Raw genomic sequence first — 110262 nt, 5'->3', positions numbered from 1 at the left:
GCGACCTTCGAGATCGTCTTCCTCTCCGGCTGGGCGCCGCACGAGAGCCAGCAGAAGCCCCTGCGACCCGGCTCGGCGCAGATGCGGCTCGCCGACGCGCTCGGCGCGCGCGAGGTGCCGCTGCCGCCGGGCGGTGTCCGCGAAGACTGAGAGGGGCGCCGATTCGGCTTTCGAGGCGGGCGCGTCCGGCTTTAAACAGGGGAAGGGCCGCCGTGCCGGCGGCCTGCAAACGGGGAAACGGGATGAGCGGACAGGCGCAGGGGAGCGGCGGGCGCGAGGCGCCGGTGCTGATCGAGGGCTTTTCCCACGTGCTGCCCATCACCACGCGCTGGGCCGACGTGGACGTCTACGGCCACGTGAACAACGTGGTCTATTACTCCTATTTCGACACCGTGGTGAACGAGCAGCTGGTTTCTGCCGGCGCGCTCGACCCGCAGACCAGCCCGGTCATCGGCCTCGTGGTGGAGACGCGCTGCACCTATTTCCGCAGCCTCACCTACCCGGCCCCGGTCAGGGCCGGCATGCGGGTGACGAAGCTCGGCTCCTCCTCGGTGCGCTATGAGATCGCCCTGTTCCAGGGCGAGGATCCGCGCGCAGCGGCGCAGGGCCATTTCGTCCACGTCTATGTGGACCGGGCGACCCAGAAGCCGGTGCCGATCCCCGACGCCGTGCGGGCGCTGCTGGAAACACTGGTTGTGTAGGTCTCCACCGCCGCCGCCGCAGGCGGCATCCCCTCAAAAAGCACATGCCCCGGACGAGCCGGGGCATGGCGGAAGGGGGCGGGGCAGGGGCGGGCCGGCGGCAGGCTCAGGTGATGTACTGGGCGCCGTTGACGGTCATGGTCGCGCCAGTGATGAAGCCGGCGTCGTCGGAGACGAGGAAGACCACGCAGCGGGCGATATCCTCCGGCTCGCCGAGGCGGCCGACGGGGATGGTCGCCACGATCTTCGCCAGCGCCTCGGCCGGCACAGCTTTCACCATTTCCGTGCCGATATAGCCGGGGGCGATGGCGTTCACCGTGATGCCGAGGCGCGCGCTTTCCTGCGCCAGGGCCTTGACGAAGCCGATCTCGCCGGCCTTGGCGGCGGAATAATTGGTCTGGCCGAACTGGCCCTTCTGCCCGTTGATGGACGAGATGCAGACGATGCGGCCGAACTTGCGGTCGCGCATGCCCTCGATCACGTTGCGGGTCATGTTGAAGGCGGAGTTGAGGTTGGTGTTGATCACCGCGCTCCACTGCTCCAGCGACATCTTGTGGAGCTGGCCGTCGCGGGTGATGCCGGCGTTGTTCACCAGCACTTCCACCGGGCCGAGATCGGCCTCGACCTTGGCAATGCCGGCCTTGCAGGCCTCGAAGTCCGAGACGTCCCACTTGTAGGTGTGAATGCCGGTCTTCTCGGAAAACGCCTTGGCTGCCTCCTCGTTGCCCGCGAAGCTGGCAGCGACCGTGTAGCCGGCGGCCTTCAGCGCCACCGAGATGGCCTCACCTATCCCACGCGTGCCGCCCGTGACCAATGCGACGCGTCCCATGGTTCCCTCCTTACGACTATTGGCTCGACCTGAAGACACCTCACCTGTTCCCGGAGCGGGTCGAGCCACACCCGGGTGGTGTTTACCAACTCAATGTTTATGTTGGGCAACGGCGGGCCGCGATGGAAGGTCGCGGCCCGGGCGGTGTGCGCGCGTCAGTTGTGCATTGCGCGCGCTTCAGCCTCTGTCCGGACGGACGCTCAGTCGCGGGCGATGCACATGGCGATGCCCATGCCGCCGCCGATGCACAGGGTGGCGAGGCCCTTCTTCGCGTCGCGCTTCTGCATCTCGTGCAGCAACGTCACCAGAATGCGGGCGCCCGAGGCGCCGATGGGGTGGCCGATGGCGATGGCGCCGCCGTTCACGTTCACCTTGCCGAGGTCCCAGCCGAGGTCCTTGTTGACCGCGATGGCCTGGGCCGCAAAGGCCTCGTTGGCCTCCACGAGATCGAGGTCCGACGCGCTCCAGCCGGCCTTCTCGAGGGCGAGGCGCGAGGCCGGAATGGGACCCGTGCCCATGACCGCGGGATCTACGCCGGCCTGGGCCCAGGAGACGATGCGGGCGAGCGGGGTCTTGCCTTCGGCCTTGGCCTTGGCGGCGCTCATGAGCACCACGGCGGCAGCGCCGTCATTGATGCCGGAGGCGTTGCCGGCGGTGACCGTGCCGTCCTTGGCGAAGGCCGGCTTCAGCTTGGCCATCGCCTCGACCGTGGCGCCGTGGCGGATGTACTCGTCCTGGTCCACCACCACGTCGCCCTTGCGGGTGGAGATGGTGACGGGGACGATCTCGTCCTTGAACTTGCCGGCCTTCTGGGCCGCTTCCGCCTTGTTCTGGGATGCGACGGCGAACTCGTCCTGCTCCTGGCGGGTGATCTGGTACTGGCGCGCCACGTTCTCGGCGGTGTTGCCCATGTGGTAGCCGTTGAAGGCGTCCCACAGGCCGTCCTTGATCATGGTGTCGGTGAAGGCGAGGTCGCCCATGCGCTGCCCGTTGCGCAGATGCGCCGCATGGGTGGACTGGCTCATGGATTCCTGGCCGCCGGCCACCACGATCTCGCTGTCGCCGTTGGCGATGGCCTGGGCGCCGAGGGCCACCGTGCGCAGGCCGGAGCCACACACCATGTTCACTTCCCAGGCCGGGCTCTCGATGGGCACGCCGGCCTTGATGGAGGCCTGCCGCGCCGGGTTCTGGCCCTGTGCCGCGGTCAGCACCTGGCCGAGAATCACTTCGCTGACGGAAGCGCCGGGCAGGCCCGCGCGCTCCAGCGCCGCCTTGATGGCGATGGCGCCAAGCTCGTGGGCGGGCAGGGCCGAAAGTGCGCCGTTGAACGACCCGACGGGGGTGCGCGCAGCGCTGACGATGACGACGTCTTCCTTCATGGGGGTCTCTCCTGGGAAGCTCGGGCGGGTGGCTTCACGCCTCGTTCAAAAGTGTGCGCAGGGCGTGGAAGCGCGGCTTCTTCAACCCCTATCGTGGCTGGCGTGGACCATGTGTCAATGACCCACCTCATGGCAAGAGCCGCGCGGATGGGATGGGATAGAACCTTCGTCGGCGCCGCCCGCGCGCCTCGTGCGGACGCACTGCGAAATGGGCAGGCGCGTCGCACACAAAGTGGTAGCTCTGTCCTTGGAAACGCCTTAACCTGCCGCTCCGCCCAAGGAAAACGGATGACCGGACGATGGCAAAGTCGCAAGAGCCAGTCACCATCAAGAAATACGCCAACCGCCGTCTCTACAATACGGGGACCAGCACCTACGTGACCCTCGAAGACCTCGCCAACATGGTGAAGGAAGGCGAGGATTTCGTAGTGTATGATGCCAAGAACGGTGAGGACATTACTCATTCTGTTCTGACCCAGATCATCTTCGAGCAAGAGAACAAGGGGCAAAATCTGTTGCCCATCGCTTTCCTGCGCCAGATCATCAGGTTTTACGGTGACAGCATGCAGATGCTTGTGCCGCGATATCTCGAAGCGTCCATCGACAGCTTTACCAAGGACCAGGGAAAGTTTCGCGAGCACGTGACGAAGTCGCTCACGGGGGTCGGATCGCTCACGGGGGTTGGCTTTCCTGGGCTCGACGAGCATGTGCGCCGCAACATGGAAATGTTCGAGCGGGCCTTCCATATTTTCCTGCCCTTCCCGAAGGGCGAGGAGCCGGCCGCCGGCACGGCACCGGCCATCGCGCCTCCAGCTTCCTCCACGCCGGCCGTTCCCGAGCCGCGCACCGACGAACTCGATGCGCTCAAGAAGCAGATGGCGGACATGCAGGCAAAGCTGGAACAGCTCGTCGTGCCGAAGAGCGAGCCTAAGGCCGAATTCAAGGCTGAGCCCAAGGCCGAACCTAAGGCCGAACCCAAAACCGGCACCGACCAGGGCTGATCACGGCCGGCAGCGGCGGCGCGGTTCGACGTCGCCGCTGCCCGGCGTTCCCCTGGTATTCCGCTGCCTCGCCGTCAGAATCTGCCGGCAGCCTCCGGCCGCATCCATTCTCGCGCGAGCCCTCCGCCTGCGGGCGCGTCCGCGCCTGGCTCCGTCTATGGTTGGACGTGGTGCAGGGGGCAGGCGCGCGCAGGCCCGGCGGACGGATTCGTCGGTGCCGGGCTCAGGTCGTGAGGAGAACTCATGTAGGCGCGGCATGCGAGAGCCGGCGCCGCGTGCGTCCGGTTGAACGCACCGGTGGCTTTCTACTCGCGGGGCTCGATGGCGAAGTCACGCTGGGCCACGCGCACCGACACGGAGAAGCCGGCCACCACGTCGAGCAGCATCACGCACAAAAGCAGCGCGAACACGGAATTGCCCGCCTGGGGCACCAGGAGGAATTCCGCCATGCCGGCCACAAATACGAGCATGGACAACATGTGATCGATGATCGAGCGGGAGGTGATCCGCGTCGCCTTCACGATCTCGAAGAACAGGAAAAACAGGCTGAGCGCGACGAAGGCCTCGCCCCAGTTGATGGTCCACTGCGCGCCGGACATCATGCCGATCGATGCCAGATGGGTGTACCAGTCCGTGCCGGGCATCAGGAAGACGACGATGTTGAAGATCGCGAGGGGAACGATCAGCAGCGGAATGGGCGTCAGCATGGGTGCTCCTCGGGCCGATTGGCCGCGGTTGCACGAATCGCTCGCCTGACCGCCGCGGCGCCGCGCGATGGGTGACACATCAGGCGGCGAAAGTCACGGCTCCCCGTGACGCCTCGATGGCGCAGGCGGTTCGAACAGTTGGAAGGCGGAGCGCGGGCAGGGGGGCCTGGGCCCGCAGGGCAGGGATGAGAGCGGAGACTCTATTCCCTGTCTGGATGAGGGGCTTGGTCGCACCGCGATACCATGCGCCACCCGCAGCCGGCGCATCCGGCGCCGGCATCACCCTCTCGCCGAGGCCCTGATGGCGCGGCGGCAAGGGCCGCCTTGCGCGCTCGGGCCGATCCTCAACCTCAGGCTTCGGCCTTCGGCTTCAGGATCTGGCGACCGCGGTACATGCCGGTCTTGAGGTCGAGGTGGTGCGGACGGCGCAGCTCGCCCGAATCCTTGTCTTCCACATAGGTGGGCTGCTTCAGCGCGTCAGCCGAGCGGCGCATGCCCCGGCGGGACGGCGAGGTCTTTCTCTTGGGGACAGCCATTGTCCAAACTCCTGACGACGATGCGTGCGGGTCACGCCTTGCAGACTTGTGATCGGCGAACCTTGATCGGTCCCGCTACGGCGCGCATGGGTGCGCCGCTGCGGGGGTTCGCGCGGGGCTCGCCTGTCTGCCGGCATTCCCGATTGAAGGCGCGCCTTATACAGGCTCCCGTGTTGGAACGAAAGCCCTCGGTCACGATTTGTCGTTGCACATTCTTCCGGCCGCATGCCCCAACAATGCCCTCTTGTCAGGGGAGGAGACCTGCGCAAGGTTGCGCCCCGCTTCGGGTCGACCGAAGAAATCCGAGGAAACCGGACCCATGATGCGTTCCGCCTTAACCCCTCTTTTTGCCGCCGCGCTCGCCGCATCCGTCTCCGTCGCGTCGGTCGGGGCCGCGCTTGCGCAGGGTGCCGCTCCGGCGACGCCTCCTGCCGCGGCGCCGGCGGCCGCGGCCTCTGATCCGGTGGTCGCCACCGTGAACGGAACGCCCATCCGCGCCAGCGAAGTGGCCATCGCCGTTGAGGATATCGGCGCGGGCCTGCCGCCCCAGCTCCAGGGACCGCAGCGGGATGAGTATATCCTCTCCTTCCTCACCGATATGACCCTGATCGCCAAGGCCGCCGAGGCCCAGAAGCTGGACCAGACGCCGGCCTTCCAGCAGCGCCTCTCCTACCTGCGCACCAAGGCGCTCATGGAAACCATGATGAACCAGGAGGCCAAGAAGGCGGTCACCGACGAGATGAAGCGCAAGACCTACGACGAGTTCGTCAAGTCTGCCCCGGCCGAGCAGGAAGTGCACGCCCGCCATATTCTCGTGGAAGACGAGGCCAAGGCCAAGGAAATCGCCAAGAAGGCGCGGGCTGGCGAGGACTTCGCCAAGCTCGCCAAGGAGAATTCCAAGGACAGCGCCGAGGACGGCGGCGACCTCGGCTACTTCACTAAGGAGCAGATGGTGCCGGAATTCGCCGATGCGGCCTTCAAGCTGGAGAAGGGCCAGGTCTCCGACCCGGTGAAGAGCCAGTTCGGCTGGCACGTCATCAAGCTCGAGGACAAGCGCCAGAAGCCGGTTCCCACCTACGAGCAGGTGCAGGACCAGGTGGAGCAGTACCTGGTGCGCAAGGCCCAGGCCGACATGGTCACCAAGCTGCGGGCCGACGCCAAGATCGAGAAGCCGGCGGCGCCCGCCCCGGCGACCCCGGCGCCCGCGCCGGCCGCGGCTCCCGCCGCGAAGTGAGATCGCGGCGCCGGGCGGCGTCGCACGTCATGGACCGGGGGCGCCCTTGCGGGCGCCCCTTTTTCTTGGCCCGCGTCCCGGTTCAGAGCTCTTCGAGGCCCGCTTTTGCCCTGCCGAGGAGCTTGCCCGAATCACGGAGCTCATCCTTTTCAGGGTCGTGCACGAGGGCGCCGAAGCTGCCGGCGAGGGCGGCGCACACGCCCATGGCGCTCACCTGCTCGCGCACGTCGCCGCTCCATTTGACGTCCACCGCCACATCCCGCCCGGCGATCGCTGCGGCAAGGGCGGGGAACTTGGAGAGGTCGGTGTCGGCCTCGCGGAAGCGGATGGTGAAGCCCGCATCCTCCCCGTCGAGGGTGCAGGGCAGGTAGCCGGACGACACGAGGGGCAGGTAGCCGTCATCGAGCACCAGCTTCAGCTTCAGGCCGTCGAGGGCCGTCTGCAGGGCCGCGCGTGCTGGAACGTCGGCGCGAAAAAGATAGGCGGTCAGGGCGCGCGCCATGGCGGCTTCTCCAATATGCAAAACATGGGCGCCGCCGGAATAATTCGGCGGCCGGGCTGAAACACGCGCAGATTAAGGGCAGAGCGCCGGGGGGAAAAGTGGCGCTGGAAGGCGGTCGTGTCCGGTTCTGGATTTGCACCGTTCCCCCTCCACCGCCCGCGGGAAGGCAGAGGGACTCCCTTCTCCGCCTTTGCTTCGGAAGGTCGCAGGCCTGCACCGCTTTCCCCGTCCCCCACAGGCGGGAGAGGGGCCGCCTCGCCGATACGGGCGATCAGAACCTGCGTCCCGTGTTCGGATGCCCGAACGCAATCGCCCGGCGCGAGGCAGCCGCGCCGGGCGATCCAGAAGGGAGACGAGGACCGGCCGCGCCGGTCAGATCATGGCCATGCCGCCATTGACGTGCAGCGTCTGGCCGGTGACGTAGCCGGCCTCGTCGGAGGCGAGATAGACGCAGGCGGCGGCAATGTCCTCCGGCGTGCCGAGCTTGGCCGCGGGCACCGCCTTCAGGATGCCCTCGCGCTGCTTCTCGTTGAGCGCGTCGGTCATGGGCGTGGCGATGAAGCCGGGGGCGATGCAGTTCACCGTGACCCCGCGGGAGGCCACTTCCTGCGCCAGCGACTTGGACATGCCGATCATGCCGGCCTTGGCGGCGGCATAGTTGCCCTGGCCGGCATTGCCGGTGACGCCGACGATGGAGGTGATGGAGATGATGCGGCCCGAGCGGCGGCGCATCATGGTGCGCACCGCCGCGCGCGACAGGCGGAAGGCGGCGGTGAGGTTCACCGCGATCACCTGGTCCCACGCCTCGTCGGACAGACGCATGAAAATGTTGTCGCGGGTGATGCCGGCATTGTTGACGAGGATGTCCACATGCCCGCCCAGCGCCTCCTCGGCGGCGGGCACCAGCTTCTCCACCTCGTCCTTGTCGCCGAGATTGCAGGGCAGCACGATCACCCGGGTGCCCCCGAGTTCGGTCGCGAGCGTGTCGAGCGCCTCGCGCCGGGTGCCCGAGACGGCGACGGTGGCGCCCTGGGCGTGCAGCGCCTTGGCGATGGCGCCGCCGATGCCGCCGGTGGCGCCGGTGACGAGCGCGGTCTTGCCGGTTAGGTCGAACATGAAAGCCCCAGTCCTCTCGTGATTGGTCTGGCCCCAGGGGCCGGTGATGGGTATGCGATACCGTCGAGCCCGCTGCCATCCCCTTCCGCTGGCGCGGGAAGGCTGAGCGGAGCGCGCGCCGCAGGGCGTGCGGGGCGCGCCGATCCGGCCCTTTTGCCCGCTTCCGCCGCCGCCCCGCAAGCAAGGGGCGCCCGCCAAGCGGGAAAATGCGGCTCCGGGGCGGTGCCGCCGCTCAGGCCGCCGAGGCGGCGGCGTCGCGGGCCGCGATATAGGCGGCCACATCCTCCGGCGTGCCCACGGCGCTGGCGGCGACCGACTTGTCGATGCGCTTCACGAGGCCGCACAGCACCTTGCCGGCCCCCACCTCGACCACCCGGTTCACCCCCGCGCCGGCCATGTAGATGATGCTCTCGCGCCAGCGCACGGTGCCCGTCACCTGCTCCACCAGCAGGCGCACGATCTCCGCCGGGTCGGTCACCGGGGAAGCGCGGACATTGGCCACCACCGGCACCCGCGGCGTCATCACGGTGGAGCCGGAGAGCGCCACCTCCATGGCCTCGGCGGCCGGGCCCATGAGGCGGCAATGGAAGGGGGCGGACACGGGCAGCAGCACCGCCTTCATCGCCCCCTTCTCCTTGGCGATGAGGATGGCGCGCTCCACGGCGGCCCGGGTGCCGGAGACCACCACCTGGCCGGGGGCATTGTCGTTGGCGGCCTCGCAGACATCGTCGCCGGCGGCCTCGGCGGCCACCGCGACCGCCTGGTCGTAGTCGAGGCCGAGCAGCGCCGCCATGGCGCCCTCGCCGACCGGAACCGCCTCCTGCATGGCACGGCCGCGGATGCGCAGCAGGCGGGCCGCCTCGGTGATGGTGAGGGCCCCCGCCGCCGCCAGGGCGGAATACTCGCCCAGCGAATGGCCGGCCACGAACGCGGCGTCGCGGGAAAGGTCTAGGCCCGCCTCGGTTTCCAGCACCCGCAGGGTGGCGAGGGAGACCGCCATGAGCGCCGGCTGGGCGTTGGCGGTGAGGGTCAGCACGTCCTGGGGCCCCTCCCAGATCACCCGGCTCAGGCTCTCGTTGAGTGCCGCGTCCACTTCGTCGAAGACCGCCTTGGCAGCGGCGAAATTATCCGCAAGCGCCTTGCCCATGCCCACGGCCTGACTGCCCTGGCCGGGAAAGAGAAAAGCGGTATGAGACCCTGTACGCGGCCCATCCGTCATGGCGCTGTCCTCCGGTTGAAATTTGGGGAGGGGAGAGACACCGGGAATGTGGGCGAGTCAAGGCGAGAGCCCTTGACTTTGCGGAAGCCTGAGGCTTTGCCTCTCATGCTTCACAATTTGTGCGTAGGCGTTGGGCGAAAGTGATGCGACGGGTGTGACCGAATCCGGGTAATGCTGGCCCGGATCAGACATGGAAAGTGGTTCGCCGTGAAGGCTTCCTGGGGATTTCTTGCATTTGTCGCCGTGGGCCTTGCGGGTCTTTCGCCGGTCGCCGGCCAGGCCCTCCAGCCGGTGGCGCCCGCCGCCAGGCCCCTGGTGACCATGACGCCCGGCGGCGGATATGCGACCGCCCAGACGACGGCGGAGGCAACCCCGACCACCCCCCCGACATCGGCCATGTCGGGGCCTGTCGTGTCGACGTCGGTGTCGGCTGCGTCATCCGCCACCACCTCGCCGCAGCATCTCGTCGCCTATTCCTCGGCCTTCGTCGACGGACCCTACATCGCCATCACCTTCGACGACGGCCCCAACCCGGAGACGACGCCGCGCCTGCTGAAGATGCTGGAGGCGCGCGGCATCAAGGCCACCTTCTTCGTGCTGGGCAGCCGCGCGGTCGCCGCGCCGGCGATCATCAAGCAGATGGCCGCCCAGGGGCACGAGGTGGCGAACCATTCGTGGGATCACCCGCAGCTGCCGAAGATCCCGGTGGCCGCGGCCGACAAGCAGATCGCCGACACCAATGCCGTCATCGAGCAGCTCACCGGCAAGGCGCCGGCCTATGTGCGCCCGCCCTACGGCGCCATGACCGCGACCCTGCGCGCCCACCTGCGGGAGAAGTTCGGCTCGACCTTCATCTACTGGTCCGTGGACCCGCTGGACTGGAAGGACCGCAATGCGCAGGTGGTCCACGACCGGATCGTCTCGCGGGTCCATTCGGGCGCGATCATCCTCGTCCACGACATCCATCCCACCACGGTGGATGCCATGCCGAAGGTGTTCGATGACCTCCTCGCCAAGGGCTACAAGTTCGTGACGGTGTCGCAGCTCATCGCCATGAACAAGGCGATGCCGGAGCCGAAGGTGGCGCTGAACACCCCGCCGGTGAAGAAGAAGCCGAAGCCGGCGGCGTCCGCTTCCACGGCGGCGAAGCCTGCCGCGGCGAAGCCCGGCGCCGCGGGCGGGGTGAAGCCCGCCGCCGCGCCGAAGCCGGCGGCGCCGCGTCCGCCGGCCAGCGTCGGCCTGTTCTGAGCAGCGCCTTCAGGCGGAGCGCATCTGGACCACCGGCCGGGCCCTCGACGATGCCCCGACCGGCGATCGTATTGGGAGGGGTTCCGCAAGGACGGCACCGAGGTGCGCTCCGGTCCCTTCGGGGACGGCCGGCAGGTCGGTGCGCGGACCCCCTGTGATTCCGCCGGAAACGTTTACAGCGTCACGGCGATGACGGAGCCGGCCTGAGCCTTCCGGGCCCGCCGGCCCGCTTGAACCTTGCCTTCCCCGGAAATTCTGCTATACGCCCCGCTTCCGTCGCACCCGGCCGGGGGCTGAACGGACGGTTCTTTCGTGCCCGGGCGATTCACCGCCTCGACAGGGAAGGGCAGGGCCAGTGCCCGTCGTCCCGTGTCCCCGCCTTCCGAGCTTCGCGCCTTTCAAGGCAAGAAGGGCTTGGCGCCGGTGGGCGGAAGTGAAAACGAAAGGCACATGAACACATGCCGCTTTACGAGCACGTGTTCCTCGCGCGCCAGGACGTGACGGCGCAGCAGGTCGAGGAACTCACCACCCGGTTCAAGGGTGTCATCGAGGCGAATGGCGGCTCGGTCGGCAAGACCGAGTATTGGGGCGTCAAGTCCCTCACCTATCGCATCAACAAGAACCGCAAGGCCCACTTCACGCTCATGAACATCACCGCCCCCGCGGCGGCGGTGCAGGAGCTGGAGCGCCAGCAGCGCATCGACGAGGACGTGCTGCGCATCCTCACCCTGCGCGTGGAAGAGCACGAGGAGACCCCCTCGGCCATGCTGCAGAAGCGCGACCGCGACGATCGCGGCGAGCGTGGTGACCGCGGCGACCGGGGTGATCGTGGCGACCGCGGCTTCGGTGGCCGCGAGGACCGCCCGCGCCGTCCGCGCCCGACTGAAGAAACCCACGGCGAGGAGGAAGTCTGATGGCGTTCGCTCAGTCCGGTGGTGCTGCCGGCGGTGGCGGCGGTCAGCGCCGCCCCTTCTTCCGTCGTCGCAAGACCTGCCCCTTCTCCGGCCCCAACGCGCCGAAGATCGACTACAAGGACGTGCGGCTCCTGCAGCGCTACATCTCCGAGCGCGGCAAGATCGTCCCCTCGCGCATCACGGCGGTTTCCGCCAAGAAGCAGCGCGACCTCTCCGCCGCCATCAAGCGCGCGCGGTTCCTGGGCCTGCTGCCCTTCGTGATCCGCTGATGTCATCCGCCCTCCCCGCCGGGGAGGGCGTCTTCTTCTAGGCCGACGCGCCGCGGGCAGCAGATCCCGGGGCGTCAGCTGGGGCGGGCTTCAGACCCGCCTCTAACCGCGCCAGCGGGACAGCTTGTCGATGGGACCGATCCTGATCATCGCCGTGGCCGCCGGTGCGGCCTCCGCCCTTCTTGCCGCCGGTGCCGCGGCGGGATCGATCCTGGCCGTCCCGCTTTTCTACCTGTCGCCCCTTCCGGTGATGATCGCCGGCATCGCCTTCTCGCCGCTGGCCGCGCTTCTCGCGGTGGGGCTGGCGGGGGCCGGGATCGCGCTGGTGTTCGGCGGCACCTTCCTCCTCACCTATCTCCTCGGGCTCGGCGGACCGGCCTTCGGCCTGTCCTACGCCGCCATGCTCGCCCGGCCCGATCCGGCCGCCCGCGACGGGCTGGTCTGGTTCCCGGTGGGCGGGCTGGTGCTGCTGGCCGCCGCCTTCTCCACCATCGCGGTCACCGTGGCGCTGGCCTCCATGCCGGGCGGCTATGACGGCTATCGCGCTGCCGTCATCGCCACCTTCGAGGCGCTGGTGGCGGGCCAGGGAGCCCCCGCCGAGGGCCTCGCCGGCGTCGATCCGGCGGCCTTCGGGGCGCTCATCGCCGGCCTCCTGCCGGGGCTGGCGGCGGTGATGGGCATGATGGCGCAACTGCTGTGCCTCTATCTCGCCGCCCGGGCGGCGCTGGTCTCCGGCCGCCTCAAGCGTCCCTGGCCGGCCCTGGCGGCGCTGCGCGTGCCGCCGGCCACGTCGCTGGCGCTGGCGGTGGCGGTGGGCGTCAGCATGGCCGGCGCCATGATCGGCCTGTCCGCCTCGGCGGCGGCGGCGACCCTCGTGTGCGCCTACGCCCTAGCCGGCTTCGCCGTGGTGCACGCCGTCACAAGGGGCCATTCGGCGCGCCTCGTCATCCTCGCCGGGCTCTGGCTCACGGCGGCCGTGCTCGGCTGGCCGGTCATCGCCATGGCGGTGCTCGGCTTCGTCGACGGCATGTTCGATTTTCGCGCCCGGATGAGCAGCGGCGCCGCCCCGCCCGCCGCCAACGATCGCTGACCCGTTCCCGATCCTAGAGAATTCAACCGAACACGAGACAGGAGAAACGAAAATGGAAATCATTCTTCTCGAGCGCGTCGCCAAGCTCGGCCAGATGGGCGAAGTGGTGAAGGTGCGCGACGGCTACGCCCGCAACTTCCTGCTGCCGAACGGCAAGGCCCTGCGCGCCACCAAGGCGAACAAGGACCGCTTCGACACCATGAAGATCGAGCTTGAGGCCCGCAACCTGGAGCGCCGCAAGGACGCCGAGGCGGTGGCCGAGAAGCTCGCCGGCCAGAGCGTGGCGATGATCCGCCAGGCGGGCGAGAGCGGCCAGCTGTACGGCTCGGTCTCCACCCGTGACATCGCCGACGGCCTCACCGCGGCCGGCTTCACCATCGATCGCCAGCAGGTCGTCCTCAACCACCCGATCAAGACGCTGGGCGTGCACATCGTGCCGGTGACGCTCCACCCGGAAGTGGAAGTGACCGTGAAGGTCAATGTCGCCCGCAACGCCGACGAGGCCGAGCGTCAGGCCCGCGGCGAGGACGTGCGCACCGCCCGCGACGAGGATGCGGAGATCGAGGCCGAGCTCGCCATCGAGCGCGCCGAGATCGCCGCCGAGCTCGAGGCCGAGGAAGGCTCCGAGGGCTGAGGTTCTCTTCTCCCTCCGCCAGTCGGAGGGTGCATTCCGTTAGGTAAGAAGCGGCGTCCCGGCCAGGCCGGGGCGCCGTTTTTGCGTTTCCGCACGACTTTTTCGCCCACTCGCGCCCACGTGACCAAGATGAAAGCGTGCCCGCGCGCCTCCAATATTGCGGCACCACGGGCTTGGTGGTTTCATGAAACCTGTTGCGGCCATCCTGGCGCACGGTGTCGGGTCCCGAGGGGCGGGTGAACCGAAGCCGATCTGGAGCGTTGTCACGCGAGCGGGGCCATGGCGCGCCATGCGCTTTGTCCGGCGAACGGGCGCTCCGGGCCGGGAGCGGAGAGAAAGGTTCTGCACTGACGATTGACGGAGGCGGCCGATGGAGCGGTTGCTGGAAAGTGTCCTGCGACGTGTGATTGTGCGTGGCGCGTTGACGTTGACGACCGCATCGGGTCGAACCCTGCGCCTGGGAACGGCCCCGCCGGGCAAACCACCGGTGGCCGTGCGAATCACCTGCCCGGCGGCCGAGCGCGGCATCTGCCTCGACCCGGAGCTGAAGCTCGGCGAGGCCTACATGAACGGCACGCTGGTGATGGAGCAGGGGAGCATCGCCGACTTCCTCGACCTGGTCATGTCCCAGCCGCTCGCGATCAACCCCACGGTGCCGGCGAAGCTCTTGTACCTCGCGCGCCGGCTGTCGCGGCGGATCGCCCAGTTCAATCCGCGGGACCGGGCGCAGCGCAACGTCGCGCATCATTACGACATCGACGGGCGGCTCTATTCCCTCTTCCTCGATGACGACCGGCAGTACAGCTGCGCCTATTTCGAGCATGAGGGGCAAAGCCTGGACGACGCCCAGCTGGCCAAGAAGCGGCACATCGCCGCCAAGCTGGTGCTGGAGCGCGAGGGCCTGGACGTGCTCGACATCGGCTCCGGCTGGGGCGGGCTCGGCCTCTACCTCGCCGAGATGGCGGGGGCGAAGGTGTCCGGCGTCACCCTCTCCCGGGAGCAACTGGCCCTTTCCCGCACCCGCGCCGCCGAGCGCGGCCTCGCCGAGCGGGTGAACTTCGAGCTGCGCGATTATCGCGACGTGGCGGGCCCGTTCGACCGCATCGTGTCGGTGGGCATGTTCGAGCATGTGGGGGTGGACCATTTCGGCGCCTTCTTCCGCAAGGCGAAAAGCCTGCTGAAGGAGGACGGGGTGATGCTGCTGCACGCCATCGGCCGCGCCGATCCGCCGGGGGTGACCAATCCCTTCATCGCCAAGTATATCTTCCCCGGCGGCTACATCCCGGCCCTGTCCGAGGTGCTGCCGCACATCGAGCGGGCGGGGCTCGTCGTCACCGACGTGGAGCTGCTGCGGCTGCACTATGCGCAGACGCTCAAGGCCTGGCGCCAGCGCTTCCGCGCCCGCTGGGAGGAGGCGGCGCGGCTCACCGACGAGCGCTTCTGCCGCATGTGGGAATTCTACCTCGCCGCCAGCGAGATGGCGTTCCGCCACCAGGGGCTGAACGTGTTCCAGATCCAGCTCGCCCGCCGGCAGGAGGCGGTGCCGCTGACCCGCGCCTACATCGCCGCGGCGGAGGACCGCCTGCGGCGGGCGGAGGCGGCGGTGCGCGCGCCCCTGCGTCTCGCGGGAGAATAGGCCTGGAGTCGCCCCGGCGGGACCCGAAGCCGGCCGCGGCCGGCTTCGGGTCCCGCCCGCGTCAGATGAAGTAGAGCACCGTCAGCAGCGCGAAGCACGGCAGGAGGAAGCCGAACGACCACAGCATGTAGCCGAAGAAGCTCGGCATCTTCACGCCGCGGTGGCGGGCGATGGACAGGACCATGAAGTTCGGCGCGTTGCCGATATAGGTCAGCGCCCCCATGAAGACCGCGCCGGCCGAGATCGCTTCCAGCGTCACCGCCAGCGGCCCCATGAGCTGGTGCGGGTTGCCGCCGGCGAGGTTGAAGAAGACGAGATAGGTGGGCGCGTTGTCGAGGAAGGCGGACAGCGCGCCGGTGAGCCAGAAATACCAGACGTTCACCGGTTGCCCGTCCGGCCCCGTGACCAGCTCCACCAGCGGCGAGAAGGCGCCGCGCGAGCCGGCCTTCAGGATGGCGATGACCGGTATGATGGTGAGGAAGATGGCGGCGAACAGCTTGGCCACCTCGCGGATCGGCTCCCAGTCGAAGCCGTTGCGCTCGCGCACCAGCTTGGGGGTGATGACGAGGGAGACGAAGGCGAAGACCACGAGCAGCACGTCGCGGATGATCCACTGCAGCTCCACGCGGGTGCCGTAGATGTCGTAGGAAATGCCGGGCTTCCACAGGGCGCTGAGGAGGATGGCGCCGATGATGCCGCCGAGCAGGGGCACGTTCTGGGCGCCGCGCAGGCCGATCCCCTCGGACGTCTCGGGGGTCCGGTCCGGCTGCAGCCGCGGCGGCTCCTTGCCGTAGAAATAGCGGTCCAGCAGGTAGTAGGCGACAAGCAGGATGGCCGCGATCACCGCCGTGTCGTGCAGCAGGTGGGTGGTGGTCCAGAAGAAGTTCACCCCCTTGAGGAAGCCCAGGAACAGCGGCGGGTCGCCGAGGGGGGTCAGCGAGCCGCCGATGTTCGACACCAGGAAGATGAAGAACACCACCGTGTGGACGTTGTGGTGGCGATCGTCATTGGCGCGCAGCAGCGGGCGGATAAGCACCATGGAGGCGCCGGTGGTGCCGATGAGGCTCGCGATCAGCGTGCCGATGCCGAGGAGCGCCGTGTTCACCGACGGCGTTCCCTTCAGGTTGCCGGTGATGAGGATGCCGCCGGACACCGTGAACAGGGCGAACAGCAGGATGATGAACGGGATGTATTCGAGCAGCGCGGTGTGCACCACCTCGTGCGTCGTCGCCGACGCGCCGTAGGTCGCGGCGAAGGGGATGACGAAGGCCAGCCCCCAGAACAGCGCCACCTTGCCGTAATGGTGGTGCCAGAAATGACTGGCGAGCAGCGGGAAGAGCGCGATGGACAGCAGCATGCCCACGAAGGGGATGGCCCAGAGCGGCGAGAGCCTCGCCCCGTCGAGCACCGGCAGGCCCTCCGCCGCGAAGGCGGGGACGGCGGCAAGAAGGGGAAGGGCAAGTGTGGCTGCGGAACCGAGAACCAAGACCATTCCGCGACGCAGCGCTGCCATTGCCCACTCCCATTTGCCACTCGGGTTTGATGGACGATGGGGCTGCCCATGGCAAGACCCGGCGCCGCTCAAGCGACGACCGCGGCCGGCGTGGGGTTTTCCCGCCACCAAATTCGCCCTCACGTCCGTCCCCACGTCCGTCCCCACCTCCGTCCCTTGGACCGCGCGGCACGCGAAACCCGTGGCGGCGGGGCGCCCGGGGCGACGGCTTTCGCCGTCCGGAGCCGGTCCGGCCGTCGCGGTCATGGGGCGGGGAGGGCGCCGCGGCCGGGCCCCTCTTCCATCGGAGGCACTCTCCCGGCGAGCCGAAGGTTGACCCGAGGGCGCGTTTCTGTCCTAGTCCGGCGCGTTTTGACCCCTGACGGATCCATGACCCAAGATCGCACGCCGGAGCGCGCCCCTGAGCGTGCGCAAGACCGCTATAATGCCCGTGAAGCCGAACCCAGGTGGCAGAAGACCTGGGCCGAGCGCGGCATCTTCCGCACGCGCAACGACGATCCGCGCCCGAAATTCTTCGTCATGGAGATGTTCCCCTATCCCTCGGGGCGCATCCATATCGGCCATGGCCGCAACTATGTGATGGGCGACGTGCTCGCGCGCTACAAGCGCATGCAGGGCTTCAACGTGCTCCATCCCATGGGCTGGGACGCCTTCGGCCTGCCGGCGGAGAACGCCGCCATCGAGCGCGGCATCCATCCCAAGAGCTGGACCTACGAGAACATCGCCTCCATGCGCGAGCAGCTCCAGCTGCTCGGCCTGTCCCTCGACTGGAATCGCGAGATCGCCACCTGCGACCCGTCCTATTACGTGGAGCAGCAGCGCATCTTCCTCGACTTCCTGGAGGCGGGCCTCGCCTATCGCAAGGAGAGCGAGGTCAACTGGGACCCGGTGGACAACACCGTGCTCGCCAACGAGCAGGTGATCGACGGGCGCGGCTGGCGCTCGGGCGCCATCGTGGAGCGGCGCAAGCTCAGCCAGTGGTTCCTGCGCATCACCCACTTCGCCCAGGACCTGCTCGACGCCCTCGACACGCTCGACCGCTGGCCGGACAAGGTGCGCCTGATGCAGCGCAACTGGATCGGCCGCTCGGAAGGCATGGAGGTGCTGTTCGAGTTCTCGAAGGCTTCCCACGCCGGCGGCAGGCTGCCGGCCGGCGCCAAGGCGCTGAAGGTCTACACCACGCGGCCGGACACCCTGTTCGGCGCGTCCTTCCTCGCGCTCTCGCCGGACCATCCGCTGGCGCAGCACCTGGGGCAGGCGGATCCGCGCGTCGCCGACTTCATCGCCGAGTGCAAGCGTGGCGGCACCTCGGCCGAGGAGATCGAGACCCAGGAGAAGAAGGGCTGGGATACCGGCCTGGAGGTGGTCCATCCGCTGGACGACAAGCGCACCGTGCCGGTCTACGTGGCCAACTTCGTGCTCATGGACTACGGCACCGGCGCCATCTTCGGCTGCCCGGCCCACGACCAGCGCGACCTCGACTTCGCCCGCAAGTACGGCCTCACGGTCACCCCGGTGGTGCTGCCGCCGGAGACCGATCCCGGCGCGTTCAGCGTCGGCGACGTGGCTTATGACGGGGACGGCACCCTGTTCAACTCGGGCTTCCTCGATGGCATGAGCGTGCCGGAGGCCAAGGAGGCGGTGGCCCGCCAGCTGGAGCGCTTCCGCGTCGGCGACCAGCCGCAGGGCACGCGGCGGGTGAATTTCCGCCTGCGCGACTGGGGCATCTCGCGCCAGCGCTACTGGGGCTGCCCCATCCCGGTGATCCATTGCGACAGCTGCGGCCCCGTGGGCGTGCCCCGCGACCAGCTGCCGGTGGAGCTGCCCGACGACGTGACCTTCGACCGTCCCGGCAACCCGCTGGACCGGGCCAGGGCCTGGCGCGACGTGCCGTGCCCCAAATGCGGCAAGCCCGCGCGGCGCGAGACGGACACCATGGACACCTTCGTGGATTCGTCCTGGTACTTCCTGCGCTATGCCTCGGACAACGTGGACAAGCCGCTGGACAAGGCGGCGGTGGCCCACTGGCTGCCGGTGGACCAGTATATCGGCGGCATCGAGCACGCCATTTTGCACCTGCTCTATTCGCGCTTCTTCACCCGGGCGCTGAAGGCCTGCGGGCGCGTCGACCTGGAGGAGCCGTTCGCCGGCCTGTTCACCCAGGGCATGATCGTCCACGAGACCTACAAGGACCAGGACGGCAAGTGGCTGTTCCCGGAGGAGGTCAAAATCCTCGGCAACGGACGGGCGGTGAAGATCGCCGACGGCTCGGACGTGGTCATCTCCCCGCCGGAGAAAATGTCCAAGTCCAAGCGCAACGTGGTCGCCCCCGAGGTGGTGGCGGATACCTACGGCGTGGACTGCGCCCGCTGGTTCATGCTCTCCGACACCCCGCCCGAGCGCGACAGCGAATGGACGCAGGGCGGCATCGAGGGCGCCTGGCGCTTCGTGCAGCGCATCTGGCGCCTGGTGCACGAGGCGGTGGAGCTCGGCGCCGCCCCGGGCGCGCCCCGCCCGGCGGCGTTTTCCGAGGCGGCCCTCGGCCTGCGACGGGCCACCCACGGCCTGGCGGCGACGGTCGCCGAGGATATCGAGCGGCTGCGCTTCAACGTGGCGGTCGCCCATGTGCACGAATTCGCCAATGCCTTCGGCACCGCGGTCGCGGCGGCGCGGGCGGCGCAGGCGGTGCCGGACGACATGGCCTTCGCCCTGCGCGAGGCGGCGAAAATGGTGGTGGGCGTGATCGCGCCCATGACGCCGCATCTGGCCGAGGAATGCTGGGTGGCGCTGGGCCACGGGAGCCTCGTGGCCGAGGCGGCGTGGCCGGCGGTGGACGCCGCCCTGCTGCGCCAGGACACGGTCACACTTCCGATCCAGATCAATGGCAAGAAGCGCGACGATATCGTCGTCCCGCGTGAAGCCACGGCCGCGGAAGTGGAAGCGGCGGTGCTGAAACTCGAAAGTGTCCAAAGGGCACTCGACGGACGCGCGCCGAAGCGTATCATCGTGGTGCCGCAGAGGATCGTGAATGTCGTTGCCTGATCCCTCGTTCCTGGTTTCGCGCCCCGCGCCGCTGCTGGCGCGGCTGGCGCTGGTGTGCGCGCTTTCCGGCGCGCTCGCCGGCTGCTTCCAGCCGCTCTATGCGGACAACTCGACGGTAGGCGGCCCCGCTTTGCTCGACAAGTACCGAGACGTGGAGATCATCCAGGTCCAGGGCCGGGTCGGCAACGAGCTGCGCAACGACCTGATCTATGCGCTCAACGGCGGCGACGGCAATCCCAAGGGCGCCCCGCTGCAGATGATCATCTCGGTGGATACCTCCACCTCCACCGCGCTCCTCAACTCGGCTTCCGGCCTGCCGGAGAACCAGATCATCCGGGTGACCGCCAACTGGCGCTTGGTGAAGGCCGGCGACGAGAAGAAGAAGACCGTTACCGAGGGGTCCGCCTCCGGAACCGCCACCATCGACACCAGCGACCAGCGCTTCGCCAACTACAGCGCCGGCATCGACGCGGAGAAGCGCGCCGCGCGCAGCGTGGCGGACCAGATCAAGGCCCAGCTCACCGCCTATTTCATCCGCACGGCGAACACGCCCGGCTCCGGAAGCTGAGCCGATGGTCGCGGTGCGGCCCGGCGACGCCGAGGCGGCGCTCGCCCGGCGCGATCGCGGCAAGAGTGTCATCCTCATCTACGGGCCGGATACGGGCCTCGTGCGCGAGCGCGCCGAGGCGCTGGTGCGCCGGGCCGTGCCCGACGCCCATGATCCCTTCGCCCTGGTGCGCCTCGAGGGCGAGGATGTCGCCTCCGACCCGCGCCGCCTGATCGACGAGACCTCCACCATCGGCCTGTTCGGCGGCGAGCGGGTGGTGTGGCTGCGCGCCGGCAGCCGCAACATCGTCCCCGCCCTCCAGCCGGTGCTCGCCGGACCCTGCGACGCGCTGGTGGTGGTGGAGGCGGGCGACCTGAAGAAGGGCGCCCCGCTGCGCGCCCTGTGCGAGAACGCTCCCAACGCCCTCGCCATCGCCTGCTACGCGGATACCGAGCGCGACCTCGCGCGCCTCGTGGACACGATGATGGCCGAAGCCGGCCTCGGCATCGACCGGGACGCGCGCGAGCTTCTCGTCTCCCTCATCGGCGGTGACCGCCTCGCCTCGCGCGGGGAGATCGCCAAGCTCGCGCTTTATGCCCAGGGGCAGCAGCGGGTCACCGCCGAGGACGTGCGCCTCATCGTCGGCGACGCCTCCGCGCTCGCCTTGGACGACGTGGTGGATGCGGCCCTGGCCGGGGAAACGCGGGAGGCGGTCGCCGCCCTCGCCAAGGCGTTCGGCGCGGCGACGCGGCCGGACGCGGTGCTCGGCGCGCTCCTGCGCGCGCTTTCCGCCGTGCACCAGATGACGCTCGCGGTGGCCGGCGGATCGAGCCCCGAGCAGGTGGTCAATTCCGCCCGGCCGCAGGTGCATTTCTCGCGCAAGCCGAAGCTGGAGAAGGCCTTGCGCGGCCTCGATCCCGACCGCTGCCTGAGGGCGCTGATCGCGGTGGACGACGCCGTTCTCGCCGCCCGCCGCAACGCCGCCCTCGCCGCCTCCATCTGCGAGCGCACGGTGCTCCAGGTCGCCCAGCAGGCTGGGCGACGCCGCTAGCGGAATTTCGCCCAGCAGGCTGGGCGACGGGGCTAGGGGAATTTCGCCCAGCAGGCTGGGCGACGGCGCTAAGAAAACCCCCGCCCGGCCGGCCATTTGGGCGATGCCGGCGGACGACGCTCAGCCGTCGACGTTTTCCCGCGCCAGGGTGCGGAAATGGCCCTTCATCTGCAGCCAGGCCAGCAGCACCAGCCCCGGCAGGCCGGTGAGGACGGTGATGATGAAGAACACCGGCCAGCCCGTCGCCTCGGCGACGAAGCCGCCGCCCGAGGCGAGGAAGGTGCGCCCCACGGCGGTCAGCGCGGTGAGCAGGGCATATTGGGTGGCGGTGTGCGCCCGCACCCCGCACAGGGCCGAGAGGTAGGCCACGAAAATCACCGTGCCGATGGCGCCGGTGAAATTCTCCACCACGATGGTGGCGGTGAGCGCCGCCACGTTGACGCCGATGATCGCCTGCGCGGTGAAGGCGAGGTTGGACAGCATCTGCAGGATGCCGCCGATCCACAGGCAGGTCACCAGCGGGAAGTAGCGGGCGACGAACCCGCCGGCGAACCCGCCCGCAAGGGCGGCGGCCAGGCCGACGCCCTTCACGATGGCGGCGTAGGTGGCCTTGTCGAAGCCGATGGAGATGACGAACGGCGCCGTCAGGACGCCGGCGAAGGCGTCGCAGAACTTGTAGAGCAGCACGAACAAAAGGATGGTGAGCGCCTGTTCCCGCGAGAGGAACTCGCTGAACGCACCCACCGCGGTGGAGACCACCCGGGCCAAGGCGCCGGCGCCTTCCTCCCGTGCGGGCGCCTGCGGCTCGCGCGCCGTGAAGGTCGCGATCATGCCCACCACCACGAAGGCGGCGGCGCACAGATAGCCCCAGAACCAGGTGCTTGCCTTCGGCACGTCGAGATGCTCGAGATAGGCGACGATGGCGATGACGCCCGCCCCCGAGACCAGCATGCCGATGCGATAGGCGGCGACGTAGCCGGCCATGCCGGCGGCCTGCTCGCTGGTGTCGAGCCGCTCCACGCGAAACGCGTCCACCACGATGTCCTGCGTCGCCGAGATGGTCGCCACCGCCAGGGCGCCGAGCACCACCATCACCGGCGCGGCCAAGGGGTCCTGGGTGCCGAGGAAGGCGATGGCGGCCATGAGCGCGATCTGCGTCGCCAGCAGCCAGCCGCGCCGCCGCCCGAGCAGGCGCGACAGCACCGGCACGTCGAGGGCGTCCACCAGGGGCGCCCACAGGAACTTCAGCGTGTAGGGCAGCCCCACCAGGGAAAACAGGCCGATGCTGCCGAGGCTGACGCCCACCTCGGTCATCCACACGGAAAGGGTGGTGCCGGTGAGCGCGAGGGGCAGGCCCGACGAGAAGCCGAGCAGGATCACCACCAGCACGCTCGGACGCGTGTAGACGACGATGGCATCCCACAGGGAGCGACGGGCCGGAGCGGCGTCTTCGGACGGGCGCAGGGTTTCGTCGGTCATGGTGGTCCTTCTGCCGTTCTCCCGGGCGCGCCGGGCGGATCAGCCCTTATCCGCCGCGACCGGTGAATGGGCCCCTACCATGGCGGATCCGTGCCCCGGCCAGACGCGGCGGCTCACGCCTGGTGCTGGCTCCACAGGCCGGATTCCACCTTGGACACGGCGATCACGGCCTGGGTGCGGCTCTCCACCCCGAGCTTCTGCAGGATGGCCGAGACATGGGCCTTCACAGTCGCCTCGGACACGCTGAGCTCATAGGCGATCTGCTTGTTGAGCCGGCCCTCGGACAGCATCATCAGCACCCGCACCTGCTGCGGCGTGAGGGTGGCGAGGCGGGCGATGATGGCGTCGGTCTCCACGTCCGCCTTGGTGGTGAGGCTGATGTCCGGCGGCACGAAGGTGTCGCCCTTCAGCACGCCGGCGACGGCATCGCGCATGTGGCCGACGCCCATGGTCTTGGGAATGAAGCCGGAGGCGCCGAGGTCGAGGCAGCGGCGGATCACCGCCGGCTCCTCGTTGCCCGAGACCACCACCACCGGGATCGCGGTGTATTGCGCGCGCAGATAGATGAGGCCGGAGAAGCCCCGGGCGCCGGGCATGGTGAGGTCGAGCAGGATCAGGTCGAAATCCGTATCGCGCTCGAGCAGCGCGGTGAGGTCGTCGAAGGTGCCGACTTCCTCGATCGCGGCATCCGCGTGGCGGCCCAGGACCGCTTCCCGGAGGGCGCCGCGGAACAGGGGGTGGTCGTCGGCGATGACGAGGTGCAGGGCGCTCCCGGCGTCTTCTCCCAATGCTTTTCCTCCCCCGAGCGGCTTCTTTCCATCCGACCTTGTGGGCGAACGGTTCGTGGCGAATCGTACGTCCCGATCATCCTTCCATGGCGAAGCCGTGACAAGCAGATCAGGTCATATGCCCGGTCGCGCCGGTGAAAGCCAGCACAACCTCGCGGCGGTGGGGCCTTGCCCGATGCTCCACCAGATAGAGGCCCTGCCACGTGCCCAGCGCCATCCGGCCCTGGCTGACCGGGATGGAGAGGCTGGTGTCCGTGAGCATGGTGCGCACGTGCGCCGGCATGTCGTCCGGCCCCTCGGTATCGTGCACCCAGCCAAAATCGCGCGGGGCGAGGCCGCGCAGCGCGGTGAGGAGGTCGGTGCGCACGTCCGGGTCGGCGTTCTCCTGGATCGTCAGGGAGGCCGAGGTGTGCCGGCACAGGACGGTGAGCACGCCGGTGCGCGCGCCGATCTCCTGGAGGAACGCGGCGGCCTCGGCGGTGATCTCGGTGAATCCCTCGCCGGGGGTGTCCACGGCGAGGCGGGCCTGGGCGTGGCGGATCTCGTCCACGCTCGTCGCCGGGCTGCGGGTGAGGCGTGCCATCTCTCAAGCTCCTTCGCGCCGGCTTGCATGCGGCACCGCGGGCACGTACCAGTTTTCCGGCCCGCCCGCTTGCCGGTTTCCGGGCCCGCCCGCCTGCATCCCGCCGCGCAACGTCCCATCCGGTCAAAGGTGCCGTCCATGTCGAAGCTGGTTCTCGATGCCGCCGTTTTCACCGATGCCGCCGTCGCCGTCGACACGCGCATGGTGAACGATGCCATCGTCAAGGCGCTTCAGGCGATCCCCGACCGCTGGGCGGTGCCGCTGCCGGAGATCCGCGCCGCGCGCGCCGCCGGCAAGGGCGTGTTCCCGCTGGCGCCGGAAAGCCCGCGGGCGCGCGCGGAGACCATTCCAGGCCCGCGCGGCCCGGTGCCGGTGCGCATCTACATGCCGGACGGCGCCCCCAGGGGGGTCTATCTCCACATCCATGGCGGCGGCTGGACCCTCGGCTCGGCGCGCGAGAACGAATCGCTGCTCGACCGCATCGCCGCCAATTGCGGGCTGGCCGTGGTTTCCGTGGACTATGCGCTCGCGCCCGAAGTGCCCTATCCCGCCGCGCCCGACGATTGCGAGGCGGCGGCCCTGTGGCTGGTGAAGGAAGGCCGGGCGCGCTTCGGTACGGATCGCTTCGCCATCGGCGGGGAATCGGGCGGGGCCACGCTCGCGGTGGCCACCCTGGCGCGCCTGCGGGACCGCCACCTGCTCAGCCCGTTCTCGGCGGCGGTGCTGACGGCGGGCTGCTACGACCTGCGCCTCACCCCGTCCGCCCGCAATTGGGGCGACCTGCCGCTGGTGCTCAACACCCGCGACATCACCTTCTTCGTGAACAATTATCTCAGGCTCGAGGGCAAGGTGGACGACCCGGATGTCTCGCCGCTGCTCGGCAACCTCAAGGGCCTGCCGAAGGCGCTGTTCAGCGTGGGCACGCGCGACGCGCTGCTCGACGACACGCTGTTCATGGCCGGCGCCTGGATGGCCGCCGGCAACGGGGCAGCGCTCGATGTCTATCCCGGCGGCTGCCACGTCTTCATCGGCTTCCCCGGCAGCCTCACCGACCAGGCCCTGAAGCGCATCGACACCTTCCTGAGCGACTTCTGAACCCGCGCCGGCTCACATCCGCTCCTGTCCGCTGGGGGCGCGCAATTCGTCGATCATGCTCTTGAGGCGTCGGTAGAAGCGCTCGGCATAAGCGAGCGCCCGGTCGAGGTCCATGGTGTCGGGGCCGGGCGGCGTCGCGGCGGGCGGCGGCAGCGTCCCCGGCGGCAGCGGCGGCGGCAGCGGCGGCGGCAGCGGACGCGCGTCGGCGCGGCGCAGCCTGTCGAGCTCCGACTGGAGGCGTGCGATCTCGGCCTCGTAGGCGTCCCGCGTGTCCGGCACCGCCTCGCAGGCGAAGCCCGTGGGCCCCTTGGCGCAGAGGGAGACGCGTCCGGTCTCCCGGTCGAGCTTCAGCGCCCCGCCATCGACCGGTGCGAAGGAGAAGCGCGGCGCCGTGGTCTCGGCCGGCACCGGCCCCTGCGCGGCGGCGGGACCCGCGACGGCGAGAAGCAGCGGGCACAGGGCAAGCGCGGGCAGGGCAAACCTGGGCGGGGCAAACCTGGGCGGGGCAAGCCTGGGCGCGAGGAAACGAAGGTGTGCGGCCGAGCGGAACATGATCGCCTCCGAACGTGCGGCGCGGATCCCACCGCGCCGCCCCAAGGTCAAGACATATGCCGAACGATCCGGGCCGGAAGGGGGCGAAGCCCTGCGGTCACACCGGCCGGAACGGCGGGCGGCCGCTGGAGAGGGCGTCGTCCAGGAGGTCGATGCGGTCCTGGCCCCAGAACACCTCCCCGTCGAGCACGTAGGACGGCGCGCCGAACACGTCGGCGGCCACCGCGCGCTCGCGGTTCTCGATATAGGCTTTCTCCGCCGCCTCGCCTTGCGCCTCGGCCACCAGCGCGGCGCCGGGCAGCCCGACCTCCTCGGCGATCGCCGCGATCACCTCGGGGGCGCCGAGATTCTCCTGCCGCTGCCACACGCCGGAGAAGATGCGCGGCAGGAGGGCGTCCACCGGATGGCCCGCCAGAAGCGCGGCGATGATGGTGCGGTCGGCAAGGGCGCCGTCGAACGGCCAGAATGCGGGATGGACGTGGAATGCGACGCCGCGCTTCACGCCCCAGCGCTGCAGCTCCACCAGCCGGTAACGCTGGCGCTGCGGCGCCCGCTTCGGCAGCGGCAACCCGCCCGTTTCCGCGAAGATCGGGCCGAGGTTGACCGGATGGGGCGCGACCTTCGCGCCATGTCGCCGCGCCGCGTCCATGAAGGGGGCATGGCCAAGGAAGGTCCACGGGCTGACGCAGGAGAAATAGTAATCGATGGTGCGGGGCATGGATCGGACCGGGTGGGGGAGGGAAGGGCAAGGCCCGCATCCTAGAGCGTTTTCGAGCGAAGTGGAGACCGGTTCGCGTGCAGAAAACGCGATCACGCAAAGACATAGGGACGCTTCGCCGCTTGCGTGAAACGGGAAACGCGCGAGCGCCGGGCCCGGTCAAGCCCCGCCGCCATTCCCGCCGCCAAGCCCGCCGCCAAGCCCGCGGCCAAGCCCGCGGCCTCCTCTCGGGATCAAACGTGGCGCCCCGCCGTTGTCGTTGCGGATCCCGCCGTGAAACCATATGCGCGTCTTCGGCTTGACAGCGAGACCGTGCGGGTTCCCTCTTGCCGGCGCGCATGTGGTGGGCTTTGCGGAGGCGCCATGGGCGACGATCGGCACGGGGAATTGCTGGGGCTCCAGTCGGAACTTTCCAACGCGGCGCTGAAGGCGGCCATGGAGACGGATGCGCCGGACGCGGTCCGTTCGGCGGTCGAGGCGGGGGAGAAAACCGTCCGCCGCGCCGTGCGGCTGAACCCCATGGCGTGGGTGGCGGCCTCGTTTCTGGTCGGAGTGGTCATGGGTTCGCTGCTGCGCCCGGTCGTCGTGGGCGCAGGAAGGGACGGAAGATGAATTTCGACCAGCTTGTGCGGAACCTGCGCATCCTGCTGCGCACCAACATCATCATCGCGGAAATCCATCTGCGCCACGTGGCGGCGCGGGCCGGGCTGTTCGCCTTCGCGGCCCTGGTGGCGAGCTTCGGCGTGGTGATGCTGGGGGTGGCGCTGTTCCTCGCCCTGGAGCAGTCGCTGGGGCCCATGTGGGCCGCGGTGGTGGTGGGCGGCGGCGGGCTGGTGCTGGCGCTGGTCGTCGCGCTCGTCGGCGCCAACCTGAAGCCCTCGCGCGAGCTCGGCCTCGCCAACCAGGTGAACCAGTCGGCGCTGGATGCGGTCTCGGCCGACCTCAAGGCCACGTCCTCGGGCCTGACCCAGTTCGCCTCGTTCGCCGCGGTGCCCAACCTGGTGCTGCCGGTCCTCACCTTCCTGCTGAAGGCCTTCCGCCGACCGCGGGCGTAGGGCGCTTGGTCCACCAGGACCGATCGACAGTCCGTGTCCGCGTTTTTCTTCCACCGTCGTCATGGCCGGGACAAGCCCGGCCATGACGACGTGGAGGGAGCGCCGGTCGATCTGAATGGCGATCCGCGCTAGGCCTTGCGCACCCAGCGGCCGTTCTCGTCCTGCTGCCAGTAGGTGAGGGTGTGGCCCTGCGACGCCGCGGCGGCCTTGGCTTCGCGCCAGCGCTCGCGGGCCTGGGCCACCTGCTCGTCGTCCCGCCCGTCGAACAGGTGCACCACCCGCGTATAGGGCGCGGGGTCGGCAAGCGGCACCGCGTCGACCAGGAAGCGGATCTGCGCGGCGTTGGGGTTGGTCTCGGAGGTGGCGATGAGCACCGGCTGGCGCTCGGGCAAGGGCTGGGCTTCCGTGCCGTGCGGCAGGAAGGACGCCTCCGAATAGGTCCACAGATGCGCATCGAGCGCGTCGCGCCGCTCCACCGAGCCGCACTGCACCACGCACCGCCACCCGCGCTCCAGCGACTTCTCGATGAGCGTCGGCAGCACCGCTTCGAGGGGCTGGCGCTCCAGGTGGTAGAAGAGGATTTCGGTCATGGGCGAGCGCAGGTTAGCACGACGGTCCGCATCGCGTCGCGCCCTGCGCTGCCGTCGTGCCGTGGCTTGACCGGTACGGGACGGACTTCCATATGCCGCCCCATGAGCCTGATCCACAACGAGCGCACCAAGCTGACGGCCAATGCCCTCGACCGTGCCTCCACCGCCTGCCTGACGGTGGGCGCTCTGGGACCGGCCGTGGCGTCGCTCTACGGATTGGGAGCGGCCGGCGCCATGTCCCATGGACTCCTCGTCGCCCTGGGGAGTGTCTTTTGGCTGGCCGCGGCCGCCGTGCTACACTTCATGGCAAGAAGCGTGCTTGGACGACTGATATGACCGGCCTCTGGCTCTACGCATATGTGGTGCTGCCCCTCGTGGTGATCGCGATGGGGTATGCCGCCGTGCGCCTGACCGAGCCGAAGCACCCGCCGCACACCGGGCCGGCCGAATAACCCCATCCAAACGCCCCACCGCCGTCGTCCTCCGGCGTCAGCGCCGGCCGAAGGCCCTCCGGTCAAGCCGGAGGGCGACGGCGGGAAGGGAAGGCTTGCCGCCTCACCCCTCGTAATTGTCCTTCACCAGCTGGTCGAGCAGGCGCACGCCCCAGCCCGAGCCCCAGCTCTTGTTGATGTCGCTCGCGGGCGAGGACATGGCGGTTCCGGCCACGTCCAGATGCGCCCACGGGGTCTTCTCGACGAAGCGCTGGAGGAACTGGGCGGCGGTGATGGAGCCGGCGTGGCGGCCGCCGGTGTTCTTCATGTCGGCGAACTTCGAATCGATGAGCTTGTCGTATTCCGGGCCGAGCGGCATGCGCCACACCCGCTCCCCGGTCTCCTGGCCGGCCTTGGCGAGGCGCTCGGACAGGGTGTCGTCGTTGGAGAACAGCCCGGCATATTCCGACCCCAGCGCCACCAGGATGGCCCCGGTGAGGGTGGCGAGGTCGATCATGAACTTGGGCTTGAAGCGCTCCTTGGCGTACCAGAGCACGTCGCACAGCACGAGCCGGCCCTCGGCGTCGGTGTTGATGATCTCGATGGTCTGGCCGGAGAGCGAGGCGACGATGTCGCCGGGGCGCTGGGCGGCGCCGTCGGGCATGTTCTCCACCAGGCCGATGAGCCCCACCGCGTTCACCTTCGCCTTGCGGGCGGCCAGCGCATACATGAGGCCGGTGACGCAGGCGGCGCCGCCCATGTCGCCCTTCATGTCCTCCATGCCGGCGGCGGGCTTGATGGAGATGCCGCCGGTGTCGAAGGTGACGCCCTTGCCGATGAAGGCCACCGGGGCCTCGTCCTTGGGGCCGCCGTTCCAGCGCATCACCACCACGCGGCTTTCCTTGATGGAGCCCTGGCCGACGCCCAGCAGCGCCCGCATGCCGGCGCGGGCGAGGGCCTCGTCGTCCAGCACTTCCACCTCCACGCCGACGCCGGAGAGGTGCTCCTCGGCGCGGCGGGCGAATTCCGGCGGGTCGAGCACGTTGGCGGGCTCGTTCACCAGGTCGCGGGCGAGCAGCACGCCGTCGCCCACCGCCTCGCGGGCGGCGAAGGTGCGCTTGGTGGCGGCCTCGTCGGACACCAGCAGGGTGACGGCGAGGGGGCCATGCTCGGCCTCGTCCTTCTTCTTGGTCTTGTAGCGGTCGAAGGTGTAGCGGCGCAGGCGGATGCCGAGGGCGACCTCGGCCGCCGCCTCCGGCGCCACCTTGGTGCCGGGCAGATCGAGCACCACCGTCGCCTCGCGGGCGGAAGAGGGGATCTTGCCGGCGACGAGGCCGCCGAGCTTGAGGAAATCGGACGCCTTCAGCTCACCGGCCTTGCCCAGCGAGATCACCACCAGGCGCGGCGCATCGAGGCCGGCGGGGGCGAGCAGATCGAGGCTGCTCCAGGCCTTGCCCTTGAAGCGCTCGGCGTCGAAGGCGCGGGTCACGGCCCGGTCCGCGCCCTTGAGCAGCTTCTGGGTCTGCGTGCCGAAGGCGAGGCTCTCGTCGGTGAGCACGATCAGCACGCCCTTGGGGGCGGCGGTGAGCCTGGCGAACGAGAGGGTGACGGGTTCGGACATGCGGCGCTCCGGGGGCAGGAAAGGGCTTCAAGGAATCAGGTTGCGCCCTTCTCTCTAGACCCGTCGGCGTCCGTGTGGAACCACGCACGCCGCCGCGCCCGAGCCTGGGGTTCCCGTCTCGGGCACGCGCCGATCGGCCCGCATCGCAAGCCGATCGGAAAACGCCTTCTCCATCCTGGCGTTAGAGGGCGATGCGTCGATCAAGTTGACCGGATCCCACTCCAGATGCTCCGCCCGGGGCGGATGGGAAGGGCAGGGGCCGCGCTCGGAACGGTTGCGACGGCGAAACCAAAGAAAAGGGGGCGCAAAGCGCCCCCTTGTCCCAAACGCGCGCGATGACGGCGGGCCTCACTCGGCGGCCGCGTCCTCGGTGCCGGCGGCGGCCTTGGCGGCCTTCTCCTTGGCGCGCTCCTTGGCCTTCTCGCCGGGCTCGCCCTTCTTGGGGTTGCTCTTGGCATCGCGCTTCATGAGGCCGGCGGCGTCGAGGAAGCGGGCCACGCGATCGGTGGGCTGGGCGCCCTTCTCGAGCCACGCCTTGGCCTTCTCGGCGTCGAGCACCACGCGGTTCTCGGCATCCTTGGCCAGCAGCGGGTTGAAGGTGCCGATCTTCTCGATGAAGCGGCCGTCGCGGGGCGAGCGGGCGTCGGCGATGACGATGCGGTAATAGGGACGCTTCTTGGCGCCACCACGGGCGAGACGGATCTTGAGGGACATGGGTTTCTTCCTTGCGTTTCAGTATGTTCGGAACGGTTGATCTGGAGACCATCGTCCCCCTCCGGCTGGTCCGGAGGGGGACGATGGTCAGAAAGGAGGCGTTATTTCTTCTTGCCGGGCCCTCCCAGTCCAGGAAAGCCCTTCGGTAGGCCGGGCAGGCCGCCGGGGAACTTGGAGGGCAGGCCGCCGCCGGGCAGGCCGGGGAAGTTCGGCGGGAGCCCGCCGGGCGCGCCGGACATGCCGCCCGGGCCGCCCTTGCCCATCTTCTCGGCCATGTCCTGCAGCATCTCGGGCGAGGGGCCGCCGCCGCCGAAGCCCATCATTCCCGCCAGGCCCGCCAGCGGGCCGCGCTTGCCGGCGGCGCCGCCCATGGCCTTCATCACGTCGGCCATCTGGCGGTGCATCTTCAGCAGGCGGTTGATCTCCTCCACCTTGGTGCCGGAGCCGGCGGCGATGCGGCGCTTGCGCGAGGCGTCGAGCAGCTTCGGCGCGCGGCGCTCCTTGGGGGTCATCGAGTTGATGATGGCCACCTGCCGCTTGAACACCTTGTCGTCGAGATTGGCGGAGGCGATCTGGTTCTTCACCTTGGCGACGCCGGGCAGCATGCCCATGAGCCCGCCGAGGCCGCCCATCTTCGCCATCTGCTCCAGCTGGCCGCGCAGATCGTCGAGGTCGAAGGTCCCCTTGCGCATGCGCTCGGCGGTGATCTTCGCCTTTTCGAGGTCGATATTCTCGGCGGCCTTCTCCACCAGGGCGACCACGTCGCCCATGCCGAGGATGCGGCCGGCCACGCGGTGGGGATCGAAATCCTCCAGCGCGTCCATCTTCTCGCCGGTGCCGAGCAGCTTGATGGGCTTGCCGGTGACCGCGCGCATGGAGAGGGCCGCGCCGCCGCGGCCATCGCCGTCGGCGCGGGTCAAGACGATGCCGGTGAGGCCGACGCGGCCGTCGAAGGCTTTCGCGGTGTTCACCGCGTCCTGGCCGGTGAGGCTGTCGGCGACCAGCAGCACCTCGTGCGGGGAGGTCGCGGCCTTCACCTCCGCCACCTCGGCCATCAGCCCCTCGTCGAGGGTCACCCGGCCGGCGGTGTCGAGCATCACCACGTCGAAGCCGCCGAGCTTCGCCGCCTCGATGGCGCGCCGCGCGATCTGCAAGGCGCTCTGGCCGGCGACGATGGGCAGGGTCGCCACATCCACCTGCCTGCCGAGGGTGGCCAACTGCTCCATGGCGGCGGGGCGGCGGGTGTCGAGGGACGCCATCAGCACCTTGCGCTTGCCGCGTTCGGTGAGGCGCTTGGCGATCTTGGCGGTGGAGGTGGTCTTGCCCGAGCCCTGCAGGCCAACCATCAGGATCGGCACCGGGGCGGGGGCGTTGAGGTCGATGGGATCGGCGTCGGAGCCGAGCGTCGCCACGAGCTCGTCGTGGACGATCTTCACCACCATCTGGCCGGGGGTCACCGACTTGATGACCTCCACGCCCACGGCGCGCTGGCGCACCCGGTCGGTGAAGGAGCGCACCACGTCGAGGGCCACGTCCGCCTCGATCAGCGCCCGGCGGACCTCGCGCATGGCCTCGCCGACGTCGGCCTCGGTGAGGGCGCCACGCCGCTTCAGCTTGTCGAGTATGCCGCCGAGGCGGTCGGAAAGGGTATCGAACATGGGTGTCCGCCAGACCACGTTCCGACGGGAACGGGGTCGCCATCCTTGGGTTTGGCGACGGATTCACCGATCAGGTCGAAGCGACCCGACCGGATCCGGCGCCAGGTTTGGGCTCACATCGGACGAGCCAGCGCCGCGCCGCGCGCCGGCGTGAAAGCCAACGCAAATCGCGCCCGAGGGCGCAACGCGCTGTCGGGCGGTGACTTCCGGACCCTTGGTCCGGTCGGCGGGATCGGCAGGGCCGTCCTCGTGAAGTGCGGGTGGTTAGCATTTTTGGCCGGAGGAGGCAAATGCGGCCGTCCCTCGGCGGTTCAGGCCCGCAGCGCGGCGCCCACCAATGCGGCCGCGAGGAGCCCGAGCCAGAGCGCGGCGGTCCGGCGATAGAGCCGGGGCGGCTCGGCGCTGTCGCGCTTCAGCATCCGTCCGGCCCCGGCCCAGATCGCCGCCACCATCACCACCGAGGCGGCGAACACGCCGAGATGCAGGGCGAAGTCCGGCGACGTTCCGCGCGGCAGCAATGTGAGGCCGATGATCAGCCCCTTGGGATTGAGCAGGGTCGTCACGAACACGCGGCGGGCGGTGACCTCGCCGTCGCCCGTCCCCGCCGTCTCGACCCGCCACAGCTTCACGGCGAGGAAGGCGATCCAGCCGGCTGCGGCCAGCTTCACCGCGCCGGCCGCCAGCGGCTGCCGGGCCAGGAGGTCGGCGCCGAACAGCGCCAGCGGCACCACCACGAGGAGATAGGCGGCAAGCTCCGCCGGCATCAGCCGCGCGGAGCGGCGCAGTCCTGCCGATGCGCCGGACAAGGCGAGCAGGGTGTTGGTGGGGCCGGGCGTGAGCAGCAGGCCCCAGATGGCGAAGAGGAATTCGGGTGTGCGCACGTGCCGTGTGTCCGGTCCGCCAAGGCCCCGTGCCTCGGCCCCAGGGACCGGGCGACACGTTAGAAGGACCTGGGCCGCCGGCCAATCGAAGCCGGTGTCGCATGGGGATTCCCCGTAGCGGGCCGCCTTACCCGCCCGCGCGAAGCTGTGCTAAACCACCTCGGGACAGGAGAGATCCCCATGCCCGAGAACAACGAACTCACCCGCTTCTTCGGCGGATCGCCCGCCTGGGTGCTGGTGCGGCTCGTCATCCTCTCGGTGGTGGTGGGCGTGATCCTGGCCGCGCTGGGGCTCGATCCGCGCAACATCTTCAACAGCCTCGAGCGGCTGGTGCGCAACCTGTTCTCCTTCGGCTTCGAGGCGTTCGGCAGCCTGTGGCGCTACTTCCTGCTCGGCGCCGTGGTGGTGATCCCCCTCTGGCTGATCCTGCGCGTGTTCGGCCGCCGCTGAGGTGGTTCGCGTGATCCTCGCCCCGTGACCTTCGCGCCGTGACCCTCGCCGCGCCGCCGCCCGGCGTCACCCACCGGCGGGTGCTCGCCATCGCGCTGCCGATGACGCTGGCGCACCTGACGACGCCACTGCTCGGCATCGTCGATGCGGCGGTGGTGGGGCGCCTGGGGGATGCGGCGCTGCTCGGCGGGGTGGCGCTCGCCGCCGTCATCTTCGACATGCTGTTCTGGATGTTCGGCTTCCTGCGCATGGGCACGGTGGGCCTCGCGGCGCAGGCGCTGGGCCGGCGCGACGGGATGGAGCAGCGGGCGGTGCTCGCCCGCGCCCTGCTCGTCGCCGGCGTGCTGGGGCTCGCGCTCGTGGCCCTCCAGGAGCCCATCGCCCGCCTTGCCCTGGCCCTCGCCGGGGCGAGCGCGGAGGTGAGCCGGGCGGTGGCCGACTATTACGCCGTGCGCATCTTCGCCGCGCCGTTCACGCTGGCGAACTACGTGGTGCTGGGCTGGCTGGTGGGCCTCGGCCGCACCGGCCGGGCCCTGGCGCTGCAGGTGGGCATGAACCTGCTCAACATGGCCTTGTCGGCGCTGTTCGTGCTCGGCGCCGGCTGGGGCGTCGCGGGGGCGGCGGCGGGCACGCTCATCGCCGAGATCGCCGGTGCCGGCACCGGCCTCCTCCTCTGCCTGCGGATGCTCGGGGGCACGGTGTCGGTGCCGCGCGCGGTGCTGCTCGACCGGGGGCGGCTCGCCGAGACTTTCCTCCTGAACCGCGACATCATGATCCGCACCGCGGCGCTGATGTTCGCCTTCTCCTTCTTCGCCGCTCAGGGGGCGCGGGCGGGCGACGTGACCCTGGCCGCCAATGCGGTGCTGCAGAATATGGTGATGGTGGCCGCCTATTTCCTCGATGGCTTCGCCACCGCCGCCGAGCAGATCTGCGGCGCGGCGGTGGGCGCGCGCCGGCGGGCGGACTTCTCCGCCGGGGTGCGCCTCGCGCTCGCCTGGGGCTTTGCCTTCGCCCTCGGCGCCTGCGTCATCTATCTCGCCGCCGGCCCGGTCCTCGTGGATGCCATGACCACCAGCCCCGAGGTGCGGGCGCAGGCGCGGATCTTCCTCCTGTATGCCGCGCTGCTGCCGGTGGCGGGGGTCTCGGCCTATGCCTTCGACGGGGTCTATATCGGCGCGCTCTGGTCACGCGACATGCGCAACCTGATGCTGGCGGCGCTCGGCGTCTATCTCCTCGCCTGGTGGGGCCTGAGGCCGTTGGGCAATCACGGCCTGTGGCTTGCCTTCCTCGCCTTCCTGCTGGCGCGCGGCCTGTTCCAGGCGCTGCGCCTGCCGGCGCTGACGCGGCGGACCTTCGGCGCGTGAGCCTCAGGCAAGATCGGGAAACAGGTGGGCGCCATCGGGGCCGAGGGGCAGGTCCTTCACCCAGCGCACGGCGGACACGGGCAGCGGCGCGTAGAGATGGGGAAAGAGGTCGCCCCCGCGCGAGGGCTCCCATTTCAGCGCCGCGCCCAGGGGCGCCGCCTCCACCGCCACGAGCTTCAGGTCCGCCTGCCCGGCGAAGTGCCGCGCCGCCGTCTCGCGCGCCTGCGCGGCGGTGGAGAAGTGGATGAAGCCGTCCGCATGGTCCACCGGTGCGCCCGCGAATACTCCCTTCGCCTGCGCCTCGGCCCAGAGCGACGCGGGACAGATCTTGAAGACGAGGTCGGGCATAAGGGGCTCCTTATGGACAGCGGCCGCCCTGTGTAGGGCGTGGCGGCCGCTGCGGCAACTCTCTGCGTCCATAGGTTGCATGCGGACTGAAGTCCTGTACAAACAGGGAACAAATTCTTATGGTCGGGAGACGGGAGATCAGGCCGGGGGCTCGTGACGGGGCTGAATCGGTGTCGCATCTCCGGTTTCATCGAGTGGCGGATGCCGTGTCCGGAACATGCAACCGGGGCGGGTCCGGCGCCAGCGGCAAGGAACGCGAAGCCTCATGCTCACCCACGGACAGGTCTGGCGCGCGATCGACCAGCTCGCGGAGCAGCACGGGCTTTCCACGTCGGCCTTGGCGCGGCGGGCGGGGCTCGATCCCACCACCTTCAACCGGTCGAAGCGCGTCACCACGGATGGGCGGCCGCGCTGGCCCTCCACCGAGAGCATCGCCAAGGCGCTGGCGGCCACCGGCACCAGCGCCGAGCATTTCTTCGCCCTCCTCGCGCCGGACGCCGCGCGTGGCGCGCCCGCCGGCTTCGAGGAGGAAAGCCTGCCGCTGAAGGGACCCATCCACGCCATCCGGCAGATCGGATTTGCCCAGGCGGGCTCGGGCGGCTTCTTCGACGACGCGGGCTTCCCGGTGGGCGCCGGCTGGGACGAGATCGCCTTTCCGGAGGTGGAGGACGCGCATGCCTACGCGCTGGAGATTGCGGGTGATTCCATGCAGCCGGTCTATCGCGACGGCGACATCGTGGTGGTCTCGCCCGCGGCCTCGGTGCGCCGGGGAGACCGGGTGGTGCTGAAGACCAGGGACGGCGAGGTGCTGGCCAAGGAGCTGGTGCGCAAGACCACCCGCCACGTGGAGCTGCGCTCCTTGAACCCCGCCCACGAGGACCGGCAGATTCCGCTCGACCAGGTGGACTGGATGGCTCGGATCATCTGGGCGAGCCAGTGAGGGGGCGGGCATGCGGTTAAAACAGGTTCGAGCAGTTTCCCGCGACGAAGAAGATGGGGATAGCACAAAATAATGTCATGGCGGCGCCCATGATCAAGAAGAATAAGGAGTACGAAGTTGGGATGGGTTCGTGCATCCCGTAGATCATCGGCCTTTCGCCTTTCCGGATGTAGTCTTCTATCTTTTTGACTTGGTCTCGCCACCGCAGAGCGACGATACAAGCCGAGAGTGCAAATGCTCCGGCGATGGGAAGGGCATGCCAGCCCTTATCGATTCCTGCGCTGCAATCAGGCCCGTGCGTCGCCGGATCGAGCTTGATCAGGATAAGGATCCCGAGAAGAGAGACAGTCACGCTTGCCGCAGCGGCGCACCGCATGATCAATCGGAACACGAGCGGATCGAACTTGTCCTGGGGATTGAACACCATCACCGTTCTCTGACCGCGAAAAGTGAGCCTACCCCATCCCTACCCCAAAAGCGCCTCCAGCGTCTCCAGCCGGTCCGCCTCCCCCGGCGGCTTGTCCCACCTGAGGCGGGCGATGCGGGGAAAGCGCATGGCGATGCCGGAGCGGTGGCGGGTGGAGCGGGCGAGGCCCTCGAAGGCCACTTCCAGCACCAGGCCTTCCTCCTTTTCGTGCACCACCTCGCGCACCGGGCCGAAGCGGTTGATGGTGGCGCGGCGCACGAAGGCGTCGATCAGCTTCAATTCCTCGTCGGTGAAGCCGAAATAGGCCTTGCCCACCGGCACCAGCACATCCGCCCCGTCCTCGCCGGCGGTCCACACCCCGAAGGTGTAGTCGGAATAGAAGGACGAGCGCTTGCCGTGGCCGCGCTGGGCATACATGAGCACCGCATCCACCGTGTGCGGATCGCGCTTCCACTTCCACCACGGCCCCTTGGGACGGCCGGGCAGATAGAGGCTGTCGGCACGCTTGATCATCACCCCTTCCACCGCCTCCGCGTCCTGCCCGGCGCCAGCGGAGGCGGGATCGCGGCGGGCGGCGGTCAGGTCCGCCCAGCTGGCGAAGGGCACCAGCGGCGAGAGGTCGACGCGGGGCGTGTCCAGCCGCGCGACGAGGGCTTCCAGCCGGGCGCGGCGCGCCGCGAAGGGCAGACCGCGCAGGTCCTCGTCTCCCTCCATCAGCAGGTCGTAGGCGCGGATGTGGGCGGGGAATTCCGCCAGCATCTTCACCGTCACGCTCTTGCGGTTGAGGCGTTGCTGCAGCACGTTGAACGGCTCCACCCGCCCGCCGCGCACGATGAGCAGCTCCCCGTCCATGGCGCCGTCGAAGGCGATGGCGTCGGCCAGGGTTCCGGCAAGGTCCGGGAAGGCGCCGGAAATGTCCTCGCCGGTGCGCGAATAAAGCCGCACCACGCGCGCGCCCTCCGGCCCGGTGCCGGCCACCGCCTGCACGCGGATGCCGTCCCATTTCCATTCGGCCAGGAAGGCCTCAGGGTCCAGGGTGGAGAAATCCGCCTCCTCGATGGCGTGGGCCAGCATCACCGGGCGGAAGGGCGCGGGGTTCGAGGTCTCGGGCCGTGGCCCGCACCCCTCCACCCAGGCGAACAGGGCCTCATAGGGCGGCTCCAGCCCGGGCCACACCAGCTCCACCTCGTCGGGCGTCACCTCGCCCAGGCTCGCCACCGCCGTCTTGGCGAGGCGGGCGGAGGCGCCCACCCGCATGGCGCCGGTGATGAGCTTCAGCAGTGCCCAGCGTCCGGTCTCGTCGAGGCCATCCAGCCATTCTGCCAGGCAGCGGGGCAGGGTGCTCTTCGACAGGGTGGAGAGGCCGTGGACGATCTCCGACAGGAGCGGCGCGTGGGCGGGCGCGCCCTCCAGCTTCGGCCACATGAGGGCGACGGTTTCGGAGAGGTCGCCCACATAATCGTAGGACATCTCGAACAGCACCGGGTCGGCCCGCTCCATGATGAGGGCGCGCACGAGGCCGGGCTTGGCATTGGCGAAGGAAAGCGCGCCGGTGAGCGCGGCGAGGGCGAAGCCGCGCTCGGGATCCGGCGTGGTGCGGAAATAGTCCGCCATGAGCCGGATCTTGGCATTGCGCCCGGCCTCGTAGGACATGCGGTCGAGGAGCGCGGCGAAGCGGTTCATGGGCGTTTTCTTTTCCGGTCCGTTGCCAATCCTGCCGTCGTCAATTCCGCCGCCGTCATGGCCCGGCTCGTCCGGGCCATCCACTCCTCCGCCCGTGCTGCGCCTGGCCCTTGCGCGGTGGCATGGCGTGCGGGTGGATCCCCCGGACAAGCCGGGGGATGACAGCCGAAGATGAGGCCGCGGGCGGTGTCATTCCATTCGCCCTGCTGTTCACGGCCGGGCGACGTCGTCATACAGGTCGAGCCAATGCGGGTTCTCCTGCTCGATCAGGTTTTTCTTCCAGTCCCGGGGCCACTTCTTCAGCCGCTTCTCCCTCGTGATGGCGGCATAAGCCGTATCGTGCTGCTCGAAATCGACGAGACGCTTGACACCGTGCTTCCGGGTGAAGCCTTTTGCCTCCCCGCTGCGATGCTCGAAGGTCCTACGCACGAGATCGTTCGTGATGCCCACATAGAGCGTTCCGTTCACCTCGCTCGCGAGGATATAGACGAAGAACGCTCCATTCATGCCTCGCCCTCCTGCGCCGGGAGGGCCCCCTCCTCGTCCTCCTCGCCATAGCCCACCATGCGCAGGGGCCTGGCGCGCAGCTGGCGGGTGCGGGCCCAGTGGACCAGCGCGTCCTCGGCGCCGTGGGTGACCCAGACTTCCTCGCAGCCGGTGGCGCGGATGGACGCGCAGAGCCCGTCCCAGTCCGCATGGTCGGACACCACCAGCGGCAGCTCCACGCCGCGCTGGCGGGCGCGGGCGCGCACGCGCATCCAGCCGGAGGCGAAGCAGGTGATGGGATCGGCGAAGCGCCGCGCCCACATATCGGTCATGGAGGAGGGCGGGGCGATCACCACCGCGCCGGCAAAGGCGGCCTTGGGCGCGCCGTTCACCGGCAGGATCTCGCCCAGGGCGATGCCGCGGGAGACGTAATAGTCGGTGATGGCCGTGAGCGCCCCATGCACGTAGAGCGGCGCCGTGTGCCCCGCCTCCCGCATCAGCGCCATCATCCGCTGCGCCTTGCCCAGCGAGTAGGCGCCGACGATGTGGGTCCGCTCGGGGAAGATGCGCACCGAGGCGAGCAGCTTCGCCGTCTCAGCGCTGGCCGGCGGGTGGCGGAACACGGGCAGGCCGAACGTCGCCTCGCTGACGAAGACGTGGCACCTCACCGGCTCGAACGGCGCGCAGGTGGGATCGGACGCGTCCTTGTAGTCGCCCGACACCACGATCACGAGCCCGTCCTTCTCCAGCCGGACCTGGGCGGATCCGAGCACGTGGCCGGCGGGATGAAGGCTGACGCCCACGCCGTTGATGACGACCCTTTCCCCATAGGCGAGGGGCTGCGTGGCGCCGGCGAAGCTGGCGCCATAGCGGATGGCCATGAGGTCCAGCGTCTCGCGGGTGGCGAGCACGTGGGCATGGCCGGCGCGCGCATGGTCCGAATGCCCGTGGGTGATCACCGCCCGCGGCACGGCCCGCGTCGGGTCCACGAAGAAGTCGCCGGCGGGGGAATAAAGGCCCTTGGGCGAGGGGCGGAGCAGGTCTTCCGGGCGCATGTCTTTATGAAGCGGCTTCGTCCCTATATGGGAAGCCCCTGGCCGTTCCGCGAGGTTTCCGTGGCTGCTTCCACCTTTACCGCCTCATCGGGCGACCCCGTGCTCGACCGGCGGCTCGACTGGGCGCGCGCCTTCCTGGATGACGGGGACGCGGCGGGCGCCGCCGAGCTGCTTGCCGAGACGGTGGCCGATGCGCCCGGCTTCGCCGCCGCCTGGTTCCTCCTGGGCGAGGCGCGTCTGACCTTGTCGGATGCGCCGGGCGCGGCCGAGGCGTTCGGGCGGGCGCGCGCGCTGGATCCCCGTGATGCGCTGGGGGCGGGCCTCCGCCTCGCCCGGCTGGGGGCGGTGCCGGCCGATGGGGCCATGTCGGCCGCCTATGTGCGCACCCTGTTCGACCAGTATGCGGACCGCTTCGACACGGCGCTGCGCGACGCGCTCGCCTATCGTGGGCCGGAACTGCTGTTCGACGCGGTGGCGCGCGCCTGCGCGGCGACGGGGCGCAAGCCCGCCTTCGCCCGGGGGCTGGACCTCGGCTGCGGCACCGGGCTCGCCGGCGTGCTGTTCGCGCCGGTGGTGGCGCATCTTTCGGGCGTGGACCTTTCCCCGGCCATGCTGGAGAAGGCCGCCGCCCTCGGCCTCTACGCCCGCCTTGAGGCGGGCGAGATGGGGGCGGCGCTGGCGGCGGCGCCGGCGGGCGGGCTCGATCTCATCCTCGCCGCCGATGCCCTGTGCTACGTGGCGGACCTTGCCCCGATCTTCCGCGCCGCCCGCGCGGCGCTGGCGCCGGACGGGCTGTTCGCCTTCACCCTGGAGACCCATGACGGGGCCGGCGTGCTGCTGCGCGAGACCCTGCGCTACGCCCATGCGGCGGACCACGTCCGGCAGCGCGCGGCCGAGGCCGGCCTGGCGCTCGTGCTGATGGAGGCGGTCTCCACCCGCGCGGAGAAAAGCGTGCCGGTGCCGGGCCTCGTCTGCGTGCTGGGGCGCGGCTGAGCCGGCTGCGCCCTCAGCTCACCGGCAGGCTGAAGGGCGCGCCCTCGAAGGCATCTTCCCCGCGGCCGATGGAATGGATGGCGGCGACCATCCGCCCGTCGCGCTTGAGCGCGGCATCGGCCAGGGTGACGATGCGCGGGTTGGGCGTCGCCGTGGGCGAGGCGTGGCGCAGGCGCTGGGCCAGCTCCAGCTCGTCGCGCTCCGGCAGCAGGGCGCACAGCGTGGCATAGGCGGCGGCCGTCGAGCGCGAGATGCCGGCGTAGCAGTGGATCACCAGCGGCGTCTGGCGGGGCCAGGCGCGCACGAACTCGAACAGCTCAAGCATGTGCGCCTCGTCCGGCGCCACCATGCCCTCGATCTCCTCCACGATGTCGTTGATGCCGAGGAAGAGGTGGTTGGTGGGGTCCACATTGCTCGGCCGGGTCAGGACCGTGCCGCCGTTGATCAGCGTGATGACATGCCGCGCACCGGTGGCTTCCACCGTCTCGTGCAGCTTGGCGAGGGAGCAGACATGGATCATGGATTCAGCTCCTCGAAACGCTTCCGGAACCGCGCTTTGGCGATTTCCGCCTCCCATGGCGTGAGATAATCCTTTTCCTCGGCGGCGTCGAGGCGGGGCGGCCGGCCGAAGAAGGCCTGGGCCTCCGGCGCGGAAAAGCCGGCGAGGCGGGTGGCCTCGAAATAGGCGGCGGCGCGGTCGGCGGTCTTCACGATCTTGACCAGCGCCTCGGGCCAGAGCGGGGGAAGCGAGAAGCGCAGCGAGATGGCGGCCAGGAGGCGCGCCTCAACCGCCTTGTAGTCGCCGCCCAGCACCGCCTTGAACGGCGAGATCATGTCGCCGATCACATATTCCGGCGCATCGTGCAGCAGCACGCACAGGCGCCAGCGCGGGTCGAGATCGGGGTGCGTGCGCCGCGACAGCCGCTCCACCAGCAGCGAATGCTGAGCGACGGAAAAGATGTTGTCGCCGGAGGTCTGGCCGTTCCAGCGCGCGACGCGGGCGAGGCCGTGGGCGATGTCCTCCAGCTCCACGTCGAGGGGGGAGGGGTCGAGGAGATCGAGGCGCCGGCCCGACAGCATGCGCTGCCACGCCCGCGGCGCGGCGCCCGCCCGCCGGCGCGCCGGCGCCGGGGAGGGCGAGGCTGAAGGCGAGGGGGAGGGCCCCTCTTTCGTCGGTGTCACGAATCGCGTGCTCCGTTGGCGCAGGGAAGGTAAGCTCGGCGTCACGTACCACAAGCCGCCCGTCACGGGCTGGCCTGCCCAGCCCGACTCTTGTCTAGCCCGAGCCTGCGCGAGCCAGCCATGTCCGACGTCCCAAGCTCAGTTGTCCCCAGCCCCGACGCCGCCGCGATCGCGCCGCCGCGTCCGCCGGTTCGCCCCACCCTCGCGGCGAGCGCCGCCGTCTTCCGCGGCCCGCTGGTGCTGCTCGCCCGTCGCGCCGCCAACCCCGGCGCCGGCCTGTGGAGCCTGCCCGGCGGTCGTGTCGAGCCGGGCGAGACCCTGGCCGAGGCGGCCGCCCGCGAGGTGATGGAGGAGGTGGGAGTGGAGGCCGAGATCGTCGGCCTCGCCGCCGCGCGGGACATCATCATCCGCGACCCGGAGGGAGACCTCTCGGCGCATTTCGTGGTCATCGCCCATGCGGCGCGCTGGCGCGCGGGCGAACCCGCGCCGGGACCGGAGGCGGCCGAGGTGGGCTGGTTCCGGCCGAACGAGGTGGCGGGCCTTGCCACCACGCTCGGGCTCGCCGACGTGGTGGAGCAGGCGGCCCGCCTCGTCCTCGAGCCCTGACCCCTTCCGGTCTTGACCCTCTCCGGTCTTGACCTGGGCCCGCTCCGGCCGCAGGAGTGAGGCGGGACACATCGCCATCATGCGCATCGCCATCTTCCTCCTCGCCGCCACGCTGGCGCTCGCCGCCGGGCCCGCATCCGCCGCCGGCCCGACCGAAGGCGCGCCGCCGCCCTATGATCCGGACCTGATGCGGCTGGCGGAGATCCTCGGCGCACTGCACTACCTGCGCCCGCTCTGCGGCGTATCCGGCGAGGCGCAGAAATGGCGCGGCGAGATGCAGAGCCTCATCGATACGGAGCAGCCCTCCGACACGCGCAAGGCCAAGATCATCGCGAGCTTCAACCGCGGCTATTCCAGCTATGCGGAGGTCTACCGCATCTGCACGCCGGCGGCCCGGTTCGCCGTGGACCGGCAGCTGGAGGAGGGGTCCCGGCTCGCTCACGACATCGTGGTCCGCTACGGCGGAAACTGAGCCGGCGCTGTTAACCTTTTGGTTAGAAGCGGCCTGAACGGACCGGCGAAGCATGCTAGAGAAGCCCTGCACCGCCGTCCTGCGATGCGGAGGCCCACCACGTGTCCACTCTGCCGACCCTTTCCATCGATCTGCCTGAAATCGCGGACATGGCCGCCGACGATCGTCATGTGGCGCTCACCTGCCTGAACGACGCCTGGGTGGAAGCGGTGCGCGAGGGGCTCGAGGAGGACTGCCTGATCCAGGCGGCATTGTTCACCGCCCTGCGCAGCCTTGTCGCGACCTATGGGGAAGAGGCCAGCGCCACCTTCGTCACCCGCCTCGCCGAGCGGGTCGCGGCCGGGGAATACACGGTGGCCGGCCTCAAGCACTGAGGCGGGCGGGGCGGGCGGGCGGGGGCGGCAGCCGCCCCTCCCACCTTCTCCAGATCACACCTTCTCCAGATCACACCTTCTCCAGATCACACCTTTTCCAGGTAGGTCTCCAGCACCCGCTTCTCGCCGGCCTTGTCGAACTGGACGGTGAGCTTGTTGCCGTCGATGCCGACCACCTCGCCATAGCCGAACTTGATGTGGAACACCCGCTCGCCGGTGCTGAAGGCGGAGGGCGCGCCGGCCGAGGTGGCGACGAGCGTGCCCTCGATCACCATGGGCCCGCGCCGGCTGGAGGCGCCTGCGTCGTAGCGCGCGCCGGCGCCCTGCGAGAATCCGCCGCGGGAGCCGCCGCCGCTGCTGCGCTGGTTCTGCGCCCGCTGCCAGCCTGGCGTTGAGTAGGACGAGCCGGCAAACGGCTCCGCCCGGTCGAACCGGCTGCCGCCGTAGCTGCCGCCGCCATAGCTCGACCCGCCCCAACCCGCGCCGCCGCGGCTCTCCTCCACCCGCACATGGGCGTCGGGCAGCTCGTCGAGGAAGCGGGACGGCACGGTGGAATTCCACATGCCGTGGATGCGCCGGTTGGAGGCGAAATAGATGCGCGCCGAGGCGCGGGCCCGGGTGATTCCCACATAGGCGAGCCGCCGCTCTTCCTCCAGCCCGGCCTTGCCCTGCTCGTCCAGCGCCCGCTGGTGCGGGAACAGGCCCTCCTCCCAGCCGGGCAGGAACACGGTGTCGAACTCCAGCCCCTTGGCGGAGTGCAGGGTCATCACCTGCACCGCGTCCTCGCCGGCGCCGTTGTCGGTGTCCATGACCAGGGAGATGTGCTCCAGGAAGCCGGAGAGGTTCTCGAATGGCTCCATGGAGCGCACCAGCTCCTTGAGATTCTCCAGCCTTCCTGCGGCCTCGGCGGAGCGGTCCTTCTGCCACATCTCGGTGTAGCCGCTCTCGTCCAGCACGATCTCGGCGAGCTCGGTATGGGACATGACGCGCGCCTGCTCGCGCCAGCGCTCGAACGCGTCGATCAGGCCGCGCATGGTGCCGCGCACCTTGGGCTTCAATTCCTCGCTCTGCGTGAGTGCGCGCGCGGCCTCCTGCAAGGGCACGCCGGCGGCACGGGCGACATCGTGGATCTGCTTCACCGTGGCATCGCCGATCCCGCGCTTGGGCACGTTGACGATGCGCTCGAAGGCGAGGTCGTCGGCGGGGGAGTTCACGCAGCGCAGATAGGCCAGCGCATCGCGGATTTCCGCCCGCTCGTAGAAGCGCGGGCCGCCGATGACCCGGTAGGGCAGGCCGAGCGTGACGAACCGGTCTTCGAACTCGCGCATCTGGAAGGAGGCGCGCACGAGGATGGCGATCTCCGACAGGCGATGCCCGGCGCGCTGCAGCGCCTCGATCTCCTCGCCGACGGCGCGGGCCTCCTCGCCGGAATCCCACGCCCCGGTGACGGTGACCTGCTCGCCCGCCTCGCCCTCCGAGAACAGGGTCTTGCCGAGCCGGCCCTCATTGTGGGCGATGAGGTGGGCGGCGGAGGCGAGGATATGGCCGGTGGAGCGGTAGTTGCGCTCCAGCCGGATCACCTTGGCGCCGGGGAAGTCGCTCTCGAACCTGAGGATGTTGTCCACCTCCGCGCCGCGCCAGCCATAGATGGACTGGTCGTCGTCGCCGACGCAGCAGACATTCTTCGAGCCCTGAGCCAGCAGGCGCAGCCACAGATACTGGGCGACGTTGGTGTCCTGATACTCGTCCACCAGCAGGAACTTGAAGCGCCTGTGATATTCGGCGAGCACGTCCGGGTTCTCGCGGAACAGGCGGATGCCCTCCAGCAGCAGGTCGCCGAAGTCCACCGCGTTCAGCGCCTTCAGCCGCGCCTGGTAGGCGGCGTAGAGCATCCCGCCCTTGCCGTTGGCGAACACCGCGCCCTCGCCCGGCGGCACGTCCTTCGGCGACAGACCGCGGTTCTTCCAGCCGTCGATGGTGGAGGCCAGAAGCCGCGCCGGCCAGCGCTTCTCGTCGATGTTCTCGGCGGCCAAGAGCTGCTTCAGCAGGCGGATCTGGTCGTCGGTGTCGAGGATGGTGAAGCCGCTCTTCAGCCCCACCAGCTCGTGGTGGCGCCGCAGGATCCGCACGCCGATGGAGTGGAAGGTGCCGAGCCAGGGCATGCCCTCGATCTGGTCGCCCACCATGGCGTGGATGCGGTCCTTCATCTCCCGCGCGGCCTTGTTGGTGAAGGTCACCACCAGGATCTGCGAGGGATAGGCGCGGCCCTGCGACAGGATGTGGGCGACGCGGGCGGTGAGCACGCGGGTCTTGCCGGTGCCGGCGCCGGCGAGCACCAGGAGCGGCCCGTCCAGCGTCTCCACCGCCTCGCGCTGCTCGGGATTGAGGCCGGCGAGGTAGGAGGCTTCGGGCGCGGCCGGCGCCATGGCGGCGCGCGCCCGCGCGGCGATGCCGCCGGGGCGCAGGCCGGGAAGCTCGGGCGCGGCTGGGCCGCGCCGGCGCGGATCGGGCAACTCGTTCAAGGGTTCACTCGCAAGGCCTGATTCTCTGTTGAGAACAAAGTGGCACTCAATGACGGCGATTGCGAGGGCGCCTCTTTTCGGGTCGTGTTCCGCGAGCCCCGGTCCGCGACTCAATCCTGCGCGATGCGCGCCCGATCCCGGGTCCACCGGGGTCGGCGGATCACTTCAGCCATTCACTTCAGCAATTCCATGGTGCCTTCCCGGCGCCAGGTGCGGGCGCGCAGCCGCGGTGCCAGCCACCAGGAGAGCGGCAGGGAGACCGCGACGGTGCTGGCCACCACCCAGGGCATCAGCGCCATGGCGTCGCGGGCCAAAGGCGAGAGCAGCAGGAACAGGATGGCGGTGAAGAACATCACCGCCTGGATCATCAGGAACAGCATGGCTGCGATCTGAAGCCGGATTGACATGGCGCTTCTCCTTCCAATGCAGGGTCTTGTGCAAGGTCTTGGAAGGGCAACAAGGCGCGGGCGCAGATGGTTCCCGCCGCACCTCAGGCCGGCGCCGCCGCCGGCGCTTTCGGCAGGTGCACCACGTAGAATTTCCGCACCGGCGTCACGCTCTTCCAGGTGCCGGTGAAGCCCGACGGGATGAGGAAGGAGGCGCCGGCCTCGTAGGTCTCGGTGTGGCCGGTGGCGTCGGTGAGCTCGACGGTGCCCTCGATGAGCACGCAGAACTCGTCCTCGTCGTAGGAGACCTCAATCTCGGACGGCTCGGAGGCCCAGAAGCCGGCGGAGAAGGCGCCGGTGCGATCCTGGTACCACTCGTGCACGGTGGTCGCCGCCGACTTGTCGAGGGCCGGCGCGGGGTTGAAGCGGATGGAACGCATGGCCATGGCGGCCTCCCTGTTTTGCGACGCATGGTCTGGCGGCGCATCCTTTTCCCTCGCCGCGCCGCCGGCAAGGGGCGTGCGAAGGGGCGTGCGAAGGCTGCGGTCAGCGCGTCCGGTCGCGCACGCCCGCCACCAGCACCGCCCCGAGGGTGAAGAAGGCGAGGAGCACCGCCACCCCCGCCTTCTGGCTTCCCGTCGCCGCCGTCACCACGGCCACCGATGTGGGCGCGGCGAAGGAGGTGATCTTTCCCGAAAGGGCGAACAGGCCGAAGCATTCGGCCATGTTCTCCCGCGGCGCGAGGCGCACCAGCAGCGTGCGGCTCGCCGCCTGGAGCGGGCCGGCCACCAGGCCGATGAGGAGGCCGAAGCCCACATAGGCCTTCTCCGGCAGCGAGCCGAACAGGCCGCCCGCGCCCGGCGCGGTGGGCACGAGGCCGAACAGCACGGCGTCGCGGTCCAGGCTCAGCAGGCCGAGGCAGGCGACGAGCAGCGCCACGAGCGCCGCAAGAATCACCACGCGCGGCCCCAGCGCGTCGTCGAGCCATCCGCCGGCCAGCGCCCCGGCGGTGCCGGTGAGGGTGAGCGCGATGCCGAAGATGCCGATCTCGATGGAGCCCCAGCCGAACGTGCCCGCCGCATAGATGCCGCCGAAGGCGAACAGGGCGACCAGCCCGTCCGCATACACCATGTTGGCGAGGAGGAAGCGGGCAAGCACCGGCCGCGCCTTCAGCTTCGGCAGTAGGGCGCGGATCTCGGCGACGCCGGCCTTGATGGCCGCCCGCATGGGCATGGCGGCGGGCGCATCGGGCACGAACAGGAACATGGGCAGCACCAGCACCGCGAACCACAGCGCCGTGAACGGCCCCGAAAACCGGTCTCCCTCCCGGGCGGCGGCCTCCAGCCCGAAGGCCGGCGGCCGGCCGAGCAGGGTCAGGCCGGTGTCCGGCTGGGTGGAGAAGAAGGCGAGCATGAGCGCCAGCGAGACGAGGCCGCCGAAATAGCCCGCCGCCCAGCCGGTGCCGGAGAGACGGCCGAGCCGTTCCGGCGGGGCGAGGCTCGGCATGATGGCGTTGTTGAAGACGGTGGCGAACTCCACCCCGATGGTGCCGACCGCGAAGGCGGCGAGGACGAAGGGGATGCGCGCCGTGTCGCCGGGGGCGGCGAACCAGAGCCCGGCCGCGCCCGCCATCAGCATCAGCCCGAACACGGCGATCCACGGCTTGCGCCGCCCCGCCGCATCCGCCACCGCCCCCAGCACCGGTGAGCACAGGGCGATGACCAGCCCCGCCGCGCCGGTGGCAAATCCCCACAGGGCCTGCCCGTCCGCCGGCGTCGGCGCGACGGCGGAGGCGAAATAGGGGGCGAAGATGAAGGTGGTGATGAGGGTGAAATAGGGCTGGCAGGCCGGATCGAACAGGATCCAGCCGAGGATGGCGCGGCGCGGGGCGGACAGGACCGGCGCGCCGGTGGTGGGGGAGGATGGCATGGGGCGGGTGGCAAGGGGCGGGAGCGGACCCTAAGGGCGCACAGCTTCGCCGGCGGTGCAAGGGGCGCTGCCGGCTGGCCGCGGATCTTGTCCGGGGCCTCCGCCCGGTCACTCGCCCAGCGCCCGGAAGCCGAACGGCCGGCCTGGCCGCGCAGTGGATCTCCCGGACGGGCCGGGGGATGACGCCTGCTCGTGATCTCGCCACGTCCGGCGCCGCCGGGGGATGGCGTTCCCGCCCCGGCATACCGGCATGGCCGTTCAACCGCATGCGCCATGGATCGCGATGGCCGCGCCAGCGTTGTCCCCCTGTGCGTCCCCGTCCATCCGCGGCCGGGCGTGGCGCAGGTGTCCGAGGGGGCTTCGCCCTTTCGGGAAACGGGAAAGGCGGTCCATGTTCCAGTCCGGTGATCCCGCGTACGGGCCGTCCTTGCCGGCGGCGGGGCGCGAGCGCTTCCTCGCCTTCTTCGCCGCCGTCGCCATCGTCACCGTGCTCTATATCGGGCGCGACGTGTTCGTGCCGGTGGCGGTGGCGGTGCTGCTCGCCTTCGTGCTCGCCCCGGTCATCATGGTGCTGCGCAAGGTGGGGCTGCCGCGCACGCCGGCGGTGGTGACGGTGGTGCTGGTCACCTTCCTCGGGCTGTTCGCGCTGGGCGGGGTGCTGGCGCTGCAGGTGACGGACCTCGCGGCCGAGCTGCCCCAGTACCGCATGAACATGCAGCAGAAGATCAAGTCGGTGCGCGACGCGGCCGGCGGGTCGGGCACGTTCGAGCGCACCATGGATCTGCTGCAGGATCTCGGCCGCGAGCTCGACGGGCCGCAGGCGGCGCGCGATCTGGCGGCGGGCGCCGCGGAGGGCCGGCCGGTGCCGGTGGAGGTGCGCCAGCCGCCGGCGGGCACCCTCGGCACCCTGTCCGCGGTGATGGCGCCGCTGCTGCATCCTTTGGCCACCTTCGGCATCGTCTTCATCTTCGTGCTGTTCATCCTCCTCCAGCGGGAGGACCTGAGGAACCGCTTCATCCGCCTCGCCGGCGCGCACGACATCCAGCGCACCACCGCGGCCCTCGACGACGCGGCGGCGCGGCTGTCCCGCTTCTTCCTCGCCCAGGTGGCGCTGAACGCGGCCTTCGGCACGGTCATCGGGCTGGGGCTCTGGCTCATCGGCGTTCCCAACCCGCTATTGTGGGGCCTGGCGGCGGCGGTGCTGCGCTTCGTGCCCTATGTGGGGGCGGTGGTGGCCGCGGCGCTTCCCCTGGGGCTGGCGCTGGCGGTGGATCCCGGCTGGTCCATGGTGCTGTGGACGGCAGCCCTGTTCCTGGTGGTGGAGCCGCTGGTGGGCCATGTGGTCGAGCCGCTCGTCTACGGCCGCTCCACCGGCCTGTCGCCGGTGGCGATCATCGCCTCGGCCACCTTCTGGACCTGGCTGTGGGGGCCCATCGGCCTGCTCCTCTCGACGCCGCTCACCTTGTGCCTCGTGGTGCTGGGGCGGCATGTGGAGAGCCTCGAATTCCTCGACGTGGCCCTCGGCGACCGGCCGCCTTTGTCCGCCAGCGAGCTGCTGTACCAGCGCCTGCTCGCCGGCGATCCGCTGGAAGCGGCGGCCGCGGCCGAGGACCACCTGAAGGAGAACAGCCTGGCGGCCTATTGCGACGAGGTCGCTCTGCCGGCCCTGCGCCTCGCCCAGCGCGACGCGGCGCGTGGGGCGCTGGACGAGGTCCGGCAGGTGCGCGTCCGCGAGACCCTGGTGGAGATGCTCGACCACCTGCCGCCGCCGGACGAGGCGCCGGTGCTGGCGGCCGGCGGCCGGCCGGTGCTGGTGCTGGCCGCGCGTTCGGCCCTCGACGAGGCGGCGGGAAACCTCCTGTCCCACATGCTCGCCATGGAGGGCATCGCGGCCGAGGCGCGCCCGCCCCAGGTGCGGCGCGTCTCGGCCGAGGGTCTCCCCGAGGGGGCGTTCGCCGTTTTGTCCTACCTGTCGCCGGCAACGCCCGCCCACCGCCGGTACATGAGCCGGCGCATCGTGCGGGAAAGCCCGCGGGCGGGGGTCCTCGTGGCCGACTGGAACGCGGCGGAGAGCGGGGCGGCAGCGCGCCTCGACGCCGAGGCGGCGGTGGTCACGAGCATGCAGGAGGCGCTCGGCGCGATCCGCACGGCGACTGCCACCGGCGGCCCGGCCCGGCCCGAGCCGGCTTTTGCCATGCGCGCGGCCGCCGGCTGAGCGGCCGGCTTCAGCCGGCGGCGAGCTGCTCCGCCATGAAGCGCTCGAAGCGCGGGTCGTCCGCATAGGCGACATTGATGCGCATGGCCGGCGCGTGCGGCCCGCCGCCGGGATGGAACACGGCGCCGGGCGCGATCAGGATGCCGCGCTCCGCCGCACGCCGCGACAGGGCGCTGTCGTCCATGCCGGCGGGAAGCGCGCACCACAGGTAGAAGCCGCCGCCCGGCGGTCCGAAGATGGGCAGGCGCAGGCGTCCCAGGGTCGCCTGCGCCGAGGCGGTGGCGGCGTCCACGCGCCCGCGCAGGCGCTTCAGGTGGCGCCGGTACTGGCCCGAGGTGATGAGGTCGTTGACGATGCGCTCCACATAGCCGGAGCTGTTGACGCTGGTGACCATCTTCAGCGCGCCGAGCCGCTCGATCAGGCCGGCCGATCCCACCACGTAGCCGCAGCGCAGGCTGGCGGAAAGGGTCTTTGCCAGCGTGCCCACATAGACCACCCGTTCGAGCTGATCGAGGGCGGCGAGGCGCGGGCGGCCGGCGGGCAGGATATCGGCGAACGGATCGCTCTCCACCACGAGCAGATCGTGCCGCGCCGCCGCCTGCAGCACCCGGTAGGCCATCGCCGGGGTCAGCGAGCTGCCGGTGGGGTTGTGGGCCAGCGACTGGGTGAAGAACAGCTTGGCGCCGGACGCCCCGGCCTTCTCGGCGAGGTCCGTCGGGTCGGGCCCCTCCGGCGTGCGCCGCACCCCGAGCGTGCGCGCCTTGGCGAGGTGGAGCTTGCCGAACAGCGGGTAATAGCCGGGGGCATCCACCAGCACCGTGTCGCCGGGCTCCACCAGGGTGCGCACGATGAGGTCGAGGGCGTGGTTCGCGCCCTGCGTCATCAGTACCCGCGACGGGTCGGCGCCGATGGAGCGCTCGGCCAGCAGCGCCGCGATGGTCTCGCGCAGCAGGGGAAAGCCGAACGGGCTGCCGTAGCTGGCCGGGAACGGACGGCGGCCGGGCCGGTTGATGGGCTTGAGATAGCGCCCCACCTCCGAGCCCTCCATCCAGGAGGGCGGCGGGCGGCCGTCGCCGACCCGCACGTCGTAATGCTGCTCCAGCTGCTCGCGCAGCAGCCAGACGCTGTCCACCGCCTCCACCACCGCGGGGGCGGCGGGGGCGGCGACGGGCGCGCGGGTGCGCAGCACGTAGAATCCGGAGCCGGGCCGCGCCTCGATGCGGCCGGAGGCGGCGAGGCGCTCATAGGCCTCCACCAGGGTGTTGCGGGAGACGCCGAACGCCGCGAACGCCGAGCGGATGGAAGGCAGCTTCTCCCCCGCGCGCAACTGGCCGCGATCGATGCGCTCGGAGAGCGCGCGCACGATGGCGGCGATCCGCGACGGGGCTTCCTCCTCCACATCCTGCGGCTCGACCGTACCCATGGATGGAAGGGTACGGTGTATCGCTTATCGAAGCAAAGTGTTCCTTGCCGTACCCCTTCCACCAGCGGAAAGTCCGCACCAACGGAACGCCGGAGAGCGGCCGGACAAGAGACTGGGATGAAACGCCGAACCGGACACGGGCGCTCGTGGCGCCGCATCGTGCCGCGCCGGCCCGGCGCCTTTCCCCATCCTTGCCCATGCCGCCCGCCTGCCGGCGACCCGCCTCGTGGCATCACAGGGAAGGCTCGATGATGACGTCCGCCGCCGGCTCCAACCGTACCTCGCGCATCGCCGGCTTCCACAAGAAGACCCCGCGCGAGCGGCTCGACCTCGTCGCCGCCTTCGCCGGGCTGGACGAGGCGCAGGTCGCCCACCTCGCCAACATGGGCAATCTCGACCCGGTTCTGGCCGACAAGCTCATCGAGAACGTGGTCGGCACCATGAATATCCCGGTGGGCGTGGCCACCAACATGAAGATCGACGGGGAGGACGTGCTCATCCCCATGGCCACGGAGGAGTCCTCCGTGGTGGCGGCCGTCTGCAACGCGGCGAAGCAGAATTACGAGAGCGGCTTCTCCACCTCGGTCTCCGGCAATCTGATGATCGCCCAGGTGCAGGCGGTGGACGTGCGCGACCCGAATGCCGCCCGCCTGCGCATCCTGGAGAAGCGCGACGAGATCAAGGCCGCGTGCGACGCCTGCGATCCGGTCCTGGTGGGCCTCGGCGGCGGCTTCCGCGACCTGGAGGTGCGCCTGCTCGACACCCCGTCCGGCACCATGGTGGTCACCCACCTCATCGTCGACACCCGCGACGCCATGGGCGCCAATGCGGTGAACACCATGGCGGAGAAGCTGGCGCCCGCCATCGCCGCCTGGTCCGGCGGGCGGGTCTACCTGCGCATCCTGTCCAACCTCGCCGACCGGCGCCTGGCCCGCGCGCATGCGGTGTGGAAGACGGCGGACATCGGCGGGGCGGAGGTGCGCGACGGCATGGTCAGCGCCTACCAGTTCGCCGCCGCCGATCCCTACCGCGCCGCCACCCACAACAAGGGCATCATGAACGGCATCTCCGCCGTGGTGCTCGCCACCGGCAACGACACCCGCGCGGTGGAGGCCGGCGCCCACGCCTTCGCCGCCCGCTCCGGCCGCTACACCTCGCTCACCACCTACGAGGTGAACAAGGACGGGGATCTGTCCGCCGCCATCGAGCTGCCGCTGGCGGTAGGGCTCATCGGCGGGGCGACCAAGGTGCACCCGACCGCGCGGGCGTGCCTCGCCATCCTCGGGGTCACCACCGCCGAGCGCCTCGCCCGCATCATCGCGGCGGTGGGCCTCGCGCAGAATTTCTCGGCGCTGAAGGCGCTGGCCACCACCGGCATCCAGAAGGGCCACATGGCGCTCCACGCACAGAACATCGCCATGATGGCGGGCGCCGTGGGCGAGGAGATCGACCGCGTGGCCCGCATCCTGGTGGAACGCGCCAGCGTGCGGATGGACGTCGCCGGCAAGGTGCTGGAAGAGGTGCGCGGCGGCTGACGCCGGCCCGATCCTGTCAACAAGAACACACAAGGGAGAAGACCATGCTCAGGAAGACCTCGCTCGCGCTTCTCGCGGGCGCCGCCCTCATCGCCGCGGCGCTCGTGCCGGCGCGCGCGGAGATCCCCGGCAACAAGATCCGCCTCGGCGTCCTCACCGATCTGTCGGGCTTTGCCTCCGATTCCACCGGCATCGGCTCGGTGGCGGCGGCCAAGCTCGCGGCGGAGGATTTCAAGAAGGAGCAGCCGGGCCTCGAGGTGGAGGTGATCTCGCTCGATCACCAGAACAAGCCCGACATCGGCTCGGCCACCGCCCGCAAGTGGATCGCCGACAGCACCGTGGACGCCATCCTCGACGTGCCGTTCTCGTCGGTGGCCCTGGCGGTGCAGGAGGCCGTGCGCGGCTCGAAGGTCGCCTTTATCGCCTCCGGCCCCGGCACGGCGCTGCTCACCGGCGAGAAATGCTCGCCCAACACGGTCCACTGGACCTACGACACCTGGGCGCTGGCCCACGGCACCGCGCTGGCGCTGCTCAAGCAGAAGAAGGACACCTGGTTCTTCATCACCGCCGACTACGCCTTCGGCCATGCGCTGGAAGCCGACGCCATGGCGGTGGTGAAAGCGGAGAACGGCAAGATCCTCGGCGCCGTGCGCCACCCCACCAACGCCGCGGATTTCTCCTCCTTCATTCTCCAGGCGCAGGGCAGCGGCGCCCAGGTGGTGGCCCTCGCCAACGCGGTGGGCGACACCATCAATTCCGTGAAGGCGGCCTCCGAATTCGGCCTCACCGCCAAGCAGAGCCTCGCGGCCCTGCTGATGCAGCTGACCGACGTGCATTCGCTGGGCCTGCCGGTGGCCAAGGGCCTCTACCTCACCGAGGGCTTCTACTGGAACACCGATGACGGAACCCGCGCCTTCGCCGACCGCTTCGCGGCGCAGACGAACGGGCGCCGGCCCACCGCCAACCAGGCGGGCGTCTATGCCGGCACCCTGCACTATCTGCGCGCGGCGGCGGCGGCCAAGAGCACGGATGGGCAGGTGGTGGTGGCGAAGATGAAGGAGATGCCCTCCAACGATCCGCTGTTCGGCAAGGGCGAGGTGCGCGCCGACGGCCGGCACATCCACAACATGTACCTGTTCCAGGTGAAGACCCCGGACCAGTCCAAGGGGCCGTGGGACTATTACAACCTCGTGGAGACCATCCCGGCCAAGGAGGCGTTCCGGCCGATGGCGGAGGGCAAGTGCCCCATGGTGGCGAAGAACTGAGGGGTTGCGGTCAGGCCTGCCCGCGGACGCCGCGCACGTCCGCGAGGCAGGCCTGGAGCGTGTCGACGGCCCGGTTCGCCACCAGCCGCACCACCGAATCGAGGCCCTTCGCCTCCACCGCGACGGAGATGCTCTGCGGCTCCGCACCCTTGTCGCGGACCGGCACGAAGGCGAGGGCGCCGGAGATCAGCTCCGGCGCCGCGTCCAGTTCGGAGGTGATGAGGGCATAGCGCCCCGAGCAGGCGAGCTGCTTCATGAGCTGCAGCGAGTTGGACTCGATCTGCCCCTTGAGCTCCGAGAACAGCCAGCCGTATTTGGCATCGAGGAAGCGGCGGATGGCCAGCGTCCGGCTCTGCAGCACCACCGGATGCGAGGAAATTTCCTGAAGGCTCACCGACGCCGCCTTGGCCAGCGGGTGGCCGGGCGCCACCACGCAGCCGAACGGCAGGTCGTCGCGCCACAGCACCTGCAGGTCGCGCCGCGGCGGCAGGTTGAAGGCGATGGCGATGTCCGCCCGCCCCGCCGCGAGCGCCGGCGCCGCATCGTCCGGGCTGCCGATCTCGATGTCGAGCGAGATCAGGGGATGGGCCGCCGCCACGCCCTCCACCAGGCGCGGCAGGACGCTGGTGGCGTGGCTGTCCATGGCGAACAGCCGCACATGCCCCTGCTGGATGCCCTGGAGCCGCTGGATCTCGGCCACCGCCCGCCGCTCCTCCATGCGCCAGCGCCGGATCAGGCCGACGATGGCCTCGCCGGAGGCGGTGAGCCGCATGCCGCGCGGCCGGCGCTCGAACAACTGGACGCCCAGGTCCTGCTCCAGCAGCAGGATCTGCCGGTCGATGGCGGAGGCGGCCACCCGCAGCTCGCGCGCCGCCTGCTGGATGGAGCCGGAGCGGGCCACCTGATCCACATAGCGCAGGGCGGCGGGGACGAAGGGATTGCGCACGTCGGACCCTCGCATCCATTCTAATTTCTAGAATGGATTGTTGCCCAAGCTGCGATGGACGGCAATGGAGGAAGTGCCTAGCCTTTCCTCCACAAACGATGCGGACCCCACCGCGCGCCTGCTGCCAGAGGATGCTTGACCATGCCGCTCCCGTCCGCCCCGGGGATGCGTCCCCGCCGTTCGCTGCTGAAAGCCGCCCTCGTGCTCGGCGCCGTGCTCGCCGTGCCGGCGGCCGCCTTCGCCCAGGCCTCCGACTGGCCCGCCAAGCCGGTGCGCATCGTGGTGACCTTCCCGCCCGGCGGCACCAGCGACATCGTCGCCCGCCTCGTCGGCCAGCATCTCACCGAGAAGTTCGGCCAGCAGTTCCTGGTGGACAACCGCCCCGGTGCCGGCGGCACGGTGGCGGCGGAGCTGGTGCGCAAGGAGGCGCCGGACGGCTACACGCTGATCCTCGCCAACAACGCGCCCTTCACCATCGCCCCCACCCAGTTCAAGAAGATCCCCTACGATCCCAACACGGACTTCACCCACATCGCCTATATCGGCGCCTCGGCCCCCGGCCTCATGGTGCAGCCGTCCCTCGGGTGAAGGACATGGCCGGCCTCGTCGCCCTGGCGAAGACGGAGAAGCTCACCTACGGGTCGAGCGGGGTGGGCTCCATCAGCCACATCCTCGGCGAGGCGGTGAAGAAGAAGACCGGCATCCAGATGGTGCACGTGCCCTACAAGGGCAGCGCCCCGGCCATCCAGGACTTCAAGGCCGGCGTGCTGAAATCCTATTACGACCTGCTCGCCCAGAACGTGCCCATGATCAAGTCGGGCGAGGCGATCGCGCTGGGCGTCGCTGCCCCGCAGCGCATCTCCCAGGCCCCCGACGTGCCCACCTTCCGCGAGCAGGGCATAGACATCGTGCTGGAGAACTGGCTCGGCGTCTCCGGCCCCGCCGGCATGCCGCCGGAGCTCACCAAGAAGATCAAGGACGCGGTGGCCGAGGCGGTGGCGCAGCCGGCGGTGAAGGAGAAGCTGTTCGGCTGGGGCGTGGAGACCCGCCCCATGACCACGCCGGAATACGCCGCCTTCGTCGCCGACCAGATCGAGGTCTGGCGCCCGCTGATCATCGATGCCGGCGCGCAGGAAAAGTGAGGCGGCCATGCCTCACCCCGAAGCTCTCCTGCGGCGCCGGGAATTCCTCTCCGGCCTGTTCGTCCTCGCCCTCGGCGGCTTCTGCCTCCTGGCGGTCGGGGACCTGGACATCGGCACCCTGGCGGAGATGGGCCCCGGCTACGTGCCGCGCGCCGTCGCCTGGATCATCGTCCTCGCCGGCGCCGGCATGACGCTCGCCGGCTTCTGGGACGAGGCGCCGGTGGAAGAGCGTGTGCACTGGCGCCCGCTCGTGGTGATCTCGGCGGCGGTCTGCGTGTTCGGGCTGCTGGTGGATCGCTACGGCATCGTGCTGGCGGTGGTGGCGTCCACCTACGTGGCGAGCTTTGCCAGCCCGATCACGCGGCATCGCGAGACGCCCTACCTGTGCGCGGTGCTCGCCGTGCTCGGCGCGGTCGCCTTCGTGAAGGGCCTTGGCCTCGCCATCCCCATCTGGCCGAGGTGAGGAGCGGGGGGAAGGCTTTCGCCTCCCATGCCGCCGCGCGCCCTCTCCCCTTGCGGGAGAGGGGAGACCCGGGACACGGACTCACCCAAGACGCGGACCGCAAGGACGCGAACCTTGAAAGACGCGGACCCAGTACCCGAAGCCCGATCCATCCCGTCCGGGAGCCGCCCATGGACCTGTTGCAGAATATCTCGCTCGGATTGAGCGTCGCCGCCGGGTTCGAGAACCTGCTGTTCTGCTTCCTCGGCGTGCTGCTGGGGACGCTGATCGGGGTGCTGCCGGGCATCGGCGCGGTGGCCACCATGGCGATGCTGCTGCCGCTGACCTTTCATCTTGCCCCCACCACCTCGCTCATCATGCTCGCCGGCATCTATTACGGCGCCCAATATGGCGGCTCCACCACGGCGATCCTCGTCAACCTGCCGGGGGAGGCCAATTCGGTGGCCACCACCCTGGACGGCTACGCCATGGCGCGGCGGGGGCGGGCGGGGGCGGCGCTGGCCATCGCGGCCATCGGCTCCTTCTTCGCCGGCACGGTGTCCACCCTGCTCATCGCCCAGTTCGGGCCGGCCATGGCGTCGCTGGCGCTGAAGTTCGGGCCGGTGGAATACTTCTCGCTCATGGTGCTCGGCCTCGTCTGCTCCATGGTCCTGGCGTCGGGCGCCCTGCACAAGGCGGTGGTGATGATCCTGTTCGGCATCTTCCTCGGCCTCGCCGGGACGGATGCCAACTCGCCCATGCCGCGCCTCACCTTCGGCATCGACGCCATGGCCGACGGCATGAGCTTCGTCGCCATCGCGGTGGGCCTGTTCGGCATCACCGAGATCATCCTGAACCTGGAGCGCGACCTCACCCGCATCGGCGCCATCCCGCTGAAGGACCTGTTCCCGACGCGGGAGGAGCTGAAGGAGAGCGCGCTGCCCATCGTGCGCGGCACCTTCCTCGGCTCGGTGCTGGGGGTTCTGCCCGGCGGCGGCGCGCTGCTCGCCTCCTTCGGCGCCTATGCGCTGGAGAAGAAGCTGTCGAAGACGCCGGAGCGCTTCGGCAAGGGCGCCATCGCCGGCGTCGCCGCGCCCGAGGCGGCCAACAATGCCGGGGCGCAGACCTCCTTCATCCCGCTGCTGACGCTGGGGGTTCCCTCCAACGCCATCATGGCGGTGATGGCGGGCGCCATGACCATCCAGGGCATCATTCCCGGCCCGCAGGTGATGGTGGAGCACGCCCCGCTGTTCTGGGGGATGATCGCCTCCATGTGGATCGGCAACCTCATGCTGCTGGTGCTCAACCTGCCGCTGGTGGGCCTATGGGTGAAGCTGCTGCAGGTGCCCTACCGGCTCATGTTCCCGGCCATCCTCTTCTTCAGCGCCATCGGCGTCTATTCCATCGCCAATGCCTCGTTCGACGTTTATCTCGCGGTGATCATGGGTGCGCTGGGCTACGTGATGGCCAAGCTCGGCTTCGAGGCGACGCCGCTGGTGCTCGGCTTCATCCTCGGCCCGATGATGGAAGAGAATTTCAAGCGCGCCATGCTGCTCTCGGGCGGCGATGCCGTGACCTTCGTGGAGCGACCCATCAGCGCCGGCCTGCTGGCGGTCTCGGTGCTCATGCTCGCCTTGATGCTGCTGCCGAGCGTCAAGCAGACCCGCCGCGTGGCGCTGAAGGAAGACTGACCCGCCACCACCCGTGCCGCTCATCCGGATTTCCAGGGAGGCTCCCCATGGCTGCGCCCGTGCGCCTGAACTTCATCCTCAATACCTTTTATTCCGGTCCCCAGGCCTGGTTCTTCCTCGCCGATGATCGCGGATACTTCCGCGACGAGGGCCTCGATGTGGTCTTCACCGAGGGCGACACCCTCGCCAATGCGGTGCCGCGCATCGCCAGCGGCGCGTTCGATGCCGGCTATGGCGACATGAACGCCCTGGTGGAGCACGCCGCCGCGCGGCCCGACACGGCGCCCGTGGCGGTGTTCGCCATGCACAACCGTTCGCCCTACACCATCGCCGTGCCGGCGGCGGGGCCGGTGCGCACGCCCGCGGACCTCGCGGGCCGCCGGCTGGTCTCGCATCCGAACGATGCGGCCTGGCGCATGTTTCCCGAATTCTGCCGCGCCACCGGGCTTGACGCCTCGGGCATCACGGTGGAGGTGAGCGATCTGCCCCACAAGGACATCGTGCCGCTCATGCTGGCGGGGAAGTGGGACGGCCTGTTCGGCTTCGTCAACACCATCAACGCCCAGGCGTTGGAGGCGGGGATCGACCCCAGGGCGACGCTGCGGCATTTCGAATGGCAGCACCACGTGCCCTCCCTCTACGGGGCGGCGGTGATGGTGTCGCGGGCGCTGCGGCGGGATCACCCCGAGGCGGTGCGCGGGCTCGTGCGCGCCGTCAATCGCGGCCTGGCCGATGTGGTGGCCGATCTGGAGGCGGCCACCGACGCCGTGGTGCGGCGCAACCCGGCCATGGATCGCGCCGCCAACCATGCCCGGCTCAAGGGCACGCTGGCGCTGGAGATGGCCCACCCCGAAGCCGCCACGCGCGGCCTCGGCGACGTGGACCCCGCCCGCCTCGCCGAGGCGGTGGCGCTGATCTCGGCGGCCAAGGGGCTCGCCCGCCCGCCCGCGCTCGCGCAGGTGTTCGACCCGTCCTTCCTGCCGTCCGCCACCGAGCGGGTGCGGGCCCTGGCGGAGGTGGCGTGATGACCGTGGCTGTCCCCGCGCCCGAACCCGCCATTCCCGAGCCGGTGATGACGCTGGCCGAGCTCAACGCCTGCGACGTGGCGACCTTCGTCGCCCATCTCGGCACGGTGTTCGAGCATGCCCCCTTCGTGGCCGAGGGCGCGGCGCGCCTGCGGCCGTTCGCCAGCGCCGATGCGCTCCACCGCGCGATGGTGGAACTGGTTGCCGCGCTGCCGGAGGCGGATCTGGTGGCGCTGCTCGCCGGCCATCCGGACCTTGCGGGACCGGCGGCGCGGGGCGGCACCATGACGGCGGAGTCCACCCGCGAGCAGGCGGCTCTCTCCCTCGACCGGCTGCCGGAGGCGGAGACCGCACGCTGGGACGCGCTGAACGCCGCCTACCGCGCCCGCTTCGGCTTCCCCTTCATCCTGTGCGCCCGCCACTATGGCCGCACAGCCATGCTCCAGGTGTTCGAGCGGCGGCTCGCCGCCAGCCGCGCCGAGGAGATGGCGGCGGCGCTGCGGGAGATCGCGCAGATCACCCGCCACCGCCTCGCCGCGCGCCTTGCCGGCCACGGCCTCGCCGACCTTGCCGGCCGCCTCACCACCCATGTGCTCGACACCAGCCGCGGCCGTCCGGCGCAGGGCATGCGCGTGGCGCTGCACGAGGTGACCGGCGCGCTGCCGTGCGGGACATCGGACCCGCTGGTGGAGGCGGTGACCGACGCCCACGGCCAGACCGGCGAGCCCCTGCTCTCCGGCGCGCCGCTGCGCATCGGCCGCTACGAGCTGCGCTTCCACGTGGGCGACTATTTCCGCCGGACCGGCGCGGTGGCGGGCGACTTCGCCTTCCTCGACGTGGTGCCCGTCGTGTTCTGCATCGACGAGCCCACGGGCGACTACCATGTGCCGCTCACGGTGACCCCCTTCGCCTACGCCACCTATCGGGGGCAGTGAGCATCAGCGCCGGATGAAGATGGCCCGGTCGGCGCGCACGGTCGCGGTGACGGCGTCCAGCACCGCGCGGATGCGGTTGAGGCGCCGCAGGTCGTCGTGCACCGACACCCAGTAGCTGCGGGTGAGGCGGAAGGCCTCCGGCATCAGCGGCACCAGCTCCGCGTGGCCGGCGGCGAGGAAGCCGGGCAGGACGCCGATGGCGGCGCCGCACAGCACCGCGTTCACCTGCGCGATCACGCTGGTGGAGCGGATGACCGGGGACACCTCGATGCCGGTATCGGCGGCCGAGAAGTTCAGGGCGTTGGTGAACAGGAGGTCCGGAATGTACCCGGCCAGCGCGTGGTCCTTCAGCTCCGCCAGCGCCGCCGGCCGGCCGCGCCGGGCGAAATAGGCCGGCGTGCCGTAGAGGCCGAGGGTGTAGTCGGTGAGCTTCTTCACGCTCACCTGCCCCGGTCCCGGCCGGTCGAGGGTGATGGCGATGTCCACCTCCCGGCTCGCCAGCGAATAGGTGCGGGGCAGGGCGACCAGCTCGGTCTCCAGCTTCGGGTTGATGACCGAGAGCTCGGCGAGGCGCCGGGCGAGGTAGCCGACCCCCAGCCCCTCCGGCGCGCCGATGCGCACCCGCCCGGCCACCTGCATCTCGTCCTCGCCGAGGCCGACGATCTTGCGCAGGACGATGGATTCGATCTCCTCCGCCGCCTGCGCCAGCTTCTGGCCCTGCTCGGTGATCACCGTGCGCCGGCCGGCGCGGGCGACGAGGGCCGCGCCCACCTCCTTCTCCAGCCGCGCCACGCGCCGGCCCACGGTGGTGTCGTCGATGCCCAGGGCGCGCCCCGCCCCGCCATCCGCCCCGCGCGGGCGAGCTGAAGGAAGATGCGCAGATCATCCCAATCCATGGGGCGTCCCAATCCATGGCCAAACGCCTGCAAATTTGCAGAATGGAACCGACCTTATCGGCATTGAGTGCAAATTTCCAAGCTGGGATGAGAGATCAAGCAATAAGGGAGGAGCGCCGCGATGGAACGGTTGGACGGGGATTACGACTATATCGTCGTCGGCGCCGGCACGGCCGGCTGCATCATGGCGAACCGGCTCTCCGCCGATCCGCGCAAGCGGGTGCTGATTCTGGAGGCGGGCGGCAAGGACAACTGGATCTGGTTCCACATCCCGGTGGGCTACCTGTTCGCCATCGGCAATCCGCGCGCCGACTGGATGTTCAGGACCGATGCGGAGAAGGGCCTCAACGGCCGCGCGCTCGCCTATCCGCGCGGCAAGGTGATCGGCGGCTGCTCGGCCATCAACGCCATGATCTCCATGCGGGGGCAGGCGGCGGACTACGACCACTGGCGCCAGCTCGGCCTTTCCGGCTGGGGCTGGGACGACGTGCTGCCGGCCTTCAAGCGGCTGGAGGACCATTTCCTCGGCGAAAGCGACGTGCACGGCGCCGGTGGCGGCTGGCGCATCGAGGCGCCGCGCATCTCCTGGGACGTGCTGGATGCGGTGGCCGCGGCGGCGGGGGAGATGGGCATCCGCCAGGTGACGGACTTCAACACCGGCGACAACGAGGGCGCCGGCTATTTCCACGTGAACCAGAAGAACGGCCGGCGCTGGTCGTCGGCGCGCGGCTTCCTCAAGCCGGCTCTGTCACGGCCCAACCTGCGGCTGGAGACGCAGGTGCTGGTGGACCGTCTCGTGGTGGAGAACGGCCGGGCGGTGGGGGTGCGCTACGTGCAGAACGGCCGCGCCATCGAGGCGCGCTGCGCCGGCGAGGTGATCCTGTCCGCCGGCGCCATCGGCTCGCCGCAGGTGCTGCACCGCTCCGGCATCGGCCCCGCCGACTGGCTGGCCCCGCTCGGCGTCGACATGGTGCTGGACCGGCCGGGAGTGGGGCGCAACCTGCAGGACCATCTCCAGCAGCGGGCCATCTACAAGGTCTTCGGCATCCGCACCCTCAACGAGACCTACTACTCCCTGCCGCGCCGGGCGCTGATGGGGGTGGACTACGCGCTGCGCCGGCGCGGGCCGCTCACCATGGCGCCGTCCCAGCTCGGCATCTTCACCCGCTCGGACCCGCGGCAGGAACGGGCGAACATCGAGTTCCACGTGCAGCCTTTGTCCCTCGACAAGTTCGGCGAGCCGCTGCACCGCTTCCCCGCCATCACGGTGGCCGCCTGCAACCTTCGGCCCACCTCGCGGGGCCTCGTGCGCATCACCACCCGCGCCCTCGACGCGGCGCCGCAGATCGCACCCAATTACCTGTCCACCGACGAGGACCGGCAGGTGGCGGCGGACGCCATCCGCGTGACGCGCCGGCTGATGCGCCAGTCCGCGCTCGCCCCCTACCGGCCCGAGGAATATCTGCCCGGCCCGGCGGTGGGCGACGACGATGCGGCCCTCGCCAAGGCGGCGGGCGATATCGGCACCACCATCTTTCACCCGGTCGGCACCGCGAAGATGGGGCGGCCGGACGATCCCGGCGCGGTGGTGGACGAGCGCCTGCGGGTGATCGGCATCGGCTCGCTCAGGGTCATCGACGCCTCGATCATGCCCACCATCACCTCGGGCAATACCAACACCCCCACCGCCATGATCGCGGAGAAGGGCGCGCGCATGGTGATCGAGGATGCCACGGCGGGCGCCTCCGCCGCCCCGGCGGCGGCCTGAGGGCGCGCCGTCAGGCGTCCGTGTCGCGGGCGGCGGCGACGCGGGCGGCGAGGTCTTCCAGCACGGGATCCGGGATGCCGTGGTCCCGCAGCCCCTCGCAGGTGGCGAACAGATAGTCCGCCGCCGAGCCGATGGCGCCACAGGCAGTGGCCAGCCGGCGCACGGTCTCCTCGCCGGGGAGCCCGCCGGCATACTGGCGGCTGTCCCGGTTGATGGTGAAGGCGATGGCGCCGCCGAATCGGGTGCCTTCGGCATCGAGCAGGTCCACCCAGCGCGGCACGTAGGCGCCGGAGAGCATCTCCCGCCGCCAGAGCAGGGTCAGCTCGCCCTCCAGCGCGTCCTCGGCGAGGCGCAGGGCGACGCCGTCGCAGAAGCCGCCCTCGTCCAGGGCGAGGGTGAGGCCGGGATTTTCCACCGTGCCCCGCCCCAGCGGCGTGGACAGGCAGAAGGCCCGGTGCCAGCCCTCGATCCGCGCCGTGCGGTGTTCCACCGAGCGGATGGTGGGGTTCCAGATGAGCGATCCGTAGGCGAAGAGCCAGGCATCGCCGGCCGGGCGGGCATCCAGCGTGGCACGCAGGGATGCGGCGCGCTCCGCTTCGGTGAGCACGGGCAGGCTTGGCGCATCGCGCGCCACAATGGCGTCGATGCCGCCGGATTCGATCAGTTCGCGGGTGAGCAGGTGCATCTTCATGGCCATCCCGCGAAGATATAATCAAGAATCGGGCCATTTCCACCTCCGCCTCGCCGCGGCGCGCGGAGGCGGCGAGGCGGGGGCTGTCGTCTGGCTGTCAGAATTCCGGCCTAGAGCCGAGCCGGACTGGCACGGGCTTGGCGGATGCGTTCCAGCCATTGGATCGGGAGAGGGCAGGGCGCCGGGTCGTCCGGCGGCCAAGGGCTTCCATCGCGATCACGGGGATGCACGGGATGAAGAAGACGCAGATCGTCGAGGAGCTCGGGGAAGGCGGGCTGCTGCTTCCGGGGCTCATCGAGACGGCACTCCAGGCCAACGATCGGGCCAAGCTGCGCATGACCGCCCTGCAGGAGGCCGTCGCCCGCGCCAGGGCGCCGCGGCGCCCGCTCCCGGTCCTCGACGCCGAGGCCCGGGCCGCCGGCGCCGCCGACGATGCCCTGGATGCGGCAGTCGCTGGCGCGCATGCCCTTTCGGGCGGCAGCACCGCCATTCCCGGTGCCGGGCGGCTGGTGGGCGGCATCCTCGACGACATCGCGCTGATGGCGGCGCCGCTCGATGCGGCCCGCGCCGACGCCGCGCCCGCCTTCGCCGCCCGCCTGTCGGGGCTGCGCGCCGTGCTGGCCGCCATCGCCGGCGACGTGCTGGACGCGGCCGCCCTCGCCCGTATCACCTCCGCCCGGCGCGGCGGGGAGGACAGCGCCCACCTCCTGGTGATGGACCTGCACAAGGGGCTGAACCAGCTCGCCGCCAGCATCGCGGTGGAGACCATCGCCGGCGCCCATGCCCTCGGCGTGGCCCGCGAGGACCGCCCGCGCATCGAGGCGTTCATGCGCGGGCTGGCGCGCACGCGCGGCCTCGCCTTCGGCCATCCCGGCCTCGACACCACGGCGAGCCGCAGCGGCGGGCGGCTGATCCTCCAGAACGACATCGGCACCACCGACGCCCACGTCATCATCGTCGCGGTGGAGGGGCGGGCGGTCACCGTCACCTACACCGACGTGCACCGCTCCCGCGCCAGGTTCTTCATCTCCCTGTTCCAGGACTTCGCCGCCGAATGGACGCCGCTGGCCGAGCGCAGCGCCGAGGGGCTGGGCGATGCCGGGCGCTTCTACCTGGTGACCGGCCGCTACACGGCGGAGGCGGATGCCGGCCTCGATGCGTTTCTGGAGGCGGTGGGCGCCCATCTCGTCTTCCTCATCGACTGGAACAAGGCCCGCAAGGCGCTCCAGACCTTCGTGGACAAGGCGACCGCCATCCGCCTCCTGCGCGATGCCGCGCGATCGAGCCACGGCCACCGGGGCTTCCTGGAGCTGGGCGGCGCGGAGCTTGTGTTCGACGCCGTCCGGCACTCCGCCGAGGGACGCGTGCCCTACGGCGCCCGGCTCGACCGCATCCTCGGCGCCGCGGCGGTGGCGCGGCTGCTCGGCGAGGTGCTGCGGCTGACCAGCGCGGGGCTCGCCGCCCGCCGCTCGGTGCGGCTCATCCGCGACGAGGTGCGGGCCGAGCTCGCCGGCTCCTTCGGCTCGGCCGAGCAGGAGCTGCTGTCCCTGGCTTTGCACCAGCTCGGCATCGCCCGCATGCTGGCCTCCGACGTGGCCGCCGCCTTGATCGCGCCGGACAGCGCCGAGGCCGTCCGCGCCGACTTCCGCGATCGGGCGAAGCGGCTGGAGGAGAAGGCCGACCGACAGGTGCTGGCGGCCCGCGATCTCGCCAGCGGGCCGTTCGGGCGCGGCAAGGGCTTCCTGCCGGTGAGCGAATGGGTGGAGGAGGCCAACGACGCCTTCGAGGAGGCGGCGTTCCTTTTGAGCGCCGCCCGCATGCCGCGGGATGGCGGAGCGCTGGAGCCGCTGGCGGACCTCGCCGCCGTGGCCATCGCCTGCTGCGGCGACCTGGTGCGGGCGGTGGCGGCGGCCTGCGAGGGGCCGGCGGGCCAGCGCGAGGACATCACCGCCGCGCTGGAGGCCATCGACGCCGTGATGGAGGGCGAGCGGCGCGCCGACAGCGCCCAGCGCAGGGTGCTGGCGGCGGCGCTGGGCACAGCGGCGCCGGCGCAGACGCTGCTGGCGACGATCGAGGTCGCCCGCGCCCTCGAAACCGGAACCGACCATCTCGCCAGGGCGGCCCTGGCGCTGCGGACCCATGTGCTCGAGGAGGTCGTGTCTTGACCCGCAGCCCGTCCCATTCTGGCCCGCGGCACGCGGCGCCGCCGCTCATGGCCTTCATCGGCCCGGGGGCGACACCGCCGCCCTGGCGGCGGCCGACTTCGGCTCCAAGGCGGCGCAGCTGTGGCGGATGCACGCCCTCGGCCTCAACGTGCCGCCGGCCTTCGTGCTGTCCACCGCCCTGTGCGCCGGGGAGCGGTCGCGGAAGGGGGTGGATCGCCTTCTCGCCGACGGCGTCGCCTATCTGGAGCGCGTCACCGGGCGCGGCTTCGGCGACCGCCGCCGGCCGCTCCTGGTCTCGGTGCGTTCGGGCGCGGAGAAGTCCATGCCCGGGATGCTGGAGACCGTGCTCGACGTGGGCATGAACCCGGATACGGTGCGCGGCCTGATGCGCCTCACCGGCAATCCCCGGCTCGCCTTCGATTGCCGGCGGCGCTTCATCGAGGGCCATTGCGAGGTGGTGGCGGGGCTGCCGCGCGGGCCGTTCGAGGAGGTCCTGCGCACCCTGCTCGCCGCCGAGACGGCGGCGTCCGACCGCGAGCTCGACCCGGACGCCCTCGACCGGCTCGCCGATCTCTACCTGGCGCTCGCCGCCGACCGCTTCGACTGCACGGTCCCCACCGATCCGATGACGCAGCTCAAGGACGCGGTGGACGCGGTGTTCCGCTCCTGGGATGCGCCGAAGGCGCGGGAATACCGGCGCCTCAACCATCTGGAGGGGCTGAGCGGGACGGCGGTGACGGTGCAGGCCATGGTGTTCGGCAATGCGGGCGTGCGCTCCGGATCGGGCGTCGCCTTCTCGCGCGATCCCGCCACCGGCGCGCCGGGGATTTACGCCGACATGCTGTTCGAGGCCCAGGGCGAGGACGTGGTGTCGGGCCGCCGCCAGCCGGTGGGGCTCGCCCGCCTCGACGCGGCGCTGCCGCAGGTGGCGCGGGAGCTGGCCGAGGGCGTCGCCGCGCTGGAGGCCGCCTATCGCGACGTGCAGGATGTGGAATTCACCATCGAGGAGGGGCGCCTGTTCTTCCTCCAGACCCGCGCCGCCAAGCGCACCCCGCGCGCGGCGCTGAAAATCGCGGTGGACCTCGTCGCCGAAGGCGTACGCACGCCGGCGGAGGGCCGGGCCCTGCTGGAGGGCGTGGACCTCGACGCGGTGGGGACCTCGCGCTTCACCGGCACGGCGGAGGCGGTGGCGCGGGGGGTTCCGGCCTCGTCGGGAACGGTCAGCGGCCGCATCGCCTTCGATGCCGACGCGGCGCGGCGGCTCGCCGGCGCGGGCGATCCGGTGATCCTGGTGCGGCCGGACGTGGCGACGGACGACATCGCCGGCCTCGCGCTCGCCGCCGGCGTGCTCACCACCGTCGGCGGGCGGACCGCCCATGCGGCCGTGGTCGCCCGCCAGCTCGGCCGCGCCTGCGTGGTGGGCTGCGGGGCGCTCGCCATCGACCTCGCCACCCGCCGCGCCCGCCTTGGCGCGGCCGACGTGGCCGAAGGCGACTGGCTTTCCCTCGATGGCGAGGCGGGCGCGGTGTTCCTGGGCCGCCGCGAGATCACCGTGGAACGTCCGCAGGAGCAGCTTGCGATCATCGCCGGCTGGCCGGCCGGGGCCTGAGACCGGGCGGCCGGCGGCCTGCTCCCCGTATCGTGACCGGCCCCTGTCTGGAAACATTCGAGCCTGGGCGATAACCTGCGCGTGCAGGACATCCGCGTCGGGGGCGGCGCCATGTCCTTTGGGGGTGCGTCGGATCGCACCCCACGCTCCTCAACGATCGCACAGGCTTCACTGTGCTTCTCACACATGAGGTTTCCATGGCCGTCACACTTACTGTGAACGGACAGGCGCGCACCATTGACGCCGATCCCGATACGCCCCTCCTCTGGGTCCTGCGCGACGAGCTCGATCTCGTCGGCACCAAGTTCGGCTGCGGGCAGGCCCTGTGCGGCGCCTGCACCGTGCATCTCGACGGCACGCCCGTGCGCTCCTGCCAGACGGCATTGGGCGACGTGGGCGATGCCAAGGTGGTCACCATCGAGGCCGTTTCCGGCCGCGAGGCGGAGGCGGTGAAGGCCGCCTGGACCAGCCTCGACGTGGTCCAGTGTGGCTATTGCCAGTCCGGCCAGATCATGTCCGCCGTGGCGCTGCTCGCCGAGAACAAGAAACCCACCGACGCCGACATCGACAATGCCATGGACGGCAATGTCTGCCGCTGCGCCACCTATCACCGCATCCGCGCCGCCATCCACGACGCGGCCCGCCGGCTGGAGGCCTGACGCCATGCACCTGCTCCAGAACCTGGAAGACGGCGCCTTCGCCGCCGTGGCGGCCACGCTGCGCTCCGCCGCCGAGGCGCCCCTCTCCCGCCGCTTCGTCCTTGCCGCCATGGGCGGGGTGGGCGTCGGCCTGATGCTGGGCTTCGGCGCCCCGGCCGAGGCCGCCGAGGCCGGCGGCACAGCCTTCAATCCGTTCGTCCGGATTGCCCCGGATGGAACCGTCACCGTCATCATCAAGCATCTCGACAAGGGGCAGGGCACCGCCACCGGCCTTGCCACCCTCGCCGCCGACGAGATGGATGCCGACTGGTCGAAGGTCACCACCGAGTTCGCTCCCGCCGACGCCAAGCGCTACGGCAACGCCGCGTTCGGCGGCGCCCAGGGCACCGGCGGCTCCACCTCCATCGCCGCCAGCTACGACGTCTACCGCAAGGCCGGCGCCGCCGCCCGCGCCATGCTGGTGGCCGCCGCCGCGCGGCAGTGGGGGGTCGATCCCTCCACGGTGAAGGTTGCCAACGGCGTGGTGAGCGCCGGCAACCGCAGCGCCGGCTTCGGCGCGCTGGCGGAAGCGGCCGCCAGGGAGGCCGTGCCGGCCGAGCCGGCGCTGAAGGCGCCGTCCGCCTTCACCCTCATCGGCAAGGAAGGCGTGCACCGGGTCGATAATCTGGCCAAGACCACCGGTGCCCGCATCTACACCCAGGACCTCAAGCTGCCGGGCATGCTGGTGGCGGTGGTGGCGCATCCGCCCCGCTTCGGCGCCAAGCCGACGCGCTTCGATGCCGGCGCCGCCAAGGCGGTGAAGGGCGTTTCGGACGTGGTGATGGTGCCGCAGGGCGTCGCCGTGCTCGCCACCACCACCCACGCCGCCATCAAGGGCCGCGACGCCCTGAAGGTGGAATGGGACGAGAGCGGCGCCGAGACGCGCAGCACCGCCGACCTGGTGGCCGCGTATCGCGCCGCCCTGGCCAAGGCCGGCACCGTCGCCGAGGCCGAGGGCGACGTGGACAAGGCCCTGGCCACGCCGGGCGTGAAGCTGGTGGAGGCGGAGTTCGAGTTCCCCTACCTCGCCCACGCGTCCATGGAGCCCATGAACGCGGCGGCGCAGCTGAAGGACGGGGCGGTCACCATCTGGACCGGCTCCCAGTTCCCCTCCGCCGACGTGCCGAACGCGGCCCACGCCGCCGGCGTTCCGCCGGAGAAGGTGGTGATCAACACCCTGTGGGCCGGCGGCAGCTTCGGCCGCCGGGCGCTGGCCAGCTCCGACTTCGTGGTGGAGGCGGTGGCCATCGCCAAGGCCCACGGGAAGGGCGTGCCGGTGAAGCTGGTCTGGACCCGCGAGGACGACATGAAGGCGGGCTATTATCGCCCGCTCTACCTGCACAAGGTGCGCGCGGCGGTGGATGCCTCGGGCAAGCCGGTGGCGTGGCATCACCATGTGGTGGGGCAGTCCATCCTCGCCGGGACCTTCTTCGAATCGGTCATGGTGAAGAACGGCATCGACGAGACCTCCGTCGAGGGCACCCACGGCGGCTACGACATCCCCAACCTGAAGGTGGAGCTCACCTCCATGAAGACCGGCGTACCGGTCCTGTGGTGGCGCTCGGTGGGCCACACCCACACCGCCTATGCGGTGGAGGTGATGATGGACCAGCTCGCCCGCGCCGCCGGGCAGGACCCGGTGGCGTTCCGCCTGGCCCACGCCAAGGACGACCGGCTGAAGGGTGTCATCCGCCTCGCCGCCGACAAGGCGGGCTGGGGCACGCCGCTGCCGGCGGGCGTGACGCGGGGCATCGCCGCCCACCGCTCCTTCAACACCTATGTGGCGGAGGTGGTGGAGCTCTCCCTCGCCGACGGCGGCATCAAGGTGCAGCGCGTGGTGGCGGCGGTGGATTGCGGCCGGATCGTCAATCCGGACGTGGTGCGGGCGCAGGTGGAGGGCGGCGTCGGCTTCGGCCTGGGCGCGGCACTGCACGACGCCATTACCCTCGACAAGGGGACGGTGGAGCAGGCGAACTTCGACACCTACGCCCCGCTGCGCATGTCGGAGATGCCGAAGGTGGAGGTGCACATGGTCGCCTCGGACGCCGCGCCCACGGGCATCGGCGAGCCGGGCGTGCCGCCGCTGGCGCCGGCGGTGGCCAACGCCATCTTCGCCGCCACCGGCCGGCCGGTGCATCGCCTGCCGTTCGCCGGCCAGAGCTTCAAGCCGGCCTGAGCGGCGCAAGCGCCGCTGCTCTCACTTGGGCCTGAGCGGCGCGCAAGCGCCGCTCTCTCACATGGGGGTTGAACGGCGCGCAAGCGCCGCTCTTCACGGGGCCGGGGAGCGGGGGCGGAAGCCCACCTCCCCGGCGTCCGCATCGAACAGATAGTCGAAGGCATTGAGGGCCCGCACCGTGGTGTTCACGAACGGGGCGCGCGGGTTCCTGCCCATTCTGCCCGCCCCCACCAGGATCACCCGCTCCGGCACCACCGGGTCGGCGCGATCGCCCACCGTGAAGCCATAGGCCGGCGCGCCTTGCCCCTCGCCCGGCGAGACGGCGAGGGCGACGCCGTCCGCCAGCACCGTGGCGCCGCGCGGGTCGAGGGTCGCGAGCCCCGCCGTCTGCGCGTCCGGCAGGGTGAGGAACATGGTGGTGACGCCGGTATCCATCAAAAGCGATCCACAGGCGGCTGGCGCGCGGCCGTCCAGGGCGAGGCAGACGGGCGTCGCCGCCCAGTCGCCCGTGGGCGGGTCGGCCTTGAGCTTGACCAGGCGGAAGCCGGCCTTGTCGGCCGCCGCGAGCCCCACCGTCACCGATCGCCGCCCCGCCACATAGCCGCGCCCCAGGGCCCCGAGCCGGTCCGGCGTGCCCATGCCCGGGGCATTGAGGAAGGGGTTGCCCCGCGGGCCCGTGCCCGGTGCCTCGTCACGGGTCCGCGCAAAGCCGATGCCGAGCATGGCCACCCGCCGCGGCGCCTTCACCGGGGTGCAGGAGCGGGCGGCCCGCAGGCAGTCGATGCGCGTCACCGCGAGAATGCGGATGGGCCGGGTGGTGAAGCGTGTGCCGTCCGCGCCCACCACCGTCACCGGCGCCTCCACATACACGCCGCGCATGATGCGGCCGGAGGAGGAATAGGTGAGCTTCCCCGGCCCCAGCACGGGCAGGGTGTCGAAGTCGGCGATGGAGGTGGCGGAGATGACCACGCCGGTGGAGCCCGTATCCATCACCGCCCGGTGCACCTCGCCGCCCACGGCAAGGCCCAGAGTGGGCGGCCGGCGGATCGGCTCGCCGTCCGCCGGCGCGTTGAAATAGGGCAGGGTGACCGCCTGCTGGGCGGCGGCGGGAGCACCGGCGAGGGCCGGCAGAAACGCAAGAAAAAATGCACGAAAGGCGAGCCGTCTCACGATTTTTTCCCTCTCATGGCCGGGGCTTCGCCGGTGTCGCCGATTCCCATTCGCTGATGCCGCCTTTAGCCTGTCCGAACCGCCACCGTCCCGGCGCGCTGCCGGGCAGACCCGAGGATCGCATGCGCAGCGAGATTTCCGGCACCACGCTTCCCGTGCTCACCGTAACGCTGGAGGCCGGGGAGACGATCCTGGCCGAGACCGACCGTCTCAGCTGGATGACCTCCAACGTCGCCATGCGCACCACCACGGGGGCGGGCGGCGCCTCCGGCTTCTTCGGCGTCCTCGGCCGCGCCATCTCCGGCGGCGGATTGTTCATGACCGAGTTCACGGCGCAAGGTGGGGAGGCCCTCGTGGCCTTCGCCGCCACCGTGCCGGGCAACATCATCGAGACGCATGTGGCGCCGGGCCAGGGCTTCCTGGTCCACCGCCACGGCTTCCTCGCCGGCGCGCCGAGCTTGTCCGTCGGCGTCGGGGTGCAGCAGTCGCTGGGGGCGGGGGTGTTCGGCGGCGACGGCTTCGTGCTCCAGCGCCTCACCGGCGAGGGCACGGCCTTCATCGAGCTGGGCGGGGAGATCGTGAGCTACACGCTCCAGGCCGGGCAGGACCTTCTGGTCCATCCGGGCCACGTGGGCATGTTCGAGGAGAGCGTCGGCTTCGAGATCACCACCGTGCCGGGGGTGAGGAACATGCTGTTCGGCGGCGACGGCCTGTTTCTCGCCCACCTGACCGGACCCGGCAAGGTGTGGCTGCAGACGCTGACGGCCGCCAAGCTCGCCCATGCGCTGCGGCCCTACCTGCCCGCCGGCGAGCATCGCTGAGGGACGCCGCTCAGCCGTGCATGAGGGCGGAGACGTGGGCGGAGGCGGAGGAGGCGAGGCCTTCCAGGTCGTAGCCGCCCTCCAGCACCGAGACCACGCGGCCCTGGCACTTGGCGTCGGCGATCTCCATCAGCCGCCGGGTGATCCACGCGAAGTCCGTGTCCACGAGGCGCAGGGAGGCCAGAGGGTCGCGCACGTGGGCGTCGAAGCCGGCGGAGATCAGGATGAGTTCCGGCGCGAAGGAGGTGATGCGCGGCAGGATGCGCGTCTCCATCGCCTCCTTGAACACCGTCCCGTCGTCGCCCGAGCGCAGCGGTGCGTTGACGATGGTGTTGACCACGCCCGTCTCGCTCACCGCCCCGGTGCCGGGATAGAGCGGCATCTCGTGGGTGGAGCAGTAGAGCACGCTGTCGTCGGCCCAGAAGATCTCCTGGGTGCCGTTGCCGTGGTGCACGTCGAAATCCACGATGGCGACGCGGCCGAGCCCGTGCTTCGCCTGGGCGTGGCGGGCGGCGATGGCCACCTGGTTGAGCAGGCAGAAGCCCATGGGCTTGCGCGTCTCGCAATGGTGCCCCGGCGGGCGCATGGCGACGAAGGCGTTGGAAACCTTGCCTTCCACCACCTCGTCCACCGCGAAGCAGGCCCCGCCCACCGCCCGCAGGGCGGCTTCCCAGCTGCCGGGGGAGAGCACGGTGTCCGAATCGATGCGCACCAGCCCGTCTTGCGGCGTCGCCTCGCCCATGGCGTCGACGAAGTCGCCCGGGTGCACGCGGATGATGTCGTCACGCGCGCCGAGGGGGGCGAGGTCGCGCACCAGATGGGAGAATTTCTCCTGCTCGAAGATGCGGTCGAGGACGCGCAGCCGGTCGGCCCGCTCCGGATGGCCGGGGGGCGTCGCGTGCTTCAGGCCCGCGGGATGAGTGACGAGCAGAGTGGACATGGGCCTTGGCGTCTCCCTGGCGGATACCTGTTGGACGCGTCTTCGCGCGCTTGTTCTTGACATACCATATTCCAGCGCGGCCGGCAGGATGTTGAGCCGGATCAAGACGCTCCCTTCACGGCCTGTGTCTTTCGTCGGATGCGGGCCTATTTCCCGTCCAGCCGGCGGGAGAACACCACGCGGGGCTCCTCCAGGTAGCCCGCCGCCTGGTAGAAGCCGCGCACCTGTTCGTTGTCCGGACGCACCAGCAGCATGAGCTTGGGCACCGCGCGGGCGCGCAGCCAGTCCTCGGCGGCGATGAGCAGCGCGCGGCCGATGCCCCGGCCCTGGAGCGCGGGCTCCACGGCGAGGTAGTAGATCCAGCCGCGGTGGCCGTCGTGCCCGACCATCACCGATCCGGCCAGCACCGCGCCGTCCTTCGCGCCGGCCTTGGCGAGGAGGATGGTGGAATGGGGACCGCGGCGGGCGAGGGCGATGTCCGCGTGCGGGTCGTTCCAGGGCCGGGTCAGCCCGGCGCGCTCCCACAGGCCGACGATGGCCGGCGTGTCCGCGTCCTCCGCATGGCCGAAGGCGAGGGTGGGCGTTTCGGCGTGGATGAGGATGTCGCTCATGTGGGGATCTCGCTTGCAGAGGTTTCATCGGCCGGCCGCGGTGCGGCGGCGCGGGCGAGGCGGTCGGCGATGGCTTCGCCGAGCCCTTCATGCGGCAGCGGCACCACGGCGATGGCGGCGCAGCCCGAGGCGTCGAGGCCGCGCAGGGCACCATAGAGGCGGGCGGCGGCTTCGGTGAGGTCGCCCGAGGGGCTGAGGTCGATCACCTGCGCCGCGCGGTCGGCGCCGGGCGGCAAGGCGCCGGCGAAGGTCAGCAGCGCCTCGCCGGGCGCGACATCGCCGGCGTCGAGCCGCAGCCGGGCGCGTGGCGCATAGTGGGAGGCGAGGCGGCCGGGCGCCACCGGGCGCGCGTCGTCGGCGCGGCCGGGGCGGGCGAGGGGATGGCCGAGGGCGGCCTCGATCACCTCCCGCGCCAGCCCGCCGGGGCGCAGCAATACGGGCACCGCGCCGGTCACGTCGAGAATGGTCGATTCCACCCCCACCGGCGCCGGCCCCCCGTCCAGCACCGCGTCGATGCGGCCGCCGAGGTCTTCCATCACGTGCCGGGCGGTGGTGGGGGAGACGTGGCCGGAGCGGTTGGCGCTGGGCGCCACCACGGCACCGCCGAAGGCCGCGAGCAAGGCGGCGGCATCGGGGTGCGAGGGCACGCGCAGGGCCACCGTATCGAGCCCGGCGCGGGCGAGCTCGCACACGCCGTCGTCCCCCGCATAGGGCACGACCAGGGTCAGCGGGCCGGGCCAGAAGCGCTCGGCGAGGAGTCCGGCGGCGCGGTTGAAGTGGCCGAGCCGGCGGGCGGAGGCGGCATCGTGGGTGTGGGCGATGAGCGGGTTGAAGGCCGGCCGCCCCTTGGCCGCATAGAGCGCGGCCACCGCCCGCGGGTCCGCCGCGTTGGCGCCGAGGCCGTAGACCGTCTCGGTGGGGAAGGCCACGAGCCCGCCGGCCGCAAGCAGGCGCGCGGCCTCGGCGAACGCACCGGGGGCGGTCGTCGGGACAAGGCGCGTGGCGCGCGCAGGGGGCGGTGCGGGAGGAGCCATGGTGCCGTGAACCCGCGCGTCCGACCAAAGGGCCAGAGCGCGCCTCTTGACGAAGCCGCCGGGCCCCGCGATGTGGGAAGCCGGCCGCCGCGTGCTTAGAGCGCCATCCGTCCGGAGGGAAGCGGAATCGCTTTCCTTCGGAGGGTGAATGGTCCTCTAACTCGAAAGAGAGCGGGATCGACCGCCGGTCCGGCTCGGCCCGGTCGGACCCGGCTCCCGAACGTGATGACAAGGCCGGTCAAGCGCGCGCCGGCAGACGCGCAACGGGGAGGGACGAGATGAGCTATCGCGCACCGGTGGAAGAGGTCTCCTTCTTCCTCAAGACCTGCACCGCCCTTCCGCGCCTCATGGAGCTGGGGCTGGTGGACCTGTCCTTCGACGTGGTGGACCCGGTCCTCGACGAGGCCGGCAAGTTCGCCGCCTCGGTCATCGCCCCCCTCGACCGGGGGGCGGACAAGCAGGGCTGCACCCTGAACGACGGCGCGGTGACCACGCCGGAAGGCTGGCGCGGCGCCTACGAGGCCTGGGCGGCAGCGGGCTGGAACTCGGTGGCGGCCGAGGAGGAGTTCGGCGGCCAGCACCTGCCCACCTGCGTCACCTCGGCCCTCACCGAGTTCTGGAACTCGGCCTCGCCCGCCTTCGGCATCGGCGGCGTGCTCACCATGGGCGCCATCGAGGCGCTCACCGCCCATGGCTCGGCGGCGGTGCAGAACACCTACCTGCCGAAGATGGTGGCCGGCACCTGGACCGGCACCATGAACCTCACCGAGCCGCAGGCGGGATCGGACCTGTCCGCGCTGCGCGCCAAGGCGGTGAAGCAGGCGGACGGCACCTACCGCGTCTTCGGCACCAAGATTTTCATTTCCTACGGCGAGCACGACCTGGCCGAGAACATCGTGCACCTCGTTCTCGCCCGCCTGCCGGATGCTCCGGCCGGCACCCGCGGCATCTCCCTGTTCGTGGTGCCCAAGTTCCTGGTCAATGCCGACGGCAGCCTCGGGGCGCGCAACGACGTGGTCTGCGCCGGCATCGAGCACAAGCTCGGCCTCAACGGCTCGCCCACCTGCACCATGGCTTTCGGCGCGGCCGGCGAGGGCGCGGTGGGGTACCTCGTGGGCGAGGAGAATCGCGGGCTCGCCTGCATGTTCACCATGATGAACAACGCCCGCCTGGCCGTGGGCATCCAGGGCGTGGCGGTGGCCGAGCGCGCCACCCAGCGCGCCTTCGCCTATGCCAGGGAGCGCCGGCAGGGCAGGGCGCCCGGCGTGGACGGCGCCGCGCCCATCATCGCCCATCCGGACGTGAAGCGCATGCTGCTCACCATGCGGGCGGAGACGGATGCCGCCCGCGCCATCTGCCTGAAGACCGCCGACGCCCTCGACCGCGCCCACCGGCTGGCCGATCCGCTGGCGCGGTCGAGCGCGCTGGCGGAGGCGAGCCTGCTCACCCCCGTGGCCAAGGCCTTCTCCACCGACATCGGCACCGAGGTGGCGTCCCTCGGCATCCAGGTGCATGGCGGCATGGGCTATGTGGAAGAGACGGGCGCCGCCCAGCACCTGCGCGACGCGCGCATCTTCGCCATCTATGAGGGCACCAACGGCATCCAGGCCATCGATCTCGTCACCCGCAAGCTGCCGCAGGAGGACGGCGACGTGGTCGAGGCCCTCATCGCCGACTATCGCGACATCGCCGATGAGGTCGCCGCGCTGAACGTGCCCGATTTCGGCCATGCCGGGACCCGCCTCGGCGAGGCGGTGGACGCGCTGGGGCGGACCACGCGCAAGATGCTCGACTGGCTGCCCGAGGAGCCGGCCAAGGCGCTGGCCGGGGCGACGCCGTACCTGCGCCTGTTCGCGCGCGCGGCCGGCGGCGCCTACCTCGCCAAGGTGGCGCTCGCCGCCTATGCCGAGCGCTCCGCCGGGGGCACCGATCCGCGGCTGTCGGCGCGCATCGCGCTGGCGCGCTTCTTCGCGGAGAATCTCGCCACCGAGGCGAAGGGGCTGGAGGAGACGGTCATCGGCGGTGCCGGCGGCGTGCTGGAGGCGGAGGCGGTGCTCGCCATCGCCTGAGGGTCTGTTCCTGATTCTTCCTGCGGTCGGACGCGGTCTGGCCGGAAGCCGTCTTTCTGGCCGGAAGCCGTCTTGCGGCTCGACGACGCGCGGGGCCGCATCCGGTGCTGGTTCGGCCGGTGCTGGTTCGGCCGGTCCTGGTTCGGCGTCGTCGGGGCTGGCGCGGGGCGAACTCCGCATCGCGCCCTTGCGTGCGGCGAGGGACGCCGGCTCCGCCCGGGCGGAGCCGGCGTCAGGTCGCGCGATAGCCGATGGCGCGCCGGGCGGCGACGCCCACCGCGCGCCACGTGCCGCGTCCGGCGTCCTTGGCCGAGTAGAGCGCGGCGTCCGCCTCGGCGATGAGGGCGGGGGCGTCGAGGGTCTTGTCGTCCGCCACCGCCATGCCCATGGAGAAGGAGGCGGGCAGGACCAGCCCCTCCACTTCCACCGGGCGGGAGAGGTGGGAGTGGAGGCGTTCCGCCATGACGGCGAACTCCTCCTTGTTCTTGCCGGCGGCCACGATGGCGAATTCGTCGCCGCCATAGCGGGCCACGAGGTCGCCGGCGCGGATCGCCGACTGCAGGCGGCGCGCCGCGGTGGTGAGGAGCAGGTCGCCGGCCATGTGGCCGTAGCGGTCGTTCACCGTCTTGAAGTGGTCGATGTCCACCAGCAGCACCGCGAAGAGGGCGCCGTCGCGGACGAGCCGGCGCCGCGCCTGCTCCAATGCCCGGTCGAAGCCGGCGCGGTTGGCGAGGCCGGTGAGCGGATCATGCGAGGCGGCGTGCTCCAGCGCGGCTTCCAGGTGCTTGCGCTGGGAGATGTCGGTGAGCGTGCCCACGGCGCGCAGGGGCATGCCCTCCGCGTCGCGCTCCACCACCTTGCCGCGCTTGAGCAGCCAGAAGTAGGAGCCGTTGCGATGGCGCGCCCGCAGCTCCGCCTGGTAGAGCAGATGCCGGCCCGCCACGTGGTCCTTGTAGGATTTGACGAGCACCGGCAGATCGTCCGGATGCACCAGCGGGGCGTAGTCCGACAGGTGGCCCGGCGCTTCGGTGGGATCGTAGCCGAGCATGCGGAAGGTGCGGGCGCTGAAGAAAATGGTGTCGGAGGGAATATGCCAGTCCCAGATGCCGTCATTGGCCCCGTCGAGGGCATAGGCGAGGCGCCGGCGGTCCTCCTGCAGCTCGCGCTGCTGCCGCGCGCGCTGGGACATGATGGCGGCAATCAGCAGGGCAGGCAGCGTGGCCAGCACGAGCCGTCCCTGGAGGTGGAGCAGGCTGCTCACCACCTTGTCGTCGGGGGCGGTCAGGACCCGGCCCACGGCGAGCGCGATCATCGCGAGGGAGAAGGCGGACGCTGCCAGCGACGTGGGGAAGACTCCGAGGCGGAAGGCGAACCACAGCAGGATGGCGCCGCCGATATCGATGAACAGGGGCTCGCCGTAATAGGCGGCCGCGCCGGTGGCGAGCAGCAGCGCGAAGGCGGCGAGCGACAGCTCCTCGGCGGCGGAAACGTGCAGGAAGGACCGCGGCGCCGTCGCGGCCATGTCCTCGAAACCGCGATCCTCGGTTCGGCCCGCCCACAGCAGGAACGGCGGCAGCAGGAGCACCACGCTCGCCATTTCCGGCACCCACCAGCGCATGAGCCGGCCGCCGAAGGTGCCGCCCACGTCGACGAACTGGACGAAGGCGGCCAGCAACGCGCCGGGGAACGTCCCCACCACGGCGACCAGCGCCAGGCTGATGACCATGGGGACGCTGAGGAACGCCTCCCGCTCCATGCCGGCGCGGGCACAGCCCCACACCACCAGGGCGAACACGAGCCCGCTCGCCATGCTGGCCGCGAGCGCGAGGGCGAAGTCGTCGCCGAAATGGAAGACGCGCAGCAGGAAGGCCACCGCGGTGATGGCGACGGCGTGGCGCCCGAGCGCCGTCTTGTGCAGCAGGAAATAGATGCCCACGGCGATGGCGTCGGCCGGCCACAGCGCCGGGAAGACTCCGAGCTTCCGGCCGACTTCGGTGGTCGCCACCATCAGGCAGCCGTAGAACACGGCGAACAGCAGCAGCTCCAGCCCGTCCTGCCCCAATCCGGGCATCGGGGCTCGCGCCCCCGGGCCGGGACCCGAATCAGGCGGAGCCGCGCCGGCCGCGGTGCCCGGCTTCTCGACCGGGGGGCCTGCAGGCTGCATGATGAAGGGGCGCATCTCAGTCGTCCCGAGGGCCCATGTCAGGCCGCTCGGGGCAGCGCCGGGAAAACAGCGCCGCCGGCCGCTGCGCAGCAGGCCGCTGCGCCCGGAACCGCCAAGGGCCACGACAAGAAAGCTTCACCGTGCGACCACTCCCGACCGTCGATTCCCCGCTTCCTTAAGCATGTGGCGCTGTCGCGTTGGCAGGGCCTTACCCTTGGGCAGGACCTTACCCTTGGGCAGGACCTTGCTACCACACGACAGTCGTGTGGCGGGAGTATGCCACGAAGCCGACCCCGCCGGTAATTAAACTCTGGCGCCCCCCCGCGCCGGGCTTGAGTTCCGCCCCGGCGCGTCGCGCCGATGCCGGTCACTTCCCCGAGAAGCCCTCGAAGATATAGTCGGGCGCGCTGGTATTATGGCGCGACGGCACGAGGCGGCCGGCCCACAGCATGCTCACGTTCTCGGCGTCGGCGAAGCTCATGACGGGGGCTTCGCCCATGCCTCCCTTGGCCAGCGTGCGCCAGGCGACCCGCGCCACGTCGGCGTTGCCCTCGGTGACATACATGGAGCGCAAGGCGGCGAAGGTGCGCGGGTTCTGGCCGTCGAACTGAACTTCGAGGGTGATCGCGTCGCGGTCGAGCTTGGCGATCTGCATGCGGGCCTTGCCGCCGTCCGCGAAGTGCAGGGTGAAGGCGCGCGTCTGCGGCGCGAAGTCGATCTCCTTCAGGCGCACCAGCGGGCGCTCCGCCTGTTCCACCGGCCCGACCAGGAAGGACGAGCCGTAGGCGGTGTTCTTCAGGTGCTGGGGCGAGAGGGGGCGGGCGCGCCAGTAGCCGTCGGGCGGGTAGACCACCAGCACCTCTTCCGCCTTGCCTTCGTTGCGGACCCAGACCTGCACCATGTGCAGGCCCTGCGTCACCTCCCCGCCGACGCGGAACGGGACGGTGGCCGCCCGCCAGAACGACGGGAAGATATAGCCGGTCAGCCAGAGATCCGGCGTCTCGAAGATGGTGACCCGCTTGGGGGCGGTGTTCGCCGTCGCCGGCGGGGGAACCTGATCGGCGAGCACCACCGGGTCCCGCGCCATGTCGCAGGTCTCGAAGTCCGGATCCGTCCGGTCGAGCGCCAGCGTGCCGATATAGGCCGGATGGCGGGCGATGATGCGGAACTTGTCCACCTTGTCGGCGGCGAAGGTCAGGGTGACGTTGTCCGTCTCCGCGCAGGTGGCCGCCACGCTCTCGTTGCGCACGGTCACGCCCACCGGCTCGGCTGACGCTCCGGTTGCGGACAGGAGCATGGCGGAACAGGCGAGAAGGCGCAGGGCGCGCAATGCGGCGGACATGAGAGGTCTCCAAGGGGCGGCGCGGCAGGCGGCCGGACCTTAGCAGTGCAGCGGCCGGGGGCCAACGCAAGAGGGCCCGATGGGGGCGCCCCGGTTTCAAGCCGCCGGTCCTCCAATGGCCGGGGACGCGCCTCGCCGCCGGATTTCAAGCTGCCGCGCATCAGGCCGACTTGACGGCCCGCCCCTCGCAATCGCCGCCGGGCCCCCCATATCAATCCGGTCATTGACGCTGCGGCAGGTGCCGTGCGTCGCGGGAGGAATGAGAAGGAATGTCCCTCTTTCGCAAGCGAACCCTGCTGGCGGCGCTCGCCGTCGCCGGAGCGCTGAGCCTTGTCGCCGCCGACCACGCCGAGGCGCGCCGCGGCGGGTCCATCGGCAGCCGCGGCACGCGGACCTACCAGGCCCCGGCGGCAACGCCCACGGCGCCGGGCACCGCGGCGCCGGTCCAGCGCTCCACCACGCCGCAGGCCGCCCCCACGGCCGCCCAGCGCCCGCCGGCGGCGGCCGCGCGGCCGTCCATGTTCGGCAGCGGCTTCGGTGGCGCGCTCATGCGCGGCCTGCTCATCGGCGGCGTGATCGGCCTTCTCATGGGGCAGGGGCTCGGCGGCCTTGCGGGCATGCTGGGCCTGCTGCTCCAGGTCGGCCTCGCCGTCCTTGCCGTCATGCTGGTGATGCGGCTGCTGCGCGGCGCACGGCCGGCGCCCGCCGCAGCCGGTGCCGGCGCTGGCCCCGCGCCCGGGACGTTCGCCCGGCAGGGACCGCTTTCCGGTTCCGCGCCGGTTTCCGGGTCTTCGCCCAGGCCTGCGCCCACGCCTGCGCCCGCTGCCGGGCGCAGCGCGATTCCCGGCGTCGGAGCAGCGCGCGGCCCGAGCGTGGCGCCGGTCGCCGCGACTGCGTCGGCAGCGCCCGCGCGCAGCGTCGAGATCGGCATCGCTCCCGCCGATTTCGACGCGTTCGAGCGCCTGCTCGGCACCATCCAGTCCGCCTATAGCCGCGAGGATCAGGGCACGCTGATGGAGCACACGACGACGGAGATGTTCGGCCACCTGTCCGACGAGCTGCGCGAGAACGCCGAGCGCGGGCAGCGCAACGAGGTCTCCGACGTGAAGCTGCTGCAGGGCGACCTCGCCGAATCGTGGCGCGAGGGCACACGCGACTACGCCACCGTCGCCATGCGCTATGGAGCCCGCGACGTGATGGTGGACCGCGCGAGCGGCCGCGTCGTCTCGGGCGACACCGCGGGCCCCGGCGAAAGCACGGAGGTGTGGACCTTCGTGCGCGAGGGGCAGGCCGGCGCGTGGAAGCTCAGCGCCATCCAGGGCGCTTGACCGAAGCCGGACAAGACGGCGGCGGGGCTTCCCGCCGCCGTCGCGACGTGGTCTAAAGCGGCCCCATGAGCGGCCCTGCGACTAGCGCCCCCCCATCGAGCGTCATCCGCGTTTCCGGCGTCGGCAAGACCTACGCGACCGGCCATGTGGCCCTGAAGGATGTCACCCTCGACATCCGGCGCGGCGAGATCTTCGCCCTGCTCGGCCCCAACGGGGCGGGCAAGACCACCCTCATCTCCATCATCTGCGGCCTGGTGAATCCCACCTCGGGCAGCGTGAGCGTGGCCGGGTACGATATCGTGGCCGACTACCGGGCGGCCCGCTCGCGCATCGGCCTCGTGCCGCAGGAGCTCACAACCGATTCGTTCGAGACGGTGTGGGCGACGGTGAGCTTCTCGCGCGGGCTGTTCGGCCGCAGGGCCGATCCGGCCCATATCGAGAAGGTGCTGCGGAGCCTCTCCCTCTGGGAGAAGAAGGACGCCAGGATCATGACGCTCTCGGGCGGCATGAAGCGGCGCGTGCTCATCGCCAAGGCCCTGTCCCACGAGCCCGACGTGCTGTTCCTCGACGAGCCTTCCGCCGGCGTCGACGTGGAGCTGCGGCGCGACATGTGGCGCCTGGTGCGCGAGCTGCGCGAGAGCGGCGTCACCATCATCCTCACCACGCATTACCTGGAAGAGGCCGAGGAGATGGCCGACCGGGTCGGGGTGATCGCCAAGGGCGAGCTGATCCTGGTGGAGGACAAGGCCGCGCTCATGCGCAAGCTCGGCAAGAAGCAGCTCAACATCGAGCTCGCCGAGCCGCTGGCCGCGATCCCCGACACCCTTGCCCCCTACGGCCTCGCTCTGTCGCAGGACGGCGGCTGCCTCACCTACAGCTACACCGCCGACGGCGCGGGCGAGGAGGGCGCCGGCCGCTCCATCGCCGGCCTTCTGGCGGCGCTCTCGGCGCAGGCGATCGCCTTCAAGGACCTCCACACGGAGCAAAGCTCCCTCGAAGACATCTTCGTGAGCCTGGTGAGGCGCGCGCCGTGAACCTGCAAGCCATCCGCGCCATCTACAGCTTCGAGATGAACCGCACGAAGCGCACCATCGGCCAGTCCATCGTCTCGCCGGTGCTGTCCACCTCGCTCTATTTCGTGGTGTTCGGCTCGGCCATCGGCTCGCGCATGTCGGAGGTGGGCGGGGTGCCCTACGGCGCCTTCATCGTGCCCGGCCTGATGATGCTGACCCTGCTCACCCAGTCCATCAGCAACGCCGCCTTCGCCATCTACTTCCCGCGCTTCACCGGCACCATCTACGAGCTGCTGTCGGCCCCGGTCTCGCCGTTCGAGATCGTCGCGGGCTACGTGGGCGCGGCGGCGACCAAGTCCATGGTGCTGGGGCTCATCATCCTTGCGACCGCCGCGCTGTTCGTGCCCATGGAGATCCGCCACCCGTTCTGGATGCTGGCGTTCCTCGTGCTCACCGCGGTGACGTTCTCGCTGTTCGGCTTCATCATCGGCATCTGGGCGGACGGGTTCGAGCGGTTGCAGCTCATTCCCATGCTGGTGATCACGCCGCTCACCTTCCTCGGCGGCACCTTCTACTCGCTGGACATGCTGCCCCCGATCTGGCGCACGGTGACGCTGTTCAACCCCGTCGTCTACCTGGTCTCGGGCTTCCGCTGGAGCTTCTTCGGCCGCTCCGACGTGGGGGTGGAGGTCAGCGCCGCCATGACCCTCGGCTTCCTGATCGTCTGCCTCCTCATCGTGCGCTGGATGTTCCGCACCGGCTACCGGCTGAAAAGCTGAAGAGGCGGGCGCGAACTGCCACTGGAAAGGACCCCGCATGAGCGAACCCCTCGCCCGTCCCGGCTACAAGGATTTCACCGCCCGCGCGCCGGACGTCTATGCCGGCCTCGCCGCCCTCACCAAGGCGGTGGACGCCTCGGGCCTCGAGAAGGGCCTGACCGAGCTGGTGAAGCTGCGCGCTTCCCAGATCAACGGCTGCGCCTTCTGCCTGAAATTCCACCTCGGCCTCGCGCGCAAGGCGGGCGTGGCGCAGGACAAGCTCGATCTTCTCGCCACCTGGTGGGAGGCGGGCCTGTTCACGGCGCGGGAGAAAGCGGCGCTCGCTTATGCCGAGACGCTGACGGCGCTCGACGCCGAGGCCGCCTCCGACGAGGCCTGGGCCGCCCTGCGGGCGGAGTTCTCGGAGGACGAGGCGCTGTTCCTGACGGTGGCCGTCGCCACCATCAACGCCTGGAACCGCATCGGCATCGCCCTGCGCTTCGCGCCGTAGGACCAGCCGCCCGTCGGCCGCCCGCTCGCGTGTCCCGGCTCGCATTCCGCTCACGCTGCATGCGTCCGGGGCGCACGGTGTCCGGGCGCGAGGCACCCAAGGCACCCCCGGGAAGGCAAACCCGGGCGGCGCACCGCCCGGGTCGTCGAACGAAACCCGGCCGGCTCAAAGCCCGCCGACGCACATGTACTTGATGTTCAGGTAGTCATCGAGGCCGTACTTGGAGCCTTCGCGGCCCATGCCGCTCTCCTTGACCCCGCCGAAGGGCGCGACCTCGGTGGTGATCACCCCGGCATTGATGCCCACCTGGCCGTATTCCAGCTTCTCCGCCACGCGGAAGGCGCGGCCGAGGTCCTTGGTGAAGAAGTAGCAGGCGAGGCCGTACTCGGTGGCGTTGGCGTAGGACACGCCCTCGTCCTCGGTCTCGAACTTGAACAGCGGCGCCAGCGGCCCGAAGATCTCGTCGCGGGCGAATGCCATGTCCTGGGTGGCGCCGGCGAGCACGGTGGGCTCGAAGAAGGTGCCGCCGAGGGCCGGCTGCTTGCCGCCGGTGAGCACGGTGGCGCCCTTGTCCAGGGCATCCTTCAGGAGGCGGTTCACCTTGGCCACGGCACGGTCGTCGATCAGCGGGCCGGCGACGACGCCCTCGTCGAGGCCGTTGCCCACCTTCAGCTTCTTCGAGGCCTCGGCGAACCGTGCGGCGAAGGCGTCATAGATGCCGGACTGCACGTAGAAGCGGTTGGCGCACACGCAGGTCTGGCCGACATTGCGGAACTTGGAGGCGATGGCCTGCTCCACGGCGAGGTCGAGGTCGGCATCGTCGAACACCAGGAACGGCGCGTTGCCGCCGAGCTCCATGGAGATCTTCTTCATGGTGTCGGCCGACTGCTTCATCAGCAGCTTGCCCACCGGGGTGGAGCCGGTGAAGGTCACCTTCTTGACCAGCGGGTTGGAGGTCATCTCCCCGCCGATGGCCGGGGCCTCGCCGACCACGATGTTGACCACGCCCGCCGGGATGCCGGCCATCTCCGCCAAAACGCCCCAGGCGAGGCCGGAATAGGGGGTGAGCTCGGAGGGCTTCGCCACCACGGTGCAGCCCGCCGCCAGCGCCGCGCCGATCTTGCGCGAGAGCATGGAGGAGGGGAAGTTCCAGGGGGTGACGGCGGCGACCACGCCCACCGGCTCCTTGGTGACGAGGATGCGCCGGTTCGCCCACGGGGAGGGGATCACGTCGCCATAGGCCCGCCGGGCCTCTTCCGCGAACCAGCGCACATAGGCGGCGGAGGCGCCGATCTCGCCCTTGGCCTCGGCCAGCGGCTTGCCCTGCTCGGTGGTGAGGATGAGCGCCAGCTCGTCGGCATGGGCGGTGATGAGGTCGGCGAGCTTGTGGAGCTTCAGCGCCCGCTCGGCGGCGGTGGTGGCGCGCCAGGCCTTGAAGGCCTCGGCAGCGGCCTCGATGGCGCGGCGCGTCTCGGCGGCGCCGGCCTTCGGAACGGTGCCGATGATCTCGCCCGTGGCCGGATTGTTGACGGGAATGGTCTCGCCCCCGTCGGCATCCACCCAGGCGCCGCCGATCAGCATCTTGTCGCGCAGGAGGGTGAAGCGCGGGGCTTCGGAACGGGTGAGGGGCTGGGGTGCTGCCATGGGAGTGCTCCTGTGCGCAAGAAGGGGCGCAGGCGGGGGAGGGGACGCGCCCGCGTTGATATACGATATAGGATCGAGGGGCCAGCGCCCGCTGGTTCAGCGGACGCAGGTGATGGAGTGGAAGGGCACCACCTGTTCCTTCTGCCCGGTGCCGGCGGCGATCTGGCACCGCAGGTAGTCACGGCCCACGCTCATCGGCGCGAAGCCGGTGATGGTGCTGCCGCCCACCACCTGGATGATGATGGCCTGGCCGTCCTTGTGGCTCACCACGTCGAGCACGGCCTGGCGGAAATCGTCTTCCTTGAACTGGCACTGCATCGCGTCCCTCCCCGGGATGCACGGCGTATCCGTTCCGGTGTCCGGCGGCCGCCTGTGGCAAGTATAGCGCTGCGACGCCGGTTGGCGGTATGCAGTAATTGCATGCGACCTTGGGTGACCGTCCCATCTTGATCGGCATCAACAGCGAACCCAGCGGAAGAGCGTATCCAGGGAGCGTCTGCCGCGGGAGCCTAAAAAATGCTCAAGGTTGCAATCATCGTCTGGCTCATGCTCGGCACCGTCTTCGCGGGCGTCGCCATCATGGCGGTTCTGACCATTCCCTCGCTGAGCAGCCAGGGCATGCAGCTCATCCCCATCGCGGCGGGCATCGGCGCGCTCGTCGCCATTCCGTTCGCGGTTCTGGTGGCCAGGCGCATTCTGGCCGTCACCATCCGCAAGGCGTGATCAGCCCCGCGCGGGCCTAGTCGCGGGCGATGGCGTGGAAGAAGCTGCCGGTGACCGGCCCGCGCCGGCTGCCGGCGGCCCCGAGGCTCCGGCCCTCGGCGTCGGCAAGGTCGGCGAGGGGGGCGTCCGCGCCGCGCGTGGTCACCGTGGCGTAGTGGAATTCGTGGCCGCGCACCGTCTCCCCGGCCGCCCCCAAGGGGGAAGGGGCGATGAGGCGCGCGGCGCGATAGCCGAGATTCATCTTGCGCCGCGCGAAGCTGGTCTGAAGGTCGAGGAGGCCGAGCATGGGGTGGGTCGTGCCCTCCGCATCCGTGAGGGCTTGGCCCAGCACCATGTAGCCGCCGCACTCGCCGTGCACCGGCCGGCCCCGCGCGAAGGCGCGGACCCCGTCGCGGAAGCGCGTCGCCGCCGCGAGCCGGCCGGCATGCAGCTCGGGATAGCCGCCGGGCAGCCACAGGGCGTCGCAGGCCGGGTCGGGGGCTTCGTCGGCCAGGGGCGAGAAGGGCAGCACCTGCGCCCCCAGCGCCCGCCAGCCCTCCAGCACATGGGCATACATGAAGCTGAAGGCCGCATCCTGCGCCAGCGCGATGCGCTGGCCGGGCGGGCGCAGCAGCGCGTGCCCGTCGCCGGCGCCGATGGCGGGCGTTCCCGCGGCGGCGAGGATGCCGTCGAGGTCGAGATGGCGCTCCGCCAGGTCCGCCAGGGTCGCGAGGCGCTCGGCGAGGTCGCCGGTCTCTCCCGCCTGGACGAGGCCGAGATGGCGTTCCGGCAGGACGATGCCGGCCTCGCGCGGCACCGTGCCGAGGATGGGCACGCCCAGCGGCGCCATGGCCTCTCGAATCATCCGCTCGTGGCGCGGGCTGCCCAGCTTGTTGAGCACCACGCCGGCGATGCGCACGCGCGGATCGTGGGTGAGGAAGCCGCGCAGCACGGCGGCGGCGGTCTGCGACTGGCCGGACACGTCCAGCACCAGCAGCACCGGCAGGCCCAGGCGCGCGGCGATGTCGGCGCCGGCGCCGGTGCGGCCGGCCTCGCCCGCCACCCCGTCGAACAGGCCCATGGCTCCCTCGGCCACCAGCACCTGCGCCCCGGCGATGGCGCCGGTGGCGAGGTAGTCCACGAGCGCGGGCGGCATGGCCCAGCTGTCGAGGTTGAGCCCCGGCCGGCCGGTGGCGGCGGCGTGGAAGGCGGGGTCGATATAGTCCGGCCCGGATTTCACCGCCCGCACGCCGAGGCCCCGCCGCGCCAGCGCCGCCAGCAGCGCCAGCGTGACCGTGGTCTTGCCCGAGCCGGAGCGTGGGGCGGCGACGAGGAGGCCGCGGGGGGCGGACGGGTGGGGGGTGTTCACGCCCGCGCCCCTTCCGCTGTCGTCCCGGCCTCTCTATCAAGGCAGGCATGAGCCAAGAGCCCGGCGACGGTCCCAGCGACGAGCCCAGCGATCTTCCGGACGGCGCCCCCGCCGACCGGCCGCTCAAGCGCGGCTGGACCACGGGCACCTGCGCCGCCGGCGCCGCCAAGGCCGCCTTCGCCGCCCTGGTCACCGGCGCCTTTCCCGATCCGGTGGAGGTGGAGCTGCCGAACGGCGCCCGCCCCGCCTTCGCCCTGGCGATGCACCACATGGGCGCCGACAGCGCCACCGCCGGCATCGTCAAGGATGCCGGGGACGACCCGGACGTGACCCACGGCGCCCTCGTCACCGCCACCGTGCGGCGCGGCGCCGAGGGAGCGGGCGTCACCTTCCGGGCCGGCGAGGGCGTGGGCACGGTGACCCGCCCCGGCCTTCCCATTCCGCCCGGCGAGCCGGCCATCAATCCCGTGCCCCGCCGCATGATCGCCGCCGGCATCCGCGAGGTGGCGGATGCGGCCGGCGTCGCGGCGGACGCGCAGGTGGAGATCGCCATCGCGGACGGCGCGGCGCTGGCGCTGAAGACGCTCAATCCGCGCCTCGGCATCGTCGGCGGCCTGTCGGTGCTTGGCACCACCGGCATCGTCGTGCCCTATTCCTGCGCCGCGTGGATCCACTCCATCCATCGCGGCATCGACGTCGCCCGCGCCATGGGGCTCGACCATGTGGCCGGGGCCACCGGCAATGCCTCGGAAGGGGCGGTGCAGAAGCTGCACGGTCTGTCCGAGGTCGCCCTCATCGACATGGGCGACTTCGTCGGCGGCATGCTGAAATATGTGCGCGCCCATCCGGTGGCGAAGGTCACGGTGGCGGGGGGCGTGGCGAAGATGACCAAGCTGGCGCAGGGGCTGCTGGACCTGCATTCCAAGCGCGGCAGCGCCGATATGCCGGCCCTCGCGGCGCTGGCGGCGGCGGCGGGCGCCGACCCTGACCTCGCCGCGCGCATCGGCTCCGCCCACATGGTGGCGCAGGCCTTCCAGATCGCCGCCACGGACGGCTTCCCGCTGGGCGATTGCGTGGCCCGCGCCGCCTTCGCCACCGCCGCGCGGGCGCTCGACCGCAGCGATATCCTGCTGGAGATCACTGTGTTCGACCGCGACGGCGCCCTCATGGGCCGCGCCCCCTTCGCCCCGGCGAAAGGCTGAGCTAAGCCTCATGCCCCGCCCCCGCGGAAGCGGCGGACATAGGCGGTGTCGTAGAGCGCGCTCTCGCGGAAATCCTGCGCCGCCAGCGCCCGGCCCACCAGGATCAGCGCGGTGCGCGGGATGGGATCGGCGGCGAGCTGGCCGGCGATGTCGCCGAGGGTGCCGGTGAGGATGCGTTCGTCCGGCCAGGAGGCCTTGGCCACCACCGCCACCGGGCAGTCGGCGCCGAGCACCGGCGTCAGCTCCGCCACCACCCGGTCGAGGGCGTGGATGGCGAGGTGAATGGCCAGCGTCGCCCCCGTCGCGGCGAAGGCGGCGAGCTTTTCCGCCTCCGGCATGGCCGAGGCGCGGCCGGAGACGCGGGTGATGACGAGGCTCTGCGCCACCTCCGGCACGGTCAGCTCCCGCCGCAGGAGCGCCGCCGCCGCGGCGAAGGCCGGCACGCCGGGGGTGAGCGTGTAGGGGATGCCCAGCCGGTCCAGCCGGCGCATCTGCTCGGCCACGGCGCTGTAGACGGAAAGGTCGCCCGAATGCAGGCGCGCCACGTCTTCTCCGGCTTCGAAGGCACGCACGTATTCCGCCTCGATGCGGTCGAGGTCGAGAGGCGCCGTGTCGACGATGCGCGCGCCGGGCGGGCACCAGGTCAGGAGCTCCGGCGGGATGATGGAGCCGGCATAAAGGCAGACCGGGCAGCGGGCGATGAGGTCGCGCCCGCGCACGGTGATGAGGTCGGCGGCGCCCGGTCCCGCGCCGATGAAATGGACGCTCACGCCTCGTCCCCCGCCGCGCCAGCGCGCAGGTGACGGGGCCGAGGGCGAGGCGCGGACCGAGCAGCCGGGCGGTGGCGCCGGCGGCGGCCAGCGCCGCCGTCTCGGCCGCCGAGGGCACGTGGAGCAGGGCGATGACGCGTTCCGATCGGGTCTTGGTGCGGTTGGAGGCGGCTTCAAGCTGAGTCTGCGGCACGAGGACGAGCGGCAGGCCGAGCTGGGCCGCCGCCTCGCTGATGCCGGCCTCGCCCCCTTCACCGCCGGTGCGGCGATGAGGGAGATGTCGGCGCGGGCAAGTGCGGCGCGCGTGAGGGCGGCGTCGAACGCGGCCAGCACCTCCTCCACGCTGACCCCCCGCTTCGAGCCGATGCCGGCCACGATCATGCCCCGTCCCCTCTGCTCCCGTCCGCGTCGCGCGGCTTGGTCCAGCGCCATTGGGTGACCGGCATGGCCGGCCGCCAGCCGGTCATGCCCTTCACCGGCGACGACCGTGACAAGGCGATGCGCACCAGGTCGCCGCCGAGCCGGGCGTGGGCGGCCAGAAGCAGCGCCTCCGTCTCCAGCGTCACCGCGTTGGCGACCATGCGCCCGCCGCCCTTCAGCGCCGCGCGGGCCGCGTCGAACACGCCGGCCTCGCTGGCGCCGCCGCCGATGAAGATGACATCCGGGGCGGGCAGCCCCGCAAGGGCGCCCGGTGCCGCACCTTCCACCACCTTCAGGTGCGGCACGCCGAGGGAAGAAGCGTTGCGGGCGATGCGCGCCGCCCGCTCGGGATTTTCCTCGATGGCGATCGCCGCCAGGCTCGGATGCGCCAGCAGCCATTCGATGGCGATGGAGCCGGCGCCCGCGCCGATATCCCACAACAGCTCGCCGCGCCGGGGCGCGAGGGACGACAGGGTCAGGGCGCGGATCTCGCGCTTGGTGATCTGCCCGTCATGCGCGAACACTTCGTCCGGCAGGCCACTGGCCAGCGGCAGCACGGCGGCATCCGGGGCCGCCACCACCTCCAGCGCCACCACGTTCAGGGCGGCGACGTCGGTGAAGGCGAAGGCCTCCGCCTGCGTCTCGCGCACCCGCTCGGCCGGGCCGCCCAACGCCTCCAGCACCACCAGGCGCGAGGGGCCGAAGCCGTGGGCGGCGGCGAAGTCCGCCACCTGCCGGGGGCCGTTCCCGTCGGAAGTCAGCAGGATCAGCCGCGCGCCGTCCTGCAAGAAGGGCCGCAGGCGCGCCACCGGGCGGGCATGGAGGGAAACGAGGTCCGCCTCCTGCAGCGCCCAGCCGAGTCGGGCGGCGGCGAGCGAGAAGGCGGAGGGGGCGGGAAAGGCGCGCATCTCCAGCGCCGGGACATGGCGGGACAGGCTCGCGCCGACGCCATGCAGGAAGGGATCGCCGGAGGCGAGCACGCAGACGCGCCGCCCGCGCGCGGCGAGCACGCCGGACAGGCTGAACGGGCTCGGCCACGTCCGGGCCTCGCCGGTGACGAGAGCGCCGGCCAAGGCGAGGTGCCGTGGCCCGCCGAACACCATCTCGGCAGCGGAAATGGCGGCGCGGGCGGCGGGGGACAGGCCGTCCGCCCCGTCCTCGCCGATGCCGACGATGGACAGCCAGCACCCCGGTGGGGCACTTGTCTGCGGCATGACCTCCACCGCTTCAGACGTCGCCCCTTCAGCCATGGTCCCGCGCATTCTCCTTCTCGGCGGCACGAGCGAGGCCCGCGCGCTGGCGCAGCGCCTCGCCGGGCGCGCCGGCCTGAATGTCATTGTGTCCCTTGCCGGGCGCACGGAAAACCCCGCGCCCCAGCCCGTGCCCGTGCGGGTCGGCGGCTTCGGCGGTGCCGCGGGGCTTGAAGCCTACCTCAGGGCGGAGGGAATCGCCGCCGTGGTGGATGCCACCCATCCCTATGCCGCCCGCATGTCCTTCAACGCTGCGGAGGCCTGCGCGGCGGCGGGGGTGCCGCTCCTCGCCCTGCGGCGCGGGCCATGGATGCCGGTGGCGGGCGACCGCTGGCGCGAGGTGGCGGACGTGCCGGCGGCGGTGGCGGCGCTGGGGCCGGCGCCGCGCCGGGCCTTCCTCGCCCTCGGCCGCAACGAGGTGCGCGCCTTCGAGGCGGCGCCGCAGCATGCCTATCTGGTGCGCAGCGTCGATCCGGTCGTGCCGCCGCTGGCGGTGCCGCGCGCCGACTACGTGCTGGGGCGCGGGCCGTTCGGCGAGGTGGACGACCGGGCGCTGCTTCAGGCCCATGGCATCGAGGTCATCGTCGCCAAGAACAGCGGCGGCTCGGCCACGTACGGCAAGATGGCGGCGGCGCGGGGGCTGGGCATCGAGGTGGTGCTGATCGCCCGGCCGCGCGTGCCCGCCGTGCCGGCGGTTGATACCCCGGCCGAGGCGGAAGCCTGGCTGCTCGGCCGCCTCGGTCACGACGCGGCCGGGGCCGAGCGCGGCGCATAGACGAGGGGGGCGAGGCCGGGGCGCAGTACGATGCGGGTCTCGGTGGTGCCGATGAGGATGCAGGTGGCCATGTCCGCCCGCGCCGGATCGGCCTCGGCGAGGGTGAAGAGGCCGATGCGCTCGTCGGCGCGCCCCGCCGCCCGGCCGAACACCACCGGCACGTGGCCCGGCAGGTGCCCGCGCAGCAGCTCGAACGCCCGCCCGAGCTGCCACGGCCGCGCCCGGCTGACGGGATTGTAGAGCGCGATGACGAAGCCGGCCTCGGCAGCCAGCACCAGGCGTTTTTCCACCAGCGCCCACGGCTTCAGGTTGTCGGAGAGGGAAAGGGCGCAGAAATCGTGCCCCAAGGGGGCGCCGCAGCGGGCGGCCACCGCCAGCATTGCGGTGACGCCGGGCACCATTTCCACCTCCAGCGCGCGCCAGGCATCGGGGCCGTGCTCGATGGCCTCGCACACCGCCGCCGCCATGGCGAAGACGCCAGGGTCCCCGCCGGACACCATGGCCACCTTCGCGCCCGCCGCCGCCGCCTCCAGGGCGGCCGAGGCGCGGGCGATCTCCTCGCGGTTGTCGGAGGGGATGCGCTTTTGGCCGGCACGCTCCGGCAGGCGGGCGAGATAGGGGGCGTAGCCGAACAGAAGGTCGGCCGCCTCCACCGCGGCGGCGGCCTCGGGCGTCATCTGCCGCGCCGCGCCGGGGCCGAGGCCCACCACGGTGAGGCGCCCGCTGGTCTCGCCGCTCATGCGGCGTGCTCCCAGCCGGGCACCAGCACGATGGAGAAATAGGGCGCCCGCTCCTCGCCGCGCTCGGCCAGCGGCACCAGGGCGCAATCGGCCATGGTGCCGCGCTCCACATAGAGGGCGCGCTCCAGCCGTCCGGCGGCGGCCAGCGCCCGGCGGATCTTCGGCAGGTTGCGGCCCACCTTCATGATCACCGCCGCGTCGGCCTCCCGGAGGCGGCGGGAAAGCTCGGCCTCGTCCAGCGTGCCGGGCAGCACCATCAGCACGTCGTCGCCCTGGGCGATGGGCGCGCCGGCCTGCGACCAGCACCCCGACATGCCGGTGACGCCAGGGATGACCTGCGCCGGAAACCGCGACGCGAGCCGCACGTGCAGGTGCATGTAGGAGCCGTAGAACAGCGGGTCGCCCTCGCTCAGCACCGCCACGGTGCGCCCGGCGATCAGATGCGCGGCCACCACTTCCGCCGATGCGTCGTAGAAGGCGCCGATGGCCGTGCGGTAGGCGTCGGCGTGCCGGTGGATCTCGGTGGTGACGGGATAGTTGAGCGGAAGCTCGATGGCATGGGCGGGGAAATGCGCCTGCGCGATGCGGCGGGCATGGCTGACATTGCCGGCCTTGGCGAAATAGCCCACCACGTCGGCGCCGGCGATGGCCTTCACCGCCTTGAGGGTGAGCAGGTCCGGGTCGCCGGGGCCGACGCCGACGCCGATCAGGCGGCCGCTCATAGCCCCGCCCTCGCCAGTGCGTTCACCGCGGCGGAGGTGATGGCGCTGCCGCCCAGCCGCCCGCGCACGATGGCGAAGGGCACGCCGCGCGGATTCTCCGCCAGCGCATCCTTGGATTCGGCCGCGCCGACGAAGCCCACCGGCATGCCGAGGATGGCGGCCGGGCGCGGCGCGCCCCTGTCCAGCATCTCCAGCAGGTGGAAGAGGGCGGTGGGGGCGTTGCCGATGGCCACGACCGCGCCGGCCAGCCGGTCGCCCCACAATTCGAGGGCTGCGGCCGAGCGGGTGGTGCCGAGCTGTTCCGCCAGCGCCGGAACGGCGGGATCGCGCAGGGTGCAGAGCACCTCGTTGGTGGCCGGCAGGCGGGCGCGGGTGATGCCGTGCACCACCATCTGCGCATCGCACAGGATCGGCGCGCCGGCCGTCAGCGCGGCGCGGGCGGCGGCGACGAAGCCGGGGCCGAACACGAAATCCCGCGCCGCCTCCACGAGGCCGCAGGCGTGGATCATGCGGACCGCCACGTCCTCCTCGTCCGGGGAGAAGCGCGACAGGTCCGCCTCGGCGCGGATGATGGCGAAGGAGCGCTCGTAGATGGCGGTGCCGTCGCGCACATAGTCTGGGGATGAGGTCATGCTGCGCGGCCCGTCACGTCTCGATCATCGCTTTCAAATGTCCCTTGCTGGCCCACAGGTCCGCAACTGCCATGCGCCGCAACGCCTCGCGGCCGGTCTCCCCGGGCCGGCGGACGCGGATGGCGCCCTCGGCCAGCGCGGCGAGGTCCGCGGCCAGCGTGTCCGCCGGCCGCAGCGGCCCCGCCGCCTGCGACGCCGCGCCCTCATGCACCAGCGCGACGCGCGCGTCCATGCCCACGAAGGCGAGAGTGGCCGGCGCGGGATGGGCGCAGCCCTTGCTGCAGGCGGACAGATGGACCGTGACCGACCCGTCGAGCAGCGGGCCAAGCGCCTGTGCCACGGCCGGCGCAAGCTGGCGCGAGGGGAAATGGGCGGAGGCGCAGGCCGGCGCGCCGGGGCAGGCGGCGATGAAGGCCCGGGGATCGTCGGCGCGGACGAGGCAGCCGAGCCGTTCGGCTGCCTCTGCGAAGGCCCTGGCCCCGGCGGCGTCGAGCCCGGTGGCGATGAGCCCCCGCTCCGGCGCCGGGCGCAGGTCCCGCGCCCCGGCGGCGTCCACCGCGTCGGCGAGGGCGGTGAAGGTGGCGGCGTCCGCCGCCCCGAACGGAAGGCCGATGCCGCAGGCGAGGGAGCCATCCGCCAGGGGCAGCAGGCCGATGGGCGAGCGGGCCGTGGCGGCGAGGCGGGGAGAGGCGGCGCCGCCGGGAAGGTCGGTGGCGCGGGCGGCGCGGCCGAGGGCGGCGAGGCCGGCCAGCGCGGCGACGGTTCGCGCCGCGGCCTCGGCCTCGGGCAGGAGCACCGCCGCGCCGCCGCCGATGGCCACGGACCACAGGACGTCGGACCCCGGCCGCATGGCGACGAGCCGCACGTCCGCCTTGCGCCCGTCGAGGCGGATGGCGCCGCCGCCGTCGATCACGACGGACACCTTCGGTCCCAGCCGGTCGGCCAGCGCCGCAGCCCCGGCGCGGATGGCATCGGCGAGGGGCCGCCCGTCGGCGATCTCCCGCGGATCGAGGCCGGAGAGCGGCGATACGTCGATGGCAAGGCCCAGGCGCGGGGTGATGCCCAGCGCCCAGGTGGCCTCCTGCAGGGGCGCGACCGTCTCGCGCCTCAGCCCGCGCACCTGGAGGCTGCCACGGGCGGTGACCTCCATGAGCCCGCTGCCGAAGGCGATGGCCGCCGCCGCGAGGCCGCGCACCTGGGCGGTGGCGAGCGTCCCATCCGCCGGCACGAGGCGCAGAATCAGGCCGTCGCCGGTCTCCATGGGGGAGAGAAAGGCCGGGCAGGCGCCCCGTCGGGTCGGAGGGACCGGGGTCATTCGGCGGCCTCCTTGGGCTGGGGCGCGGCGCCGAGGGCTTCCAGATCGGCGTCGAGATCGTTGCGGCGCGGGTGCCACAGCCCGCGCCGGCGCGCATCGGCGAGGCGGCGGGCGATGGCGCGGGCGGCATCCGGATTCTGGTCGAGCAGGAAGGCTCGCACCGCCGGATCGCCGAGATAGGCCGCGTGGAGGCGGTCGATGAGGGCGCCGGGGACCTGCTCGGTGGTCTCGGCGAAGGCGACGAGGCGGTCCACCGTCTCGGCCAGCTCCGCCGCCCCGCGCGGGCCGTGGCGCATCTGGCCGGCGATGAAAAGCGCCGACACGCGCCCGTGCACCAGCCGCGCCAGCGCCTCGCCGAGGGGCCGGGCGCGGGGGCGGTCGGGGTCGGTGGTGTCCAGCACCACCAGGTGGGCCTTGCGCCCGAGCGCCGCGCCGGCCGCCGCGAAGCCGCCGATGAAGGCGGCATCCTCGCTGCCGTCCAGCAGGTCGCGGGCGGCGTCGTCGGTAGCGTGGACGAGGGCGTCCGCCTGCGCCAGCCGCGCGGCGAAGCGGCCGGGGGCGGGGGTCGCCGCGCCGTCCGACCCGCCATAGGCGTGGGATGCCGCCGCCATGTAGGCGTGGCCGAGCTCCTCGCGCGCCTCGAACGCGCCGCGCTGGAGCTGCGCCTCGATGCCCGCGCCATAGGCGCCGGGGGCAGAGCCGAACAGGCGGGCGGGGTCCTCGCCCCGGCGGCGGGCGGCGGCGAGGGGATTTTCCGCGTCCTCCTCGTCCCGGTCCGCGACGGCGCGGACGGCGGCGTCCAGCAGGGCGATCTGGGTGGGGAAGATATCGCGGAACAAGCCGGAGATGCGGAAGGTCACGTCGATGCGCGGGCGCCCCAGCACGGCGGGGGGGAGCACCTCGATGCCGGTGACGCGGCCGGTCGCGGCTTCCCACACCGGCCGGCAGCCGAGGAAGGCGAGACCCTGGGCGATCTCCTCGCCGCCGGTGCGCAGGCTGGCGCTGCCCCACAGGTCCAGCACCAGCGCGCGGGGATATTCGCCATGCTCCTGGAGGAGGAGGCGCAGCGCCTCGTCGGCGGCCTTGCGGGCGAGGTCGCAGGCGGTGGGGGTGGGCAGCGTGCGCGGATCGGCGGTGAACAGGTTGCGGCCCGTGGGCAGCACGTCCCGCCGTCCCCGCGCCGGGGCGCCGGCAGGCCCGCGGGCACGAAGCGGCCGTCGAGGGCGTCGAGCAGGGCGGCGGTCTCCGCGTCGGCCGAGGCGAGGCGGGCGGGGTCGCCCTCGCCGTCCGCCGCGCGGCCGAAGACGTGGAGGCCGTCCTTCACCGCGAGGTCCTTCAGGTCGCACAGCCAGGCGTCGATGCGGCGCAGCGCCTCGTCCGGGTCGGCGCCGGCCGTGACGCCGGCGGTGGCGGCGAGGCCCGTTTCCGCCGCCGTCTCGACGATGAGCGCGGCGAGGCGCTCGCGGCGGCGGCGGTCGAGGCCGTCGGCCTGGGCATATTCGTCCACCAGCCGTTCCAGTTTCTGCTCCGCCTCGGTGAGGCCGGCGGCGGCCAAGGGCGGTGGCAGGTGACCGATGGTGACGGCGGCGAGGCGGCGCTTGGCCTGCGCCGCCTCTCCGGGATTGGAGACGATGAAGGGATAGACCACCGGCAGCGCGCCCATCACCGCCTGCGGGAAGCAGGCCGGGGTGAGGGCCACCGCCTTGCCCGGCAGCCATTCCAGCGTGCCGTGGGCGCCGAGATGGATCATGGCGTGGGCGCCGAGCCCCTCGCGCAGCCACAGGCCGAAGGCGATGAGGGCGTGGCGCGGCGGCAGGGCCGGGTCGTGATAGTCGGCGCGCCGGTCGAGGGAGGCGCCGCGATCCGGCGCGAAGGCGAGGGTGAGAGCGCCGAAGCGGGCGAGCCGGACGTGGAAGGCCCCGTCCTTCACATCCCGGTCCGCCTCCGGTGGGCCCCATGCGGCGATGACGGAGGCCTGCGTGGCCTCGGGCAGGCGGGCGAAGGCGGCCCGGTAGGCGTCCAGCGTCAGGGCCGGGGCGGGGGCGAGGGCGCCGAGCAGGGCCTTCGCATCCGCCGGGGCGGGGCCGATGGCGTAGCCGGCGCCGGCGAGGGCTTCCAGGAGCCGCCGCGCGCTCTCCGGCACGTCGAGCCCTACCGCGTAGCCGGAGCGGCCCTCCGCGCCCGGATAGTCCGGCAGCACCAGCGCCAGCCGCCGCCCGGCGCGGGGCGTCGCGGCGAGGCGGACCAAGGCGGCAACGCGATCAGCCACATGCGCCACCTGGTCCGGCTCCGGCCGGTTGACGGCGGCGGCGAAGGCGAGGTCCGCGTCGGCCTCGGCGAAATCCTTGAAGGAGAGCGCGCCGGCCAGCACCCGCCCATCCAGCTCCGGCAGCACCACGTGCATGGCCAGATCCGCGGCGGAAAAGCCGCGCGGGCTCGCGGCCCAGGCTTCGCGGGCGGTGGTGGCCGGGGCGGCCTGGAGCACGGGCGGTCCGCCGGCCGGGAACAATTCGGCCGCCTCCCCGGCGGCGAAGGCGGTGGTGGTGACGATGACCGCCGGAGCGAGTTCCGCCGCCGCCGCGCGCACGGCGGCGCGGGCCTCCGGCGCCTTCAGGCTGGGCACGAACAGGCAGAGCGGCGCGATGCCGCGCGCTTCAAGCGCGGTCGCCAGGGCATCGACGGCCGCCGTGTCCGCCGCCAGCCACTGCGAGCGATAGAACAGGATGAGGGCCTTGGCCCGCGCATCGGACCGCGCCGCGCGCCGGGCCTCGCCCGCCTCCAGCAGCCCGGCACCGGGGCGGTGGAAGGCGGCGGCCGGCACCGGGCAGGGCGGCGGGATGCGGCGGCAGACGGCGTAGTCCGCCGCGCCCGCCATGGTGTCCAGCAGCGCGCCCATGTTCTGCGGCCCGCCGGCGCGGAAATAGGCGAGCCAGCGTGCAAGCTCCGCCCGCGGCAGGGTGGAGAGGGCGGCAAGGCGCGGGTCGTCCTGGTCCTCCCCCGGCAGCAACGCGAGGGCGATGCCGCGCATGCGGGCCATGGCCGCGAGCCGCTCGGCGCCATAGCGCCACCAGTCGAGCCCGCCGAGCTGGCGCACCAGCACCACCTTGGCCCGGCTGGCCACCTTCTCCACCCACAAATCCACCGACATGGGATGGCGCAGGTCCTTCAGCCGCGCGAGGCGCAGGCTGGGCAGGTCGTCGCGCCGCGCCCGCCACGCGGCGGAGAGGGCCAGAAGGTCGCTGTCGGCGAAGGAGAGCGCCACCATGTCGCCGGGCGGCTGGGCAAGGTCGACCGGCTCGGCCAGGTCCTCCAGCGTCGTCGATGTGGTGGCGAGGATGTGCATGGGGTGCTTATCGCCTCAGCCGAGGATCGCCTGCTCCACCGCCGCGCGGTCGAAGCCCTTGAGGCCGATCACCACCAGCGCGCCGCTGCGCGCCTCGCCCGCGCCCCAAGGCCGGTCGAAATGGTGCGACACCCGCGGGCCGACGCCCTGCACCAGCAGGCGCATGGGCTTGCCTGCCACGGCCGCGAAGCCCTTCACCCGCAGCACGTCCGGGGTGCCGGCCGCCGCGACCACGCGCGCGGCCAGGGCGGCCGGGTCGGTGATCTCGGGCAAGGCGAGCACGATGCTCTCGAACTCGTCGTGGTCGTGGTCTTCCTCGTCGTCATGGTGGGTGCGGCGGGCGTCGATCCGGTCTTCCGCGCCCATGCCGAGGCCCAGCAGCACGGCGAGGTCGACCTTGCCGCCGGAGGCGCGCACCAGCTTCACCGCCGCCGGCAGGCTGCCGGCCACCGCCGTCTCGGCGGCGGCGAAGCCGGCGGCGTCGAGCAGGTCGCTCTTGGAGAGGATGACGAGGTCGGCGCAGGCGATCTGGTCCTCGAACACCTCTTCCACCGGGTCGTCATGGTCGAGGCTGGCATCGTCCGCCCGCTGGGCGGCCAGCGCCGCGAGGTCCGGCGCGACGCGCCCTTCCGCCAGAGCCGGCCCGTCCACCACCGCCACCACGCCGTCCACCGTCACCCGGCCCTTGATGGCCGGCCACTGGAAGGCCTGCACCAGGGGCTTGGGCAGCGCGAGGCCGCTGGTCTCGATGAGGATATGGTCCACTCGCGGGGTCAAGGCGAGGATCTGGTCGAGCGCCGGCACGAAGTCGTCGGCCACGGTGCAGCACAGGCAGCCGTTGGCGAGCTCGACGATGGTGTCCTCGGCGCAGCTCTCGATGCCGCAGCCCTTCAGGATCTCGCCGTCGATGCCCACGTCGCCGAACTCGTTGACGATCACCGCGAGGCGCTTGCCGCCGGCATTCTCCAGCACATGGCGGATGAGCGTGGTCTTCCCGGCGCCGAGGAAGCCGGTGACGATGGTGCAGGGGACGCGGGCGAGCGAGGTCATCAGGGCTCCTCGGGGAGGGAAAGGGGCGGGATGCGCGCGACCATGCCGCGCTTCAGGCTTTCGGGGCGGCCGCGCCAGGGCATGAGGCCGTCCGGGGCCTCGGCGAGGAGCCGGGCGCCTTCCATCAGGTCGGCGGCGGCATCGGCGGTGAGGTCGCCGAACACATAGGTCCAGCCGTCGCGGCGGACCATGGCGGCGGACAGCGCGCGCTTGCAGTTGGCGAGGCAGCGCACGCCCTTCACCACGATGCCGGGGGGCGCCGTCAGGGCGGTTGTGGCTTCGACGAGGGCCACGCCGTCGGCGGGCAACGCTCCGTCCGGGGCGCTGCGGCAGGTGGTGCAGACGAAGAGGGTGACGGCCGGCGGGTCGCGGCGCGCGGATGCGCTGGCGGGCGCGTCGGTTTCGGGGGTCGTCATCGGCGCGGTTGCCTCAGCCGCGCCGGCATCGCCCGAAAGGTCCGGAAGGTCGCTGCGCTCCACCCGTCGACATCCCAAGGTGCGCGCAATGCCCGCAGGCGCGGGCTTCAAAGGGACGCAGAACCGGAGCACCCCGCCCGGCGCGGACCTTGTCGAAGGCAGGTCTCCTGGCTCGCGGTTCCGCGCCCCCGCCGCCTTCCCGGATCACTCCAGTGGCGTCTGGCAGGGGCTCACCGCTTACAGTTGCGGGGGCAGCCACGGCATTGGAAGCTCAAAGCACGCGTGCCCCGGCCTTCCGCACCGCATTCCCTTTTGCGCCCGTGGTGCAGCACGGGACCTTCGACCCGGCCACTAAAGGCAGGGCGGGGGGGAATGTCAAATGGGGCGCGTCGCCACCGTGTCCCGGCTGACGAGGGCGTCAGCGGAAGGAGAGCCGGGACACGGCGCAAGGATTTGCCGATGGCGCCGCTTCCATCCGCCGTCATGCCCCGGACAAGCCGGGGGATGACGGCGGATTTTGCGAGGATGACGGTGGTTTGGTGCGGGCTGAACGACCTACCCCCGCCCGGCCACATAGGCGCGCCAGCCGCCCAGCGCCGTGATCTCCTGCGCCCGCTCCACCGCATGGGCCTCGCACAGGAAACCCGGCACCTCGCTGCCGTCCTCCAGCCTGAGCTTGCCGATGCCCAGCGGCGCCGGGATGCGGGCGACGAAGCGGCCGAAGGCGGCCGGCTCCAGCGCCCACACCTCCACCTCCAGCCCCGGCCCGGCAAAGCCGGGCTCGCGCACCACGCCCGGCTTCTGGGGCGTGGTGTCCGGCAGCACGAACAGGCGGTAGTCCGGCGCCGTGCGGCAGCGTTTCACCAGCACGCCGCCAGCCTGCGTGAGCTCGGCATTCAGCGGCATGCCGGTGAGGTGAGCCCCCACCACCGCGATGGGCACCGCGTCGGGAAGCGGGGCCGTCGAGGAGCGATAAGCGCTGAGCGGCAGATCGTTCGCCATGGGATTCCTCACCACGCTGTCTTCACAAGGCTTCGAGCACGGCGACGATGTCGCCGGAACGGATGGTGCGGCCGGGCGCGGCGCGGATTTCCCGCACCCGTCCGGAGGCGTGGGCGGTGATGGAGATCTCCATCTTCATGGATTCGATGATGGCGATGGTGTCGCCGGCGGCGACCATCGCCTCCGCTTCCACCAGCACCTTCCAGACGTTGCCCGGCACGTTGGCCGACACGCCGAAGCAGCCCTCCGGCATCTCGCCTTCGCTGAACGGCCCGGCGCCGTCCTCCACCACGAAGCTGTCGAGCCCCTCCGCCTTCCAGCGGGCGCGCTCGGCCTCGAACGCCGCCTGCTGGCGGGCCTTGCCGGCGGTGATCTCGGCGGCGTTGGCCGCAAGACCGGCCGCATACTCCGCATAGGAGAAGCGGCCTTCCTCGATGCGCACGGGATAGGCCCCGTGCGGGAAGGCGGCGCGGGCCTCCGTCAGCTCCGCATGGGAGACCGGAAAGAAGCGGATCTCATCGAAGAAGCGCAGCAGCCAGGGGGTGTCGCGGAATTCCGGCGTGCTCCGCCACGTGTTCCACATCTGGATGGTGCGGCCGAAGAGCTGGTAGCCGCCCGGCCCCTCCATGCCATAGATGCACATGTAGGCGCCGCCGATGCCCACCGCGTTCTCCGGCGTCCAGGTGCGGGCCGGATTATACTTGGTGGTCACGAGGCGGTGGCGCGGGTCGATGGGGGTGGCCACCGGCGCGCCGAGATAGACGTCGCCGAGGCCGAGCACCTGGTAGCTGGCGCCGAAGATGATGTCCTTCACTGCCTGCTCGTCGGGAAGCCCGTTGATGCGGCGGATGAACTCGATGTTGGACGGGCACCACGGCGCGTTCGGCCGCACCAGCTCCTGGTACTTGCGCATGGCCAGCTCGGCCTGCGGGTCGTTCCAGGAGAGCGGCAGGTGGACGACGCGGCTCGGCACCACCACGTCCTCGGCGCGGGGCAGGCCGCTCTCGATCTCGGCCAGGGCGTCGAGCAGGTTGGCGCGAGGCATCGCCGCGCCGTCATAGTGGATCTGCAGCGAGCGGATGCCGGGGGTGAGGTCGATGATCCCCGGCAGGCGTGCCTCTTGCACCGCCTGCGCCATAAGATGGGCGCGCAGGCGCAGGGCGATGTCGAGATGCATGTCGCCGAACTCGACCAGCAGATTGTCGTCGCCTTGCCGGCGGTAGACCACGCGCACCGGTCCATCTTCGCGCCGGGCGAGGATGGGGGAGCCGGGGTCGATGCTTCGCCGCGAGGGAGCGCCGCGCGGGGCTCCCTCTCCCACGACCGGGCTGTCTGTGACCATCGCCGCCGGTGCGGGCCTCCCCTCTCCCCTCGCGGGAGAGGGGGCGGGGGTGAGGGGGGGCGCCGGCGGAAGAGACCGGAAACCATCCGGACGAACGTCGCCAGCCCCCTCACCCGCCTCGCTCCGCTCGGCACCCTCTCCCGCGAGGGGAGAGGGCAAACCGGTCGCGCTCCCTCCGGACGAGGTTGGCAGGGCGCCCGCAGGCGTGAGAGGGCATTCGGGACTGGGATCATCCGGCCGAGCGAGGGGCGCGAAGCGCACGGTGTCGCCGGGCTTGAGCTGCCCCATCTTCCATTGCTCGTCGCGGGCGATCACCGCCGGGCAGACGAAGCCGCCGAGGGAGGGGCCGTCCGGGCCGAGGATGATGGGCATGTCGCCGGTGAAGTCGATGGCGCCGATGGCATAGGCGTTGTCGTGGATGTTGGAGGGATGGAGCCCCGCCTCGCCGCCATCGGTGCGCGCCCAGCGGGGCGTCGGCCCCATGAGGCGCACGCCGGTGCGGGCGCTGTTGAAATGCACCTCGTAGGTGGCGGCGAAGAGGTCGGCGATGTCTTCATCCCGGAAGAAGTCGGGCGCGCCGTGCGGGCCGTAGACGACGCCGATGGTCCACTCCCGCGTCAGCGGGGCGGGAGGGATGTTCACCCCGGCGGGAACGGCCGGGCGCGCCGCCTTCGGGGCGAGGTGGAGCGCATCGCCGCCCTTCAGCGTGCCGGTGGCATGGCCGCCGAACTGTCCCAGCGCGAAGGTGGCGCGCGAGCCCAGCACCACCGGCGCCTGGAATGCGCCGTTCACCGCGAGATAGGCCCGCTGCCCCGGCCCGGAAATGGCGCCGATGGCCAGCACCTGCCCGGCCTCGACCTTGAAGGCCGCATCGTGCGGGGCGGACGCGCCGTCCAGCGTCGCCGGCATCAGGGCGCCGCAGATGGCCACCCTCGCATCGTCGTGGAAGCGCAGGGTGGGGCCGTTGACGGTCATCTCCAGCGCGCAGGCGGTTTCCGCATTGCCCACCAGCGCGTTGGCGCGGCGGAAGGAATAGTCGTCCATGGGACCGGAGGGCGGCACGCCCACGTGCCACAGGTTGAGCCGCCCCGGCAGCTCCTGCAGGCTCGACTGAGCGCCGGGAACGAGCACCTCCACGCTCGACGGGCGGAACGCGAAGTCCTTGAGCGCGGTGGTTGCCACCTTGCCGGAAGCAAGCAGCTCCGAGGCCGCGATGGCGCGCAGATACGCAAGGTTGGTCTCGATGCCGCAGATGGAGGTCTGCGCCAGCGCCGCATGGAGCGCGGCGATGGTGGCGGGGCGGTCGGCGCCGGTCACGATCACCTTGGCGAGCATGGGATCGTAATAGGGTGTCACCTCCGTGCCGGTCTCGATCCAGCCGTCGATGCGCGCCCACTCCGGGAATTTCACTTCCGTGAGCAGGCCGGCGGAGGGCTGGAAATTGGCGTGCGGGATCTCCGCATAGACGCGCACCTCCATGGCCGCGCCCTTCGGCGTCAGCGGGCCGGCGGCGGATATGGGGTCCTCGCCCGCCGCCTGGCGGATCATCCATTCCACGAGGTCGATGCCGAACACCGCCTCGGTGACGGGATGTTCCACCTGAAGGCGCGTGTTGACTTCGAGGAAGTAGAATTCCTCGCGCGCCGGGTCGTAGATGAACTCTACCGTGCCGGCGCTCTCGTAGGCGACGCTCTCGCCGAGCTGCACCGCCGCGGCGTGGAGGCGGGCGCGGACGGCGTCGGAGAGGAGGGGGGCCGGGGTTTCCTCCACCACCTTCTGGTTTCGGCGCTGGAGCGAGCAGTCGCGCTCGCCCAGCGCCACCACCTTGCCCTTGCCGTCGCCGAAGATCTGCACTTCCACATGGCGGGCTTGCGAGACGAACCGCTCCAGATAGACGCGGGCATCGCCGAAGGAGGCCCGGGCCGTGCGCTGGACACGCTCGAACACGTCCCGCAGCTCGTCGGGGGTGTGGCAGAGCTGCATGCCGATGCCGCCGCCGCCGGCGGTGGACTTCAGCATCACCGGATAGGTGATGGCCTGCGCCGCCGCCAGCGCCGCTTCGGCGCTCTCCAGCAGGTCCGTGCCCGGCAGCAGCGGCACGCCACTCGCCTTGGCCAGCGCGCGCGCCGTGTGCTTCAGGCCGAAGTCCTTCAGGTGCTCCGGCTTCGGCCCGATGAAGGCGATGCCCTCCTGCGCCAGGCGCTGGGCGAAGGCGACGTTCTCCGACAGGAAGCCGTAGCCGGGATGCACCGCCTGCGCTCCCGTCGCCTTGCAGGCTTCGATGACGGCGTCGACGTTCAGGTAGCTCTCGGCGGCGGGGGCCGGGCCGAGCCGCACCGCCTCGTCCGCCTCCAGCACGCCGCGGGTGAAGCGGTCGGCATCCGAATGGACGGCGACCGAAGCGATGTTCATGGCGCGCAGCGTGCGGATGACGCGCCGCGCGATCTCGCCGCGATTGGCGATGAGAACTTTTTTGAACACGGCTCAGCCCTCCTCGCCGGCGAAGACGAGGACCTGGATCGGCGTCGGGTTGAAGCCGTTGCAGGGGTTGTTGATCTGCGGGCAGTTGGAGATGACGAGGAGCACGTCCATCTCAGCCAGCATCTCCACATAGTCGCCGGGGCCGGAGATGCCGTCGACGATGGCCAGTTCGCCCGAGGGCTCCACCGGCACATTCATGAAGAAGTTGATGTTGGGCACGATGTCCCGCTTCGACATGCCGTGCTTCGTCACCTCCATGACGAAATTCTCGCGGCAGGCGTGCAGATACTTCACCTGATGGCCGAAGCGCACCGTGTTCGCCTCGCAGGAGCAGGCGCCCGCCGAAGTATCGTGCCGGCCGCTCGTGTCGGCGGTGACGGTGAGCATCACGTTGCCTTCGGACGAGATCAGCCGCGTGCCGGTGGACACATAGGCCGAGCCCTGCACCCGCAGCGTATCCTGCGAGGAGTAGCGCTCCATGAAGTCGTCGGCGCGGTAGAACAGCGTATCCACCGCCTGCTGGCCTTCCAGGTCGACGATGCGCACCGACTGGCCCTTCTTCACCACGCAGGAGAAGGGCGCGTTGGCGGGCACGAAGTAATCGTGGAGCGCGGCGGAAGCATCCCGCACGGGGGTCGCGAAGAACTTGCTCATGAATGCCTCCCCTCAGCGCGCGGTGTTCTCGAAGCCGCGCACGGCCTCGATGGTGGCGGTGCGGCACAGGTCGTCCGCGGCGGGCGCGGGCGCGCTGAAGCGGATGGCCTCCACGGCGGGCGGGTCATAGGCGGGCGCCGGGTCCAGCGGGTGCGGGCAGTTGGAGAGGGTGACGACGAGGTCCATCTCGGCCCGCAAGTCCACGAAGTCGCCTTGTTGGCGCTGGCCCTCGATCCAGTGGAAGACGCCGTCGGCATCGGTGCGCACCGGGGCGAAGAAGGTGATGGCGGGAGGGATGTCGCGCCGGTCGTAGCCGAGCTTGCCGGCGGCGAGAATGAAGTTGTCGCGGGTGTTGCGCAGCACCTTGTCGCCATAGCGGGCGCGGTTGGAGGCGCTCGTGGAGCCGCCCACGAGGGCATCGTGCATGCCCGTGGTGTCCTCGATCAGCGAGAACATCACCCGCCCCATGTCGGAGAACAGCACGCGGCCCTTGCCCAGCGCCGAGGTCCATTGCACCTTCACCGTGTCGGCATAGTTCAGCCGCTCGGATCGATCCGCCGCCGCCCAGGCGATCAGGGAGACCGCCGCCGGCCCGTGCGCCAGATGGATGCGCAGGGCTTCGCCGGCCGCCATCCGCGTCGACCAGTACCAGCCGCCGGGAATGGCCTCCGTGTGGAGAACCGCGCTTTCGGGGATGGGGGCGCCATCCCGCGGCGTCGGGCCGGGCAGGGCCTTCGGCGCATGCTGCTGGCCGGCGGCCTTCAGGTCCTCGTACCGGCGCTTGTTCTGTTCGATGAACAGGCGGGTGTCTTCGCTGACGGTCATTGTGGTCTCCTCAAGCCGTCTGAAGCGCCGGGTCGTCCCGGCCGGGTCCCGAGGGAAGGGCCGGGTCGTCCCGGCCTGGGTTCACGGATTTCGTCTTGGGTTGGCCGGCAATTCTCTTGGGCCAGACCTCGATGTCCTTGGCGATGGTGGCGCCGTAGCGGGCTTTTTCTTCCGGCCGGTTTCGGCGGCGCTCGAAGGCGATGATGCGGGTGGCGAGGGTGAACGCCTCCTTCAGGTCGTGGGTCACCATCACCACGGTCATCTCGCAGGTGTTCCACAGCTTCAGCATGAGCTGGTGGATGTCGGCGCGGATGCCGGGATCAAGCGCGCCGAAGGGCTCGTCCAGCAGCAGGATCTTAGGTCTGCGCATGATGGCCTGCGCCAGCGCGAGGCGCTGCTGCATGCCGCCGGAAAGGGCCGCCGGATACTTGTCCTCCGCGCCCTTCAGCCCGACCTCCTCGATGAGGGCGCGGGCCTCTTCCTCCGCCGCGCGGCGGCGGGCGCCGAACAGGCGGCCGGTGAGGGGGGCTTCCCCCATCTCGGCGGCGAGCACCACGTTGCCCAGCACGGTGAGGTGCGGGAACACGGAATAGCGCTGGAACACCACGCCCCGGTCGGCGCCGGGCTCGCGGGCGATGGGCTGGCCGCCGATCAGCACCTCGCCGCGGGTCACCGTCTCCTCCGACAGGAGGATGCGCAAAAAGGTGGTCTTGCCGCAGCCCGAGGGACCGACGAGGGCGATGAAGGCGCGCGGCGCGAAATCGAGGGAGATGTCCTCCAGCACGATCTGGTCGCCATATTCCTTCCACAGGTGGCGCACGGAAATGGCGGTCATTTCGCGGCTCCGAACCAGGGGAAGAAGAAGCGACGGGCGCGCACCAGCGCGAAGTCCATGGCCACGGCGAGGAGGGTGATCCAGGCGACGTAGGGCAGGATCACGTCCATGGCGAGATAGCGCCGCACCAGGAAGATGCGGTAGCCGAGGCCTGAATCCGAGGCGATGGCCTCGGCCGCGATGAGGAACAGGAAGGCCGGGCCGAGCGACAGGCGCAGGGCGTCCATGAGGCGGGGCAGGATCTGCGGCAGCACCACGCGCAGCGCCATCTGCCAGGTGGAGGCGCCCAGCGTCTGCGCCTTGATCATCTGCTCGCGCGGCAGCTCTTCCACCCGCATGGCGAGGTCGCGGATGAGGTAGGGCGTGATGCCGATGGTGATGAGGGCGATCTTGGAGGCCTCTCCCAACCCCATGACGATGAAGAGGATGGGCAGGAGCGCCAGAGGCGGCACCATGGAGACCATGGCGACGAACGGCGCGAGGAAGGAGCGCACCACCGGCAGCATGCCGATGAGCACGCCGATGGCGAGGGCGATGGCGGTGGAGATGGCGAGCGCCGAGAACAGTCGCTCCAGGCTGGCCAGCGTGTCGGTCCACAACAGGTAGTCGCCGGTGCGCGCATCCGCCGTGAAGGCGATCTTCACGATCGCCTCGCCCAGCGAGCCGAGGCTCGGCAGGAGCTTGTCGTCGGGGTTGAGGGCGAGGCGCTCGGCGGAGCCCAGTACATAAGCAAGGATGACGAGGGCAAACGGCAGGATGGCGAGGAACAGCGCCGTTCCCCGATCCGGCCTGACATTGACGAGGCGCATCAGCGCTGCTCCTGAAGGGTGGATGGAAGCGGGCGGGTCCGAAGGCCGCCCGGCCCGGAGAACATGATGGGGAGGAGCCTCGCGCCCCGGCCGACTGGAGCGTCAGCGGAAGGAGAGCCGGGGCCCAGCGCACGGGTTCGCCGAAGGCGGCTCCTGCCAGCCGTGCTGGCAGGACAGGGCCTGCTGCGCAGGACTTTCCCCTGGGTCCCGGATCAGCGCTCAGGCTGCGCCTTCGCTTGTCCGGGACACGAGGGCGGCTCAGCCCCTCACAGCTTCCCGTCGGCGGCAGCCGCCATGAAGGTGTCGACGAAGCGGAACTTCACGTTCTTCGCATCGCCCAGCACCTTGCCGTCGGCGAGCGCGATGCCCACCGCGTCGGCGGACTTGGCGTTGGAGCCGAGCAGGTTCTTCTCGAACAGGAACTTGCGCACCCGGTCCATGGTGGTGCCCACTGCCGGGGAGCGCACGAATTCCACCGCGTCCGAAGCCTTGCCGAAGAGCTTGGTGGCGGCGAGCTGGCTGTCGAAGCCGGCCAGATCCGTGCCGGAGGCCTTGCCCATGGCGGCGCGGGCCGCCTTGCCAGCGTCCGTGTCGGCAGTGAAGAGGGCGGTCGTCTCGTACCAGATGCCCACCAGCGCCTTGCCGAAGTCGGGGTTGTCCTTGAGCGTGTCGGTGTTGGCCACCATCAGGTCCATGATCTCGCCGGGGATCTTGGATGAGTCGAACACGTTGTGCGCGGTCTTGTCGGCGAGGATCTCGGAGACCAGCGGGTTCCAGGTGACCACGGCGGTCACGTCCTTGGTCTTGTAGGCGGCCACCATGTCGGCGTCCGAGGTGTTCACCACCTTCACGTCGCGCTCCTTGAGCTTGATGCTCTCAAGCGCGCGGGCGAGCAGGTAGTGGGAGACCGAGAATTCGACGAGGTTCACCTTCTGGCCCTTGATGGCCGAGAGTTCCTTCTTGTTCTTCAGGATCACGGCGTCATTGCCGTTGGAGAAGTCGCCGACGATGACGGCAGTGGTGTCCACGCC

General features: G+C 71.0%; 103 protein-coding genes, 3 pseudogenes and 1 riboswitch (2 of these 107 only partly in view). Of the genes and pseudogenes, 47 read left to right on the top strand and 59 right to left on the bottom strand.

The features are described 5' to 3' along the window. Window positions 1-150, top strand: partial view of a methyltransferase domain-containing protein gene (locus EZH22_RS26675; protein ID WP_203196785.1) — the 3' portion only. Its footprint begins 750 nt before the window's first position; 150 of the gene's 900 nt are visible here — the last part of the coding sequence; its start codon lies beyond the left edge, outside the window; the stop codon is at window positions 148-150. Between the two features lie 92 nt (window positions 151-242). Continuing rightward, on the top strand, window positions 243-701 hold the full coding sequence (locus EZH22_RS26670; RefSeq protein ID WP_231711166.1) for an acyl-CoA thioesterase: 459 nt from the start codon (window positions 243-245) through the stop codon (window positions 699-701). 106 nt (window positions 702-807) lie between these two features. Here the strand turns inward: EZH22_RS26670 and phbB are convergent, their stop codons facing one another. Both phbB and EZH22_RS26660 read right to left on the bottom strand, forming a co-directional pair. Next, window positions 808-1530: an acetoacetyl-CoA reductase gene (phbB, locus tag EZH22_RS26665; RefSeq protein WP_203193383.1), complete on the bottom strand. Its 723-nt coding sequence runs from the start codon at window positions 1528-1530 to the stop codon at window positions 808-810. A gap of 200 nt (window positions 1531-1730) precedes the next feature. Then, window positions 1731-2909, bottom strand: a complete 1179-nt coding sequence (locus tag EZH22_RS26660) for an acetyl-CoA C-acetyltransferase (protein WP_203193382.1) — start codon at window positions 2907-2909, stop codon at window positions 1731-1733. A gap of 299 nt (window positions 2910-3208) precedes the next feature. Between EZH22_RS26660 and phaR the strand changes: the two genes are divergently transcribed. After that, window positions 3209-3910: a polyhydroxyalkanoate synthesis repressor PhaR gene (gene phaR / locus EZH22_RS26655; protein WP_203193381.1), complete on the top strand. Its 702-nt coding sequence runs from the start codon at window positions 3209-3211 to the stop codon at window positions 3908-3910. A 305-nt stretch (window positions 3911-4215) separates the two neighbouring features. Here phaR and EZH22_RS26650 read toward each other — a convergent pair whose 3' ends face one another. Together EZH22_RS26650 and rpmF are read right to left on the bottom strand one after the other, a co-directional pair. Beyond that, window positions 4216-4617 carry a hypothetical protein gene (locus EZH22_RS26650; protein ID WP_203193380.1) on the bottom strand — a complete coding sequence of 134 codons (402 nt, stop codon included), beginning with the start codon at window positions 4615-4617 and terminating at the stop codon, window positions 4216-4218. 350 nt (window positions 4618-4967) lie between these two features. Further along, window positions 4968-5153 (bottom strand): 50S ribosomal protein L32, encoded by a 186-nt coding sequence (rpmF, locus tag EZH22_RS26645; RefSeq protein ID WP_012115088.1) that lies wholly within the window; start codon window positions 5151-5153, stop codon window positions 4968-4970. A 319-nt stretch (window positions 5154-5472) separates the two neighbouring features. Between rpmF and EZH22_RS26640 the strand changes: the two genes are divergently transcribed. Then, window positions 5473-6387, top strand: a complete 915-nt coding sequence (locus EZH22_RS26640) for a peptidylprolyl isomerase (RefSeq protein WP_231711165.1) — start codon at window positions 5473-5475, stop codon at window positions 6385-6387. Between the two features lie 82 nt (window positions 6388-6469). Here the strand turns inward: EZH22_RS26640 and EZH22_RS26635 are convergent, their stop codons facing one another. From EZH22_RS26635 to fabD, 3 genes are all read right to left on the bottom strand, one after another. Continuing rightward, on the bottom strand, window positions 6470-6889 hold the full coding sequence (locus EZH22_RS26635) for a hypothetical protein (protein WP_203193379.1): 420 nt from the start codon (window positions 6887-6889) through the stop codon (window positions 6470-6472). Window positions 6890-7261: 372 nt separating this feature from the next. Then, entirely contained in the window at window positions 7262-8005 is a 744-nt protein-coding gene (gene fabG / locus EZH22_RS26630) for a 3-oxoacyl-[acyl-carrier-protein] reductase (RefSeq protein ID WP_203193378.1), read from the bottom strand. 232 nt (window positions 8006-8237) lie between these two features. Next, window positions 8238-9224, bottom strand: coding sequence for an ACP S-malonyltransferase (gene fabD, locus EZH22_RS26625; RefSeq protein WP_203193377.1), 987 nt, complete (start codon window positions 9222-9224; stop codon window positions 8238-8240). 207 nt (window positions 9225-9431) lie between these two features. Here fabD and EZH22_RS26620 point away from each other — a divergent pair, with 207 nt between their 5' ends. The 6 genes from EZH22_RS26620 to EZH22_RS26595 all read left to right on the top strand — a co-directional run bounded on the left by EZH22_RS26620 (window position 9432) and on the right by EZH22_RS26595 (window position 15015). Then, window positions 9432-10472 carry a polysaccharide deacetylase family protein gene (locus EZH22_RS26620; protein WP_203193376.1) on the top strand — a complete coding sequence of 347 codons (1041 nt, stop codon included), beginning with the start codon at window positions 9432-9434 and terminating at the stop codon, window positions 10470-10472. Between the two features lie 458 nt (window positions 10473-10930). Further along, on the top strand, window positions 10931-11386 hold the full coding sequence (gene rpsF, locus EZH22_RS26615; protein WP_203193375.1) for a 30S ribosomal protein S6: 456 nt from the start codon (window positions 10931-10933) through the stop codon (window positions 11384-11386). Further along, window positions 11386-11655 carry a 30S ribosomal protein S18 gene (gene rpsR / locus EZH22_RS26610; RefSeq protein WP_203193374.1) on the top strand — a complete coding sequence of 90 codons (270 nt, stop codon included), beginning with the start codon at window positions 11386-11388 and terminating at the stop codon, window positions 11653-11655. The genes rpsF and rpsR overlap by 1 nt, the downstream gene beginning before the upstream one ends. A gap of 130 nt (window positions 11656-11785) precedes the next feature. After that, complete coding sequence (locus EZH22_RS26605; protein WP_203193373.1) at window positions 11786-12745, top strand: DUF2232 domain-containing protein; 960 nt, start codon at window positions 11786-11788, stop codon at window positions 12743-12745. A 52-nt stretch (window positions 12746-12797) separates the two neighbouring features. After that, window positions 12798-13379: a 50S ribosomal protein L9 gene (gene rplI, locus EZH22_RS26600; RefSeq protein WP_203193372.1), complete on the top strand. Its 582-nt coding sequence runs from the start codon at window positions 12798-12800 to the stop codon at window positions 13377-13379. 370 nt (window positions 13380-13749) lie between these two features. Then, on the top strand, window positions 13750-15015 hold the full coding sequence (locus EZH22_RS26595; RefSeq protein WP_203193371.1) for an SAM-dependent methyltransferase: 1266 nt from the start codon (window positions 13750-13752) through the stop codon (window positions 15013-15015). A gap of 61 nt (window positions 15016-15076) precedes the next feature. Here the strand turns inward: EZH22_RS26595 and EZH22_RS26590 are convergent, their stop codons facing one another. Continuing rightward, window positions 15077-16528 carry a sodium:proton antiporter gene (locus tag EZH22_RS26590; RefSeq protein ID WP_203193370.1) on the bottom strand — a complete coding sequence of 484 codons (1452 nt, stop codon included), beginning with the start codon at window positions 16526-16528 and terminating at the stop codon, window positions 15077-15079. Between the two features lie 369 nt (window positions 16529-16897). On the opposite strand from EZH22_RS26590, the gene leuS reads away from it, so the two are divergent. Genes leuS through holA form a run of 3 tightly spaced genes read left to right on the top strand, consistent with a single transcriptional unit; the run spans window position 16898 to window position 21168 of the window. Next, window positions 16898-19570: a leucine--tRNA ligase gene (gene leuS, locus EZH22_RS26585; RefSeq protein WP_203193369.1), complete on the top strand. Its 2673-nt coding sequence runs from the start codon at window positions 16898-16900 to the stop codon at window positions 19568-19570. Further along, window positions 19557-20138 carry an LPS assembly lipoprotein LptE gene (gene lptE / locus EZH22_RS26580; protein ID WP_203193368.1) on the top strand — a complete coding sequence of 194 codons (582 nt, stop codon included), beginning with the start codon at window positions 19557-19559 and terminating at the stop codon, window positions 20136-20138. Before leuS ends, lptE begins: the two co-directional genes overlap by 14 nt. Window positions 20139-20142: 4 nt before the next feature. Then, window positions 20143-21168, top strand: a complete 1026-nt coding sequence (gene holA, locus EZH22_RS26575; RefSeq protein WP_203193367.1) for a DNA polymerase III subunit delta — start codon at window positions 20143-20145, stop codon at window positions 21166-21168. A 120-nt stretch (window positions 21169-21288) separates the two neighbouring features. Here holA and EZH22_RS26570 read toward each other — a convergent pair whose 3' ends face one another. The 3 genes from EZH22_RS26570 to EZH22_RS26560 all read right to left on the bottom strand — a co-directional run bounded on the left by EZH22_RS26570 (window position 21289) and on the right by EZH22_RS26560 (window position 24018). Then, entirely contained in the window at window positions 21289-22647 is a 1359-nt protein-coding gene (locus EZH22_RS26570; RefSeq protein ID WP_203193366.1) for an AmpG family muropeptide MFS transporter, read from the bottom strand. Between the two features lie 113 nt (window positions 22648-22760). Then, the gene (locus EZH22_RS26565) at window positions 22761-23435 is read right to left on the bottom strand and encodes a response regulator transcription factor (RefSeq protein WP_203193365.1); all 675 of its coding nucleotides are present in this window, start codon (window positions 23433-23435) and stop codon (window positions 22761-22763) included. 109 nt (window positions 23436-23544) lie between these two features. Next, window positions 23545-24018, bottom strand: coding sequence for a secondary thiamine-phosphate synthase enzyme YjbQ (locus EZH22_RS26560; RefSeq protein WP_203193364.1), 474 nt, complete (start codon window positions 24016-24018; stop codon window positions 23545-23547). A 138-nt stretch (window positions 24019-24156) separates the two neighbouring features. Between EZH22_RS26560 and EZH22_RS26555 the strand changes: the two genes are divergently transcribed. Further along, window positions 24157-25113 carry an alpha/beta hydrolase gene (locus tag EZH22_RS26555; RefSeq protein WP_203193363.1) on the top strand — a complete coding sequence of 319 codons (957 nt, stop codon included), beginning with the start codon at window positions 24157-24159 and terminating at the stop codon, window positions 25111-25113. 12 nt (window positions 25114-25125) lie between these two features. Here EZH22_RS26555 and EZH22_RS26550 read toward each other — a convergent pair whose 3' ends face one another. Continuing rightward, window positions 25126-25665, bottom strand: a complete 540-nt coding sequence (locus tag EZH22_RS26550; RefSeq protein ID WP_203193362.1) for a hypothetical protein — start codon at window positions 25663-25665, stop codon at window positions 25126-25128. 97 nt (window positions 25666-25762) lie between these two features. Continuing rightward, window positions 25763-26383, bottom strand: a complete 621-nt coding sequence (locus tag EZH22_RS26545) for a 2-hydroxychromene-2-carboxylate isomerase (RefSeq protein ID WP_203193361.1) — start codon at window positions 26381-26383, stop codon at window positions 25763-25765. A gap of 363 nt (window positions 26384-26746) precedes the next feature. On the opposite strand from EZH22_RS26545, the gene EZH22_RS26540 reads away from it, so the two are divergent. After that, window positions 26747-26995 carry a hypothetical protein gene (locus EZH22_RS26540; RefSeq protein WP_203193360.1) on the top strand — a complete coding sequence of 83 codons (249 nt, stop codon included), beginning with the start codon at window positions 26747-26749 and terminating at the stop codon, window positions 26993-26995. Then, on the top strand, window positions 26992-27438 hold the full coding sequence (locus EZH22_RS26535) for a phage holin family protein (RefSeq protein ID WP_203193359.1): 447 nt from the start codon (window positions 26992-26994) through the stop codon (window positions 27436-27438). The genes EZH22_RS26540 and EZH22_RS26535 overlap by 4 nt, the downstream gene beginning before the upstream one ends. Before the next feature lie 128 nt (window positions 27439-27566). Here the strand turns inward: EZH22_RS26535 and EZH22_RS26530 are convergent, their stop codons facing one another. Further along, a complete protein-coding gene (locus tag EZH22_RS26530) occupies window positions 27567-28028 on the bottom strand; it encodes a DNA polymerase III subunit chi (protein ID WP_203193358.1) in 462 nt (153 codons plus the stop codon). 102 nt (window positions 28029-28130) lie between these two features. Between EZH22_RS26530 and EZH22_RS26525 the strand changes: the two genes are divergently transcribed. Then, complete coding sequence (locus tag EZH22_RS26525) at window positions 28131-28364, top strand: hypothetical protein (RefSeq protein ID WP_203193357.1); 234 nt, start codon at window positions 28131-28133, stop codon at window positions 28362-28364. A gap of 219 nt (window positions 28365-28583) precedes the next feature. Here the strand turns inward: EZH22_RS26525 and EZH22_RS26520 are convergent, their stop codons facing one another. The 4 genes from EZH22_RS26520 to EZH22_RS26505 all read right to left on the bottom strand — a co-directional run bounded on the left by EZH22_RS26520 (window position 28584) and on the right by EZH22_RS26505 (window position 33333). Beyond that, window positions 28584-30080 (bottom strand): leucyl aminopeptidase, encoded by a 1497-nt coding sequence (locus EZH22_RS26520; RefSeq protein WP_203193356.1) that lies wholly within the window; start codon window positions 30078-30080, stop codon window positions 28584-28586. 348 nt (window positions 30081-30428) lie between these two features. Beyond that, window positions 30429-30794, bottom strand: a complete 366-nt coding sequence (gene rpsP / locus EZH22_RS26515) for a 30S ribosomal protein S16 (protein ID WP_203193355.1) — start codon at window positions 30792-30794, stop codon at window positions 30429-30431. 101 nt (window positions 30795-30895) lie between these two features. Beyond that, window positions 30896-32452, bottom strand: a complete 1557-nt coding sequence (gene ffh, locus EZH22_RS26510) for a signal recognition particle protein (protein ID WP_203193354.1) — start codon at window positions 32450-32452, stop codon at window positions 30896-30898. A gap of 311 nt (window positions 32453-32763) precedes the next feature. Beyond that, complete coding sequence (locus tag EZH22_RS26505) at window positions 32764-33333, bottom strand: LysE family translocator (RefSeq protein ID WP_203193353.1); 570 nt, start codon at window positions 33331-33333, stop codon at window positions 32764-32766. 180 nt (window positions 33334-33513) lie between these two features. Between EZH22_RS26505 and EZH22_RS26500 the strand changes: the two genes are divergently transcribed. After that, window positions 33514-33783, top strand: coding sequence for a DUF6460 domain-containing protein (locus EZH22_RS26500; protein ID WP_203193352.1), 270 nt, complete (start codon window positions 33514-33516; stop codon window positions 33781-33783). Between the two features lie 38 nt (window positions 33784-33821). Beyond that, entirely contained in the window at window positions 33822-35147 is a 1326-nt protein-coding gene (locus EZH22_RS26495) for an MATE family efflux transporter (protein ID WP_231711164.1), read from the top strand. Window positions 35148-35150: 3 nt separating this feature from the next. On the opposite strand, the gene EZH22_RS26490 is transcribed toward EZH22_RS26495, so the two are convergent. Next, window positions 35151-35495 (bottom strand): DUF952 domain-containing protein, encoded by a 345-nt coding sequence (locus EZH22_RS26490; RefSeq protein ID WP_203193351.1) that lies wholly within the window; start codon window positions 35493-35495, stop codon window positions 35151-35153. Window positions 35496-35760: 265 nt separating this feature from the next. On the opposite strand from EZH22_RS26490, the gene EZH22_RS26485 reads away from it, so the two are divergent. Further along, window positions 35761-36435: a S24 family peptidase gene (locus EZH22_RS26485; protein ID WP_203193350.1), complete on the top strand. Its 675-nt coding sequence runs from the start codon at window positions 35761-35763 to the stop codon at window positions 36433-36435. A gap of 16 nt (window positions 36436-36451) precedes the next feature. Here EZH22_RS26485 and EZH22_RS26480 read toward each other — a convergent pair whose 3' ends face one another. The 4 genes from EZH22_RS26480 to EZH22_RS26465 all read right to left on the bottom strand — a co-directional run bounded on the left by EZH22_RS26480 (window position 36452) and on the right by EZH22_RS26465 (window position 40086). Further along, a complete protein-coding gene (locus EZH22_RS26480; RefSeq protein WP_203193349.1) occupies window positions 36452-36862 on the bottom strand; it encodes a hypothetical protein in 411 nt (136 codons plus the stop codon). A gap of 39 nt (window positions 36863-36901) precedes the next feature. Beyond that, window positions 36902-38545 carry a cisplatin damage response ATP-dependent DNA ligase gene (locus EZH22_RS26475; RefSeq protein ID WP_203193348.1) on the bottom strand — a complete coding sequence of 548 codons (1644 nt, stop codon included), beginning with the start codon at window positions 38543-38545 and terminating at the stop codon, window positions 36902-36904. A gap of 210 nt (window positions 38546-38755) precedes the next feature. Further along, window positions 38756-39052, bottom strand: a complete 297-nt coding sequence (locus EZH22_RS26470; RefSeq protein WP_203193347.1) for a GIY-YIG nuclease family protein — start codon at window positions 39050-39052, stop codon at window positions 38756-38758. Continuing rightward, window positions 39049-40086 carry a ligase-associated DNA damage response exonuclease gene (locus EZH22_RS26465; RefSeq protein ID WP_203193346.1) on the bottom strand — a complete coding sequence of 346 codons (1038 nt, stop codon included), beginning with the start codon at window positions 40084-40086 and terminating at the stop codon, window positions 39049-39051. Before EZH22_RS26465 ends, EZH22_RS26470 begins: the two co-directional genes overlap by 4 nt. A 60-nt stretch (window positions 40087-40146) precedes the next feature. Between EZH22_RS26465 and EZH22_RS26460 the strand changes: the two genes are divergently transcribed. Next, a complete protein-coding gene (locus tag EZH22_RS26460) occupies window positions 40147-41079 on the top strand; it encodes a class I SAM-dependent DNA methyltransferase (RefSeq protein WP_231711163.1) in 933 nt (310 codons plus the stop codon). A gap of 13 nt (window positions 41080-41092) precedes the next feature. Here the strand turns inward: EZH22_RS26460 and EZH22_RS26455 are convergent, their stop codons facing one another. Further along, window positions 41093-41599, bottom strand: a complete 507-nt coding sequence (locus tag EZH22_RS26455) for a tyrosine phosphatase family protein (protein WP_203193345.1) — start codon at window positions 41597-41599, stop codon at window positions 41093-41095. After that, window positions 41596-42159, bottom strand: coding sequence for an HD domain-containing protein (locus EZH22_RS26450; RefSeq protein ID WP_203196780.1), 564 nt, complete (start codon window positions 42157-42159; stop codon window positions 41596-41598). Before EZH22_RS26450 ends, EZH22_RS26455 begins: the two co-directional genes overlap by 4 nt. A 222-nt stretch (window positions 42160-42381) precedes the next feature. Here EZH22_RS26450 and EZH22_RS26445 point away from each other — a divergent pair, with 222 nt between their 5' ends. The 3 genes from EZH22_RS26445 to EZH22_RS26435 all read left to right on the top strand — a co-directional run bounded on the left by EZH22_RS26445 (window position 42382) and on the right by EZH22_RS26435 (window position 43713). Beyond that, on the top strand, window positions 42382-42867 hold the full coding sequence (locus EZH22_RS26445) for an NUDIX hydrolase (RefSeq protein WP_203193344.1): 486 nt from the start codon (window positions 42382-42384) through the stop codon (window positions 42865-42867). Window positions 42868-42946: 79 nt separating this feature from the next. Continuing rightward, window positions 42947-43339: a TIGR02301 family protein gene (locus EZH22_RS26440; protein WP_203193343.1), complete on the top strand. Its 393-nt coding sequence runs from the start codon at window positions 42947-42949 to the stop codon at window positions 43337-43339. Window positions 43340-43440: 101 nt separating this feature from the next. Beyond that, window positions 43441-43713, top strand: a complete 273-nt coding sequence (locus EZH22_RS26435) for a hypothetical protein (RefSeq protein ID WP_203193342.1) — start codon at window positions 43441-43443, stop codon at window positions 43711-43713. Between the two features lie 86 nt (window positions 43714-43799). Here the strand turns inward: EZH22_RS26435 and EZH22_RS26430 are convergent, their stop codons facing one another. The 4 genes from EZH22_RS26430 to EZH22_RS26415 form a co-directional block, all read right to left on the bottom strand. Then, window positions 43800-46226, bottom strand: a complete 2427-nt coding sequence (locus tag EZH22_RS26430) for an ATP-dependent helicase (RefSeq protein ID WP_203196779.1) — start codon at window positions 46224-46226, stop codon at window positions 43800-43802. Window positions 46227-46408: 182 nt separating this feature from the next. After that, window positions 46409-46642: a hypothetical protein gene (locus tag EZH22_RS26425; protein WP_203193341.1), complete on the bottom strand. Its 234-nt coding sequence runs from the start codon at window positions 46640-46642 to the stop codon at window positions 46409-46411. Between the two features lie 83 nt (window positions 46643-46725). Continuing rightward, window positions 46726-47067, bottom strand: coding sequence for a cupin domain-containing protein (locus EZH22_RS26420; protein WP_203193340.1), 342 nt, complete (start codon window positions 47065-47067; stop codon window positions 46726-46728). A 100-nt stretch (window positions 47068-47167) separates the two neighbouring features. Beyond that, on the bottom strand, window positions 47168-48550 hold the full coding sequence (locus tag EZH22_RS26415) for an MFS transporter (protein ID WP_203193339.1): 1383 nt from the start codon (window positions 48548-48550) through the stop codon (window positions 47168-47170). Window positions 48551-48941: 391 nt separating this feature from the next. Between EZH22_RS26415 and EZH22_RS26410 the strand changes: the two genes are divergently transcribed. Further along, entirely contained in the window at window positions 48942-50765 is a 1824-nt protein-coding gene (locus tag EZH22_RS26410; protein WP_203193338.1) for an AI-2E family transporter, read from the top strand. Window positions 50766-50775: 10 nt separating this feature from the next. Here EZH22_RS26410 and EZH22_RS26405 read toward each other — a convergent pair whose 3' ends face one another. Further along, window positions 50776-52188 carry an aminotransferase-like domain-containing protein gene (locus tag EZH22_RS26405; protein WP_203193337.1) on the bottom strand — a complete coding sequence of 471 codons (1413 nt, stop codon included), beginning with the start codon at window positions 52186-52188 and terminating at the stop codon, window positions 50776-50778. 251 nt (window positions 52189-52439) lie between these two features. Here EZH22_RS26405 and EZH22_RS26400 point away from each other — a divergent pair, with 251 nt between their 5' ends. Together EZH22_RS26400 and EZH22_RS26395 are read left to right on the top strand one after the other, a co-directional pair. Next, complete coding sequence (locus EZH22_RS26400) at window positions 52440-53723, top strand: hydroxymethylglutaryl-CoA reductase, degradative (RefSeq protein ID WP_203196778.1); 1284 nt, start codon at window positions 52440-52442, stop codon at window positions 53721-53723. A gap of 44 nt (window positions 53724-53767) precedes the next feature. Beyond that, window positions 53768-54988, top strand: coding sequence for an ABC transporter substrate-binding protein (locus tag EZH22_RS26395; RefSeq protein ID WP_203193336.1), 1221 nt, complete (start codon window positions 53768-53770; stop codon window positions 54986-54988). Between the two features lie 10 nt (window positions 54989-54998). Here EZH22_RS26395 and EZH22_RS26390 read toward each other — a convergent pair whose 3' ends face one another. Continuing rightward, window positions 54999-55949: a LysR family transcriptional regulator gene (locus tag EZH22_RS26390; protein ID WP_203193335.1), complete on the bottom strand. Its 951-nt coding sequence runs from the start codon at window positions 55947-55949 to the stop codon at window positions 54999-55001. Between the two features lie 126 nt (window positions 55950-56075). On the opposite strand from EZH22_RS26390, the gene EZH22_RS32470 reads away from it, so the two are divergent. From EZH22_RS32470 to uraD, 6 genes are all read left to right on the top strand, one after another. Further along, complete coding sequence (locus EZH22_RS32470) at window positions 56076-56522, top strand: Bug family tripartite tricarboxylate transporter substrate binding protein (protein ID WP_203193334.1); 447 nt, start codon at window positions 56076-56078, stop codon at window positions 56520-56522. Between the two features lie 5 nt (window positions 56523-56527). Continuing rightward, on the top strand, window positions 56528-57076 hold the full coding sequence (locus tag EZH22_RS32465; protein ID WP_203193333.1) for a Bug family tripartite tricarboxylate transporter substrate binding protein: 549 nt from the start codon (window positions 56528-56530) through the stop codon (window positions 57074-57076). Window positions 57077-57083: 7 nt separating this feature from the next. Beyond that, window positions 57084-57539 (top strand): tripartite tricarboxylate transporter TctB family protein, encoded by a 456-nt coding sequence (locus EZH22_RS26375; RefSeq protein WP_203193332.1) that lies wholly within the window; start codon window positions 57084-57086, stop codon window positions 57537-57539. A gap of 170 nt (window positions 57540-57709) precedes the next feature. Then, entirely contained in the window at window positions 57710-59209 is a 1500-nt protein-coding gene (locus EZH22_RS26370; protein WP_203193331.1) for a tripartite tricarboxylate transporter permease, read from the top strand. 47 nt (window positions 59210-59256) lie between these two features. Next, on the top strand, window positions 59257-60234 hold the full coding sequence (locus EZH22_RS26365) for an ABC transporter substrate-binding protein (protein WP_203193330.1): 978 nt from the start codon (window positions 59257-59259) through the stop codon (window positions 60232-60234). Beyond that, window positions 60234-61169, top strand: a complete 936-nt coding sequence (uraD, locus tag EZH22_RS26360) for a 2-oxo-4-hydroxy-4-carboxy-5-ureidoimidazoline decarboxylase (RefSeq protein WP_231711162.1) — start codon at window positions 60234-60236, stop codon at window positions 61167-61169. Before EZH22_RS26365 ends, uraD begins: the two co-directional genes overlap by 1 nt. A gap of 3 nt (window positions 61170-61172) precedes the next feature. On the opposite strand, the gene EZH22_RS26355 is transcribed toward uraD, so the two are convergent. Further along, the gene (locus EZH22_RS26355; protein ID WP_203193329.1) at window positions 61173-61973 is read right to left on the bottom strand and encodes a LysR family transcriptional regulator; all 801 of its coding nucleotides are present in this window, start codon (window positions 61971-61973) and stop codon (window positions 61173-61175) included. A gap of 213 nt (window positions 61974-62186) precedes the next feature. Here EZH22_RS26355 and EZH22_RS26350 point away from each other — a divergent pair, with 213 nt between their 5' ends. Next, complete coding sequence (locus EZH22_RS26350) at window positions 62187-63833, top strand: GMC family oxidoreductase (RefSeq protein ID WP_203193328.1); 1647 nt, start codon at window positions 62187-62189, stop codon at window positions 63831-63833. A gap of 10 nt (window positions 63834-63843) precedes the next feature. Here EZH22_RS26350 and EZH22_RS26345 read toward each other — a convergent pair whose 3' ends face one another. Next, entirely contained in the window at window positions 63844-64524 is a 681-nt protein-coding gene (locus tag EZH22_RS26345; protein ID WP_231711161.1) for a gamma-glutamylcyclotransferase, read from the bottom strand. A gap of 233 nt (window positions 64525-64757) precedes the next feature. Between EZH22_RS26345 and EZH22_RS26340 the strand changes: the two genes are divergently transcribed. From EZH22_RS26340 to EZH22_RS26325, 4 genes are all read left to right on the top strand, one after another. Continuing rightward, window positions 64758-66689 carry a hypothetical protein gene (locus EZH22_RS26340; RefSeq protein WP_231711160.1) on the top strand — a complete coding sequence of 644 codons (1932 nt, stop codon included), beginning with the start codon at window positions 64758-64760 and terminating at the stop codon, window positions 66687-66689. Window positions 66690-66816: 127 nt separating this feature from the next. Next, a complete protein-coding gene (locus EZH22_RS26335; RefSeq protein WP_231711159.1) occupies window positions 66817-68298 on the top strand; it encodes a PEP/pyruvate-binding domain-containing protein in 1482 nt (493 codons plus the stop codon). A gap of 197 nt (window positions 68299-68495) precedes the next feature. Beyond that, entirely contained in the window at window positions 68496-68957 is a 462-nt protein-coding gene (locus EZH22_RS26330) for a (2Fe-2S)-binding protein (RefSeq protein WP_203193324.1), read from the top strand. Between the two features lie 4 nt (window positions 68958-68961). Next, complete coding sequence (locus EZH22_RS26325) at window positions 68962-71172, top strand: xanthine dehydrogenase family protein molybdopterin-binding subunit (RefSeq protein ID WP_203193323.1); 2211 nt, start codon at window positions 68962-68964, stop codon at window positions 71170-71172. A gap of 93 nt (window positions 71173-71265) precedes the next feature. Here the strand turns inward: EZH22_RS26325 and EZH22_RS26320 are convergent, their stop codons facing one another. Then, window positions 71266-72342, bottom strand: a complete 1077-nt coding sequence (locus EZH22_RS26320; protein WP_203193322.1) for a hypothetical protein — start codon at window positions 72340-72342, stop codon at window positions 71266-71268. Window positions 72343-72464: 122 nt separating this feature from the next. On the opposite strand from EZH22_RS26320, the gene EZH22_RS26315 reads away from it, so the two are divergent. Beyond that, entirely contained in the window at window positions 72465-73163 is a 699-nt protein-coding gene (locus EZH22_RS26315; RefSeq protein WP_203193321.1) for a TIGR00266 family protein, read from the top strand. A 10-nt stretch (window positions 73164-73173) separates the two neighbouring features. Here EZH22_RS26315 and EZH22_RS26310 read toward each other — a convergent pair whose 3' ends face one another. The 3 genes from EZH22_RS26310 to EZH22_RS26300 all read right to left on the bottom strand — a co-directional run bounded on the left by EZH22_RS26310 (window position 73174) and on the right by EZH22_RS26300 (window position 75748). Further along, window positions 73174-74103, bottom strand: a complete 930-nt coding sequence (locus EZH22_RS26310; protein WP_203193320.1) for a histone deacetylase family protein — start codon at window positions 74101-74103, stop codon at window positions 73174-73176. Window positions 74104-74249: 146 nt separating this feature from the next. After that, window positions 74250-74714: a GNAT family acetyltransferase gene (locus tag EZH22_RS26305; protein ID WP_203193319.1), complete on the bottom strand. Its 465-nt coding sequence runs from the start codon at window positions 74712-74714 to the stop codon at window positions 74250-74252. Then, window positions 74711-75748: an L-threonylcarbamoyladenylate synthase gene (locus EZH22_RS26300; RefSeq protein WP_203193318.1), complete on the bottom strand. Its 1038-nt coding sequence runs from the start codon at window positions 75746-75748 to the stop codon at window positions 74711-74713. Before EZH22_RS26300 ends, EZH22_RS26305 begins: the two co-directional genes overlap by 4 nt. Window positions 75749-76026: 278 nt before the next feature. On the opposite strand from EZH22_RS26300, the gene EZH22_RS26295 reads away from it, so the two are divergent. Beyond that, entirely contained in the window at window positions 76027-77817 is a 1791-nt protein-coding gene (locus EZH22_RS26295) for an acyl-CoA dehydrogenase (RefSeq protein ID WP_203193317.1), read from the top strand. Between the two features lie 232 nt (window positions 77818-78049). Here the strand turns inward: EZH22_RS26295 and EZH22_RS26290 are convergent, their stop codons facing one another. Then, complete coding sequence (locus EZH22_RS26290; protein ID WP_203193316.1) at window positions 78050-79888, bottom strand: sensor domain-containing diguanylate cyclase; 1839 nt, start codon at window positions 79886-79888, stop codon at window positions 78050-78052. Between the two features lie 460 nt (window positions 79889-80348). Beyond that, complete coding sequence (locus EZH22_RS26285; RefSeq protein ID WP_203193315.1) at window positions 80349-81323, bottom strand: hypothetical protein; 975 nt, start codon at window positions 81321-81323, stop codon at window positions 80349-80351. 269 nt (window positions 81324-81592) lie between these two features. Between EZH22_RS26285 and EZH22_RS26280 the strand changes: the two genes are divergently transcribed. From EZH22_RS26280 to EZH22_RS26265, 4 genes are all read left to right on the top strand, one after another. Beyond that, entirely contained in the window at window positions 81593-82651 is a 1059-nt protein-coding gene (locus tag EZH22_RS26280; protein ID WP_203193314.1) for a TIM44-like domain-containing protein, read from the top strand. Between the two features lie 65 nt (window positions 82652-82716). After that, a complete protein-coding gene (locus EZH22_RS26275; protein WP_203193313.1) occupies window positions 82717-83685 on the top strand; it encodes an ABC transporter ATP-binding protein in 969 nt (322 codons plus the stop codon). After that, window positions 83682-84443: an ABC transporter permease gene (locus EZH22_RS26270; RefSeq protein WP_203193312.1), complete on the top strand. Its 762-nt coding sequence runs from the start codon at window positions 83682-83684 to the stop codon at window positions 84441-84443. The genes EZH22_RS26275 and EZH22_RS26270 overlap by 4 nt, the downstream gene beginning before the upstream one ends. Window positions 84444-84480: 37 nt before the next feature. Then, a complete protein-coding gene (locus EZH22_RS26265; RefSeq protein WP_203193311.1) occupies window positions 84481-84933 on the top strand; it encodes a carboxymuconolactone decarboxylase family protein in 453 nt (150 codons plus the stop codon). A 165-nt stretch (window positions 84934-85098) separates the two neighbouring features. Here the strand turns inward: EZH22_RS26265 and EZH22_RS26260 are convergent, their stop codons facing one another. After that, on the bottom strand, window positions 85099-86577 hold the full coding sequence (locus EZH22_RS26260; RefSeq protein ID WP_408647647.1) for an NAD-dependent succinate-semialdehyde dehydrogenase: 1479 nt from the start codon (window positions 86575-86577) through the stop codon (window positions 85099-85101). 96 nt (window positions 86578-86673) lie between these two features. Further along, a complete protein-coding gene (locus EZH22_RS26255) occupies window positions 86674-86895 on the bottom strand; it encodes a hypothetical protein (protein WP_203193310.1) in 222 nt (73 codons plus the stop codon). A gap of 198 nt (window positions 86896-87093) precedes the next feature. On the opposite strand from EZH22_RS26255, the gene EZH22_RS26250 reads away from it, so the two are divergent. Further along, window positions 87094-87300 (top strand): hypothetical protein, encoded by a 207-nt coding sequence (locus EZH22_RS26250; RefSeq protein ID WP_203193309.1) that lies wholly within the window; start codon window positions 87094-87096, stop codon window positions 87298-87300. 16 nt (window positions 87301-87316) lie between these two features. On the opposite strand, the gene EZH22_RS26245 is transcribed toward EZH22_RS26250, so the two are convergent. Beyond that, a complete protein-coding gene (locus EZH22_RS26245; protein WP_203193308.1) occupies window positions 87317-88648 on the bottom strand; it encodes a cobyrinate a,c-diamide synthase in 1332 nt (443 codons plus the stop codon). Between the two features lie 47 nt (window positions 88649-88695). Between EZH22_RS26245 and EZH22_RS26240 the strand changes: the two genes are divergently transcribed. Continuing rightward, window positions 88696-89850, top strand: coding sequence for a cobalt-precorrin-5B (C(1))-methyltransferase (locus tag EZH22_RS26240; RefSeq protein ID WP_203193307.1), 1155 nt, complete (start codon window positions 88696-88698; stop codon window positions 89848-89850). 8 nt (window positions 89851-89858) lie between these two features. Here EZH22_RS26240 and cobM read toward each other — a convergent pair whose 3' ends face one another. The 3 genes and pseudogenes from cobM to cbiE all read right to left on the bottom strand — a co-directional run bounded on the left by cobM (window position 89859) and on the right by cbiE (window position 92254). After that, complete coding sequence (cobM, locus tag EZH22_RS26235) at window positions 89859-90620, bottom strand: precorrin-4 C(11)-methyltransferase (RefSeq protein ID WP_203193306.1); 762 nt, start codon at window positions 90618-90620, stop codon at window positions 89859-89861. 76 nt (window positions 90621-90696) lie between these two features. Next, window positions 90697-90813, bottom strand: a pseudogene (locus EZH22_RS32075) (cobalamin biosynthesis protein); the annotation flags it as partial. Window positions 90814-90997: 184 nt separating this feature from the next. After that, window positions 90998-92254: a precorrin-6y C5,15-methyltransferase (decarboxylating) subunit CbiE gene (gene cbiE / locus EZH22_RS26225; RefSeq protein ID WP_203196775.1), complete on the bottom strand. Its 1257-nt coding sequence runs from the start codon at window positions 92252-92254 to the stop codon at window positions 90998-91000. A 34-nt stretch (window positions 92255-92288) separates the two neighbouring features. Here cbiE and EZH22_RS26220 point away from each other — a divergent pair, with 34 nt between their 5' ends. Next, the gene (locus EZH22_RS26220; RefSeq protein ID WP_203193305.1) at window positions 92289-93065 is read left to right on the top strand and encodes a cobalt-precorrin-6A reductase; all 777 of its coding nucleotides are present in this window, start codon (window positions 92289-92291) and stop codon (window positions 93063-93065) included. Here EZH22_RS26220 and EZH22_RS26215 read toward each other — a convergent pair. From EZH22_RS26215 to EZH22_RS26150, 14 genes and pseudogenes are all read right to left on the bottom strand, one after another. Continuing rightward, window positions 93032-93805 (bottom strand): precorrin-3B C(17)-methyltransferase, encoded by a 774-nt coding sequence (locus EZH22_RS26215; RefSeq protein WP_203193304.1) that lies wholly within the window; start codon window positions 93803-93805, stop codon window positions 93032-93034. The genes EZH22_RS26220 and EZH22_RS26215 overlap by 34 nt on opposite strands. Beyond that, the gene (locus EZH22_RS26210; protein WP_203193303.1) at window positions 93802-94527 is read right to left on the bottom strand and encodes a precorrin-2 C(20)-methyltransferase; all 726 of its coding nucleotides are present in this window, start codon (window positions 94525-94527) and stop codon (window positions 93802-93804) included. Before EZH22_RS26210 ends, EZH22_RS26215 begins: the two co-directional genes overlap by 4 nt. After that, window positions 94524-95159 carry a precorrin-8X methylmutase gene (locus EZH22_RS26205; RefSeq protein WP_203193302.1) on the bottom strand — a complete coding sequence of 212 codons (636 nt, stop codon included), beginning with the start codon at window positions 95157-95159 and terminating at the stop codon, window positions 94524-94526. Before EZH22_RS26205 ends, EZH22_RS26210 begins: the two co-directional genes overlap by 4 nt. Before the next feature lie 13 nt (window positions 95160-95172). Further along, window positions 95173-96474, bottom strand: a complete 1302-nt coding sequence (cobG, locus tag EZH22_RS26200) for a precorrin-3B synthase (RefSeq protein WP_203193301.1) — start codon at window positions 96472-96474, stop codon at window positions 95173-95175. Further along, window positions 96471-99817 (bottom strand): annotated as a pseudogene (gene cobN, locus EZH22_RS26195) (cobaltochelatase subunit CobN). Before cobN ends, cobG begins: the two are co-directional and overlap by 4 nt. 15 nt (window positions 99818-99832) lie before the next feature. Further along, a complete protein-coding gene (cobW, locus tag EZH22_RS26190) occupies window positions 99833-100870 on the bottom strand; it encodes a cobalamin biosynthesis protein CobW (protein WP_203196774.1) in 1038 nt (345 codons plus the stop codon). After that, window positions 100867-101283 carry a DUF1636 family protein gene (locus tag EZH22_RS26185; protein WP_203193300.1) on the bottom strand — a complete coding sequence of 139 codons (417 nt, stop codon included), beginning with the start codon at window positions 101281-101283 and terminating at the stop codon, window positions 100867-100869. Before EZH22_RS26185 ends, cobW begins: the two co-directional genes overlap by 4 nt. Before the next feature lie 140 nt (window positions 101284-101423). Next, window positions 101424-101639, bottom strand: a riboswitch (cobalamin riboswitch). Window positions 101640-101838: 199 nt separating this feature from the next. Continuing rightward, window positions 101839-102225: pseudogene (locus EZH22_RS26180) on the bottom strand (allophanate hydrolase-related protein); the annotation flags it as partial. An 82-nt stretch (window positions 102226-102307) separates the two neighbouring features. Then, window positions 102308-106108 (bottom strand): 5-oxoprolinase/urea amidolyase family protein, encoded by a 3801-nt coding sequence (locus tag EZH22_RS26175; RefSeq protein WP_203193298.1) that lies wholly within the window; start codon window positions 106106-106108, stop codon window positions 102308-102310. A 3-nt stretch (window positions 106109-106111) separates the two neighbouring features. After that, entirely contained in the window at window positions 106112-106762 is a 651-nt protein-coding gene (locus EZH22_RS26170; protein WP_203193297.1) for an urea amidolyase associated protein UAAP2, read from the bottom strand. A 12-nt stretch (window positions 106763-106774) separates the two neighbouring features. Further along, the gene (locus tag EZH22_RS26165) at window positions 106775-107587 is read right to left on the bottom strand and encodes an urea amidolyase associated protein UAAP1 (RefSeq protein WP_203193296.1); all 813 of its coding nucleotides are present in this window, start codon (window positions 107585-107587) and stop codon (window positions 106775-106777) included. Between the two features lie 10 nt (window positions 107588-107597). Further along, a complete protein-coding gene (locus EZH22_RS26160) occupies window positions 107598-108422 on the bottom strand; it encodes an ATP-binding cassette domain-containing protein (RefSeq protein WP_203193295.1) in 825 nt (274 codons plus the stop codon). Continuing rightward, window positions 108419-109231 (bottom strand): ABC transporter permease, encoded by an 813-nt coding sequence (locus tag EZH22_RS26155; RefSeq protein ID WP_203193294.1) that lies wholly within the window; start codon window positions 109229-109231, stop codon window positions 108419-108421. The genes EZH22_RS26160 and EZH22_RS26155 overlap by 4 nt, the downstream gene beginning before the upstream one ends. Before the next feature lie 266 nt (window positions 109232-109497). Beyond that, window positions 109498-110262: the 3' portion of a putative urea ABC transporter substrate-binding protein gene (locus EZH22_RS26150; RefSeq protein WP_203193293.1), read on the bottom strand. The gene runs 339 nt beyond the window's last position; only the last 765 of its 1104 coding nucleotides appear in the window; the start codon falls outside the window, past its right edge — the gene reads right to left on this strand; its stop codon occupies window positions 109498-109500.

Source organism: Xanthobacter dioxanivorans (assembly GCF_016807805.1).
Taxonomy (GTDB): Bacteria; Pseudomonadota; Alphaproteobacteria; order Rhizobiales; family Xanthobacteraceae; genus Xanthobacter; species Xanthobacter dioxanivorans.
Note: the sequence above shows the minus strand (reverse complement) of the source record. Positions and strands in the feature narration are given on the sequence as shown.

What these genes read in the sequence shown, in the direction of transcription:
- holA (WP_203193367.1), top strand. Translation starts at nt 20,143, where the DNA reads ATGGTCGCGGTGCGGCCCGGCGACGCCGAGGCGGCGCTCGCCCGGCGC.
- EZH22_RS26155 (WP_203193294.1), bottom strand. Translation starts at nt 109,231, where the DNA reads ATGCGCCTCGTCAATGTCAGGCCGGATCGGGGAACGGCGCTGTTCCTC.
- EZH22_RS26220 (WP_203193305.1), top strand. Translation starts at nt 92,289, where the DNA reads ATGGTCCCGCGCATTCTCCTTCTCGGCGGCACGAGCGAGGCCCGCGCG.
- EZH22_RS26480 (WP_203193349.1), bottom strand. Translation starts at nt 36,862, where the DNA reads ATGGTGTTCAATCCCCAGGACAAGTTCGATCCGCTCGTGTTCCGATTG.
- EZH22_RS26530 (WP_203193358.1), bottom strand. Translation starts at nt 28,028, where the DNA reads ATGACCGAAATCCTCTTCTACCACCTGGAGCGCCAGCCCCTCGAAGCG.
- EZH22_RS26425 (WP_203193341.1), bottom strand. Translation starts at nt 46,642, where the DNA reads ATGTCAATCCGGCTTCAGATCGCAGCCATGCTGTTCCTGATGATCCAG.
- EZH22_RS26465 (WP_203193346.1), bottom strand. Translation starts at nt 40,086, where the DNA reads ATGCGCCCGGAAGACCTGCTCCGCCCCTCGCCCAAGGGCCTTTATTCC.
- cobG (WP_203193301.1), bottom strand. Translation starts at nt 96,474, where the DNA reads ATGACCCCGGTCCCTCCGACCCGACGGGGCGCCTGCCCGGCCTTTCTC.
- rpsF (WP_203193375.1), top strand. Translation starts at nt 10,931, where the DNA reads ATGCCGCTTTACGAGCACGTGTTCCTCGCGCGCCAGGACGTGACGGCG.
- EZH22_RS26660 (WP_203193382.1), bottom strand. Translation starts at nt 2,909, where the DNA reads ATGAAGGAAGACGTCGTCATCGTCAGCGCTGCGCGCACCCCCGTCGGG.
- EZH22_RS26205 (WP_203193302.1), bottom strand. Translation starts at nt 95,159, where the DNA reads ATGACCTCATCCCCAGACTATGTGCGCGACGGCACCGCCATCTACGAG.
- EZH22_RS26310 (WP_203193320.1), bottom strand. Translation starts at nt 74,103, where the DNA reads ATGTCCACTCTGCTCGTCACTCATCCCGCGGGCCTGAAGCACGCGACG.
- EZH22_RS26485 (WP_203193350.1), top strand. Translation starts at nt 35,761, where the DNA reads ATGCTCACCCACGGACAGGTCTGGCGCGCGATCGACCAGCTCGCGGAG.
- fabD (WP_203193377.1), bottom strand. Translation starts at nt 9,224, where the DNA reads ATGACGGATGGGCCGCGTACAGGGTCTCATACCGCTTTTCTCTTTCCC.
- EZH22_RS26375 (WP_203193332.1), top strand. Translation starts at nt 57,084, where the DNA reads ATGCCTCACCCCGAAGCTCTCCTGCGGCGCCGGGAATTCCTCTCCGGC.
- EZH22_RS26525 (WP_203193357.1), top strand. Translation starts at nt 28,131, where the DNA reads ATGAGCCTGATCCACAACGAGCGCACCAAGCTGACGGCCAATGCCCTC.
- EZH22_RS26330 (WP_203193324.1), top strand. Translation starts at nt 68,496, where the DNA reads ATGGCCGTCACACTTACTGTGAACGGACAGGCGCGCACCATTGACGCC.
- EZH22_RS26520 (WP_203193356.1), bottom strand. Translation starts at nt 30,080, where the DNA reads ATGTCCGAACCCGTCACCCTCTCGTTCGCCAGGCTCACCGCCGCCCCC.
- uraD (WP_231711162.1), top strand. Translation starts at nt 60,234, where the DNA reads ATGACCGTGGCTGTCCCCGCGCCCGAACCCGCCATTCCCGAGCCGGTG.
- EZH22_RS26560 (WP_203193364.1), bottom strand. Translation starts at nt 24,018, where the DNA reads ATGGCACGCCTCACCCGCAGCCCGGCGACGAGCGTGGACGAGATCCGC.
- EZH22_RS26475 (WP_203193348.1), bottom strand. Translation starts at nt 38,545, where the DNA reads ATGAACCGCTTCGCCGCGCTCCTCGACCGCATGTCCTACGAGGCCGGG.
- EZH22_RS26400 (WP_203196778.1), top strand. Translation starts at nt 52,440, where the DNA reads ATGACGTCCGCCGCCGGCTCCAACCGTACCTCGCGCATCGCCGGCTTC.
- EZH22_RS26335 (WP_231711159.1), top strand. Translation starts at nt 66,817, where the DNA reads ATGCACGCCCTCGGCCTCAACGTGCCGCCGGCCTTCGTGCTGTCCACC.
- EZH22_RS26255 (WP_203193310.1), bottom strand. Translation starts at nt 86,895, where the DNA reads ATGCAGTGCCAGTTCAAGGAAGACGATTTCCGCCAGGCCGTGCTCGAC.
- rpsP (WP_203193355.1), bottom strand. Translation starts at nt 30,794, where the DNA reads ATGTCCCTCAAGATCCGTCTCGCCCGTGGTGGCGCCAAGAAGCGTCCC.
- EZH22_RS26390 (WP_203193335.1), bottom strand. Translation starts at nt 55,949, where the DNA reads ATGCGAGGGTCCGACGTGCGCAATCCCTTCGTCCCCGCCGCCCTGCGC.
- EZH22_RS26555 (WP_203193363.1), top strand. Translation starts at nt 24,157, where the DNA reads ATGTCGAAGCTGGTTCTCGATGCCGCCGTTTTCACCGATGCCGCCGTC.
- EZH22_RS26635 (WP_203193379.1), bottom strand. Translation starts at nt 6,889, where the DNA reads ATGGCGCGCGCCCTGACCGCCTATCTTTTTCGCGCCGACGTTCCAGCA.
- EZH22_RS26405 (WP_203193337.1), bottom strand. Translation starts at nt 52,188, where the DNA reads ATGGGTACGGTCGAGCCGCAGGATGTGGAGGAGGAAGCCCCGTCGCGG.
- EZH22_RS26550 (WP_203193362.1), bottom strand. Translation starts at nt 25,665, where the DNA reads ATGTTCCGCTCGGCCGCACACCTTCGTTTCCTCGCGCCCAGGCTTGCC.
- phaR (WP_203193381.1), top strand. Translation starts at nt 3,209, where the DNA reads ATGGCAAAGTCGCAAGAGCCAGTCACCATCAAGAAATACGCCAACCGC.
- EZH22_RS26670 (WP_231711166.1), top strand. Translation starts at nt 243, where the DNA reads ATGAGCGGACAGGCGCAGGGGAGCGGCGGGCGCGAGGCGCCGGTGCTG.
- EZH22_RS26450 (WP_203196780.1), bottom strand. Translation starts at nt 42,159, where the DNA reads ATGCTGTCGGGCCGGCGCCTCGATCTCCTCGACCCCTCCCCCCTCGAC.
- EZH22_RS26315 (WP_203193321.1), top strand. Translation starts at nt 72,465, where the DNA reads ATGCGCAGCGAGATTTCCGGCACCACGCTTCCCGTGCTCACCGTAACG.
- EZH22_RS26545 (WP_203193361.1), bottom strand. Translation starts at nt 26,383, where the DNA reads ATGCCCCGCACCATCGATTACTATTTCTCCTGCGTCAGCCCGTGGACC.
- EZH22_RS26345 (WP_231711161.1), bottom strand. Translation starts at nt 64,524, where the DNA reads ATGAAGATGCACCTGCTCACCCGCGAACTGATCGAATCCGGCGGCATC.
- EZH22_RS26240 (WP_203193307.1), top strand. Translation starts at nt 88,696, where the DNA reads ATGAGCCAAGAGCCCGGCGACGGTCCCAGCGACGAGCCCAGCGATCTT.
- EZH22_RS32465 (WP_203193333.1), top strand. Translation starts at nt 56,528, where the DNA reads ATGGCCGGCCTCGTCGCCCTGGCGAAGACGGAGAAGCTCACCTACGGG.
- EZH22_RS26250 (WP_203193309.1), top strand. Translation starts at nt 87,094, where the DNA reads ATGCTCAAGGTTGCAATCATCGTCTGGCTCATGCTCGGCACCGTCTTC.
- EZH22_RS26640 (WP_231711165.1), top strand. Translation starts at nt 5,473, where the DNA reads ATGATGCGTTCCGCCTTAACCCCTCTTTTTGCCGCCGCGCTCGCCGCA.
- EZH22_RS26160 (WP_203193295.1), bottom strand. Translation starts at nt 108,422, where the DNA reads ATGACCGCCATTTCCGTGCGCCACCTGTGGAAGGAATATGGCGACCAG.
- phbB (WP_203193383.1), bottom strand. Translation starts at nt 1,530, where the DNA reads ATGGGACGCGTCGCATTGGTCACGGGCGGCACGCGTGGGATAGGTGAG.
- EZH22_RS26215 (WP_203193304.1), bottom strand. Translation starts at nt 93,805, where the DNA reads ATGAGCGGCGAGACCAGCGGGCGCCTCACCGTGGTGGGCCTCGGCCCC.
- EZH22_RS26415 (WP_203193339.1), bottom strand. Translation starts at nt 48,550, where the DNA reads ATGCCATCCTCCCCCACCACCGGCGCGCCGGTCCTGTCCGCCCCGCGC.
- EZH22_RS26285 (WP_203193315.1), bottom strand. Translation starts at nt 81,323, where the DNA reads ATGTCCGCCGCATTGCGCGCCCTGCGCCTTCTCGCCTGTTCCGCCATG.
- EZH22_RS26260 (WP_408647647.1), bottom strand. Translation starts at nt 86,577, where the DNA reads ATGGCAGCACCCCAGCCCCTCACCCGTTCCGAAGCCCCGCGCTTCACC.
- rplI (WP_203193372.1), top strand. Translation starts at nt 12,798, where the DNA reads ATGGAAATCATTCTTCTCGAGCGCGTCGCCAAGCTCGGCCAGATGGGC.
- EZH22_RS26455 (WP_203193345.1), bottom strand. Translation starts at nt 41,599, where the DNA reads ATGATCCATGTCTGCTCCCTCGCCAAGCTGCACGAGACGGTGGAAGCC.
- EZH22_RS26350 (WP_203193328.1), top strand. Translation starts at nt 62,187, where the DNA reads ATGGAACGGTTGGACGGGGATTACGACTATATCGTCGTCGGCGCCGGC.
- EZH22_RS26275 (WP_203193313.1), top strand. Translation starts at nt 82,717, where the DNA reads ATGAGCGGCCCTGCGACTAGCGCCCCCCCATCGAGCGTCATCCGCGTT.
- EZH22_RS26605 (WP_203193373.1), top strand. Translation starts at nt 11,786, where the DNA reads ATGGGACCGATCCTGATCATCGCCGTGGCCGCCGGTGCGGCCTCCGCC.
- EZH22_RS26305 (WP_203193319.1), bottom strand. Translation starts at nt 74,714, where the DNA reads ATGAGCGACATCCTCATCCACGCCGAAACGCCCACCCTCGCCTTCGGC.
- rpmF (WP_012115088.1), bottom strand. Translation starts at nt 5,153, where the DNA reads ATGGCTGTCCCCAAGAGAAAGACCTCGCCGTCCCGCCGGGGCATGCGC.
- EZH22_RS26365 (WP_203193330.1), top strand. Translation starts at nt 59,257, where the DNA reads ATGGCTGCGCCCGTGCGCCTGAACTTCATCCTCAATACCTTTTATTCC.
- EZH22_RS26595 (WP_203193371.1), top strand. Translation starts at nt 13,750, where the DNA reads ATGGAGCGGTTGCTGGAAAGTGTCCTGCGACGTGTGATTGTGCGTGGC.
- ffh (WP_203193354.1), bottom strand. Translation starts at nt 32,452, where the DNA reads ATGTTCGATACCCTTTCCGACCGCCTCGGCGGCATACTCGACAAGCTG.
- EZH22_RS26540 (WP_203193360.1), top strand. Translation starts at nt 26,747, where the DNA reads ATGGGCGACGATCGGCACGGGGAATTGCTGGGGCTCCAGTCGGAACTT.
- EZH22_RS26340 (WP_231711160.1), top strand. Translation starts at nt 64,758, where the DNA reads ATGAAGAAGACGCAGATCGTCGAGGAGCTCGGGGAAGGCGGGCTGCTG.
- EZH22_RS26395 (WP_203193336.1), top strand. Translation starts at nt 53,768, where the DNA reads ATGCTCAGGAAGACCTCGCTCGCGCTTCTCGCGGGCGCCGCCCTCATC.
- EZH22_RS26295 (WP_203193317.1), top strand. Translation starts at nt 76,027, where the DNA reads ATGAGCTATCGCGCACCGGTGGAAGAGGTCTCCTTCTTCCTCAAGACC.
- EZH22_RS26490 (WP_203193351.1), bottom strand. Translation starts at nt 35,495, where the DNA reads ATGCCCGACCTCGTCTTCAAGATCTGTCCCGCGTCGCTCTGGGCCGAG.
- EZH22_RS26590 (WP_203193370.1), bottom strand. Translation starts at nt 16,528, where the DNA reads ATGGCAGCGCTGCGTCGCGGAATGGTCTTGGTTCTCGGTTCCGCAGCC.
- EZH22_RS26325 (WP_203193323.1), top strand. Translation starts at nt 68,962, where the DNA reads ATGCACCTGCTCCAGAACCTGGAAGACGGCGCCTTCGCCGCCGTGGCG.
- EZH22_RS26280 (WP_203193314.1), top strand. Translation starts at nt 81,593, where the DNA reads ATGTCCCTCTTTCGCAAGCGAACCCTGCTGGCGGCGCTCGCCGTCGCC.
- leuS (WP_203193369.1), top strand. Translation starts at nt 16,898, where the DNA reads ATGACCCAAGATCGCACGCCGGAGCGCGCCCCTGAGCGTGCGCAAGAC.
- EZH22_RS26445 (WP_203193344.1), top strand. Translation starts at nt 42,382, where the DNA reads ATGTCCGACGTCCCAAGCTCAGTTGTCCCCAGCCCCGACGCCGCCGCG.
- EZH22_RS26570 (WP_203193366.1), bottom strand. Translation starts at nt 22,647, where the DNA reads ATGACCGACGAAACCCTGCGCCCGTCCGAAGACGCCGCTCCGGCCCGT.
- lptE (WP_203193368.1), top strand. Translation starts at nt 19,557, where the DNA reads ATGTCGTTGCCTGATCCCTCGTTCCTGGTTTCGCGCCCCGCGCCGCTG.
- cbiE (WP_203196775.1), bottom strand. Translation starts at nt 92,254, where the DNA reads ATGCCGCAGACAAGTGCCCCACCGGGGTGCTGGCTGTCCATCGTCGGC.
- EZH22_RS26290 (WP_203193316.1), bottom strand. Translation starts at nt 79,888, where the DNA reads ATGCCCGGATTGGGGCAGGACGGGCTGGAGCTGCTGCTGTTCGCCGTG.
- EZH22_RS26500 (WP_203193352.1), top strand. Translation starts at nt 33,514, where the DNA reads ATGCCCGAGAACAACGAACTCACCCGCTTCTTCGGCGGATCGCCCGCC.
- EZH22_RS26370 (WP_203193331.1), top strand. Translation starts at nt 57,710, where the DNA reads ATGGACCTGTTGCAGAATATCTCGCTCGGATTGAGCGTCGCCGCCGGG.
- EZH22_RS26535 (WP_203193359.1), top strand. Translation starts at nt 26,992, where the DNA reads ATGAATTTCGACCAGCTTGTGCGGAACCTGCGCATCCTGCTGCGCACC.
- EZH22_RS26265 (WP_203193311.1), top strand. Translation starts at nt 84,481, where the DNA reads ATGAGCGAACCCCTCGCCCGTCCCGGCTACAAGGATTTCACCGCCCGC.
- EZH22_RS26470 (WP_203193347.1), bottom strand. Translation starts at nt 39,052, where the DNA reads ATGAATGGAGCGTTCTTCGTCTATATCCTCGCGAGCGAGGTGAACGGA.
- EZH22_RS26650 (WP_203193380.1), bottom strand. Translation starts at nt 4,617, where the DNA reads ATGCTGACGCCCATTCCGCTGCTGATCGTTCCCCTCGCGATCTTCAAC.
- EZH22_RS26440 (WP_203193343.1), top strand. Translation starts at nt 42,947, where the DNA reads ATGCGCATCGCCATCTTCCTCCTCGCCGCCACGCTGGCGCTCGCCGCC.
- EZH22_RS26410 (WP_203193338.1), top strand. Translation starts at nt 48,942, where the DNA reads ATGTTCCAGTCCGGTGATCCCGCGTACGGGCCGTCCTTGCCGGCGGCG.
- EZH22_RS32470 (WP_203193334.1), top strand. Translation starts at nt 56,076, where the DNA reads ATGCCGCTCCCGTCCGCCCCGGGGATGCGTCCCCGCCGTTCGCTGCTG.
- rpsR (WP_203193374.1), top strand. Translation starts at nt 11,386, where the DNA reads ATGGCGTTCGCTCAGTCCGGTGGTGCTGCCGGCGGTGGCGGCGGTCAG.
- EZH22_RS26185 (WP_203193300.1), bottom strand. Translation starts at nt 101,283, where the DNA reads ATGACGACCCCCGAAACCGACGCGCCCGCCAGCGCATCCGCGCGCCGC.
- fabG (WP_203193378.1), bottom strand. Translation starts at nt 8,005, where the DNA reads ATGTTCGACCTAACCGGCAAGACCGCGCTCGTCACCGGCGCCACCGGC.
- EZH22_RS26300 (WP_203193318.1), bottom strand. Translation starts at nt 75,748, where the DNA reads ATGGCTCCTCCCGCACCGCCCCCTGCGCGCGCCACGCGCCTTGTCCCG.
- EZH22_RS26165 (WP_203193296.1), bottom strand. Translation starts at nt 107,587, where the DNA reads ATGACCGTCAGCGAAGACACCCGCCTGTTCATCGAACAGAACAAGCGC.
- EZH22_RS26420 (WP_203193340.1), bottom strand. Translation starts at nt 47,067, where the DNA reads ATGGCCATGCGTTCCATCCGCTTCAACCCCGCGCCGGCCCTCGACAAG.
- EZH22_RS26170 (WP_203193297.1), bottom strand. Translation starts at nt 106,762, where the DNA reads ATGAGCAAGTTCTTCGCGACCCCCGTGCGGGATGCTTCCGCCGCGCTC.
- EZH22_RS26210 (WP_203193303.1), bottom strand. Translation starts at nt 94,527, where the DNA reads ATGAGCGGCCGCCTGATCGGCGTCGGCGTCGGCCCCGGCGACCCGGAC.